Origin of the sequence: Nonomuraea sp. NPDC047897 (assembly GCF_043204415.1) — a bacterium.
In the GTDB taxonomy this organism is placed as follows: Bacteria; Actinomycetota; Actinomycetes; order Streptosporangiales; family Streptosporangiaceae; genus Nonomuraea.
The window spans coordinates 278536-388757 of the sequence record NZ_JBIDCC010000005.1 but is presented as its reverse complement, the minus strand read 5'-3'; the positions used below and the strand labels follow the sequence as shown (position 1 = coordinate 388757).

Sequence of the window (110222 nt, the reverse complement as noted above, 5' to 3'; positions counted from 1 at the left end):
GCGGATGCTCTGCCGCATCAGCGCCACCCGGTCGTCCGCCTCGGCGATGCGGCCGGAGACCAGGTTCAGCACGATCGAGCGGACCACCTCGGTGCAGATCTGGATGAGCTTGTTGCGGCTGGCCCGCGCCACCGCGTCGTGGAAGGCCACGTCGGCCGCGCTGAAGGCGTCGTAGCCCGTCTCGACGGCCTCGCGCATCCGGTCGATCGCGGCGTCCATCTCGGCGAGCTGGTCGTCGGTGCGTAGCCGGGCGGCCAGCAGGTTGGCCGAGGAGTCGAGCACCATGCGGAACTGCACCAGCTCCGCGAGCGACAGCCCCTCCACCCGGGCCAGCGTCGTCATCGACTTGTGCAGCGCGGCCGGGGTGAACGGCAGCACCTCGGCGCCGTTGGGGTCGCCGGGCCGGGACCGGACCAGGCCGCGGGCCTGCAGCACCCGCAGCGCCTCGCGGACGGTGGACCGGCTCACCGAGAACTGTCCCATCAGGTCGCGCTCGCTGGGCAGCCGCTGGCCGGGGGCGAGCGCGCCGCCCTCGATGGCCTCCTCGATCTGCTCCACGATCCGTTCGTAGGCGCGTACGGTCCGCACCGGCTCGAAGCGTGGACCACCCATGTAAGCCCCCTTGACCTGAGCCGTCGTGGACTGGCAATGTGCGTAGCCTACTGGTCAGACCAGTGCACTAGCCAGGAGGCTTGGGACATGAGGCGCATCGGCATCTGGATCGCCCTGGGCGGTCTCCTGATGAGCGCGGCCGCCTGCGGCGGCGGCTCCGGCGGCAGCGGGGGCGGCGGCGCGGCGAAGGGCGGGTCGCTGACGGTCGGGTTCGTGGCCGAGCCGGCCAACCTCGACTTCACCTCGACCGAGGGCGCGGCCATCCCGCAGGCGCTGCTGGTCAACGTCTACGAGGGGTTGGTCAAGCTCGGCCAGGACGGCACGATCCAGCCGCTCCTGGCCGACAAGTGGGAGGTCTCGCCGGACCGGAAGACCTACACCTTCACCCTGCGCCCGAACGTCACCTTCACCAGCGGGGCCCCTTTCACCGCCGACGACGTGGTCTTCTCCCTCGACCGGGTCAGGTCCGACTGGAAGCTGAAGATCAAGTCGCAGTTCGACGTCGTCGACAAGGTCGAGAAGAAGGACGACACGACGGCCGTCGTCACGCTGAAGCGGCCCAGCAACGGCTTCCTCTACGCGCTGACCACCCGCCTCGGCGCGATGTTCAGCCGCACCGGCGTCGCCGACCTGGCCAACAAGCCCGTCGGCACCGGCCCCTACCGGCTCGCCGCGTGGAAGCGCGGCGACTCCATCCGGCTCGACGCCAACCCGAAGTACTGGGGCGCCAAGCCCGCCCTGCCGGCTGTCACGCTGAAGTACTTCAAGGACGCCACGGCCATGAACAACGCGCTGCTGACCGGCGGCATCGACGTCATCTCGGCCGTCCAGGCCCCCGAGTCGCTGCAGCAGTTCGCCGACCCGAACCGCTTCCAGACGGTCGAGGGCACCACCAACGGCGAGGTGGTCCTGTCCATGAACAACGGCCGCCCCCCGTTCGACGACAGGAAGGTGCGCCAGGCCGTCCGGCACGCCATCGACCACAAGGCGCTGCTCGACACCGCGTGGGCCGGTCGCGGCCAGCCGATCGGCTCGATGGTGCCGCCCACCGACCCGTGGTACGAGGACCGCGCCGGCGACTACCCCTACGACGTCGCCAAGGCCAAGGAACTGCTCGGCGGCAAGACGTACACCGTCAAGATGCGCATCCCCAACCTGCCCTACGCGGTGGCCTCGGCCCAGGTGGTCAAGTCGCAGCTCGCCCAGGTGGGCATCACGGCCGAGATCGAGCCGCTGGAGTTCCCCGCCCGGTGGCTCGACGTGGTGTTCAAACAGGCCGACTATGACCTGTCCATCATCAATCACGTCGAGCCTCGCGACATGGGGATCTTCGCCGACAAGTCGTACTACTTCCGCTACGACAACCCCGAGTTCGGCAAGCTGCTCGCCTCCGCCGACGAGGGCACCGAGCAGCAGCAGGCCGAGGACCTCAAGAAGGCCGCCAAGCTGCTGTCCGACGACGCCGCGGCCGACTGGCTGTTCCTCTTCCCCAACCTGATCGTGGCCGAGAAGGGCGTCACCGGCCTGCCGAAGAACGCCATCTCCGAGTCCTTCGACTTCACCGGGCTCGCCAAGCAGTGATCGTCTACCTGCTCAAGCGGCTGGCGGTGCTCCTGGCGAGCACCGCCGTCGCCGGGGTGGTCGTCTTCGCGTTCATGGCGGTGCTGCCCGGCGACCCCGCCGAGATCGCGCTCGGCGTCAACGCCACACCGGAGGCGGTGGCGCGGCTGCGCGCCGAGTTCGGCACCGACCGGCCGCCCCCCGCCCAGTTCCTCGACTGGTTCGGCGGGCTGCTCCAGGGCGACTTCGGCACCTCCTACGTCACCAGCTCGCCCGTCGGCGAGCAGATCACCGACCGGCTCGGCGTGACGGCCGTGCTCGTGCTCGGCGGCATGCTCATCGCCCTGCTCATCGCGGTGCCCGTGGGCACGTTCGCCGCCGTGCACCACCGCGACCCGCTCGGCGCGGCCATCAGCGCCGTCAGCCAGGTCGGCATCGCCGTCCCGGCGTTCCTGGCGGGCATCCTGCTGGTGTTCGTCTTCGCCGTGCAGGCGCAGGCGCTGCCCTCCGGCGGGTACGTCCCGTTCGCCGAGAACCCGGCGGAATGGCTGCGCGGGCTGCTGCTGCCCTGGCTGTCCCTCGGCCTCGTGCAGGGCGCCGTGCTCACCCGGTACGTGCGCAGCGCCGTGCTCGACGTGATGCGCGAGGACTACCTGCGCACCGCCCGCGCCAAGGGCCGCGGCCGGATGGGCGCCCTGTGGCGGCACGGGCTGCGCAACGCCGCCGTGCCCGTGGTGACCGTGCTCGGCCTGCAACTCGCCACGCTGCTCGTCGGCGCCGTCGTGGTCGAGCGGGTCTTCGTCATCCCGGGCCTCGGCGACCTGCTGCTCAACGGCGTCGCCGGGCGCGACCTGCTGCTCGTCCAGGGGGTGGTGATGGTGCTGGTCGTCGCCGTCCTGCTGATCAACTTCGTGGTGGACGTCTGCTACGCGGCGCTCGACCCCCGGCTGCGGGGCGCGCGATGAGGGGCCGGGCCAACGCCGCCCTCGTCACCGGCGGCGCGCTGGTGGGCCTGGTCGTCCTCGCCGCGCTCGTGTCGTTCGTGTGGACCCCGCACGACCCGACGTACGTGGACGCCGCGAACAAGCTGCGCGAACCCGGCGGCGGCCACCTCCTCGGCGCCGACAAGTTCGGCCGCGACACGCTCAGCCAGCTCATGGTCGGCGCCCGCACCACCCTCTACGTCGGCGTCGTCGCCGTCGGCATCGCCGCCCTCGTCGGCACCCCGCTCGGCCTGCTCGCCGGGATGACGCCGCGCGGCTGGCTGTCGGAGCTGGTGATGCGGGTCAACGACCTGGTCTTCGCCTTCCCCGCGCTGCTGCTCGCCGTCATGCTCGGCGCCGTCTACGGGGCCGGCACGCTCACCGCCATGATCGCGATCGGGGTGGCCACCGTGCCGGCGTTCGCCCGCGTCGCCCGGGCCGCGACCCTGCAGGTCATGGTGACCGACTACATCCTCGCCGCGCGGGCCGCCGGCCGCCGCCGGGCCGCCATCGCCGTGCGCCACGTGCTGCCCAACATCGGCTCGGTCCTCATCGTGCAGGCGTCGGTGTCGTTCGCCATCGCGATCCTGGCCGAGGCGGCGCTGTCGTTCCTCGGCTTCGGCACCCGGCCGCCCACCCCGTCGTGGGGCCGCATGCTGCAGGAGTCGCAGGAGCTGCTGTTCTCCACCCCGCGCCTGGCCCTGTGGCCCGGGCTGGCGATCGCCCTGGCCGTGCTCGGCTTCAACCTGCTCGGCGACGGCCTGCGCGACCACCTCGACCCCAAGCTGAGGAGGGTGCGTGCTGAAGGTTGACCGCCTGAGCGTCCACGCCGGTCCGGTCGAGCTGGTGCGCGAGGTGTCGTTCGGCGTCGGCCCCGGCGAGCGGGTCGGCCTCATCGGCGAATCCGGCTCCGGCAAGTCGCTGACCGCGCTGTCGCTCATGGGCCTGCTCCCGGAGGGCGTCACCGCGACCGGCACGGCCCGGCTGGGCGAGCGCGACCTCGTCGGCGTCCCCGAACGGCGGCTCAAGGACCTGCGCGGCAGCCGGGTGTCCATGGTGTTCCAGGAGCCGATGACCGCGCTCAACCCCCTCATGCGGATCGGCGCCCAGGTCACCGAGGTCATGACGCTGCACGGCGTGCCCGCCGCCCGCGCCCGCGAACGCGCCGTCGAGCTGCTCGGCCGGGTCCGCCTGCCGCAGCCCGCCCAGGTCGCCCGCGCCTACCCCCACCAGCTCTCCGGCGGGCAGCGCCAGCGCGTCATGCTCGCCATCGCCCTGGCCAACGAGCCCGAGCTGCTCGTCTGCGACGAGCCCACCACCGCGCTCGACGTCACCGTCCAGAAGCAGATGCTGGAGCTCGTCGCCGAGGTCGCGCCCGCGCTGCTGTTCATCACGCACGACCTGGCCGTGGTGGCCTCGGTCTGCGAACGGGTCCTCGTCATGTACGGCGGGCGGGTCGTCGAGTCCGGCCCCATCCGCGAGGTGTTCACCCGGCCCCGCCACCGCTACACCCAGGGCCTGCTGGCCGCCTCCCGGCTCACGCCGCGCGGCACCCGGCTGGCCACCATCGCCGGCAGCGTCCCGTCCGCCGGCCACTTCCCGGCGGGGTGCGTGTTCCGCAACCGCTGCCCGCACGCCACCCCCGCCTGCGAGAGCGAACCCGCGCTGACAGGAGACGGCCATGCCTTCGCGTGCTGGCACCCCCACGGGTGACCCCCTGATCGAGGCGCACGACGTCACGCGCGTCTACCGCCGCCCCCGCACCTCGCTCACCCGGCCGGGCGAGGCCGTGCACGCGCTCAAGGGAGTCTCGCTCACCGTGCGGCGCGGCGAGCGCTACGGCATCGTCGGCGAGTCCGGCTCCGGCAAGTCCACGCTGCTGCGGCTGCTGTGCGCGCTCGACCGGCCCACCGGCGGCTCCATCCGGTTCGACGGCCGGGAGATCACCGGGCTGCCCGAACGCCGGCTGGCCTTCCTGCGGCGCGACCTGCAGATCGTCTTCCAGGACCCGATGAGCTCCCTCGACCCGCGCATGCGGGTGCGTGACATCGTCGCCGAGCCGCTCGTCGCCCTCGGCCGGCCCGCCGGCGGCCGCGTCGCCGAGCTGCTGGAGGAGGTCGGGCTGCCCGCCTCGGCCGCCGACCGCTACCCCCACCAGTTCTCCGGCGGTCAGCGCCAGCGCATCGCGATCGCCCGCGCCCTCGCGCCCCGGCCCACGGTGCTCGTCGCCGACGAACCGGTCAGCGCCCTCGACGTGTCGGTACGCGGCCAGATACTCAACCTGCTGGCCGACCTGGTCGACGAGCACGGCCTGACCCTCGTCTTCGTCTCCCACGACCTGTCCGTGGTCCGGCACGTGTGCGAGACCGTCGCGGTGATGAACGGCGGCGAGATCGTGGAGACCGGCCCGGTGGACGACGTCTGGGCCGGGCCGCGCCACCCCTACACCCGCGCGCTGCTGCAGGCCGTACCCACCTTGGAGGGATTGCTGTGATCGAGGTCGACGCCCGGGGGGTCGTGGAGTTCACGCAGGCGCTGGTGCGCGTCCCCAGCACCAACGACCCCGCGCGGGGCCGCGACGAGCGGCCCGCCGCCGAGCTGGTGGCGGCGAAGATGCGCGAGTGGGGCTGGGAGCCCCACGTCCAGGAGGCGGCGCCCGGCCGGCCGAACGTGGTGGCCGTCGTCGAGGGCGGTGGGGGCGAAGGGCCGACGCTCATGTTCGAGGGGCACACCGACGTGGTCACCGAGGGCGACCTGTCGGAGTGGACGGTGGACCCGTTCGGCGGCGAGATCCGCGACGGGCGGCTGTGGGGACGCGGCAGCGCCGACATGAAGTCCGGCCTGGCCGCCACCCTCTACGCCACCCGGGCGCTGCAGCTCGCCGGGCCGTTCCCCGGCCGGATCAAGGTGTGCGCGCTGGCCGACGAGGAGGGCCTGATGATCGGCGCTCACCACTTCGTCGCCGAGGGCCTCGCGGCGGACGTGGACGGGGCCATCGTCGCCGAGCCGGAGGCGGGCGAGATCTGCGCGGTCGCCAAGGGCGCGCTGCGGCTGCGCGTCGACCTCACCGGCAAGATGGCGCACGGCGCGATGCCCCGCCACGGCCGCAATCCCGTCCCCGCCGCCGCGTCGCTGGTGGCCGCCCTTGAGACGCTGGAGAAGGAGCTGCAGGACCGCCACCCGGCGCACGAGCACCTGGGCGAGGTGTACGTGACGCCGACCGTCGTCCGGGCCGGCAGCGAGGAACAGGTGAACGTCATCCCCGCCGTCGCCTCCGTCTTCGTGGACGTGCGGACGATCCCCGGCGTGGACCACCAGGAGATCGCCGGCCGGGTCGGCGCGCTCGCCGCCCGCGACGGGATCATCGCCGAGGTGTCGATCCTGGTGGACCGGCCGCCGGTGGACGTGCCCGTGGACGACCCGGTCGTCGCCGCGCTCGCCGCCGCCCACCGGGCGGTCACGGGGCAGGAGCCCGTCTACGGCGGGGTGCCCGGCTCGACCGACGGGACCGTGCTCACCCACTGGGGCGGCGTCCCGTCCGTCGTGTACGGGCCGGGCGGCAAGTGGATCGCCCACCAGGCCGACGAGTACGTCGAGGTGGCCGAGATCGTGCGGTGCACCCGCGTCTTCGCCGAGGCGGCCCGACGCTTCCTCACCGGGGACCTGTCGTGACCCCTGGAGCGGGGGAGGCTGCGGGCCTGGTGGCGGGTCCGGCGAACGCGCTGGTGGACGTGGCGGGGCTGCGGGTCGGCCACGCCGAACGGGTCGGCGACGGGCACCGCACCGGCACGACCGTCGTGCTCGCGCCGCCGGAGGGCATGGTGGCCGGGGTGGACGTGCGCGGGGCCGCGCCGGGCACCCGCGAGACCGAGCTGCTCGACCCGCGCAACCTCGTCGAACGGGTGCACGCCGTCGTCCTCACCGGCGGCAGCGCCTTCGGCCTGAGCGCGGCGTGCGGCGTGATGGACCGGCTGGCCGACGCGGGCGCGGGTTTCCCCGTCGAGGGCGGCGTGGTGCCCATCGTGCCGGCCGCCGTCATCTACGACCTGGGGCGCGGCGGCCGGTTCCGCGCGGTGCCGGACGGCGCCCTGGGCGCCGCCGCCTACGACGCGGCCTCGGCCGCCGAGACCCGCAGCGGGTCGGTGGGCGCGGGCACCGGAGCCGTGGCGGGTGGACTGGCCGGCGGCGTCGGCACGGCCAGCGTCGTCCTGCCGTCCGGCGCCACCGTGGCCGCCCTGGCCGTGGTCAACGCCGCCGGGTCCGTGCTCGACCCCGACGGCGCGTTCCTGTCCGGCACCCGGTACGGCCTGCCGGGCGAGTTCGGCGGGCTGCGCGAGCCGCGCGCCGAGGAGGCGGCCGCCTGGCGGCCCGGGACCGTGACCTCGTTCAACACCACGATCGGCGTCGTCGCCACGGACCTCACCCTCACCAAGGCGCAGTGCGGCAAGCTGGCGGGCGTCGCCCACGACGGACTGGCCCGTGCCATCAGGCCGGCCCACACCATGGTCGACGGCGACACGATCTTCGGCCTGGCCACCTGTGGCGGACCGGCCCCCGGCGCCGACGGCCTGCAGGACGTGCTCGCGGCCGGGGCCGACGTGTTCAGCCGGGCCGTGGCTCACGCGGTCCTGGCGGCCACCGGGCGGGACGGCGCGCCGGCGTACCTGGACGTGTTTCCCAGCGCTGTAGGGGGAGTGGCGTGATTTTTCACGATATAGGGGCCAGATGGCCGGCAGGGCTGCCCGTCGGACCGGACTGGGTCGAGACCGGCGCCACCAGCGAGGTCGTCTTCCCGTACGACGGCTCCGTCGTGGGCACGGCCCCGGTGGGCACCGCCGAACTGGCCCGCCGGGCCGTGGACGAGGCCCTCGCCGTCGCGCCCGCCATGGCGGCGCTGCCCTCGCACGCCCGGCGCGCCGCCCTCATGGGCGCCCACGACGCGCTGGCGGCCCGGCGCGCGGAGTTCGAGCGGCTGCTCGTCCTGGAGACCGGCAAACCGCTGGTGGACTGCCGCGTCGAAGTGGCGCGCACGCTCGTCACGCTGGCCACCGCCGCCGAGGAGGTGGCCCGGTTGCACGGCGAGACCGTGCCGCTCGACCTGCTACCGGCGGGGGAGGGGCTGGTCGGGTTCTGGACGCGGCGGCCCATCGGCGTGGTCGTGGGGATCACCGGCTTCAACTACCCGCTGCTGCTCGCCGCCCACAAGATCGCGCCCGCGCTGGCCGCGGGCTGCCCGGTCATCGTCAAGCCCGCCCCCGCGACCCCCCTGGCGACCCTCTGGCTCGTCCACCTGCTACGCGCCGCCGCTGACCCGCCGGACGGCGGCCTCCCCGCGGCGGGCGTCCAGCTCGTCACCGGAGACGTCGAGGTGGGCCGGACGCTTGTCGAGGACCGCCGGATCGGCGCCGTGTCGTTCACCGGCTCGGCCGCCGCCGGGCACGCCATCGCCCGCGCCGCCGCCCCCACCAAGGCGCTGCTGGAGCTGGGCTCCAACGCCGCTCTCGTGGTGGCCGCCGACGCCGACCTGGAGGCCGCCGCCGAGGCCGTCGTGCGGGGCGGCTACTACGCCTCCGGCCAGGCGTGCATCTCGGTGCAGCGGGTGCTGGTCGAGGAGCCCGTCCACGACGCGTTCGTCGCGCTGCTGGCCGAGCGGATGAAGGACGTCGTCGTCGGCGACCCGCGCTCGCCCGCGACGCGCGTCGCGCCGCTCATCGACCCGGCCGCCACCGAACGCGTGCTCGCCCGGGTCCGCGAGTCGGGCGGCACGCTCGTCACCGGCGGGGTCCTCGACGGCCGGGCCATCGCCCCGACCGTGCTCACCGGCGTCCCCGACGGCGCCGACGCCTGGGACGAGGAGATCTTCGGCCCGGTGGTGTGCGTCCGCGCCGTGCCCGGCCTCGACGCCGCCTTCGCCGCGGTCAACGCCTCCCGGTACGGCCTGCACGCCAGCGTCTTCACCCGCTCCCTGGCCACGGCCTTCGCCGCGATCGACCGGATCGAGGCGGGCGGCGTGGTGGTCAACGACGTGCCGGGGTTCCGGGCCGACAACATGCCGTACGGCGGCGTCAAGGACAGCGGCGCCGGCCGCGAGGGCCCCCGCTTCGCCATCGAGGAGCTGACGGTCACCCGCATGGCCATCATCCGCCCGTGATCACTGTTCGAGCGGGCGCACCGCGTCAGAGCTGGGAGCCGCCGGTCGCGTCGACCACCCGGCCCGTCACCCAGCGGGCGTCGTCGGAGGCGAGGAACGCCACGACGCCCGCGATGTCGTCCGGCTGCCCGATCCGGCCGAACGCCGAGATGGCCGCGGCCTCGGCCGCCGCCTCCGGGTCGCTCAGCCACCCGGCGTTGACGTCGGTGTCGACGTAGCCGGGCGCGACCGAGTTGACCGTGATGCCGCGCGGGCCGAGCTGCTTGGCCAGCGTCAGCGTGAAGACGTCCAGCGCACCCTTGGTGGCGGAGTAGGCGATGACGCCGGGCAGCGCGATGCGGGTGACCCCGCTGGAGATGTTGACGATCCGCCCGCCGTCGCGCAGTCCGCGCCGCAGCGCCTCCTTGACGATGAAGAACGGCGCCCGGACGTTCACCGCGAACACCTGGTCGAACTCGGCCTCGGTGAGCCCGTCCAGATCCGAGCTGGTGGCGATGGCGGCGTTGTTGACGATGATGTCCACCCCGCCGATGTCCGCCCCGCCGAGGTCCGCCCCGCCGGTCGGCGCGTACGCGGCGGCCGCGGCGTCGAAGGCGTCCCACAGCGCGACCGCGTCACCGTGGCCGCCCAGCTCCGCGCGGATCGCGAACGCCCGGCCGCCGCTCCCTTCGATCCGCGCCACGACGTCCTTCGCGGCGACCTCGTCGCGGGCGTAGGCGACGGCCACGACCGCTCCGTCGCGGCCCAGCCGCTCGGCGATGGCCCGGCCGATGCCCCGGCTGCCGCCCGTGACCAGCGCGACCTTGCCGTCCAACGGCTTGTTCATGTCATGCCTCCCTAGTTGTTGAGCGAGCACTCAATAATTAAGGTAGCACGGATTCTTGAGTGACTGCTCTAGAATGTGGGCATGGCGACGACAGGCGCGACGAGGGGCCGCCCGCGCGGCTTCGACCGCGACGAGGCACTGGCCGAGGCGACCCGGCTGTTCTGGGAGCGCGGCTACGAGGCCACCTCGGTCGGCGAGCTGACCGAGGCGATGGGCATCCGGCCGGGCAGCCTCTACGCCGCCTTCGGCGACAAGAAGGCCCTGTTCCGGGAGGTGGTGGAGACCTACGGGCGCTCGCCACTCGGCCGGTTCATGGCCGACGCCCTGCGCGAGGAGCCCACGGCGTACGGCGCCTTCGCCCGGATCCTGCGCGCGGCGGCGGCGACCTACCCGGACCCGTCGCATCCGGCGGGCTGCCTGACCATCTGCGCGGCCACGAACGTCACCGCCCAGGACGCCGAGGTGGGCGACTACCTCCGCGACCTGCGCAACGCCAACCTCGTCGTCTTCGAGGCGCGGCTGAGCGAGGCGCGCGAGCGGGGCGAGCTGCCGGCCGGCGCCGATGTCCGCGGGCTGGCCGGCTACTTCGCGGCCGTCATCCAGGGCATGTCGCAGCGTGCCCGCGACGGGGCGGGGCCGGACGAGCTCGCCACGATCGCCGAGTTCGCGCTGGCCGCCTGGCCGGGCCGCCGCGACTGACCCGCTCCCGGCCCGCCGCGCGCGCCGGGGCGGCGGGAGGTCACCAGCGGCCGGCGACCTGGGGCGCGACGAGTTCCTCGTAGACCTCGCGCACGGCCCGCCGGTCCGCCTCCGGCAGCGGCGCCAGGCCCGCGGCGGCCGCGTTGGCCCGGGCCTGCTCCGCGTTGCGGGCGCCCGGGATCACCACGCTCACGCCGGGCTGGTCGATGATCCAGCGCAGCGCGAACTGCGCCATCGTCGCGCCGTCCGGCACGAGCGGCGCCAGCCTCCGCACCGCCGCCAGTCCCGTCGAGAACTCCACCCCCGAGAACGTCTCGCCGACGTCGAACGCCTCGCCGTGGCGGTTGAAGGTGCGGTGGTCGTCCGCGGCGAACGTCGTGTTCTCGTCGTATCTGCCCGACAGCAGGCCGCTGGCCAGCGGCACCCGCGCGATGACGCCCACGCCCGCCTCGCGCGCCGCGGGCAGCACCTCCGCCAGCGGGCCGAGCCGCAGCATGTTGAGGATGATCTGCACGCTGGCCACGACCGGCCGGGCGATCGCGGCCAGCGCCTCGGCGCGCGTCTCCACACTGACGCCGTAGGCCGCGATCCGCTGCTCGGCCACCAGGGTGTCGAGCGCGTCGAACACCTCGTCGGAGGAGTAGACGGCCGTCGGCGGGCAGTGCAACTGGACCAGGTCGAGCACGTCCACGCCCAGGTTCGCGCGCGAGCGGTCGGTCCAGGCGCGGAAGTTGTCCAGCGTGTAGTTGCCCGGCTCCTGCGGCAGCCGGCGGCCCATCTTGGTCGCCACCGTGACGCCGTGCTCCGGCCGGGACTTCAGGAACCGGCCGACCAGCCGCTCACTGGTCCCGTCACCGTAGACGTCGGCCGTGTCGACGAACGTCATCCCGGCGTCGGCCGCGGCGGCCAGCGTCGCCAGCGCCTGCCGCTCGGACACCTCGCCCCAGTCGGCGCCGAGCTGCCACGCGCCCAGCCCCACCACGCCCACCCGGCGGCCGGTCCGGCCGAGAACTCGCTGCTCCACGTGATCCCCCTTGTCTCACCGTTGTCCCGCTGCGAACGCTAACAGCACGGGCGGCGGGTCACCGGAGCCGGTCGGGGACGGCCGGCCGGTCGAGGACGGCCGTGCGCGGGGCGGTCAGGTGGGCGGGTCGAAGCGGCCGTCCACCGCGGTCCAGCCGCCGTCCACGTACAGCACCGAGCCGGTCACGAAGCTCGCCGCGTCGCCGGCCAGGTAGACCACCGCCCCGGCCAGTTCCTCGGCCCGCGCCCACCGGCCGAGCGCGCTCTTGGCCGCGTACGCGCCGTACCAGGCCGGGTCGTCCTTGATCTGCCGGGTCAGCGGCGTCTCCACCACGCCCGGCGCGATGGCGTTGACCCGCACCCCGTGCGGCCCGAACTCCGCGGCGGCCGTCCGCAGCAACTGCACCAGCCCCGCCTTCGTCGCCGAGTACACCCCCTGGCCCGGTTCGGTCACCGCTGCCCGGATCGACGCGAACCCGATGATCGATCCTCGCTCCCGTGCCACCATCGCCGCCCCGAAGGCCCGCACCACGTCGAACGAGGCCCGCAGGTTGAGGTCCACGACCCGGCCGAACTCCTCGGCGGTGTAGTCGAGCAGCCGCTTGCGCACGTTCGTCGCGGCGGTGAACACCAGCACGTCGGCGGGCTCGCTCGCGGCCGCCTCCCGCACGGCGTCGCCGTCGAGCACGTCCAGCAGTCGCGCGGTGCCGCCGCACCGGCGGGCCGTCTCGCCGGCGGCGGCCAAGTCGCGGTCGGCGCACACCACCTCCGCGCCGTGGGCCGCCAGCGCCAGGGCCGCCTCCCGCCCGATGCCGCTCCCGGCCCCGATCACCACAGCCCGCCGCCCGTCGAGCCGGAACAACCCGTCGTATCCCGTCATGGGGCCCACCTTAGTGACTGGTCGGACCAGTAGACCAGCCTGACAGGCTCAGCCGGCGGCCTCGGGGGCGGCGACCCCCGGCCGCGCCCTCGATCGACCGCCGCGGGCCCGGATCAGCCCGGGCGGCGGGCCTCCCAGCCGGCGCGGAGCAGCTCGTACTCCACCTCGCCCTCCTCCGACCCGTCGATGACGTCCGGCCAGTCGGCGAAGAACGTGCGGACGTGGCGCAGCCCGCACTTCTCCATCACCCGGCGGGAGCCGTGGTTGACGGCCATCGTCTGGGCGAAGACCCTGCGGGCGCCCAGCTCGCCGAAGGCCTTGTCGATCAGGGCGAGCGAGCCCTCGGTCGCGTAGCCTCTGCCCCAGTACGCGCGGTGCAGGCGGTAGCCCAGCTCGGGCTCGTCGGGCGCGCCACCCCGGGGCGTCCGCAGGTGGAACCACCCGGTGAACGCGCCGCCGGACCGCTCGACGGCGGCGAAGAAGCCGGAGGCCATGAACGCGGGCAGCGTCTCGCGCACGATCACCTCGCGCGGGGTAGGCCGACCGCCGTTGAGGAAGCGCATGACGGCGGGGTCGTTGTGCAGCGCGACCAGGTCGTCGGCGTCGGCGTCGGTGAAGCGGCGCAGGACGAGCCGGTCGGTCGTGAGGTACGTGTCCACGGCAGCCCACGGTAACCACCGGGCCGCGACCGCTCGACGGGTTTCCGCCGCCCGGCCGGGCGGAGACGGCCGGGCGGCAGATGTGCCGCACCCATGGCACAGGCTGACTCCCCGGCCTTCGTCAGGCCGGGGAGCGCGTCAATCCAGCACGAATGTGATCAGCATGTTGACCTTGTAGCCGGTGATGCCGCCGTTCTCGCCGAGCTGCACCTCCTGCTCCTTGATCCAGGCCGACTGGAGCCCTCGCAGGGTCTGACCGGCCCTTTCGATGCCGACCCGGACGGCGTCCTCGAAGCTCTTCTCCGACACCGCGCTGATCTCGGTGACGCGGGCGACCGATGACATGATCCTCGCTCCCTTCATCTCCGTGGTCGGCTCCCGCTACCCGGACGGAGGCCGATCAAGCGCGGAACGACAGGAAGCGCGGACGCGCCGGGGTGACGGAAAGTGGTCGCCGTGGGGAATGGGGCGACGCGATGTCACGGGTTGGAGCCCCATGTCGGCGCCAAATTGACGAGGAGTGAGCGGTTGTGGTCGGGTCGTGACAGTTGTTTCTGTTGTGATGATTGATACCGCTTCGGGGGTAAGCGTTTCATGCCGCGGTCTCCACGGCACGCCTTCGCGCGCGTGCTCGCCTCCGCGTCCCTGGCGGCTGCCATGCTGACGGCCGCTCCGACCAACGCCCACGCCGGCGCCGACGGCCCGGCCACCACCGGCGCCCGTGCCGCCACGAGCGCCGCCGCCCCGGTGACCGTCCGCACCGGCGGTGCCGTGGGCACGGGCGTCGGCGTGGGCACGGGCGTCGGTGGGAACGCGGGCGTGCAGGTCCGGCCGGTCCCCGGCGTGCGCGCACCGGCGGGCACCGCCGTGGACGTCCCCCGCGAGCCCTCCCTGGCCCTGCGGGATGCCGGTGACCGCGCCCCCGGGCCCGCGGCCCCCGACGTGACGACGCCCGCCGGGCCGGGACTGGTCCGCGAGATCGAGCGCGAGGCCGCCGAGCGGGTGGGCGGCGGCGACGGCCCGGACGTGCGCGACCTGCTGCCCGACACCGCCCGGGCCAGGCCGTTGCGGCTGAGGACACCCGCCGGGGACGTCCTCGACGCCCTCGGGCTCCCCGGGGTCCGTCGCGGCGACGCCCCCGCCCGGCCCGCCGCCGCCTCAGCCGGAGCCAAGCTGACGTACCGGCTGTGCGTGCGCGGTGTCGGCGTGCCCCTCTCCTGCTCGGTCACCCGGCCCGTGGGCGCGCCCGCCGCGGCCGACGTCACCGGCGACGGCACCCCCGACCTGGCGGCCGTCCTCACCCCGGCGGCGGCCCCGCGCGAGGCGGCGGCCGGCCTGGCGTTCGCGATGCGGCGGCTGCCCGGCGCTGCGGACCGCCTCAGGGCGCTCGTCTGGGCCGAGTACGACGGCCGCGTCGCGGTCGGCTTCGACGGGCTGCGCGGCGGCGCCGAACTGTCTCAGGCGGAACGGGGCACGTTCACCGTGGACCTGTCCGGCAGCCGAGTGACGGCGGACGTGCGGCGCACCCGGCCAGGAGCCTCCGCCGCCGTCGTGGCCGGGCTGATCGGCCGCACCGCCGTGAGCCTGCGCCAGACGCCCGCCACCGGGAAGCTCACCGTGGACGCCTCCCTCGGCTCGACCGCCCGGGAGCCTTCCGGGGACGCCGCCGCTCGCGGCTCGATCGGCGGGGAGCCCACCGGCCGTGACACCACCTCCCTCGCCCTCGCCGCGTCCGCGCCCGCCGTGGTCGAGGCGGTCGCCGTCCAGCGCGGGCGGTACACGCGGGCGCTGCTCGACCGGATGCCCGTCCGTGCTCGGGTGGAGCTCACCCGGGGCGCCGGCGGCGCCGCGCGGGTCCGCTTCACCGGTCCCGGCGCCGTCGGCCGTGCCGAGGTGCGCTCGTACCAGTACCGGGACGGCCACCTGTCCCGCGCGGCCGGCGTCGAGGTGCGCGACGCGCCGCCGTCCATGACGGCCGCGTACGAACCGCAGGCCACGGAGCACGGCACCCGGACGCTGACCGTCGACTCCAGCGGGTCAGGGGCGGGTTCGGCCCGGCTGATGTACTACGACCGGGCCTCGGCCGGGACCGTCCTGCGGGCGGAACTGGGCGACCTGCCTGCCAGGGTGCGCCTGCTGCACGATCCGGCCCGGCACCGGCTGGCCCAGACGACCAGCTCACCTCTCGGCCGCCTCGCCGTGGTGCTGCAGCGCGGTGGGGGCGCGCTGGCCGGTCCGCCCGGCGACCACCTCACCATGATCAAGAACGGGGCCGCTCTCGGCGTGTCGGCGCGGCTGACAGGGTTGGAGGGGTTCGACGTCACCTACGGCGCCCGCCCGCGCGCCCGCCTGGACATGCGGCCCGGGGACCGGCCGTTCACCGGCGCCGCCCTGCTCGACGGCGACCACCTGGCCGAGGTGGAGGTCTCCAACCTCCCCCGCACGCTGGAGGTGCGGCTCGACCCGGCCGCCGGCAAGGTCGCGTACCGGGCGGACGGCCCGATCAGGCGGGCGCGGGCCGCGTACGCCGGTCTGAAAGCGGGTCCCACGTTCGACGGCACCGTGCTCGGGCTGCGCGGCGAGGCGGAGGCGTCCTGGACGCTCGGCGCGCGGTCGGCGGCCGAGCTGACGACCTCCTCCCGGCTGCGCGCGGTCCGGATCCACGCCGGCCGGGCACCCGCCGAAGCACCGCGAGACGCGGCACCGCCGGGGGACGACACAGGCGGGCACGACACAGGCGGGCACGACACGGGCGGGCACGACACGGGCGGGGAGAGCACGCGCGGGGAGAGCACGCGCGGGGACGGCGTGCGCGGGGACGGTGTGTGGGCGGAGGTGCGCGGGGTGCGCGGGCGGGCTCGGCTGGTCGCCGACACCACGGCCAGGACGCTGACCTGGGACGCCACCGGCCCGGTCGCCTCCGTGTCCGCCCTCGCCCGCGCCCGCGTGGGCGGCCGGACCGTCAGGGCCGCCGCCCGTGTCACCGGCGTGCCCGCCCGCTTCGACGCCGCCTGGGACCCCGCCGGCTACCGCTTCCGCGGCCTGTCCGGTCCGCTCGGCTCGGCGGCCGTCGCCGTCACCAACCACGACGGCGCCCAGGCGCCCACCGGCCCGCACCTGGCGGCCCACTACGACGAGGCGTCGGGCGATCTCGACGCGAGCGTGCAGGTGAGAGGGCTGTCGCGGGCGGAGTTCGGTCCGGCGGGCACGGGGTTCGCCGCCGCCTTCCGAGCCGCCCGGCAGACGCTCGCCCTCGACGCCGACGTCACCAGGGCCGACGTGCGTTTCGGCGCGCTCGGCCGGCTCGGCCCGGTGCCCGGCCGGTTCGCCGTGTCCGTGGACGGCGGTGCGCTGACGTACACCGGCTCCCGGCTGGACGTGCGGGCCCGAGCCTGGCTCGGCAAGGCGGCCGCGCTGCGCGGCCTGCCGCCCGCGCCTCCCGTGGCGGGCGGCGTGTCGCTGGTGGACGGCGGTTGCGCGGCGGGGAGCGGGGGCTGCGCGCCGGGCCCGTTCTGCGCGGGGGAGCGGGGCTGCTTCGCCGTCCGCGGCCACCTCGACGTGACCGGGCTGCCGGAACGGATCACGGTGGACGCCGCGAGGAAGACGTTCACGTTCGCCGGCTACCGGCCCGCGAGCAGGAGACTGGACCTCTACCTGCGCAGCACCGTCCTCGCGCCCGTGCCCGTCGAGGCGAGGGCCACGGTCGGCGGGCTGCCCGGATCCGTCACCGCCCTGTCCCTCGGCCCGTTCGAGGTCGCCGGCGGCGCCGTGCGGGCGGCCTACCGGATCGAGCCGGCCGCCACGCTCGGCTCGCTCACCGTGCACGCCGAGGCGGGCGGCCTGCGCGGCCGGCTCGCCGTCGATCCCGTCCCGGCCGGCCTGTCCGTGGAGGCCGCGTACGGGCCGCGCACCCGCGTCCGGGTGCGCAACTCCGCGGCCGTGAAGCGGCTCAGCGCGGCGGTCACCGTGCCCGGAGCGGGCACCGGCGAGGCGAGTTTCGGCGATGTGCCGGCCGTGTTCGGCGTGGACGCCGACGCCGCGGCGGGGGAACTGCGCGCCCCGGCCGTCACCTACCGGGCGGAGGGCGGGGCCAGCACCCTCGACGGCCGCCTCGTCGTCCAGGGCGGCCTCGTGGACCGCACCGGCAGGCTCGGCGCGCTGTCGCTGGCCGTCGCCGACCTCGCCGCCGACACCACCGTGCGGCTCACCCCCGGCCAGGGACTCGACCTGGTGTCCCGGCCGGTGCCGACGAGACGGGTCGAGCTGCACGCCGGCGTCACCATCGCGCCCGTCGCCCGGCAGCGCTTCACGGCCGGCAAGGAGATCCCGCACACCGGCGGCCTGCTCACCTACCACGTCGCCGGCGACCTCGCCCTCGGGCGCAGCGCCATCGACGACCTGTCGCTCACCGTGCACCGCCTGTCGTGGCTGCGCGTCCGGCCGGGCAAGGTGCCGTTCGGACTGAAGGCGCCCGCCGCCCTCGGGTACGTCGCGCCCGCCTTCGACGGCGACTACGGGCGGCTGGACCTGGCCGCCAGGGGCGTGGACCTGCGGCCCGACGTCACGCTCGACGCCCGGCTGAGCCGGCGGGTCGGCGCCGACGTCTTCCGCGAGTCCGTACGGCTCGGCCCCGTCACCTCCCTCGCCCCGCGCCGCTACGACCAGCGGATGCGGCGCATCGGCGGCCGGCAGGAGATCAGCGCCGCTGGTGTGCGGCTGGCCTGCCTGACCGTGGCCGCCAGACCGGGGTTCGCCGGCGCCCGGTCCGGCGAGACGATCACGCTGCGTGGTTCCGACGGGCCGCAGATGGTGTCGCTGCTGGACCCGGGCGGCCGGGTGCCGGACTACGCGGTGGACCTGCTGACCCACTTCATGTCACCGTTCCCCGGGGCCGGGTGGGAGGTGAGCGGAGCGAGGACCGGCGGCTGCGCTAGCGGACGCCCGGCCCGGTGAGCCGGGGCACCTCGAAGGTGGAGAGCATCTCCCCGTCCCGGGCCGGGATGACGCCGTAGGTGCTCTCCGGCAGCTCGTTCCAGGCGCCGTGCAGGTCGCCCAGCGGCTCCGACACCACGATGCGCGTGTCGGCCGACAGCCGGCGCAGCCACGCCACGTCCGGGTGCAGCACCCGCAGGGACTCGACGCAGGTGCTGTAGAACAGCGTCCGCGACTCGTGCCGGCTGGAGTAGCGGAACACCCACACCCGCTCGCCGTCGGAGGTCGCGATGGTCATCTGCAGCGGGTGCTCCACGCCTGTCCGGTGCCCCAGCGACTCCACCAGGCCGGCCATGCGGGCCACGGCTCCCGGCGGGTCCTCGTCGAGGCCGAACGTCAGCGCCAGGTAGAACATCACCTCCGAGTCCGTGGTGCCCTCGATGAACGGGAACAGCGCGGGGTCCACGGTCAGCAGCAGCTCCCGTCTGAGCCGGTCGAATCCGGCGATCAGGCCGTTGTGCATCCACATCCAGCGGCCGTGCCGGAAGGGATGGCAGTTGGTCTCCTGCACCGCCGTGCCGGTCGAGGCCCGGATGTGACCGAAGAACAGCGGCGAGCGGACGTGGTGGGCGATCTCGCGCAGGTTGCGGTTGTTCCACGCGGGACCGGTGCCGCGGACGATGGCCGGGGTGTCGATGCCCTTGGTGTACCAGCCGATGCCGAACCCGTCGCCGTTGGTCGTCTCCACCCCCAGCCGTGAACGCAGGCTCTGGTCGATCAGCGACGGCACCGGACGGTAGAGCACGTCGCTCAGCAGCACGGGCGTGCCCGAGTAGACGAGCCAACGGCACATGAGCCACACCTTTCGTCAGCGGTCGTACGAACTCAGCCGTACCCTCCAGACGGCGCGGCATGGCTCCCGGCGAGTTCCGGCGCCGGTCGAGGGCGTCATCGAGGAGCGGCGGCGGGGATCGGGTTGCCCAGGCGCACGACGATCAGATCGCGCTCCTCGACCAGTTCCAGGACCTCCCACACCTGCTCGTCCACGACCGTGCCCTTGGGGTTCATGCGGGCGCCCACCCGGAGCACGGGGCGGCCCTCGGTGTCCCTCAGCAGTTGGGTGCGGGACTCGGAGTCGTCGGTGAACAGCAGCAGGAAGTCCGCGGCGTCCGGTGGGGCCTCGAACGTGATGCCGGGATAGAGGTGGGAGTGCGCGAGCCGGACCAGGTGATCGTTCATGGGCCCGCTCCTACCCTCGGGACGGCGGCGGAGACTTGGGGATAGCGCTTTCCGTCGCTATGGGGTGAAATATCCACATCACCGCTAGAGGCTGGAGACGTTCGTGGCCCTGTTCGACCTGCCCCTGGAACAGCTCCGTTCCTACCGTCCCGACCGTGACGAGCCCGCCGACTTCGACGCCTTCTGGTCACGCACCCTCGCCGAGGCGGCGGAGTTCGACCTGGCGCCCGAGTTCACGCCGTACGACGCGCCCTACGCGGGCGTCGAGGTGCACGACGTGTCGTTCGCCGGATGGGGCGGGCACCGGGTGGGCGGCTGGTTCCTCACCCCGCGCGGCGCCGACGGCCCCCTGCCGTGCGTCATGCACTACATCGGCTACAACGGCGGCCGTGGCTTCCCGCACGACCACCTGCTGTGGCCCGCCGCCGGGTACGCCGTGTTCGTCATGGAGACCCGGGGCACCGGCGGCGCCAGCCCCAACGCCCCCGGCACGACCGGCGACCCGCACGGCAGCGCGCACGCCCAGGCGGCCGGCATGATGACCCGGGGCATCCTCGACCCGGCCGACTACTACTACCGCCGCGTCTTCACCGACGCCGTCCGCGCCGTGGACGCGGCGGCCGGGCACCCGGCGGTGGACGCCTCCCGCATCGTCGTCTCAGGCGGCAGCCAGGGCGGCGGCATCGCCCAGGCGACCGCCGCGCTGCGACCCGGACTCACCGCCGCGCTCATCGACGTGCCCTTCCTGACCCACTTCCGCCGCGCCGTGGAGATCACCGACAAAGACCCGTACCAGGAGCTCGTCCGCTTCCTCGCCACCCGCCGGGAACTGGCCGACAAGGTCTTCGGCACCCTGGCCTACTTCGACGGCCTGCAGTTCGCCGCCCGCGCCACGGTGCCCGCCCTGTACTCGGTCGCGCTGATGGACGAGGTCTGCCCGCCGTCCACGGTCTTCGCCGCCTACAACCACTGGCGCGGACCCAAGGAGATCACCGTCTGGCCGTGGAACCGCCACGAGGGCGGCCAGGGCTACCAGCGCGAGGAACAGCTCCGCTACCTGCACAAGCTGCTCTCGGCGAGCTGACACCCCGAACGGCCGCCCACGGGGCGGGCGGCCGGGCAGGCCACCGGCCCGGTACGGCAGGGTACCGGGCCGGTGGGCGGACGGGGCGGGCGGCGTCAGACGGTCTGGTCGGTGACCAGGAAGGACACCGCCCCCTGGTCGTCCGCCCCCGCATCGAGCGACTTGTCGTCCAGGACGGTCGCGGCCACGGGGTCGAGGTACACGCGGGCGCCCTCGGCCTCCACCACCTCGTCGGCGGGTTCGGGCCGGCTCGCCAGCGAGAGGGTCAGCGAACCCGTGTCCTCTCCCTGGGACGCGATCCGGATCCCGCTCTGGGACGGCTCCGGAGCGGAGGCCGTCAGGTCGCGGATGGCCTGGGCTGCGTTGGCTGTCAGGGTGAGCACTGCGGCTCCTCCTCGTACTCGACGTACATGAGTTGCCAGCCCTTCCCGGTTACGGGCGGTCAAACCCTTCTCGTCCGAATTTCCCCGTGCGGCCTCGGTCACAGCTCGGCGAAGCGCTCCACGTCCCCCGTGCGGCCCGACACGATGATGACGTCGTGGTACATCAGCTCCGTCTCGGCCGTCGCGTACGTGAACTCCTCATCCGGGCTCTTGACCGCGACGATCGTGATGCCGTACTTGCGGCGCAGGTTGGACCGGCCGAGGGGAACGCCCACGTACTCCTTCGGCGGACGCGTCTTGGCCAGCGCGAAGTTCTCGTCCACCTGCATGAAGTCGAGCATCCGGCCGCTCACCAGGTGGGCGACCCGCTCTCCCATGTCGTGCTCGGGCAGCACCACGTGATGGGCGCCGATCCTGCTGAGGATACGGCCGTGCTGCTTGCTCACCGCCTTGGCCCAGATGTCGTTGATCTCCAGCTCGACCAGCAGCGACGCGGTCAGGATGCTCGCCTCCAGGTCGCCGCCGATCGAGACGACCGCCCGGTAGAAGTCGGGCACGCCGAGCTGGCGCAGCACCTCGATGTCCGTCGCGTCGGCCGCGGCGATCTGCGTGATCTGCCCGGCCAGCGCCTGGACGACCTTGGGCCGCCGGTCGATCGCCAGCACCTCGGTGCCGTGCCGGGCCAGCTCCAGGGCCAGCGACGTGCCGAAACGCCCCAGCCCGATCACCACGACGGGATCGCTCGCCTTGTCACCCATCGCTCACCTGCTTTCGGGTCCAAACGCCTCGAACCGGGCTACCGTAACAGCATCGCCGCCCGGTGGTGGCGGCGGCTCGGCAAGGAGCCCGACCGGATCGCCGGAACGGCGGCGGGACACATTCATGATCCCACGCCCGGTAGGGCCAGCCATACCGGGAACACGGGTGCCAGCCCCGGTACGCGCGGCGGCGCCGGCCCTCATGCTGGGAGGTGATCAGTCACCGACACCCCACGGAGGAACCGTGACGCCTGCCCGGACCACCCATCCACCGGCCGAGGCCGGTGAGCGGCGGGGCAGCGACTTCGCGCGCCTGTCCCGCGCCGTCGCCCAGGCCGGGCTGCTGGACCGGCGGCCCGGCTACTACGCCGCCCGCTCAGCCGTGGTGGCCGCCCTCTTCGCCGGGGGGTGGGCGGCGTTCGTCCTCGTCGGCGACTCCTGGTGGCAGCTCGCCGTCGCCGTGGTGCTGGCGGTCGCGTTCGGCCAGGCGGCGCTGCTGGCCCACGACCTGGCGCACGGCCAGGTCTTCCGCTCCCGCCGTGCGGGTGCGCTCGCCGGGCGGCTCACCGGCAACCTCGGGATCGGCCTCGGGTACGGGTGGTGGCAGGACAAGCACACCCGGCACCACGCCAACCCCAACCACGAGGACCACGACCCTGACGTCTCTCCCGACGTGCTCGTCTGGTCGGTCAAGCAGGCCCGGGCCAGCACCGGGCCGGCCCGCTTCCTGGGGCGGTGGCAGGCGTTCCTGTTCTTCCCGCTGCTCACCCTGGAGGGCGTGAACCTGCACGTCGCCAGCGTGCGCTCGCTGCTGCGCGGCGACTCGCCGGTCCGGCGGCGCGGCCTCGAAGGGCTGCTACTGTTCGCGCACTTCGCCGCCTACCTGGGCGCCGTCCTCGCGGTGCTCCCGGTCGGCAAGGCGCTGGTCTTCCTCGTCGTGCACCAGGCGTGCTTCGGCGTGTACCTGGGATGTTCGTTCGCGCCCAACCACAAGGGCATGCCGGTGCTGACCGCCGAGGACCAGCTCGACTTCCTGCGCCGCCAGGTGCTCACCTCACGCAACGTGAGCGGCGGCCGGCTGCTGACCGCCGCGCTGGGCGGGCTCAACTACCAGATCGAGCACCATCTGTTCCCGAGCATGCCGACGCCCAACCTGCGCCGGGCCAGACCCCTGGTGCGCGAGCACTGCGCGAAGCTCGGCGTGCCGTACACGGAGTGCGGGCTGCTGGCCTCCTGGGGGCAGGCGCTGCGCCACCTCCACGCGGTCGGCGCCCCCCTCCGCCGCCCCGCCCGCTCGCGGTGACCGCCCTTCGCCGCCGGCGTTCGGGCGCCGGCGATGTCAGTGGCACCTGATGGAATCCGCGTGACAAGATCGCGACGTCGTTGGAGCCCATCATGGACCGACACGCATGGAAGCCGTTCCTCCAGCGCTGGAGCGCGGAATGGTATCTCGCCCACCCCGACGAGGAGCGGGACGGTGACCCCTGGCTCGGGTGCCGGCCCGCCGCCGAGGACGAGATCCGGTCCCTGGAAAAGCGGCTGGGCTGCGTACTGCCCCCGTCGTTGCGGGAATTCCTACTGGTCACCAACGGCTGGCGACACGCGGGCAACTTCGTCTGGAGCCTACGCGGCACCGGGGAGATCGGCTGGCTGGCCGAGCTGGAGCCGATGTGGGCCGACGTCTACGCCGGCGGGGACGAGGAGGATCAGGAGCCCGCGACGGCACGATCGTTGCTGATCTCTCTGGAGGCGGACGCCGGTGTCGTCTACCTCGACCCGGGCGACGTTGACGAGCGCGGTGAATGGGCGGCCTACGACGTGTTCTCGTGGACGGGCAGGGGCCCTGACCGGCACGGGTCGTTCTACGAGAAGATGTACGACTTCTACGCCGGATTTCACGCCCTGGACCGCCCCCCGTGCGAGACCCAGCGTGAGTGGGACGCCAAGGTCGATGACGCCCGGCTGGCGAGCCTGCGCGGCGAGGTGGACCGCCCGCTGGCCGTGTTCGCGGAGGCCGCGCGTTTCGGCCGTGATCGCGCCTCGTTCCTGCAGTTCCAGCTGCGCACCTTGTTGAGGGAGGAGGACGGCGACCCGTTCCACCGGCTGCTCACCAGGGGCGACAGCCGGTCGTGGGCCCTCGACGAGGACCTGTTCGCCGCGCAGGTCCTGCCGCTGCTGTTCGCCGCGGATGAGCAGGCCCGCCGCTTCGGTTGCGGTTCCACGCTCCAGGATTTGCGACAGCGCGGCCCACAGGGGGTCAAGCACCTGCTCGGCCGTCATCAGGCGCGGCGGAAAGAGCCGGGGTTTCGGCTCTGCTTCGGCAACCCGGAGTTCGACGTGGCCGCGCACGCCGCTCTCGACGCCGGTGAGGACGCCTGGCCGCGCCTACGCGACGCCCTCGTCCACTGGCGGCCGCTGCACGAGGACCATCTCGCGCCGATCGCCCTGCTGGCTGATCCCCGGGCCGCCCGCCTGATCACGCCGGAGCGTGGACGCGACCTTTTGGCCACGCCCCGGGGCTGAACACGGGACACCTCGCCGCCGCGGAAGCCAGTGGCGATGAGTCACTCGTCTTACACCAAACCCGCGGCATACCGTTGGAGATGTGGACTTACAGGCATGGGCGGCGGTCGCCGCCGCAGTCATAGCGGCCATAGCGCTCTACTTCTCGGCAGCAGCCGCCAAAGCGGCCAGGAGGTCAGCCCTAGAGGCTGCGACCATCGCGAGAGTGGAGAAGGAACGACGAGAAGACGAGCGCGAACGCCGCCACGAGGAACTCGGGCCGCCGTTCCTCAACGAGCTCCAGACCTACGTCGTCCACTCTCCGATCGCCAATGGCCTCGCGGGGCTGGAGGCCCGCCTGACTCTTCCTCACAAGGTTCCCGGCCGCTACAGTGACGCCTGCCCGTGATCACGATCATGACCTCGGGGCAGAACACCTGGAAGGACGAGGAGATGGCGCGACGTGCAGTAAGGACGGGTGCCGGAACGCTGGCGGTCGCGCTGGGTCTCCTGGTAGCAGGCACGTGCTGGCACACGCCCGTGGTGATGGCGACGCCGGTCGCCCTCGCTGGCCATCCTGCCAGGCCTGCAGTCCCTGCAGAGGCTCCGCCCTTCGGAAGTGAGGTGCGCGGACCGTTGAAGGGCCACACACGCGGCATCAGCGCGCTCGCGATCGGCGAGCGCAGCGACGGCACCCGAGTCATCGTCTCTGCCAGCTTCGACAAGACGCTGCGGGTGTGGAGCCTCGACACGGGCAAGCCGCTCGGCAGGCCCATCACCATCACCGGCCTGCGTACGACGTAGCGATCGGTAAGCGCAGCAACGGCACCCCTGTCATCGTCTCCGGCGGTGAGGACGGCACCGTACGGATGTGGAACCTCGACACCGGCAAACCCTTGGGCAAACCGCTCAGAACCGGGCACGCGCTCATCCACGCGGTCGCCGTCGGGAAGCGCAGTGACGGCACGCCGGTCATCATCTCCAGCGGAGACGGCAACAAGATGATGGCGATCCACATGTGGAACCTCAACACCGGCAAGCTCATCGGCAAGCCGTGGTGGGGGCACTATTCCACGGTCATGGACATCGAGGTCACCAAGCGCGCCGATGGGAGGCCCATCTTCGTGTCCGGCAGCACCGACTCAAGGATGCGGATCTGGAACCTCGACACGCGTGAACCCATCGGCAAGCCTCTCAACGCCTGCTTCACCTGCATGGTGTACGGGATGGCGATCGCGGAGCGCAGCGATGGACAGCGCGTCATGATCTCGGCAGAAGTCCCGAACTTCCCTCTGGACGAGGGAAGCCCACCAGCGACGCTGCGCATCTGGAGCCTGGAGTCGGGCCGGTCCCTCGGGGAGCCCCTGACGCATGAAGGAAACGCCCACCACCCCTTCGTCGTGACAACCAAAGACGGTGACGGCACCCCGGTCATCGTCTCAGGTGGCAACGACCGCAACGTGGTGGTGCGCAACCTCGACACCGGCAGACCCCTTAGCGGCCCCTTCACCGGCCACACCGACAACATCAGCGCTCTGGCTGTGGGCACACGCGAGGACGGCACCCCCGTCGTCGTCTCCGGCAGCCTCGACACCACGATCCGGATGTGGAGTCTCGCCTGAGCACCCATCGCTGACGCCTACTTCCCGGAAGAGCCATTTCTGAGTGCGCGCTTGAGGTGGACGAGCAGCCTCAGTCGCAGACGTAGCGGGGCTGACGTCGAGTGGGTCCCCCTCGGGAGATGCGGCGGGTCATGCCAGCGATGGCAGCCCAGCGGATGATCGCCTCGGAGACGGCAGGGTCGATCTCTGCTGTGGTGTGCAGCGTGTCGCGGGCCCAATCCACAAGCCGTCCCGCGAAGCCCTGGTCGGCGAAGACATGCCGGATCGGGGTGGTCAGGTAGGCCGACAGCAGAGCGGTCTTGGCGCCGTCGCAGTCTTGCCAGCTCGCGGCCATGACGGCGACCGTGACGAACAGGCCGGTGGTGTCAGTGATGATGAACCGCTTGCGGCCGTTGACCTTCATGCCCGCGTCGTAGCCGCGGCTGTCGCGGCCGACGGTGTCGGCGCCCTTGACACTTTGGGAGTCGATGATGCCCGCCGACGGCTCGTCGGCGCGGTCGGCCTGGCGGCGGGCTTTGATGCGCAACTCGGTCAGCAGCGCTTCAGTGACGCCGGCCTGTTCCCACTGCTGGAAGTACCAGTACACGGTCTGCCAGGGCGGTAGGTCGGTGGGTAGGTACCGCCAAGCGCCTCGCGGGTGAAGCGGGACCTCAACGCGCTCGCGCGCGCGGTGCCGCAGCCCCAGCCGCATCCGGCCGTGGCCGCGATCCGCAGCATTCATCGCACCGGCCCTCGCCCATGACCCCAGACGGCGAGCCGATCGCCGGGGTAGGCGAGGGTGCGTCCCGGCCTCGTCCCGTCGTGTCCCGGCCGAAACCGCTGTTTCACAGGGGCTGCCACAGACGTTGGTGCCGCGATTGCTGCCCGGACCTCCTGATGGCGGCGGTTGTTTCTCGGGAAGGCCCCGTGCGCTCGTTCGGCGTGGTGTCACCGTTTCGAGCAGTGCGAAGGTCACGATGGGGCGGGTTGCACAGGAATCCCATCCGCCGGCCAGGAGGCGACCGCTCACGCGTGGCCCGCGGAGTGCCTGGACCAAGCCTGGCAAGCTGTCTACCGCCGGAAGCATCCGGGATCATGGTGCGATGTTCACAAGGGGGCGGTTACGCCAGCTCGTCGGCGAGATGCTGATCTACATCGTCGCCACCGTCTTGCTCACGGGCGGCTACCTGGCGCTCGATTTCGTGCCGAGCAATGACATGATCGTCTACGACGGGGGCTACGCACCGCTGCGCGGGGTGATGATGAGCGAGGCGTACGAGTCCACTCTCACCATCAGCTTCGATGTGCGCGGCGGCTTGCTCGCGCGCCAACTCCACCACCGGTTCCCCTACGTGTTCGGCCTGGGAGTCGTCGTGTGGATCCTGCTCGGCCGCCTCAGGTACGGGTTCGCGGTCCTGGGGTTGACCCTGCTCGCCGCATTCGGCGGCTACGGCTCCGTCGACGATGTCCTGGCGGGGACCGTTCTGGGCGGGATCTCCGTCCTCTTCTGGTACGGCCTGCATCTGTTGGCGGCGCTGGCCGTAGTCGTCCTGCTGGTGATCTCCGCGCGGCAGGAGGCCGTCACACAGCCCCGGCCGCGCGGGTTCACCCTGACGGGCCTCACCCTCACCGCGCTGATCTTCCTGCTGTGAGAAGTAGCAGGCCGGACTGGGCGGGCGAACGCGCGGCGCTGAAGACGTTCGGCCTGGCCGGCGGCTGCGACGGGTGGCGCGGGAGGGACGGCCTGCCGTGGCTGCGGGAGCTCGCGGAGGTGCTGACCGCCGGTCACACCCGGTGACGGCTGTCCCGCCGCCGGTCAGGCCCGTCCGGTGACGACCATCTCGCCGCCGTCCTCCCTCACCTGGTAACCGGCCTCCGCCAGGATCGTCCACAGCGCCAGCCGCACCACGTTCCGGATCGTCGGGAACCTGGCCACGTCGTCGCCGCCGAGCCCCGTCGCCGGACCCCACGACACCACCACGCCCCGCGCCGGGTCGTGCCGGACGCTGAGCCCGCCGTCGGTGTGCAGCGGGTGCCGTTCCACCGTGAAGCCCGCGTTCTCCAGTTCATGGCGGACGCGGCTCGCCAGCGCCGACGCGTCCTCTGGTGCGGGGTTCACGGCGATCAGCTTCCCGCCGGAGGTCCGTCCATTCCTGCCTCGTCCCGCACGTCTCCCGTGTTCGGCAGGGCCCGTTTCCTCTCGGAGACGCATAGACCGCGGCGCTGCGGCTAGAGGATCTCCGAGCGCGGGGCGACGCGGAGGGCAGGAGAGAGCCGATGACGGCACAGCACACGGACGGCATCGTGGGATGGGCGACCGGGCTGATGGAGTCCCTCGGCGCGCCGGGCGCCGGCATCATCGTCGCGCTGGAGAACGTGTTCCCCCCGCTGCCCAGCGAGGTGATCCTGCCGCTGGCCGGGTTCACCGCGGGCAAGGGCGAGATGGAGCTGTGGGCGGTGCTGCTGTGGACGACCATCGGCTCGCTGGCGGGGGCGCTCGTCCTCTACGGCGTCGGCTCGCTGCTCGGCAAGGACCGCACCCACGCCCTCGCCGCCAAGATCCCCCTGCTCAAGCCCCGGGACCTGGACAGGGCCGAGGACTGGTTCGACCGCCACGGCCGCAAGTCCGTCTTCTTCGGCCGCATGGTCCCCGTCTTCCGCAGCGTGATCTCCATTCCGGCCGGTCTGGACTGCATGCCGCTGGCAACCTTCGCCGCCCTGACCGCGCTCGGCAGCCTCATCTGGAACACGGCCCTGGTGATGGCGGGTTACCTGCTGGGCGACAGGTGGGAGGCGGTGGACACCTACATGGGGATGGTCACCTATGTCGTGCTCGGGGTGGTCGCCCTGGCGGTCGTCGTGTTCGTCTGGCGGCGCGTCGCCGACTCCCGCCGCGGGGGGGGGGGGGGGGGGGGGGGCCGCGCCCCCCCCCCCCCCCCCCCCCCCCCCCCCCCGCCCCGCCCTCAGCCTGCGCCGCGACTTCTGGCCTGATGCCTCGCGGCTCCGGTCGTCTGCGCGGGCTCCGGTTACCCTGGCACGGTGCTGGACTGCCATCAGAGCCTCCCGAGGGGACCGGCGGCTTGAGCCGTCGGGGCAATCGGGAGCGGGAGGGCCGTCAAGGCCCGAGCGTGCCCTGACCTGTCAGATTCGGGCATCAGGGATCTCCGTTCATCGTGCGTTAGATACATGACGCTGGGATAGTGATCGTGTGACTCGTCAGGTGCGCACGTCCCCCGGCGCGGCGTACGACGTCGGGTATCACGTCGTGTGGTGCCCGAAGTACCGCCGCCCGGTCCTCGGCGGGCGGGTGAAGACCCGCCTGGAGGAGTTGATCCGCGCCAAGGCCGACGAGCAGGGCTGGGAGATCGTGGCCCTTGAGGTGATGCCCGACCACGTGCGCCTGTTCGTCAGGCCGCACCTGAAGAACTCCCCGTCATATGTGGCCAACCAGTTCAAGGGGTTCACCTCCCACCACCTGCGCGCCGAGTTCGCGCACCTGCGCTCCCAGGTGCCCACGCTGTTGCCCACGCTGTGGTCACGGTCCTGCTTCGTAGCCACCGTAGCCACCGTCGGCACCGTCGGCACTGTGTCCGCCGAGACGGTGCGGCGGTACATCGAGACGCGGTATGAGCGGGCGCCCAGGGCGGGTGGCGGTGCGTAGGTCTTACACGTTCCTCATGCGTGCGACCGCGCACCAGCGGGCCGCGCTCACCGCGTGCCTGGACGACCACCGCGCCCTGTACAACGCGGCGCTTGAGGAGCGGCGCGAGGCGTACAAGCGGTCCAAGGTGTCGATCCGGTACGGCGACCAGTCCGCCCAGCTCAAGGAGATCCGCGCCTACGACGCGGACCAGGCCCGTTGGTCGTTCTCGTCCCAGCAGGCCACGCTGCGCCGGCTCGACAGGGCGTTCCGGGCGTTCTTCGACCGGGTCAAGGCCGGGCGTACGCCGGGGTTCCCGCGTTTCAAGGGGCGGGGCTGGTTCGACACAGTCGAGTGGCCCAGGGACGGTGACGGCTGCCGGTGGGACTCCCACCCCGAGCATCCGGCCGCAACGTTCGTGCGCCTTCAGGGCGTCGGCCACGTCCGGGTGCACCAGCACCGGGCCGTGAAGGGCCGGGTGAAGACGATCGCCGTCAAGCGCGAGGGCTCGCGCTGGTACGTGGTGCTGTCGTGTGACGAGGTGCCCGCGCAGCCGCTGCCTGCCACGGGTGTGGTCGCGGGGATCGACCTGGGTGTCGCCTCGCTGGTCACGACCAGCGACGGTCACCATATCGACAACCGGCGGCACCTGGCCGCCTGCGCCGGCCGTCTGGCGTCGACCCAGCGCGATCTCGCCCGGACCAAGCGCGGGTCCAAGCGCCGCCGTAAGGCCGTGGCCCGGGTGGCGGCGCTGCACGCCAAGGTCCGCCGCCAGCGGATCGACCACGCGCACAAGGCCGCCTTGGCGCTGGTCCGTGGGTACGACGTGATCGTGCACGAGGGCCTGCGGATCGCGAACATGACGCGCTCGGCGTCGGGCACGATCGAGGCGCCCGGCCGTAACGTCGCCGCCAAGGCCGGGCTCAACCGTTCGATCTTGGACGCGGGTTGGGGGGTGTTCCTGACGATCCTCGCGCACAAGGCTGAAAGCGCCGGTCGAGAGCTGATCGCAGTCGATCCCCGCAACACCTCCCGCACCTGCGCCCGCTGCGGGCACTGCGCGAAGGACAACCGCCTCACCCAGGCCGCGTTCGCCTGCACGGCGTGCGGGCACACCGCGCACGCCGACGTGAACGCGGCGACCAACATCCTGAGGGCAGGGCTTGCCCTTCGCCAGGCCGCCCAGGCGGCTTAGCGAGAAGCCGCTCCCTTCAAGGAGCGGAGGAGTCACGTCCAGCTCATGTACGACACGCCACGCCGAGGACCTCCGCCACCTGCGCAGGCGCGGCCTGCGCCGTGCCCATCTGGCCCGTGATCTTTCAGCCTGGGCGAGAACCCGGCGTCCGTCGAGCTGAGGATCAGGCTCAGAGCCCGTATGTCTCCAGCAGGCGCAGCCACACCTCGCTGACCGTCGGGAACGACGGGACTGCGTGCCAGAGGCGCTCCAGCGGCACCTCCGCCGTGACCGCCACCGTCGCCGCGTGCAGCAGCTCGCCCACGCCGGGCCCGACGAACGTGACCCCGAGCAGCACCCGCCGCTCCTCGTCGACGACGGCCTTGGCCCGTCCCCGGTAGCCGTCGCCGAGCAGGTAGGCGCCCGACACCGACGCCATGTCGTACTCGACCGTCCGCACCGTGAACCCGGCCTCGCGGGCCGCCGCCTCCGTGCGGCCGACCGAGCAGACCTGCGGGTCGGTGAACACCACCTGCGGCGCTCCGAAGCCGTCGGCCAGGTCGCGCAGCGCGGGCAGGTCGTCGGGCTCGCCCTTGGCCCGCGCGACGATGACGTCGCCGCAGATCCGGGCCTGGTACTTGCCCATGTGGGTGAGCAGCGCCCGGCCGTTCGCGTCGCCGACCGCGTACAGCCAGCCGTCGGCGACCGCGGTGGCCCGCATGCTGTCGTCGACCTCGATGCTCTCGCCGGCCCGCAGGCCGACGCTCTCCAGCCCGATCGCCGTGGTCGCGGGCCGGCGGCCGGTGGCCACCAGGATCTCGTCGGCCTCGACCGGCGGGCCGTCCGGCAGGTGCACCGTCACCGGGCCGCCCGGCACGGGCCGTTCGACCCGGCCGGGGCTGGTGCGCAGCCGCACGTCGATGCCGGCGTCGGCGAACGACTCGGCCAGCAGCTCGCCCGCGAACGGCTCCATGCGGCCCAGCAGGCCGTCGCCGCGCACCAGCACCGTGGTGCGCCGGGCGCCGAGGCCGTGCATGGCCTGCGCCATCTCGCAGGCCACCACGCCGCCGCCGATGACGACGAGCCGCTCCGGCACGGCCGTGGCGGCGGTGACCTCGTGGCTCGTCCAGGGGGACGCCTCGCGCAGCCCCGGCACCGGCGGGACCGCGGCGGTGGTGCCCGTGGCGATCACCACGGCGTGCCGGGCGGTCAGTAGCCGCTCGCCGCCGTCGGGCGTGGCGACCCGAACCCTCCTGGGCCCGTCGAGCCGGCCGCTGCCGCGGACGAACGTGGCGGGCAGCCCGTCGACCCAGCCGACCTGCCCCGCGTCGTCGTAGAAGGAGACCGCCTCGTCGCGCCGGCCCAGCACCTTGCCGACGTCGATCGGGCCGAGCGTCAGCCCGGGCATCCGGCTCACCTCGGCCGCCAGCTCCACTGGGCGCAGCAGCGCCTTGCTGGGGATGCACGCCCAGTAGGAGCACTCGCCGCCGGCCAGCCGCTCCTCGACGACCGCGGCCGTGAGCCCGCCCCGGACGGCCCGGCCCGCGACGTTCTCGCCGGCGGGCCCGCCCCCGATCACGATCACGTCGAACTCGTCGCTCATGTCAGCCTCCCGTGACAGTGACACCCCGCGTGCCGCACCAGCTTCTCAAACCACGGCCCGCCCCACGACGGTGGGTCAGCCGGCGGTGCGCTTGGCGATGGAGGTGATGAGCGGCTGCACGAGCTTGGCCGCCAGCGGCCCGAACGCGGCCAGGATGAGCACGTACGCGGCGGCCAGCGGACCGAGGTCCGGATGCACCCCGGCGGCCACGGCCAGACCGGCGATGACGATGTTGAACTCACCGCGCGGGATGAGCGCGATGCCGGCCCGTGCCCGGCCCGCCGTGGCGATGCCCGCCTGCCGGGCCGCGAACGCGCCCGTGAGCAGCTTGGTGACCATGCTGATCACGGCCAGCAGTGCCGCCAGCCCGGCCACCGGGCCGATCTTCGTCGGGTCGGTCTGCAGGCCGAAGAAGACGAAGAACACCGCCGCGAACAGGTCACGCAGCGGCTCCAGCAGCGCACGGGCGTCGTGGGCGAGCTGCCCCGACAGCGCGATGCCGACCAGGAATGCCCCGACGGCCGCCGACACCTGCAACTGCTGGGCGATGCCGGCCACGAGCAGCGCCAGGCCGACCACCTTCAGCAGCAGCACCTCGTTGTTGGGACTGGAGACGAACGCCTCGATGAACCGCCCGAACTTCAGCGCGACCAGCAGCACCACGCTCACGGTCGCCAGCGCGATCGCCACCGTGACGGCGCCGCTCGCCAGGCTCAGCCCGGCCAGCATGGCCGTCAGCACCGGCAGGTAGATGGCCATCGTCAGGTCCTCGAAGACCAGCAGCGACAGCACCGTGGGGGTTTCGCGGTTGCCGACCCAGCCGAGGTCGGACAGCACCTTGGCGGTGATGCCCGAGGAGGTGGCGTAGGTGACGCCGGCCATCGCCACGGCGGCGACCGGCCCCCAGCCGAGCAGCAGCGCGCAGATCGCGCCCGGCGCCGCGTTCAGCACCAGGTCGACGATGCCGGCGCGGGCGTTGCTCTTGAGGCTGGTGACCAGCTCGTCGGCGTTGTACTCCAGGCCCAGGGTGAGCAGCAGCAGCACGACGCCGATCTCGGCGCCCACGGAGATGAACTCCTCGCTGGTGGCCAGCGGGAGGATGCCGCCCGTGCCGAACGCCAGGCCGGCGAGAAGGTAGAGGGGGATGGGGGAGATGCCGGCCCGCAGGGCGAGGGCGCCGAGCACGCCGAGACCCACCAGGACGGCGCCGAACTCCAGAAAGATTATCGCGGTGTGGTGCAAGCCGAGCCCTACCCGTGAGCCAGGATGTCGGCCACCTCGGCGGTGCTGTCCGCGCTGCCCACGACCACGACGGTGTCGTTCTCGGCGAAGACGAAGTCCGGCCCGGGGCTGGCGTAGACCCGGCCGGCGCGCACCACGGCGACGATGGAGGCGTTGGTGCGGGTGCGCACCCGCGCGTCACCCATCGGCCGGCCCGCGTACGGCGAGCCGGGCGGGATCGGCAACTGCAGGCTCACCAGGCCCTCGACCTGCTCGTGCAACTGGTTGAGCCGCTGGACGATGCGCGGCGCGCCGAGCAGCTCGACCAGCGCCTCGGCCTCCTCGTCGTTGAGCTTGACGGTTTCGCAGACGCGGTCCGGGTCCTGCCTGTCGTAGATCACCAAGTCGCGACGGCCGGTGCGGTGCGAGATCACGCCCACCCGCTTGCCCGACTGCGTGGTGAACTCGTGACGCAGGCCGATGCCGGGCAGTGCCGTCTGTTCTACGTCCACCGATCTTCCTTATCCTCTGGTCATCCGCAGGTCAAAAAGACCCTACCAAGACCAGGCAAAGGAAGCCTTTTCACACCAGGGCGAAGGTCTGGCGGGCGATCTCCCACTCCTCGTCCGTCGGCACGACCAGCACCGCCACCCGCGACCCGGCCGCCGACACGACCCGCTCACCGGCGCAGTCCGCCTCGTTGTGCCCGTCGTCCAGCACGATCCCGAGCCCGTCGAGCCCGGCCATGGCCTCCGCGCGGGTGGCGACGTCGTGCTCGCCCACGCCGCCGGTGAACACCACCGCGTCGACCCGCCCCAGCACCGCGTAGTAGGCGCCGACGTACTTGCGGATCCGGCGCACGTACACGTCCAGGGCCAGCCGCGCCCGCGCGTCGCCGTCGGCGGCGCGCCGCCGCGCCTCCCGCATGTCGCCCGACCCCGCGAGCGCCAGCAGGCCCGCGCGGCGGCTGAGCGCCTCCTCCGCGGACCGCGCGTCCAGCCCGTGCACCCGCGCCAGGTAGCCGGGCAGCGCCGGGTCCACGTCGCCCGACCGGGTGCCCATGACCAGGCCCTCCAGCGGCGTCAGCCCCATCGAGGTGTCCACGCTGCGCCCACCCGCGACCGCGGTCGCGCTCGCCCCGTTGCCGAGGTGCAGCACGATCAGGTTCGTCTCGCCGGCGGGCCGGCCCAGCAGCTCCGCCGCCCGCTCCGACACGTACGCGCACGACGTGCCGTGGAAGCCGAACCGGCGCACCCCCCACTCGGCCGGGACCGCGTAGGTGTACGCCGCCGGCGGCAGCGTCCGGTGGAAGGCGGTGTCGAACACCGCGACCTGCGGCACGCCGGGGAAGGCGTCCCTGGCCACCCGGATGCCGGCCACGTTGACCGGGTTGTGCAGCGGCGCCAGCGGCGCCAGTTCCTCGATCGCGGCGATCACCTCGTCGTCGACGAGCACCGCCTCGGTGAAGCGCGTCCCGCCGTGCACCACCCGGTGCCCGACCGCCACCGGATCGAGGTCCGGGCCGGCTTCGGCGAACGCCTTCAGCAGCGCGGCCAGCCCGTCGGCGTGTCCGGGGAAGGGCCGGCGCTGCTCGTAGGCCGGGCCGCCGCCGTCCACGCGGTGCGTCAGCCGTCCCTCCTCCTCGCCGATCCGCTCCACCAGCCCCCGCGCCGCACGGGCACGGGACGCCACGTCGATCAGCTCGTACTTGATGGAGGAGGAGCCGGTGTTCAGCACGAGGATCCGGTCGGTCATGTCATCCCTTCGCCGTCACGTCCATGATGACGCCCCCAGTCTCCCGCTCCGCGCGAACCAGCTCAATCAAGACGATTAGAAGGCTTCTGCTGTGGCAGAGGTCCGGCAACCGGCTGAGCGAGGCGTCATGGACATCCGGTCTAGAGAGGAACAGGCGTTCACCATGGCTTTCACCGAGGGGGACGTCGCGGGGGCGCGCAGCGCCGTCGAACAGTTCGCCCGCGCTCGGGGCATGCCCGGCGAACGGGTCACCGACCTGGTGCTGGCCACCAACGAGGCGGTGGTCAACGCCGTCGCCTACGGCGGCGGTCAGGGGGTGCTGCGCGTGTGGGCCGACGACGGATCCGTGCACTGCGACATCAGGGACTTCGGACGGGGCATCCCGATGCACCGGCTCTGCGGCGGCGACCCGCCACCCGCGCAACGACCGGGCGGATGGGGCATTTGGCTCATCCGTCGGCTGGCCGATAAGGTCGCCTTCACGACCGGCCCGGGCGGCACCGCCGTACGGATCGCGATGACGCTGCCCGACGACGATCGCGACGTGCGGTGAGGGCCCTGCACCTCAGTAAGGCGAGCAGGTGAACGATCCAGGCGACACGGACCTCCCACCGCTGCTCGACGTCGACTTCGACGAGAGCGGCCTGGCGACGACCCGCGCCGAGGTCCAGCGGCGGGCCCACGCGCAGGGCCTGAGCGGCGAACGGCTCGGCGACTTCGTGATGGCGGTCAACGAGTGCCTCGTCAACGTCGTCGCCCACGCCGGCGGACGCGGCAAGGCGCGGCTCGGCGTCGAGGGCGCCAGCCTCTTCTGCGAGATCACCGACCCCGGCCCGGGCATCCCCCAGCGCTTCCTCGACGACACCGGCCTGCCCGAACCGTCCCAGATGGGCGGCCGCGGCATCTGGCTGATCCGCCGCCTCACCGACGGCGCCGCCTTCGCCACCGGCCCCGCCGGCACCACCGTCCTCATGGTCATGCGGCTCCCACGCGACGCCGCCCCGCCCGCCAGGCCCGGCCCATCCGCCGTCCGCACCCATCGCGCCCCCGGATAGCGCCACATAGGGTTGCCGGTCATGGGTCTGCGCAGCGCACGCTGGTACTCCGGCGACGACAGGAACTCCTACATCCACCGGGCCTGGATGAGACGCGGACTGCCGGCCGACGCCTTCGACGGCGAGCGGCCGCACATCGCGATCGCCAACACCGCCTCCGACCTCACCCCGTGCAACTCCCACCTCGACGAGATCGCCGACAGCGTCAAGCAGGGTGTGTGGGCCGCCGGCGGCGTCCCGCTCAACCTGCCCGTCGTCTCCCTCGGCGAGACGAACGTCCGCCCCACCGCGATGCTGTGGCGCAACCTCGCCGCCATGGCCACCGAGGAGATGCTGCGCGCCAACCCCGTCGACGGCGTGGTGCTGCTCGGCGGCTGCGACAAGACCATCCCCTCGCTGCTCATGGCCGCCGCCTCCGTCGACCTGCCCGCCGTCGTCGTCCCCGGCGGGCCCATGCTGACCGGCACCTTCCGCGGCGTGCCGCTCGGCTGCGGCACCGACGTGTGGCGGCTCAGCGAGGAGGTACGCGCCGGCACGCTGTCACGCGAGGCGTTCCTCGAATCCGAGTCCTCCATGATCCGCAGCCGCGGACACTGCAACACCATGGGCACCGCCTCCACGATGGCCTGCATGGCCGAGGCCCTCGGCATGACCCTGCCCGGCACGGCCGGCACGCCCGCCGCCGACAGCAGGCTCCTGCGACGCTCCCACGAGACCGGCCGCCTCGCCGTCGACCTCGTCCGCCGCGACCTGCGGCCCAGCCGGGTGATGACCCGCGCCTCGTTCGGCAACGCCATCGTCACCCTGGCCGCCGTCGGCGGCTCCACCAACGCCGTCATCCACCTGCTCGCCATCGCCGGCCGCCTCGGCGTCCCCCTCGACCTCGACGACTTCGACCGAACCGGCGCCGGCGTGCCGCTGCTGGCCGACCTCCAGCCCGCCGGACGCCACCTGATGGACGACCTGTTCCGGGCGGGCGGGCTGCCCGCCCTGCTGAAGGAGGTCGAGGACCTGCTCGACCCGGCGGCGCTCACCGTCACCGGCCGGCCGCTCGTCGAGCACCTCGCCGGCGCCGAGATCCACGACGAGACCGTCATCAGGCGGCGCGCGAACCCGGTGCTGCCCGACGCCGGCATCGCAGTCCTGCGCGGCAACCTCGCGCCCGACGGCGCGGTCATCAAGCCCGCCGCCGCGTCGCCCAACCTGCTGCGCCACCGCGGCCGGGCCGTCGTCTTCGACAGCGTCGAGGACCTGCACGCCCGGCTCGACTCGCCCGACCTCGACGTGGACGAGACGTCGGTGCTGGTGCTGCGCGGCTGCGGGCCGAAGGGCTACCCCGGCATGCCCGAGGTCGGCAACCTGCCGCTGCCCGCCAAGCTCCTCGCCAGGGGGTACGCGACATGGTGCGCCTCAGCGACGCCCGGATGAGCGGCACCGCCTACGGCACGGTCGTGCTGCACACCGCCCCCGAGGCGGCTGCCGGCGGTCCGCTGGCCCGGGTGCGCACCGGCGACCCCATCGTGCTCGACGTGGCCGCCCGGCGGATCGACGTCGACCTGCCCGACGGCGAGCTGGCCGCCCGTGAGCCCGTCCGCGACGGGCACGCCCGCCCGCTGCGCGGCTGGGAACGCCTCTACGTCGACCACGTCACCCAGGCCCACCAGGGCGCGGACCTCGACTTCCTGCTCGGGTCCAGCGGCGACGCGGTCGGCCGCGACTCACACTGACCGCTGCCCCGACAGCCGGAGCCGTCGCGACTCCCAGGCCCAGCCTCCCGTGACGAGCATGACGAAGGTGATGACGCCCAGCGACAGCTCCCAGGCATCGCGGGTACTCGTGACGTCCATCGTCGTCGAGAGAACGGCCACGCCGTCGAACGCCGAAGCCGCGGCGCCGGCGCCGGCCAGGAGCCCGACGACACCGGCGACGACGGCGACGGTCCGGCCGGCGATCGCCGGGACGAATCGGGCGACCTGCGCGCAGAGCAGGCCGGCCAGGCCGATGTCGGCGACGAGGGCGAGCAGCAGGACGACGCCCTCCGCGGTGTCGGGGTCCGCCTCGTCCTCCATCTCGTTCCAGGCCAGGCCGGAGTCGAGCAGGCCCAGACCGCCGAGCGCGAAGACGATCGCCAACAGCAGCGCGACGCCTTTGGACTGCCACACCCGCGGCGGCTCCGCGCCAGGGTCGAGGATCTTGGTGTCGCCCCGTCCGAGGTCCCGGGCCGGCCCCGGCTCCCCGAGCATGGCCAGCGCCTGCTCGACCGTCGGCCTGGTGGCCGGGTCCTTGTCGAGCAGCCGGGTGATGAGCGGCGCGAGCCGGCCCGCTCGGCGCGGCGGCGGCGGCTCCTCCAGCAGGACCGCGGTCAGCGCCGCCGGCTGGGTGGTGCGGTGGAACGGCGAGACGCCCTCGACGGCCTGGTAGAGGGTCACGCCGAGGGAGAACAGGTCGCTGGCGGGCAGCCCGTCGATGCCGCGCAGCCGCTCGGGGGCCAGGTACTCGGGCGAGCCGATGAGCATCCCGGCGGTCGTCAGGGTGGTGTCGGTGGTGTGGACCGCGATCCCGAAGTCGGTGAGCAGCACCTTGCCGTCACCGGCGAGCATCACGTTGGCCGGCTTGATGTCGCGGTGCACGATGCCGGCCCGGTGCGCGGCGTCGAGCGCCGCCAGCAGCGACACGGCGACCCGCGCCGCACTGTCCACCGGCAGCGGCCCCCGCGTCTCGACGTGCTCGGCCAGGGACCGGCCGTCGACCAGCTCCATCACGATCCAGGGCAGGCCGTCGGGGACGATGTCGTAGATGGCCACGACGTTCTCGTGGGCGCGCAACCGGACGGCGTTGCGGGCCTCACGCTCGGTGCGCTCCAGCCGCTTGTCCTGCTCGGCCTGCGACATCCCGGACAGCAGCCGCAGCTCCTTGACCGCCACCTCGACGTCCAGGACCTCGTCACGAGCGCGCCAGACCCGCCCGAACCCGCCGGACCCCAACTCCGTCATCAGCCGGTAACGTCCGCCCACCAGGTAACCCGGCTGCGCCGCTGTCATGGCCACTCCGCCCGTCCAGCCCTGCACGACAGTTGATCACTGTAAATGACCGGCGGGAGGCCCGCGACACGAAAGGCGGACCCCGGTTGGTGTTGTCCGACAGGAAGAGGAGCCGAACCACGGGCGCGCGAGGGCAGGTCGCCGTCGAGCGGACGGAGGGGCGGCTGCGGCCGGCCCACCTCACGTGTTCGAGCCTGGAGACCCGGGGAGATCTGTCCCAGGCGGGCGCCTTGACCGACGGCGGCGCATCCGCCCGGAATCCCGGAGGAGACTCGTCCGCCGTGCGCGGAATCCGCGCCGGCGGGTACGGGGTTACGCAACGATGTGAACGGTGTGACGGCACGAGGAGGAGACGTGAGCGGCGACATCACCCAGAGCCAGGAGTGGGCGGCTCTGGACAAGCACCACGAGGAGCTGTCCGGCAGGCATCTGCGCGAGCTGTTCGCCGAGGACCCCGGCCGGGCCGGGCGGATGACCCTGACGGCCGGCGACCTGTTCCTCGACTACGCCAAGCACCGCGTCACCGGTGAGACGCTCGACCTGCTCGTGGCGCTCGCCGACCGGGCCGGACTGCGCGAGCGGATCGACGCGATGTTCCGCGGCGACCACATCAACGTCAGCGAGGACCGCGCCGTGCTGCACACGGCGCTGCGCCTGCCGGCCGACCGCGAGCTGGTCGTCGACGGTCAGGACGTGACCCGCGACGTGCACGCCGTGCTCGACAAGATGACCGCCTTCGCCGAGCGGGTGCGCTCGCGCGAGTGGCGCGGCGCCACCGGGCAGCCGATCGCCACCGTCGTCAACATCGGCATCGGCGGCTCCGACCTCGGCCCCGCCATGGCCTACGAGGCGCTGCGCGACTACGCCGACGCAGGCATCGAGGCGAGGTTCGTCTCCAACATCGACCCGGCCGACATCACCGGAGCCCTCGCCGGGCTCGACCCCGCCACGACGCTGTTCGTGGTCAGCTCCAAGACGTTCACCACCCTGGAGACGCTCACCAACGCCAAGGTCGCCCGCCAGTGGCTGGTCGGCGCGCTCGGCGAGGACGCCGTCGCCAGGCACTTCGTGGCCGTCTCCACCAACGCCGCCAAGGTCGCCGAGTTCGGCATCGACACCGACAACATGTTCGGCTTCTGGGACTGGGTCGGCGGGCGCTACTCCTACGACGGCGCCATCGGCCTCTCCCTGATGATCGCGATCGGGCCCGAGCGGTTCCGGGAGATGCTCGCCGGCTTCCACACCATCGACGAGCACTTCCGCACCGCGCCCTTCGACGCCAACATGCCGGTGCTGATGGCTCTGCTCGGCATCTGGTACGCCGACTTCTTCGGCGCCGAGACCCGGGCCGTGCTGCCCTACAGCCAGCGCCTGCACCGCTTCCCCGCCTACCTCCAGCAGCTCACCATGGAGTCCAACGGCAAGTCCGTGCGCGCCGACGGCTCCCCGGTCACCGTCCAGACCGGTGAGATCTTCTGGGGCGAGCCGGGCACCAACGGGCAGCACGCCTTCTACCAGCTGCTCCACCAGGGCACCCGGCTGGTGCCGGCCGACTTCATCGGGTTCGCCGAGCCCCACGACGACCGCGAGGGCATGCACGACCTGCTCACGGCCAACCTGTTCGCGCAGACCTCGGCGCTGGCGTTCGGCAAGACGGCCGAGGAGATCGCCGCCGAGGGCACCGACCCGGCGATCGTGCCGCACAAGGTGATGCCCGGCAACCGGCCCACCTCCACCATCCTGGCGCCCAAGCTGACCCCGTCGACGCTGGGCCAGCTCGTCGCCCTCTACGAGCACATCGTGTTCGTAGAGGGCACCATCTGGGGCGTCGACTCCTTCGACCAGTGGGGCGTCGAGCTGGGCAAGAAGCTGGCGCTCGACCTGGCGCCCGCCCTCACCTCCGAGGAGCCGCCGCACGACCTGGCCGACCCGTCCACCGAGCAGCTCGTCCGCAGATACCGGGAGTTGCGCGGCCGCCGCGTCTGACCCTCGACCGGGCCGGCTCAAGCCGATCGGGCCGGCTCAAGCCGACGCGGCCGACGCGGCCGGCTCGGGGCGACGCGGCCGGCCCAAGCCGGTCGGGCCGGCTCGGGGCGGTGCGGTCGGCCCAAGCCGGTCGGGCCGGCTCGGGGCGGTGCGGTCGGCCCAAGCCGGTCGGGCCGGCTCGGGGCGGCGCGGCCGGCTCGGGGCGGTGGGTCGGCTCGCGGTCTGGGGCAGCGCGCGAGGGGGTGCGGCCCCCTGCAGGGGCGGCCGCACCCGGACCTCGGGGTCTACCTCGGCATGGTGGTCCCGTGCCCCGGCCAGGGGCGACCATGTGGGCATGGGCACCACGCTGGTCGACCTGCTGGACGCGGCGCTGCCCGGCGACGCGGTCCTGCTCCCCGGCTGCACCGCCACGGCGCGGCTCGTCCGGCTCAGCGACTCGACGTCGCTGCTGCGGCTCCCGCCCGGCTGGGCCCGCCCCCAGCACGGCCACTACCTGGCGGGGGAGGAGTTCGTGGTGCTGGGCGGCGAGCTCCAGATCTCCGGCGTCCGCTACCTGCCCGGCCACCACGGCTGGCTGCCGGCCGGCGCGCTGCGCCACTCCGGCGCCGCGCCCGTCGGGGCGCTGGTGCTGTGCTGCTTCACCGGAAGCGCCGTCTGGGTGCCCAGCGACCGCGACGAGCCCGACGGCCCGTCCCTGCGCACCCCGCTGGCCGGCGTCGTCATCCCTGAGGGCGGCCTGCCGCTCACCCCCTCCTCCGTCCTGCACGACACGCCCGTCGCCCTCTCCGAACCGGCCGAGATGATCACGGTGGGGAGCTGGACCTGGGAACGGTCGCACCTCATGCCGGAGGGACGCGTTCTCGTAAGGTGGGCGTCATGAGTTCCTCGGCCCAGTTCGTGGCGTTGGCGGTGTGGTGATGCTGGGGACGATGTCGCCCAGCTTCGAGGTCCAAGCTCGCGCCGGCGCAGGTGGCGGTGACGCCGGGCCCGGGGGCCGGGAGGCGGCTCAGGCGACGGTGACCCCCAGCACGTGGCCGATGCCGAACGTCACGGCGGCGGCGCCGACGCCCAGCCCGAGCTGGCGCAGCCCGCCCAGCCACCACGGCCGGGCCGTCATCCGCGCCACCACCGCGCCGAAGACGAACAGCGCCACCACGCTCAGCACCAGCGCCACCACCAGCCCCGACGCCCCGAACAGGAACGGCACCAGCGGCACCAGCGCCCCCGCCGAGAAGGCGCCGAACGACGACGCGGCCGCCAGGTAGGGGGAGGGGAGGTCGTCGGGATCGACCCCGAGCTCCTCGCGCACGTGCACGCGCAGCGCCTGCTCCGGGTCCGCCGACAGCCCCGCCGCGACCCGCTGCGCCAGGTCCGGGTCGAGCCCACGGGCCTGGTACAGGGCGGCCAGCTCGGCCTGCTCGCCCTCGGGGTTGCGGGCGAGCTCACGGCGTTCCACCGCGATCTCCGCGCGCATCAGTTCCGTCTGTGACTTCACGGACGTGTACTCGCCCGCCGCCATCGAGCACGCCCCGGCCACCAGCCCGGCGAACCCCGCCAGCACCGCCCCGCGTCCGGCGCCCGCGGCGCCGACCACGCCGGCGATCAGCGCGAAGTTGGAGACCAGTCCGTCCATCGCGCCGAAGACCGCCGGGCGCAACCAGCCGCCGGTCACGTCCCGGTGCGTGTGGTGCTGCTCCGCAGGGTGGGGCTGGACAAGCTCGATGGTCATGAAAGCGCCTCCCGTAGATCATGCCTTCTATCGAAATCTAGGCATATGTCGGGATAGTCGCAACGAAGGAGAGGCTTGCCTGACCTGCGGTTTCGCTCTTTGACGACACGGTGTTCCGAACATGGGTGCGGTCTTTTCGAGCACCGCTGCGAACCGTGGAAGGAACCCGTACGGGGAGTGGAAGGCCAGGTCGCCAGGTTGGCGGCCGGGCTGGTGAGCGCCGGGCTCGTGGGCACGGCGACCGGAGCCCCAAGTGATCGCGAGCGCACAAGGCAGTGCGGGCCCTCACGCAGGTAAGGGCGACCATAGTGACCGGACTCACGCTGCGAGGCCACCTGCCCCGCCTCGTGAGGGGCCCGAGCCCGGGTTCGCCGGGCCCGAGGCGGCTGGGCGGTCGGTCAGGTGCGGGCCGGGAAGGAGCCGGGTGCCGGGTGCCAAGGACGCGGGCCCGATCCGGCCGTGTCCGGGGCCGTGTCCGGGGCGGCGTCCGGGGCAGCGTCCGGCGTTGCGGCCGCCCGGTCGTCGGGCGTGACGCCGTGGACGAGCTCGGCGCAGTCGGCGATCGCCGCCGTGAGCAGCTCGCGCAGCAGCGCGTCCGGGTCCGGGACGCAGGCCTGGACGATGCCCACCACCGACAGCTGCACGGCGTTCGGCGCGGCGTAGCGGCGGAAGCCCTTCTCCGTGATCCGGCCCGCCTTGCTGAACCGCCGGGCCTGCTCGGCCGCGTGCGGCACCTGCTCCATCGCCCAGCGGCTCCGCTCGCTCAGCCGGCCCGCCGGCGCGCCGTCGAGCCGGCACAACATCTCCTCGGCGGCCAGTACGGACACCGCCAGGGCGAGCTGCCGCTCGGCCGCGGCCACCGGAAGGGCGGTCGTCGCGCAGCGCAGCGCGATGCGGGCGTCGATGCGCAGGTCGTCGCCCGCCAGCCCGATGATCGACGGGACGAGCCCGATCAGCTTGCCCCGGTTGTCGTCGTCGGTGTTGTCGTTGACCAGGCGGGCGAGCGCGGCGAGCAGCGGGTGCGTGCAGGCCGGGTGGTCGCTCCACCGCTCGCCGGCGAGGTAGGAAGCCAGCTCCATGAAGCAGGCACCACGCTTCGGGTTACGGTGCCTTCCTCGGGACAGAACCGGCATGTGATCAAGGTAGTTGTCCACGGGTGCTCCCACTCGACGGATCGCCGTCTCTTCAGTCTGCGCCGCCGAACGCGCCAACGCCAGTGATGCGATGCCCCTCGATGGGGCTGGACGGCTTTGACCTGGTTCGTTCTCCCTAGTGCTCCCCGCCGTGGAGATCGCAAATCGTCCTGCCGCGTGCCGGACCCGCCGGACGGGGGACGGCCTGCAGGTACGCCAGGACCGCCTCCCCACCGGGCGAACCCCGGCAACCCCCGGGTCCGGCCGGGCAGAACCCGGCCCACCGCCTCCCCACCGGATGAACCCCGGCAACCCCCAGGTCCGGCTGGGCAGAACCGGATCCACCGCCTCGACGGCGCGGGCCCCCGCCGGGCCGGGGGGTGAGGTGCCCAGGGGGGTGATCACGGTGTGATCGAGAAGGGAGCGTACGGCGACGGGCGCGTGCTAGGTTGCCGAGCGATTCTCGTATTCGAGCGCTGCGCGGTGTCGGGGTGTGACGATCGCGTAGGGCTCCTCACCCGGATGGGGGCCTTCGGTGAGGTGGGCACTACTGCTCCTGGTCGCGTCGGCGCTGTGGTGGACACCGCTCGTGACGGCACAGCCCGCCACGGCACAGCCCGCCACGGCACAGCCCGCGGCGGCACAGCCCGCGGCGGCGCGGTCCGTCGGGGCGCAGCCCGCCGGGGGCGCGGCCGCCGGGCGGGTGGCGCTCATCGGCGTGCCCGGCCTGCACTGGGACGATCTCGCCCCCGACACCACGCCCCACCTGTGGCGGCTGGCCGGCCAGAGCGGCCTCGGCTCCGTGTCGGTGAAGACCGTCGGCACGGTCGCCTGCCCGTTCGACGGCTGGCTGACCGTCTCCGCCGGCGTCCGCTCCGCCTACGGCCACGGGTGCGCGCTGCCCCCGGTTCCCGAGGCGCGGGGCGCGGGCGCCGTGGTGCCGGGCTTCCAGGACCTGCTCGGCCTGCGTGACGGCACCTACGCCGGCACGCTCGGCCAGGCCCTGCGCGACGCCGGCCGGTGCACCGCCGCCGTCGGCAGGGGAGCGGCGCTCGCGCTCGCCGACCGGACGGGCAAGGTGGACGTGTACGCGCCCGAGCCCGCCGCGCTGGCCGACTGGTCGCGCTGCCCGGTGCTGGCCGTCGACGTGGACGAGCTGATCAGCCCGTACGTCGCCGGCGGAAGCCTGCCCAAGGAGCCCGAGGCGCTCACCGCCGAGCGGCGGCGCGCGGCCGTGCGGGCGGCCGACGCCGAGGTGGGCGAGGCGCTCGCTCGGATCCCCGCCGACGCCGAGGTGATGGTGACGGGGATCGGCGACCACGGCAGCGTGCCGCACCTGCGGGTCGTCATGTGGAAGCGGGCGCAGGTCGCCGGCGCGCTGCTGGGCACCACCTCGACCCGGCGCGCCGACATCACGGTCCTGCCGGATCTCACCGCCACCCTGCTGACCTCGGCCGGCGTGCCGGTCCCGGACACCGTCATCGGCGTGCGGTGGACGCCCGGCGACGTGCTGCCGCTGGAGGAGGCGGCCGCGCACCTGCGCCGCTCGGACCTTTCGGGCACCAGCGTGCGCTCCACGACCGGCGTGTTCTTCACCGGGTTCGCCATCGTGCAGGTCGCCTTCTACGCGACCGCGTACGTCCTGCTGTCCCGACGCAGACGGCCGCTCGCCGTGGGCGTGGCCGCCCTCGGCATCGCCTCGGTCCCGGTCTCCACCTACCTGGTCAACCTGCTGCCGTGGGTGCACGCCGGGCAGCCGGTGGCGACGCTCGTCGCCGGGGTGCTCGCGCTGGCGGTGGTGGTCACGGGGCTCGCCATGGCCGGGCCGTGGCGGCGCCACCCCCTGGGACCGCCCGCCGTGGTCGCCGGGGTGACCGCCGCCACCCTCGTCGCCGACCTGCTCACCGGCACGACGCTGCAGTTCGACAGCCTGATGGGCTACACCGCGGTGGTCGGCGGGCGCTACTACGGGCTGGCCAACATCCCGTTCGCGCTGCTCGCCACCGCCGTGCTCATGGGCACCGCGATCGCCGCCGACCACCTGGTCCGCCGGGGGCGTGGCCGCGTCGCGGTGGCCCTGGTCGCGGGGCTCGGCGTGGCCGCGATGCTGCTGGCCGGCTGGCCCGGTGTGGGCAGCGACTTCGGCGGGGTGATCGCGTTCGTGCCCGGCATCGCCGTCACCGCGCTGCTCGTGGCGGGACGGAAGGTGTCGGTGCTGAAGCTCGGCGCGTTCTGCGTGCTGGGCGGCGTGGCGGTGTCGGTCATCGCGGTGCTCGACTTCCAGCGCCCGCCGGCGGCGCGGACGCACCTGGGCAGGTTCGTCGGCCAGGTGATCGACGGCACGTTCCTGCCGATGATCGGCCGCAAGCTGGGCGCGATGCTCAACACCATGCTGTCGCCCAACCTCATGCCGATCGTCATCGTCGGCCTGGCCTTCCTGGTCTTCGCGCTGCTGCGGCCCGGCCAGGCCAGTGCGGGCCTGCTGCCGCAGGCGTTCGCGCGGGCGCCGATGCTGCGGGCCGGTCTCATCGGCGCGCTGGTGAGCGGCGTGGTCGGCATGCTGGTGAACGACTCGGGCACCGCGGTGCTGTCCATGGCCGTGGCGCTGGCCGTCCCCCTGGTCCTGTACGCGGGGCTGCGGTCGGCCGCCGAACCGGCCACGCCCGGCCCGGCGGCCGCGCCCGAGCGGCACGGCGACGCCGTGGCCCGGCACGGATAGCGGGGTGGAGCCGGAACGGCGGGCGGCGCCCCGCCGTTCCGCTGGGTCTGGCGGCCCGCCGTTCCCGCCTGGTCAGGCGGCCTCGTGCCGGCGCTGGCAGTCGATGCAGTAGCGCGCCAGCGGCCGGATCTTGAGCCGTTCGAACGGGATCATCGATGCGCAGTGGCCGCAGCGGCCGTAGTCGCCCTCCTCCAGCCGGTCGAGGGCCTGCCGCAGCTCGGCGACGGCGCGGTCGGCGGCGGTGATGGAGACGAGCAGTTCCTGCCAGGTGTCGTCCGCCCCGCGCGCGTCCCGCGCGGCGGTCTGCAGGTTCTCCAACTGGCTGGTGCGCCAGGCGAGCTGCTCCTCCAGCTCCTGGCGCAGGGTCTGGGCCTGCACGCTGCTGAGGTGGGCTCCGCCCGTGATGCCGGTCATGCTGAACGTCCTTCCTGGACGGTGAAGTCGCTGATCGAGCGGCTCGCGCGCACATGCGCTGACGGCCATGCGCCGACGGGCACGTGCCGAGGCTGAGCGCGCGAGAAGGCCCGCCGGCGGGTGTCCCGCGGGCGGGTGGCGAGAGGTGCTAGATCAGCGGCGGGCTGCGCGAGCCCGGTGCGCGATGACCGATCTGCTGCGGGTCGCGCGGGCCGTCCGGGGCGAGGCCGCGTGCCCGCGCTGCCGGGACGGGCCCGGCCGGCTCGGCGCGCAGCGCCGGCCACAGGGCCGGCACATGGTGCTCGCGGCCGGTCGGCGTGGCCTGCGGCAGGGTGCTGGACAGCCCGGTGTCCCACGCGCCGAGCACCCAGGCGTCGCCGGCCGGGACGCCCCGCTGAGCGGGGCCGCCGTAGGAGGTGGGGGCGGAGCCGGCGAGCAGGAGGCACAGCAGGACGAGGGCGAGCACGCCGGCATGGGCGAAGCGCCCTCCCTGCGCTCGCCGTGCCTGCCGTGACCTCGTCATGAGCCCGACCATAGCCCAGCCCGAGGGAAAAGGCATGTGCGCCGTAACCTGCCGCGAGGCGCCCCCCACCCTTGAAGTTTTCTTTTAGTTCATGGTGAAGACTTGAAAGTTATAGCCACGAGCGATTGAGTTCGGTCGTGCAGACCCTCCGTTCCCTGGCCGGCTCCATCGCCGGGGCCGCGCTCCTGTTAGGCGCCGTAGCCCCCGCGCAGGCAGACCCTAAGCCCCCCGCAGAGGACGCGCCCACCGCGTCGTCGTACCCGCCCGCCTCCACCCTGATCGCCGGGACCGCCGGCGAGCACCTGGAGACGGCCAAGAAGACCCGGCCCGTCGCGCCGGGCGTCTCCCTCACCTCCTTCGACCGCTACGACGCGCGCGGCTGGCTGCGCGCCGACGCGGTCACCGCCGACCTCGGCAGCGCCAAGGCCGACTACGTGTTCTCGGGCGAGGTGTCGAAGACCGAGCCGCTGTCCGGCCCCGCCCGGCGCGCCCGCGCCGTCGCCGCCGTCAACGGCGACTTCTTCGACATCAACAACTCCGGCGCCGCCCAGGGCGTCGGCGTCCAGAACGGCACCCTCATCCAGTCCCCGATCGCCGGCCACGACAAGGCCGTCGCGATCACCGGCGACGGCGTCGGCCGCGTGCTCACCATGCACTTCACGGGCACCGCCACCCCCGCCGGCGGCTCGCCGATCACGCTCACCCAGTTCAACCAGCTCGTCCAGCGGGACGGGGTGGGCCTGTTCACGCCGCTGTGGGGCTCGCACCCGCGGACCCGCGCCGTCGAGGGCGCCACCGCCGTCACCGAGGTCGAGCTGGCGGGCGGCGTCGTCACCCAGGTACGGCAGGCGGCAGGCAGCGGGCCCGTCCCCGCCGGCACCACCGTCCTGCTCGGCCGCGACGCCGGAGCGGCCGCCCTGGCCGGGCTCAAGCCCGGCGACCGGGTGGACGTCGCCTACCAGCCGAAGGCCTCCGACGGGCGCGAGGTCAAGGCGGCCGTGGGCGGCAACCACGTCCTCGTCAAGGACGGCGTCGTGCAGCACTCCGCCGACCCGGCCGCCCACCCGCGCACCGCGGTCGGCTTCTCCGCCGACGGCCGCACGATGCACCTGCTGACCGTGGACGGCCGCCAGGCCGACAGCCGGGGCGTCACCCTGAACGAACTGGCCGCGATGATGGCCGAGCTGGGCGCCGCCAACGCGCTCAACCTCGACGGCGGCGGCTCGTCCACCATGCTCGCCCGCGAGCCGGGCCAGGCCGACGTCCAGGTGGAGAACAGCCCCTCCGACGGCGGCGAGCGGCACGTGCCCAACGGCCTGGCCCTGTTCGCCCCCGAGGGCAGCGGCCGGCTGAAGGGCTTCTGGCTGGAGACGGCCACCGACCCGGCCCGCGCCCCCGGCGCCGCCCCCGTCGCGGGCGGGCGGCCCGACCGGGTCTTCCCCGGCCTCACGCGGCGGCTGACCGCCGCCGGGTACGACGAGACGTACGGCCCCGCCAAGGGCGCCCCGCTCTGGCGCTCCAGCCCGGCGGTGCACGGCGTGGTCCGCGACGGGAGGTTCCACGCGCTCGTGCCCGGCCGCACCACCGTCACCGCCTCCCGCGGCGCCGCCAAGGGCACCCTGGAGCTGACCGTGCTCCAGCCTCTGCGGAGGCTCGGCACGACCGCCGACCGGGTCACCCTGCAGGGCGCGGACGGCACGGCCGCGTTCGGCGTGGTCGGTTACGACCGCAACGGCAACTCCGCCCCCATCGAGCCGGCGGACCTCACGCTCTCCTACGACCGCGACCTGTTCGAGGTGACGCCGTCCGAGCACGGCTCCTTCACCGTCAAGGCCAGGCGGGACACCGGCTCCGGCCTCATCACCGTCAAGGTCGGCGCCGTCACCACCGCCGTGCCCGTCACCGTCGGGCTGGAGGACAAGCCGGTCGCCGGCTTCGACGACGCGGCCTCCTGGACGTTCGCCGCCGCCCGCGCCACCGGCTCCCTGTCGGCCGCGCCCGGCCAGAGCGGCGGCGGCCTGAAGCTGTCCTACGACTTCACCCAGTCCACCGCCACCCGCGCCGCCTACGCCAGCCCGCCGCAGCAGATCACGATCCCGGGCCAGGCGCAGGCGTTCGGGCTGTGGATCCACTCCAGCGGCAAGGGGGAGTGGCCCAGCCTGGAGTTCTACGACGCGCTCGGCCAGTCGCAGATCCTGCGCGGGCCGTACCTGACGTGGACCGGCTGGAAGTACGTCGAGTTCACCGTGCCGGCGGGCGTCAACCACCCGCTGCGGCTGCGGCGCTTCTACGTCGCCGAGACGCGCGCCGACCAGAAGTACACGGGCGAGATCGTCATCGACGGGCTGGTGGCCAAGGTGCCGCCGTCGGTGTCGGCGCCGCCCGCTGCCAGGGTCGCCGACCCGCTGGTCAGGGCCGAGGTGTCGGGCATGCCGTGGCGGTTCGCCGTCATGTCGGACGCCCAGTTCGTCGCCCGCGACCCCGACAGCGACATCGTGCGCAACGCCCGCCGCACCCTCAAGGAGATCAAGGCGGCGAAGCCCGACTTCCTGATCATCAACGGCGACCTGGTGGACGAGGCGTCACCCGAGGACTTCGCGCTCGCCAGACGCATCCTGGACGAAGAACTCGGCGGGACGTTGCCCTACCACTACGTGCCGGGCAACCACGAGGTCATGGGCGGCAAGATCGACAATTTCCGGGCCGTGTTCGGCGACACCCACACCGTCTTCGACCACAAGGGCACCCGCTTCGTCACCCTGGACACCTCGCGCCTGACCCTGCGCGGCGGCGGGTTCGACCAGGTCGCGTCGCTGCGCTCCCGGCTCGACGCGGCGGCCCGTGACCGCGAGATCGGCTCCGTCGTGGTGGTCTTCCACGTGCCGCCGCGCGATCCCACCCCCGGCAAGGGCAGCCAGCTCGGCGACCGCAAGGAGGCGGCGCTGGTCGAGGGCTGGCTGGCCGACTTCCAGCGGGTCACCGGCAAGGGCGCCGCGCTCATCGGGGCGCACGTCGGCACCTTCCACGCCTCGCGGGTGGACGCCGTGCCGGCCTTCGTCAACGGCAACTCCGGCAAGAACCCCGCGACGGCCCCGGACGACGGCGGCTTCACCGGCTGGTCGCTGTGGGGTGTCGACCCGGTCACCCCGCAGGAGGCCGAGCACGTCCGGCGCAACTGGTTCGCGGACGCGCCCGACTGGATCGGCGCCCAGGTCCGGCCGCACGTGGACGAGCTCACGCTGACCGCGCCGGCCACGCTCCCCGCCGGGACGAGCACGCGGGTCACGGCCGAGGTCCGGCAGGGCTCGCGGACGGTGCCCGCCGCGTACCCGGTGTCGGTGGCCTGGTCGGGCTCGCCGGGCCTGCACATCGGCTCGCCCCGTACGGCGGGGCCCCGGCACGTGGCGGTGCTGGACCCGGTCACGGGAACCCTCACGGGCCGGCGTGTGGGGCAGGTGACGGTGGCCGTCACGGTCAACGGGGTGACCCGGCAGGCCGTCGTGCCGGTCACGGCGAGCGGCGCCCAGCCCGCCGCCCAGCCCGCCGCCGAATCCGCCGCCGAATCCGCCGCCGAATCCGCGGGCAGGCCGGCCGCCTGACGTCCCGTCGCCCGGCCCGTCCTGTGCGGGCCGGGCGGCGGACTGCCCACCCTGACGCCTTTCTTGCGGCCTCCCGGGCAAAAGTTGAGGTATACGCCTTTTGTGCCTTTTTGGGCTATTTGAAACTGATGTGTTCTCTATGGCCTCCGACACTGGAGAGGACCCGGGCCGTCCAGCCCGGGCCGCTCAGGACCCAGGGGGACATCGTGAAACGAATGCTTCTCGCGGCGGCGCTGGCGCTGACCGCCACCGTGACCGGTAGTACCAGCGCCTCCGCCCTCTCCTCTCCGCCGCCCACGCCGGAGGAGACCGCCACCGGAGAGATGACGCCCGCGCCCGGCGAGACCACCTCACCGGGAGAGATGACCTCGCCGGCACCGCAGGGCAGCCCGGAAGGCCCGGGATGCTCCGCGCTCGAAGGCGCCCTGCCCGGCATCGCCGACAAACCCGTCGCCAGCGCGCTCGGCGACGTGCCCGACCTGTCCTCGCTGGCCGAGGCGGTCAACCAGGCCGGCCTGGCCGACAAGCTGAACCAGGCCGAGGACATCACCGTGTTCGCCCCCAGCAACGACGCGTTCGACGCGATCCCGCAGGAGGCCAAGGACCGGGTCATGGCCGACAAGGAAGAGCTGACCAGGATCCTCACCTACCACGTCGTCGAGGGCCGCAAGGCGCCCGCCGACATGGAGGACGTCACGCTCAAGACGCTGGAGGGCGGCGAGCTGACCACCAAGGGCTCCGGCGAGGACCTCACGATCAACGACGCCAAGGTGACGTGCGGGAACATCTCCACCGGCAACGCCACCGTCTACGTCATCGACAAGGTCCTCATGCCCCAGTGACGGCCGGCTCCCCGCGACGGACGGGCGCCCGGGTGGTCCACCACGGACCACCCGGGCCAGCGGCGGGGAGCCCGCCGTCACCCGTCGCGCGGCGGAGGCCGTACCCCGTAGGCTTCTGCGGCGATGGAACTCGCAGACCTCACCCCCGGCTCGGGCCGTCTCGCCCCCCGGGCGGCCCTCCATTCCGACGCCCCCGCCCTCGACCTCAACGGCGCCTGGCGCTTCCGCCTCTCGCCCACCGCGCACGCCCCCGCCGACTTCGCCGACCCCGGCTACGACGACTCCGGCTGGGACGACCTGCCCGTGCCGTCGCACTGGCCGCTGCACGGCCACGGCGCACCCGCCTACACCAACGTCGTCTACCCGTTCCCCGTCGACCCGCCCCACGTCCCGTCCGACAACCCCACCGGCGACTACCGGCGCGCCTTCGACCTGCCGGCCGGCTGGAACGGCGGGCGGCTGCGGTTCGAGGGCGTCGACTCCTTCGCCCGGGTCTGGCTGAACGGTCACGAGCTCGGCTGCACCACCGGCAGCAGGCTGCCCGTGGAGTTCGACGCCGGGCCGCACCTGCGCCCCGGCCGCAACGTGCTCGCCGTCCGGGTCCACCAGTGGTCGGCCGCCAGCTACCTGGAGGACCAGGACATGTGGTGGCTGCCCGGCATCTTCCGGGACGTCACGCTGACCCGCTCGACCGCCGACGTGTTCGTGCGCGCCTCCTACGCCGACGGGCGCGGCACGTTGAGCTTCGACGCCGACGGCGGCCGGCTCAGCCTGCCCGAGCTGGGCATCGACGGCCTGGAGCCGGGAACCCCGGTCACCGTCGACGTCGAACCGTGGTCGGCCGACACCCCGCGCCTCTACGACGCCGTCGTCGCCTTCCCCGGCGAGTCCGTACGGCTGCGCGTCGGCTTCCGCACGATCTCCATCGAGAACGGCGTCCTGCTGGCCAACGGCCGCCCCCTGCTGCTCAAGGGCGTGAACCGGCACGAGTTCCACCCCCTGCACGGCCGCGCCGTACCCCTGGCGACCATGCGCGAGGACGTGCTGCTCATGAAGCGGCACAACGTCAACGCCGTCCGCACCAGCCACTACCCGCCCCACCCCGCCTTCCTCGACCTGTGCGACGAGCTGGGGCTGTGGGTGATCGACGAGTGTGACCTGGAGACGCACGGCTTCGAGAAGACCGGCTGGCGCCGCAACCCCACCGACGACCCCCGCTGGGCCGAGGCGCTGCTCGACCGGATGCGCCGCATGGTCGAACGCGACAAGAACCACCCCAGTGTGATCATGTGGTCGCTCGGCAACGAGTCCGGCACGGGCCGCAACCTCGCGGTGATGGCCGACTGGACCCGCGAGCGCGATCCGTCCCGGCCCCTCCACTACGAGGGCGACCGGTCGTGCGCCCACACCGACGTCTACTCGCGGATGTACGCGAGCCACGCCGAGGTGGAGGCGATCGGGCGCGGCACGGAGGAACCGCTGCCCGACCCGGAGCTGGACGCGCGACGGCGCGCGATGCCGTTCCTGCAGTGCGAGTACGCCCACGCCATGGGCCTCGGCCCCGGCGGCCTGGCGGAGTACCAGGAGCTGTTCGAACGCTACCCGAGGCTGGCCGGCGGGTTCGTCTGGGAGTGGATCGACCACGGGCTCGCGCACCCCGCGCTGGGCCACGCCTACGGCGGCGACTACGGCGAGCCGCTGCACGACGGCAACTTCGTCATCGACGGCCTGGTCTTCCCCGACCGCACGCCGTCACCGGGGCTGCTGGACCTGAAGAAGGTGTTCGAGCCGGTCCGGTTCACCTTCGGCGACGGCACGGTGCGCGTGTCCAACCCGCACGAGCACCGCGACCTGGCGCACCTGGCGTTCACGGCCACCGTGGAGGCCGAGGGCGAGCCGGTCACCGCGCACGCCCTCGACGTCCCGGCCGACGGCGGCGAGGTGAAGCTGCCCGAACCCCCGGCGGGGGAGGGGGAACGCTGGCTCACCGTCCGCGCCGTGCTGGCCGCCGACGAGCCGTGGGCCGAGGCCGGGCACGAGGTCGCGTGGGGCCAGGTCCGCCTGCCCGCCCCGGCCGCCACCCCTGCCGCCGCCTCTGCCACCCAGAGCCCCGCCACCGGGGCCCTCGGCGCCACTCCGGCCCCGGCGTCGGCCCCCGCTCCGGCCCCCGCTCCGGCTCTCGCCCGCGACGCCGCGGGCATCGTGCTCGGCGGCGGCCGGTTCGACACGGCCACCGGCCGGCTCGCCGGCTTGTTCGGCCTCGACGTGGAGGGCCCCCGACTCGAACTGTGGCGGGCGCCCACCGACAACGACCGGTACGGCCGGCTGGCCGCCGCCTGGCGCGACCTCGGCCTGCACCGGCTCACCCACCGCGTGGACGCCGTGGAGGAGGACGGCGGCGGGCTCACCGTGCTGACCCGCGTCGCGCCCGCCGCGACCGACCTCGGCCTGCGCGCCGCCTACCGCTGGACCGCCGCCGGCGACGCGCTGGAGCTGACCGTGGAGGTCGTCCCCGAAGGAGACTGGACCGTCCCGCTGCCGCGCCTCGGCGTCGTCATGGCGCTGCCCGCCGCCGTCGGGAACGTCACCTGGTTCGGCCGCGGCCCCGGCGAGGCGTACCCCGACACCGGCATGGCGGCCCGCGTCGGCCGGTGGAGCGCCACCGTCGAGGAGCTGCAGACCCCGTACGTGTACCCCCAGGAGAACGGTCACCGCGCCGGCGTCCGCTGGGCCGAGCTGACCGGCGACGACGGGAGAGGCGTGCGGGTGACGGGCGATCCGGAGTTCGGCCTCACCGTGCGGCGGTGGACGACGGCCGAGCTGGAACGGGCGAGCCACCGGCCCGACCTCGTGCCGGGCGACCGGGTGCACGTCAACCTGGACCACGCCCAGCACGGGATCGGCACGGCGAGCTGCGGGCCGGGCACGCTGCCCGCGTACGAGCTGCGCGCCGCACCGGCGACCTTCCGCCTGCGCTTCGCCCCGGCCTGAGCCCGGCCTCCGGGCCGCCGGCACGACCCCGGCGGCCCGGAGGCGGCCCCGGATCGGCGCCGGCCGAGGTCGGGCACCGCGCCGGGGTCACCCGGCGCGGCCGGAGACCCCGCACGGGCTCAGAGCGGGATCCACTCCGTGGCCGTGGTCACCTCGGCGAGGACCTCCGGCAGCGGCTCGACGCCCAGCCCCGGCCCGGTCGGCACGTCCAGGTGGCCGTCACGCAGCTCGAACGGCTCGGTGACGTCGGTGGCGAAGTAGCGGCGCGAGGCGGAGGTGTCGCCCGGCAGCGTGAAACCCGGCAGCGCCGCCAGCGCGACGTTCGCCGCCCGGCCGAGACCGGTCTCCAGCATGCCGCCGCACCACACCGCGATCCCGTGCGCCCGGCACAGGTCGTGGATCCGCCGCGCCTCCAGGTAGCCGCCGACCCGCCCCGGTTTGACGTTGACGACGGAGCACGCGCCCAGTTCGATCGCCGCCGCCGCGTGCGCGGCCGACTCGATCGACTCGTCCAGGCAGACCGGGGTGCGCAGCCGCCGGGCCAGCCGGGCGTGCTGGACGAGGTCGTCGTTGGCGAGCGGCTGCTCGATCAGCAGCAGGTCGAAGTCGTCCAGCCGGGCCAGCCGGGGCGCGTCCGCGAGCGTGTAGGCGGCATTGGCGTCGACCTGGAGCAGCACCCCGTCGCCGAACCGCTCCCGCACCGCCCTGACCGGCTCGACGTCCCAGCCCGGCTCGATCTTCAGCTTGATCCGCACGTACCCCTCGGACAGGTAGCCCTCGACCGCGTCGAGCAGCCGCGGGACCGAGTCCATGATGCCCACCGACACGCCGCACGGCACCCGGTCGCGGGCCGCGCCGAGATAGCGGCCGAACGACTCGCCCGCGGCCCGCAACTGCGCGTCGAGCACCGCCGTCTCCAGCGCCGTCTTGGCCATCCGGTGCCCCTTGACCGGCTCCAGCGCCCGGCCCACGGCGTGCGCGTCGACCTCCGCGGGCAGCGCGGGCAGCAGGAACCGGCGGATCACCTCGGCCGCCCCGTCCACGTACTCGGAGGAGTAGAGCGGCTCCGACATGGCCACGCACTCGCCCCAGCCCTCCGCCTCCGGCGTGACCACCCTGACCAGCAGCACATCCCTGGCCGTCTCGGTGCCGAACGAGGTGCGGAACGGCGTCACCAGCGGCATCGCGATGCGCCGCAGCTCCACTCCTGTGATCTTCACGCTTGCTCCCGTGCGTAGGGGTCTCGATGCGTACCTACACAGACTGCACCCGCCCGGACTGCGCGAGGTACACCGGCTCGCCCGCGCACGGCGCGACGCGCACCCGCGAGCACGTCTCCTGCGTCAGCCGGACGGACGCCAACGGGACCGTCACCACCGGCGTGCGGTAGCGGCCGGACCGGAACCGGGCGGCCAGCCCGGCGAGCACGTCGGCGACCGTCACCTCGTGACCGGGCGTGGACCCGCAGTCCAGCGTGGCCCCGCCGTCGGCGCGGACCTCCAGCGCGCACGGCGCCCGCAGCCCCGCCAGCACCAGCCCCGCCACCGTCGCCCCGGCCAGCGGCCCCACGTCGCCGGCCGTCCAGCCGTAGTGCCACATGCCGGCCGCCACGACGGGCGCCGCCGGATCGCCGGCCTCGGCCACCACCACGTCGAACCCCTCGCACAACGCCCGCGCCAGCTCCTCGGCGCCGCGCGCCGGCCGCCTGCCGACCCGCAGCCCGGGCAGGTCGGGGAGCGTGCCGCCCGCCTGGAAGACCAGCTTGACCCCCGTCCTGAGCCGGGGACGCCGGCCGTCGCGCCACCCGCAGATGACCACGTCCGCCGAGCCGGCGCTGCCGGAGGTGCCGATCCGCAACATACGTGATCATTACCCTGCGCAGTCTTTCATCACACTCGGTAGTTGCTCTGGTCCTCATGGCGGTGGGCGCATGTCCGGTCGCAGTACGTGTGTGAAGCCTCGTTGTGCGGGTAGCGCGTCTGCGTTGGAGCCTCGAAGGAGGAAACCGTGGACAACAACCTAGGCCAAAGCCTGACGGACATGTTGCGGCAGGTCGTGGCGTTCGTCCCGAGGCTGGTCGCCTTCATCGCCATCCTCATCATCGGTTGGCTGATCGCCAAGCTGCTGGCCAAGGCGGTCGACAAGATCCTGGATCGGGTCGGGTTCGACCGTGCCGTCCAGCGCAGTGGCATGGGGCGGGTGCTAGAGCGCAGCCGCTACGACGCCAGCGGCTTGATCGGCAAGCTGGTCTACTACGCGATCCTGCTGGTCACCCTCCAGCTGGCCTTCAGCGTCTTCGGGCCCAACCCGATCTCCACGCTGTTGACCGCGGTGGTGGCCTGGCTGCCCAGGGCCGTCGTCGCCATCATCATCGTGGTGGTGGCCGGCGCGATCGCCGCAGCCGTCCGCGACCTCGTCGGCAGCGCGCTCGGCGGGCTGTCCTACGGGCGGTGGCTGGCCACCGCCGCCTCGGTGTTCATCTGGGCGCTGGGCATCATCGCCGCGCTCAACCAGATCGGCGTGGCCACCACCGTCACCACGCCGGTGCTGATCACCGTGCTCGCCACCGTGGGCGCCATCATCGCGATCGGCGTCGGCGGCGGTCTGGTGCGTCCCATGCAGCAGCGCTGGGACCGCTGGCTGGGCCGTATGGAGGAGCAGGCGCCCCAGGCCCGCGCGCAGGCCGAGGCGTACCAGCGGGGCCGCCAGGACGCCACGCACATGGCGCCGGCCCAGCAGACGCCGCAGACCACGCCCGCGACCGGTGAGCCGACCACGCCCATCCGCACCGGCGGCGAGCCCGGCGCCCGGGCCGACCGTCCCGACATGCCGGGCACCCGTCCCGACATGCCGGGCACCCGTCCGGACATGCCGGACACCGGTCGGCGGCCCGAGTACTGACGGCCGGTGACCGGCGTCGAGTGATCATCGCGGCGGAGCAAGACGGCGACCGGCGGCCTCGGGGCCCCGGTCGCCCGCCGCTGCCGTGGGGCCGCGGGCTCGCGGGAGAGGCTCGCCGGGGGGAGGTCCTCGGCGTGCAGTTCGCCCCGGAGGTCTCAGGCGTGAGGTCTGCCCGGACGTCTCGGGCGTGAGGTCTGCCCGGACGTCTCGGGCGTGAGGTCTGCCCGGACGTCTCAGGCGGGGGACTCGTCCAGGAGGTTGAGCTCACGGGCCAGCCAGCAGATCGCCGTCAGCCGCACGGCGGCCGGGTCGTGGCCGCTGTGGAGGCTCTGGAAGCTCCAGTTGCGCTCCCGCAGCTCGTCGGCGAACCCCAGGAGGTAGTCGCCCAGCGTCTCGCGGTCGAGTGAGATGGTCTCCCGCAGCTCGGCGGCGTGCTGGTCGACCGCGGCCACCAGCCCGGGCTCGGCGGCCATCCGCTCGAGCTGGGCGTGACCGAGCGTCTCCATGAGCCAACGCAGCGGCGAAGCCGCCCAATCGTTCTCAAACAACACCCAAACAACCTTAATGCGAATTTTCCATGCACTCGTGCATGAAATATGCCATACCGCCATGTAGGGGTAACTGACGCCCGCAGGTCACCCGCCCGAGCGTCACGGAGTCGCGGTGGCCGGGGTGTGCGGGGTGGGCCGGGCCGCTGCCGCGGACCGTCGGTGCAGGCTAACACGCCGCTGCGGCGCACTCCGGCGGATTCCGGTCGGCTGGATCGTGGCCGGAGTCCGTCCAGTGGCTGGACGGACTCACTTTGCTGGCCTGCCGGTTTCACGATTGACTGCGGAGTGTGATAGTCAAGTGACGTTCAGTATTCGCCAGGGGGTGGGAGATCGTCATGGTGGCGTACACGCTTGCGGTCGCGGCGGCAGTGGGCGTGGTGGCGCTCACCGCGCTCATGTTCAAGAAGGCGGACAAGGGCAGTCCCGACGGGCGGGCCGACGGACCGTCGGCGGGTCACGCGGGGTCGATGCTGTCGGCCCTGTTCCTGTTGGTCTTCGCGATAGCGATCATCGTCCCGTGGACCACGGCCGACGCCGCCAGACAAAACACCTTCACCGAGAGCCGTTCGGCCGTCGACGCCTACTGGGCGGCGGCCGGCCTGTCCGGCACCGGGCCCGAGACGGTGCGGGCCGGGCTGCGCGACTACCTCACGTTCGTCGTCGGCGACGAGTGGGACGCCATGCGCGACGGGCGGCTGCATCCGGTGGGCACCGAACGCCTCGACGCGTTGCGCACCCGGGTGACCTCGATGGAGGCGACGGAGACCGGCGCGGCGGAGGCGCGGGCCGACGTCCTCGAGCACCTGGCGGCCCTGTCCGGGGCGCGGGCACTGCGCGCCGCCGACGCCGCCGCCACCCCGCCGCCCGGAGTCCTGGTCCTGACCGTCGTCACGGGTCTCCTCGTGATCGTCTTCCCGTTTCTCGCAGGCGCCCGGCCGCGCGGCACCGCCCTCGTCCCGCTGCTGGCCATGGCCGCGCTGCTGGGCTTCGGCGCCCTGCTCACGTGGGACATCTCCCGCGTCTTCGACGGCCCGCTGGCCGTCGGCCCCGACGCCTTCCGCGGCGCACTGGAGGAGTTCACCCGGATTTCCGGAGGCATGTGACCATGGGCGGGGCAACGGGTTCACGCGAGCCGGCACACGCACCCACCGAAGGCACCACCCGCCCCGAATGCGAGGCGTCCCCCTTCCCCCGCCCCGGCGGGCCGACGCACCGGAGGTGGGCAGCGGGCGGGCACGGGCGTCCCTCCGCCCGCCGCACGTCAGGCCGGGGCAGGCGGGTCCGGCTGATGCTCGCCGGCACGTTACTGGCACTCGGGGCGAGCGGCCCCGCGGCGGCCGAGTCCCAAGGCGCCGGGTCCGGGCCGGTGGAGCGGCCACGGGCAGGCCTCTCGGTGTGCGTCAACCTTCCCGTGCTGCGGCTCGGCCTCGGGCCGTGCAGCGCCCCGCCCGTCTCGATCTGCGTCGACGCGCCCGTTCTCACCGTGCACGTCGGAGCGTGCGGCCGGGTCCCCGCGGCCGTGCCTCCCCGCCCGCGGCCGACGCCCACGCACCAGCCCACGCACAAGCCCACGCGCAAGCCGGAGCCGACCCCCGAGCCGACGGCGTCCAAGCCCGTCAAGCCCGCGCCGACGCTGACCCGCAGGCCCCGGCGCAGCGCCGCGCCGCGCCCCATGCCCACCCCGAGCGCCGTGCGGGCCGAGGTGCCGGCCGTCCGCCCGAGCCGCCGCCCGGCGCCCGCCCCCGAACCGACCCCGTCACCGCCTCAGCCGTCCCAGCCGGCCCGCCCGCGCGCCGAACGAGCCGAGCCGCCGCGCGAGCGGCCCAGCCCGCTCGGCACGGTGCTGCTCATGGTCGTCCTCACCACGCTCATCGCCTCGGCCTGCGCCGTGGCCTTCGTCCGCTGACGGCGGGAAGACGAGCTGACGGCGGGAAGACGATGGGCGGCGGAGTGGTTGGCAGAGGCGTGGAGGACATCGACGTCGTGGTGATCGGAGCCGGGCAGGCGGGCCTGTCCAGCGCGTACTTCCTGCGCCGGTTCGACCTGGAGACGGTCGTGCTCGACGCCGCAGCGGGGCCGGGCGGGGCCTGGCGGCACCGGTCTCCCACGCTGACCATGGACAAGGTGCACGGCATCTTCGACCTGCCGGGCCTCAGCCGTGACCCCGACGTGGACGGCCGGCGGCCCGCCGCCGAGGCGGTGCCCGCCTACTACGCCGCCTACGAGCGCGAGGTCGGCCTCGACGTGCTGCGCCCTGTCACGGTGGCGGCCGTCACGCCCGGCCCGCGCGACCGACTGCTCGTCACCGCCGCCCCGGCCGGCCCGCACGCCGGGCGCGGGTGGGCGGCGCGAGCCGTCGTCAACGCCACCGGCACCTGGACCCGCCCGTACTGGCCGTACTACCCCGGAGCGCGCGACTTCCGGGGACGGCAGCTCCACTACGCCCTCTACCGGGGGCCGGCGGAGTTCGCCGGGCGCAGGGTCGTCGTGGTGGGCGGCGGACACTCGGCCGCCCACGTGCTGGCGGAACTCGCCGGCGTCGCCGCCGGGACCCTGTGGGTGACCCGCCACCCGCCCGTCATCCGCGAGGACGACTTCGGCGAGGACGCCCGGCGGGAGGCCGTCGCCCGTGTCGAGGCCCGCGTCCGGGCGGGGCTGCCGCCGCAGAGCGTCGTCAGCGTCACGGGCCTCGGCCACACGCCCGTGGTCCGCGAAGCCCTGGCGAAGGGAGCGCTGGAACGGCTGCCGATGTTCGCCCGCATCACCCCGTACGGGGTGGCGTGGGCCGACGGGCACGAGGAACCGGCCGACACGATCATCTGGGCGACCGGGTTCCGCTCCGCGCTCGACCATCTCGCGCCACTCCACCTGCGACGGCCGGGCGGCGGCATCGCGGTGGACGGCACCCGCGTACTCGCCGACCCGCGCGTCCAGCTCGTCGGTTACGGTCCTTCGGCCAGCACCGTCGGAGCCAACCGGGCCGGCCGCGCCGCCGCCCGCAACGTCCGCCGCCTCCTCACGAGCACAGCCCCGCTGACCGCCCCGGCGGCCTGATCGGCGCCGCGGCAGGCACCGCGCCGACGTTCCGGCGATCGCCGAGGGAACCCGTCGGCCGGGGCCTCTGATGTCCGCGGGGTCCGCCCGGCGGCCCGTGTTCATGCGCCCAGCGCTCCGGCGCGGGCCATGCCGCGTACCACCAGCCAGTGGAAGGGACGGATGGCGGCGAAGTAGAGCCTCCCGGTCCAGTGGAGGTAGCGGACCACGGTCACCAGGCGGAACCGGCCGCCCCCGTCCGAGATGATCGCGAGGTGGGCGGCCAGATGCGAGTCGCTGGCCGACAGCAGCAGGTGCCGGTCCTCGGCCCCCTCGACGACCGTGAAGAACCCGATCCGACGCCCCGGTGTGAAGGGGACGTCGTCCGGCCCCATGCCGCCCGACCCGGGACGGACGTCCGGGTGGGCGGTGCGCAGGAGCCTGGCGAAGACCGAGCGGACGCGGTAGAGGAATTTCAGCCAGCCGGGACTCCAGCCGGTCGAGCCCGCGACGAAGGTCCGCAGGGTCCCCCCGGCGTGCGCGATGTGGGTGTCCGTGAAGTCGCCGGCCTCGATGAGGGACCGCAGAGCGGGCGGGTTCCTGGTCATGCAGACTCCTTTTTAGAGAGATATCGCTAAAAAGCGTATCGTGGCCCGCATGGGACGACCACCTCGGCATGACGCCGACCGTCTGCTCGACGCCGCCGTCGCACTGGCCGCCGACGGCGGACCCGGCGCCGTCACGGCGGCTGCCGTCGCCCGGGAGGCGGGCGCGCCGAGCGGGTCGGTCTACCACCGCTTCCCCGGCCGCTCCGCGTTGCTCGCCGCCCTCTGGCTGCGTACGGTCGAACGCTTCCAGGACGGCTTCCTCGCCGCGCTGGAGACCGTTCCCGCCATCGAAGCCGCCCCGGCGGCCGCCCGCCACGTCGTCGCCTGGAGCCGGGCCCATCCGGCTGAGTGCGGCATCCTGCTGTACGGCGCCGCGGATTTCGACGAGCGGCACTGGCCGGCGGCGGCACGGGAACGGCTGAAGCTGGCCAACGGCCGGGTCGCCGCCGCCCTGCGCACCCTCGCCGGGCGGCTGGGCCGGGACGACGCGGAGCGGATCGTCATCGCGACCGTCGACCTGCCCTACGCCGTGGTCCGCAGGCACCTCGCGTCCGGCCATGGGATCCCGGCGTCGGCCGAGAGCACCGTCGCCGACTGCGCGGCGGCCCTTCTGGACGCGTCATGACCCTGCCACGCACGTGGAACCCGAGCCTTCGTCACCGGCGCCCGCTGAGCGGACCCCACGTACGGAGGCAAGGACACCTCACGCGAGCGAAGCCACCACGGTGATCAACACTGCCATCGCGAGCATCGCACGTGACCACCCGCGCCATAGCCGCTCGCGCTTCTTGACCTGCACCGAGCCCGCGAAGGACGCCAGGCTCAACGCGAACGCCGCGAAGAGGAGGGCGACGGTCAGCCGCGTGGCGCGCGTGCCGGCGCCGTCCGCGAGGTCCGCGTGGCGAGCCTGGGCGCGCGACAGGCGGTCCAGGTCCTGCTTGTCTCCGGCGAGCAGGGCGCGGGTGGCGGGGTCGACTCCGTCGGCGGATCCGGGGATTCTCCCCATGGCCCGCAGCAGCCGTTCCGAGCGGGCCGCGGTGCGTTCATCGGCCTCGGCGACCGGTGAGTGCTGCGCCGACTCCGTCGCGGTCGCGTCGATCAGCACGTACCGCCTGGCTGCCGACCGGACGCCCAGTTCCCGGGCCACCCTCCGGGCGTCCGCCCCGAACGAGGCCACGATGCCGCTCGCCTCGATCGTGGCCGACAGGCGGTTGGCATGGCGGGCGGACAGGGCGTGTTCGCGCTGCTCAGTGTTGTTGGCCAGCAGTTGGAACGGCGCGACCAGGACGACCGTCAGCCAGGCCAGCAGCGCCACGCTGACGGACACGCGACGCGCGTCCTGCCGGATCGGCTCCGGGATCAGCGCGGCGTCGCGGGCCCGGCGGCGTTGCGTCCGCCGGCGCACGATCCGCACCTGCAGCAGCAGGTAACCGGCCACCAGCGGGAAGACCAGACAGGAGAGCAGGAACGCTCTTCCGCCCGTCTCGTCGCCCGCCCGCTGGGCCGCGTCGGGATCGAGACGTACGAGGCCGGGGTGCCGGGCGCGAATGTCGGCGAGGCGGCGCGGAAGGTCGAAGGAGTGGTCAGGCGCCTGGTAGCGGTTACCGTCCACGAGTGTGCCCTTGCCGCGTTCCGCGAAGCGGAGCTGGGCGGCCGTCTGGGCCTCGGCGCCTGCCTCGAACCGGGCTGCCGCGCCGGCCCCCTCAAGCCTCAGCTCCTCGGCCCGCACCTCGCCCATCGCGATCCGGAAGGCCGGCCTGGCCTCGTCGGTGTAGACGAACCGGATGTCTTCGAGGGCGGCCGCGGAACGCTTGATGTCGTCGCGCAGGGCCTGCTGCCAGTCGTCGGAGGCCTGTGAGGACAGCAGCGCGCCGGCGAGCACCGGCAGCGCTGTCAGCAGGGCGATCACGAGCTGGAGGAGGTTCGCGGGGTCGCCGAGGCTTCTGCGGACGCGTCGCAGGCTTTTGCCGAAGGGCGATGTGTCGCCGGTGCGCGGGCGCGGTGTCCGCGGGTCGCCGCGCTTCGCCTTGCGCGCCACCAGGTCAGTCCTGCCGCTCGAAGTGCGACGAGGAGCCGTTCGCGCCGGTCAGGACGAGACCGGTGCCGGACCACCGGATCCGGTAGCGCTCCGGGGCGAGTGACGACAGCGGCCGCTCGTAGTCGCGCGAGGGGTCCTCGGGGTCCTTAAGCGTCCTGGTTCCCCACGTGGGGCGCAGGGTCAGTGTGTCGCCTCGGAGCGTGGCCCTGCCCTTGGCGGCGACGGTGAAGGTGAACACCCCGGCGGGTCTGGATTGCAGCAGAACCGACGCGTGCTTGTAGGCGCCGTCAGCGGTGAACCGGTAGACGAGCTCGGCGGTACCGAAATCGCTCGCGCCGGTGGCCACCCAGGTGCCCACGAGCCGGCCGATCCCGATCGGCCGCGTGGCCCGCGAGGTCGGGGGCGAGGGGGACGGCGGGGGCGAGGTCAGGGGCGAGGCGGGGGGTGAGGTCGGGGGCGATGGCGATGCGGCCGCGACGGTCGGCGGCGGCGTGAGCGCGGCCGGGGGCGGGGACCCGCACCCGGCGAGCATGACGAGGGCGGCCAGCACTGCCGGTCGAGACGGACGCATGGGTCCTCCGGAAGACGTGGGCGGCGTGTCCAGCAGTCAGGAGTCACCGGCACACATGTGGATATCGCGGTGGATCACCGGACCGCTACGGTCCGGCGTCGAACCTCCTGAGACGGGCACGTCCGACCCGGCCCCTGAGCCGTCTCGCGCTCAGTGACCGTATCCTCGCAACCGCAGCATGTGACGGTCTTTCCGGACGTTCCGTGCGAACCGCAACCGCAGAGTCACTCGGGAGACACCAGCGCATGACCGCGCCACCATCGCCACCGTCGCCACCTGGAGCGGAGCGAACCGACGGATCGACCGTCCGGATCGGCGCTCTCGTCCCGCTGACTCGGCCTGGCTGGGTCCAGGCGGGCCGGCACCTGCTCGCCGGGCTCGAACTGGCCGTTCGCGACGTCAACGACGCCGGCGGGGTCGGCGGAAGACCACTCGAACTGGTGGTCCGGGACACCGCGGCCGATCCGCAGCGGGCCGCGGCCGCCGTGGACGAACTGGCCCGCCTGGGCGTGGCCGCCCTGGCAGGGGAGTATCACAGCGTCGTCGCCCGCGCCGCCGCCGCCAGGGCCGACGCCCTCGGCCTGCCGTTCCTCTGCTCGTCGGCGGTCCTCGACGCGCTCACCGAACAGCCGACCGAATGGGTCGCGCGCCTGGCCCCGGCGCAGTCCCACGGCTGGCGGATCTACGCGGACTTCCTCCTCGGCGCGGGCCACAGCCGCATCGCCGTGGCGACCCAGCCGAGCGTCTACTGGGCCTGCGGGGCCCGCATCCTGCGGGACCACCTCGCTCCACGCGGCGGCACCGTCGTCGAACTCGACATGAGCACGCTCGCCCCCACGGCCCTGTGCGACGAGCTCGCCGGCCATCGCGCGACAGCCCTCCTCCTCCTGGTCGGCCATCCGGAGCCGGCGGTGTCGATCGTCAGATCCGTCCGCCGCGACCGGCGCCTCGCCGAGATCATGATCGGTGCTCCGGCCGGGCAGCCGGAGTTCGCCGCATGGGCCACGTCGCTGGGCGACGACGGCGCCGGGATCCCGTTCCTGCGCTACCTGCCCGAGCGCCTCGGGCCACTCGGCGCACGAGTCGGGACGGCCCTGCGTGAGCGGCTGGCCGAAGCACCGTCCTTCGTCGCCTTCGAGGGCTACGACACGGTCGCCGTCCTCGCCGAGGTGCTGCGTTCGCACGGCGCGGACCGGGCGGGCACCGCCGCATCCTGGCCGCGCGTCGCGGTCGAAGGCACCCGCGGGCGGATCCGGTTCTCCCGCATGCCGGGCATCAGCGTGTGGCAGTGGGCCTGGCCGCCCGTCCAGGTCGTCGACCGTGATCCCGCGGCGCCCGATCGGCTCCGGGTCCTGCACACCGGTCACCCTGGGCCCGAGCCGCATCGGTGACGTACCGTCCGGCCTTCAGGAGTCGATCCGGTGGGAAGGCGTCATCGGCTGACCGCGAAATTCCTGTCGATTCTCGCATGCAACGCGATGCCCACCGAGACCGAAACGTTGAGGGACTCGGTGGAGCTGATCATCGGAATGGAGACCGTGCCCGAAGACGCTTCCCTGAACAGCTCGGAAGGCCCTCCCTTTTCGCCGCCGAACAACAGGGCAAGCTGTCCCGGGTCGGCGGCGAGGTCTTTCACCTCGCGGTCGCCGTCGGCGTCGAGCACCATCAGCCGCATGCCGCGGTCTCGGATGAAGGCGATCGCGTCCTCGCGACCGGCCAGAACGATGGGCAGGGAGAAGACGTAGCCCCGGCTGGCCCGCAGGAGGCGCCGGTCGGCGACCGTGGCGAGATCGCTGTCGACGAGGACGATGCCCGAGGCGCCGAGCGCGAGCGACGTCCGCACGATCGCGCCGATGTTCCCGACGATCTTCACCCCGTCGAGAACGACGACGTCCCCGCCGCCGGCTGCGATGTCGCTGAACCTGGACGGACGAGGGACCCGCGCGATGCCGAACGTTTTGGCCTTGCGCTCGCCCTTGAACAACTGGTTGACGATCGACGAGTCGACGAGACGGGTCGCTATGTCGTGCTTCCTGCACAGCGCGAGCAGTTCTTCCGGCATCGGACTGCCGTCGCTGCTGTATATCTCAACGAACTGCACCCCGGTCCTGATGCACTGGATGAGGGGCTCGGTGTCCTCGATCAATGTGGTTTTGATGCTGGACCTCGAATGCCGGGTGACGTCGACGATTCTCTGAATCGCGGGGTCGGACATGTCGACGATCGTGTCCAGCTCTGTCATGGGGTCGATCCTAGCCCAGGCGGCACGCCCGGCCGGGCGTGCCGCGGCAGGGTGGCAGGCAGGGTGGCAGGCAGAGTGGCGGAGGGTGGAGATGTACGGCCAAGTGGGGTGATCCCCTACTATCTTCCCTCGGAAGAAGAGGCACGGGTGAAGGAGCACTGTGGCGGTTGCGTCCCCCGCCGACCGCCGGCGTGGCGCGCTGCGCCTCCTCGGCACGGTGCTGGCCGTCGCCCTCGCGGTGAACACGGCCCCCGCGCAGGCGGCGCCGAAGCCCACGGTCAAGCAGCTGAAGAAGGAGCTCGCCGCCCTGCAGAAGGAGTCGGACGCGCTCATCACCGACTACTACAACGGCCGCATCGCCCACGAGAAGGCGGACAAGGCCGAGAAGGCGGCCCGCGAGAAGCTCACCGCCGCGCAGAAGGTGCTCGACCGTGAGTCCGCCGAGCTGCGCAGGATCGCCGTCACCGGCTACATGAACGCCTCACCGCTCCCTGCCATGTTCGTCCGGGCCTCACCCGGCACGGACGACTACCTGCGCCGGCTCGCCTTCGCCCAGCAGCTGGTGGACGAGCAGGGCGCCCGGCTGAGCGGGTTCGCCCAGGTGCGTGACACCCACCGCCGGGCCCAGCAGGAGGCGGCCGCCCGCTCCCGCCGGCTCGGCGACCAGGTCGAGGACCTCGCCGACCGCAAGGCCCGCGCCGAGAAGCTGATCGAGAAGATCCGGGACAAGATCGACCAGCTTCACCAGGCCCCCGGCGTGCGGCGCTCGGACGGCACCTGGGTCCCCCAGCTTCCGGACGGCGCCGACCACATCACGCCCCGCATGCGCCTGGTGCGGACCCTCATCCAGGAACGGTTCGACGTGCCGTTCGGCATCGGGTGCTACCGGCAGATCCAGGACGGCGGCGAGCACCCCCTCGGCCGGGCCTGCGACTTCATGCTGAGCCGCGGCGGAGCCATGCCGTCGGCCGCCGAGGTCGAGCGCGGCGACGAGATCGCCGAATGGGCGGTGAAGAACGCCAGGCGGCTGGCCATCATGTACGTCATCTACCGCCAGCGCATCTGGCACGTGCGCACCGGGACCTGGCGCACCATGTCGGACCGCGGCGGCGCCACGGCCAACCACTACGACCACCCGCACATCTCCGTCTACTGAGATTTGTGGCCGTTCTACCAGGCGAATCCCCTTCTAGGGGGCGGCTTGTTCCGGCTCTGTTCCGGTTTCCCGGTCCTCTGAGCCCAAAGCAGCGTCGATCACCTTCCGCGTCCGACCGTCACTACCTGACATGAGGTGTGTGTACGTTCGGAGCGTGTAGCCGGGATCCGAATGTCCGAGGTACTCGGCCAGCGCCTTGATGGACTCGCCCGCGTCGAGCAGCACGCTGGCGTAGTAGTGCCGTAACGCGTGCATGCCATGTTCCCGTGCCGTCTGGTTGGAACGGCCCGTCAACTTCCGGGTGGGTCGGTCCTTGGCAATCACCCCCAGCCGCTCAAGGGCGGGCTTCCAGATGAACCTGTTGATGTAGTTGCGGTTGAACGCCTTGGGCACTCGGCTGGTGAGAACCAGACGGAGGGTTCGTGGCTCTCCGGTCAGTTCTTCCCAAGGCAGAGTTATCTCGCAGGCCGGGAACCGAGCAAGGTAGTCCTGCAAGGCTGCGGCGACTGAGTCGGGGAGCGGAACGGTGCGCTCACGATCGTGCTTGGGCAGCCCGAACAACTGCTTTCCCTCGATGAGCTTCACCTGCTGCCGCACATGGACGACGCCTCCTCCGAAGTCCACGTCGTCCACCGCGAGGCCGAAGATCTCTCCCTGTCGAAGGCCGCAGCCCGCGCCGAGGATGACCATGATGGCGTACCGGTCGGGTAGCTCACCGATCATCGAGAGAACCCGTTCCGTAGGCCATGGCTGAATCCTCTTCTTCAGCGCCTTGGGCTTCGTGACCGACTTGGCCGCACACGGGTTCTTGGCGATCAAGCCGTCATCAACGGCGCTGTTCAAGAGGTGTTCCAGGAACCGCAGCACAAGCCGGGCGGTGCTCTTGGCCAGGCTCTTGGTGAGGTGCTGCACCCAGCTCCGGATCTCACTGGGGCGGATTGAGCCGATCTCCCGATTCCCGAACTTCGGCTTGACGTGCACACGCCAGTAGCGCTCATAGATCTGTCGGGTGGATGGGTCGGCCTCAAGCGACGCCAGCCAGCCATCCTCACCCTCGACGAGGGCGGATAGCAGCGTCTTGCCGCCGTTCGGGTCGACGTAGTTACCCCGTGCCTTGTCGGCCTCCATCATCGAGCCATGCTTCTCGGCCTCGGTCTTCTTAGCGAATGCCTTTGTCTGCTCCCGGCCTTCGAGATTCGTCCAGACCGCTAACCAGCGCTTCCCCTTCCCATGCCGGGCGGTCCTTTCTCGATGCAACGCGCCGTCCGAGTCCGTCACTGTCTTGAACCACAGGTCCTTAACGCGGGCCATCGCACTTCTCCTTGAGGGGTTGTGGCCGGCGCGTTGGCTGCTCCGGTCTGGCTCCGTGCCTGGTGTGCGCCTGCAGAAGCACGCGAACCACCGTCTGGGAGCGCCCTTTCGCGCTTAGTGATCTTTACGCACACGCGTCTCGTGGGAACGCATTCAACGCGTTAAGGTGGATCTGACGCGTCAGATGCGTCTACTATTGTTTGTACCACATGAGAGCACCGGAACATGGCGGGAGCCCCCGACCGTCCACCCTCAGGAGCGGATCCGGCCAGACAACGAGAAAGGCGCCCCCCGCCAAAGCGGAGAGCGCCTCACCACATCACCAGCGACACCGCACCCCTGACCGGCCCACAGGTTGGTCGCCCAAGCCGATCGGGAGGTGCCCCTAGATGCTTGGAGACGAAGATATCACCTCGCCAAGCGTTCGCTCCGGCACGCCCGAACCGCCGGCGCCCGCGGCCGAACGCCACACAACCCTCGCTGATCCCAACCCGGACGGCGATCCTGTCCGCCGTTCCAGAGGGCATGCGCCGTGTCCACTCTCAGCAGGCGTTCCTCCGCTCTGTCAAGGAGCACCCCGACGCGCTCGGCCTGAAGTGTCACGCCTACCGGAACCTGACGGAGGTCGCGGCCAAGCTGGCGGACTGGGCCGACTGGGCGACGAGGACTACCCGTCCGACCGAGCAGCGTATCGCTGACGATCTCGGCCTGGCGCTGTCCACCGTGAAGCGCTGGATCCGCTGGCTGCGTGAGCGCAGCTTCCTAGGTGTCGTGGAGGCGGGCACAACCGTGCGGTTCCGCAGGGGGAACCGGTGCGGGCTCGACGACGACGGCCTGGGGAACCGGGCGGCGGTGTGGGTCCTGTGCGTCCCGGCTCCCGAGCTAGGCGGAAACGATGCGCACACCGACAAAACGACAACTGAACCCCCTTCCTGTACTTCCCGTAGGGGAGTACAGGAAGGTCCTACGCACGCGGGCGAGGAAAGATCACCTTCGCGCCGTACGCACCGCATCGCGACGACGGCCGAGGCCGCCGCCACGCCAGGGACCCGCAAGCATGCACTCCAGATCGCGCAGAAGATCCACGACACCAGCACCACGCTGCGGCCGCTGTCGCCCTGGTACATCCGGCACCTGACTAGGAGCTTTGTCGCCGCTGGGTGGAGCGCCAATGACGTGCTGCACGCCCTGGATCACCAGCCGGACGGCACAGCCTGGACCTACACCTGGACGAGCCGCCACCAGATCCGCAACGTCCCCGGCTGGGTGCGGTTCCGGCTGTCAGCGTGGCTCGACGAGCACGGCCGGCCCCTGCCCAGCAAGTCGCAGCAGCTCGCGGCCGCGGCCGCCCAGCTCCGCGCCGAGCAGGACGCTCGACGTGCGCAGTTGGAGGCGCAGAACGCCCGCCGCGCCGGCGGCCCGCTCGTGCGGGCAGCGCGGCCGAGCAGGAGCGAAGTGCTCGCGCCCGCGCCCGTTGTCGCTGTCCCGGCGTCCGGCCCGTCCGAGGCGTTCCGTGCGGCGCGTGCGGCGTTGGAGGCCAAGCGGCGGCAGGCGGGGGAGCGGCGGTGGGACTGGATCGATCGGCAGGCGCGGGAGGTGGTCGAGTCGTGGCCGCACCTCGTGGAAGCCTCACCGCTGGTGGTAGAGCCCGGCGTGATGGATGAGGAGTCGGAGCGGCGGCGGGTGTCGTTGGCGCGGGCGCGGATGCGGGCTCGGACCGCTCGGCTGTACCGACAAAACGACAAATCCGAATCTACGTCGTAAAGCCGGGGGCTCACCGTGATGGCTACGCAGAATCACCGCTACGCGCGCGTGAGATCCACGGAGACGCGCGATCTGGTGCATCTGGTGCATCTGGTGCGTCTAGCGCGTTCATGCGCTCAGAATGCGTCTGAGACGGTAATCGAACTGTGATAAGCAGAGACCCGCACCGGTACACCCTTTGTATGTTCACACCTCTTAGATGTGTTAGTTTGGAGATCCAAGCACCACACAAAAGCACCGCTGACCAGCCTAAACGCGCTGATAGCGGCGGCGCTACCAACCTCCCGGCACCCGGCCCCGCGACCGCCACGGTCGCGGGGCCGCCGCATTCACGAGGAGCCGCAACATGCAGACCATGACCGCCCCCACCCGAACCCAGCTGCTGCACGCCGTCGAAGATGTCCGCGACGCGGGCGGCACCACCACCCACATGCTCCACACCATCGCCCGCATGACGGCCGGGCCGGCCGCCACCCCCGACCAGTTCCAGCGAGAGACGGCCAGCGTGTTCGCCATGGCGGGCTTCTACTACGACGACCTGTCCGGCGAGTACAAGCGCACCATCGGCGCCACGCCGTACCCGCACGAGACCGCGACGTTCGACCATCTCACTGGCGCCGACCAGATGAAGGTCATCCAGCACGTCATCAACGAATTCGGCGACCTGGACGAGAACATCGACCTGCCCGCCCCGCCGATTGCGCTCGCTGACAACCTGTTGCACTGCCTGCGCAAGGCGGCCGCGCTCAAGGTCGAGTCCGGCCCGCACTTCGGGCCCGTCTACACCTCGGTCCGGGAGTCGCTGGTCGCGCTGCTCGCCACGCAGTCCGTGGACCGCGCGCTGGCCATCGAGTCCGTCAACCGCGCGCTGGAGACCGGCAAGGGCATCGCCGAGGCCGTCGCCTACGTAGACGGACGGCTGTGACCGCGCCGACGCTGGACACCAGCACCCGAGGGATCGCCGAGCACCTGCTGGAGACGCTGCACCTGCTCGACCGGGCCGACAACCAGCGGTTGGCCGTCCAGGTCGGCGGTGCCTACGGCGACGTGCGCGAGGCCCTGATCAAGGTCCTGGCCGAGGCTGGCTGGGGCCGGGGGATGGCCGACGAGGCGATCCACCTCGCCATGGTCAGCCACATCTCGATGCTCGAGGCGATGACGGCCGCTCGCGCAGGCTGATAGCGGTACCGCAACCGACATCCCAAGCCGCCGCAAGGCGGCCCTCAGCACACCCGAAAGGAATCACCATGCACCTGACCCTCGACCAGGCCCCGGCCGTCACCGAAGTCACCGACGAGATTGCCCAGCAGGTCGCCGACGCGATCGGCGAGCACTTCCGCGCCCAGCCTGACTACGCGCCGCAGGTCATGCACGCCGATTGGGACGGCGGGGGCGGCCGCGTCATCGTCTGGCTGCACGGCCTGACCGACTGGGCGTACCTCGCTGGCGACGGCGGGATCTCCGAGGACCTGCCGGACGTGTACGAGCCGGTGCCGCTGCCCGCTGGCGTGTGGGTCGAGCCCGTGAACCCGCAGGCCCTGCGCGTCCTGCCCACGGTCTGAAACGCCGATGGCCGGGCCCGCCACAGGCCCGGCCATCACCAACACCACAAAAAGCCCCGGTCCCTTCGTCGCCACAACGAGGACCTAGCGCATCTCAGCGTAACGCACACACCCGGCCCAGACAGGCCGCCCAGAGTGGGAGCTATCTCGTGAAGCACGTCGCCGTTGCCGTCCGCCGCTACCGACTGGAACTACCGGGCTACGACTGGTTCGAGCCGCAGACCACCACCGACCTCGCCCGAGTGGTCCGCTCTCTTCGCGCGGCGCGGCTCGCTGGGCTGACGGTCCGCGCGACCCTGCTGCCGCTGCAGGTCGAGCAGGTGCCCGCTTGCAGCTGGTGCCGCGCCCGGCCGCGCGCGGTGGAGAACGACTGCGACGGGTCGTACCTGACCGCGACCTGCGTTTCCCCGCAGTGCAGGGAGGCGCGTCGGCTGGCCTACGACGGCGTGATCGCCTACCCGTCCCACCGGCGCGGTGGCCAGGCGGCGCGGCTAGTCAAGCCCGTCCGGATCCGGAGGGCGGACGGGCCGCCGCCGGGTGTCGTCACGGTGGACGAGTACGACGACATCACTTGCGAGTGCGGCAACATTTCTTCGTTCGCGGGGTTCCACCCGTGCTTGCCCGGTGGCGCCCTCGTCGAGCCTGACCATCCCGAGTGGAACGGGCTGTACTGGTGCGCCGCAGTTGGGTGTTCCGGCGTCATCGTCGATTGCCGCTACCTCGACGACGACCAGGCCGACAGCGGCCAGATGGAGAGCGTCACCGACGCGTTCCCGGTGGAGATCGACGATCAGTGCGGCGACTGCTCTGCGCACCAGGACGCGCCGCCCGATGACCACCACGTGGCCTGCTCCACCCGCTGGAACTGACCGCAGCCGCCCGCCAGCGGCCGCCGCCCGGGCGGGCTCTTACCTCTCTCCCGAGAAAGGACACGACATGACCACGACCAAGAGCCGCACGTTCCTGGAGCTGAGCGCCCCGTGGTATCTGGCGTTCCTCCACCTGGCCAACAGCCCTGAATGGGAGGAAGGCAACCACGCCGCCGCGCCGAACGGGTACCAGGCGTACCGGCACATCGGCTGCGGCGAGACCGTGCACGTGCCGGGCAACGACCAGGCCGGCGGCTACGAGATGGTCCGCGCCGTGATGGACATCTGCATGACGGAACTGCTGGGCGACCCGAACGCCACGCTCGCTGACCGGCGTGCCCTGATCCACCACCTGGCCGGGATCGTCCGAGTGCCGCGCGTCAGCCAGTGGACGATGCCCCAGGCCCTGGGCTACATCCGGTCCCTGTCGGAGGAGCCCGAGCTTGAAGACGCCGGATACGACGACCACGACGGCTCCCTCCCGACGCTGCGAAACCGGTAGAGACAGCCGTGCGCAACGACCTCCTCGACCAGGAGCGCGGCTACGCCTACGCGGCGGTCAGCCCCAACGGCGGCCGCAACATCTACGTCACCGGCGCCCCGTGCAAGACGTGCGCGCCTCCACAGCCCGACCCCAACAACCGGCACCCCGTGCCCTGCGAGTGGGCGCGGGCGCACGCCTGGAACGCCGTCCACAACTGGGGCGACGGCGCCTATGTCCAGCGCATCCCCATCGCCCAGCTCCCGCCCGAACTCCGGCCCTGAGAGGACTCGAACCCTCATGAACAGCCTCTACATCCCGGGCGTCGCCCGCGTCCACTACGACAGCATCCAGAACGGCCGCCACCACCAGGCCGACTACGTCGCCGTGCTCAACGGCGCGTCGGCGCTGGCCGTCGCGGTGTGCGACGGCGCCGGCGACGAGCCGGACGCGGCTGAGGCCGCGCAGATCAGCGCCCAGGTAAGCGCGGCCGTCACCGGCTCAACCGCCAGCGCGGTCGAGGGCCTGTACGCGGCCCGCGGCTACCTGCAGCGGCGCAACGAGGAGGCCCCTCCCGGCCAGGAGGGCATCACCACGGCTGTCGTGGCCGCGATCACCAGCGGCGGGCTGGATCTGGGCTGGGTCGGCGACTCGCCTGCATGGGCGGTGAAGCAAGACGGCGAGGTCGTTCCCCTGACAACGCCGTCCTGTCACCCCTGCTCAACCCCGTGCAACGTCGAGGAGAAGCACAAGGGCGCCGCCGGCGGGTGGCCGCACCGGCTGTACACCTCCACCGACGACTACGCCCGAATCATCCTCGCGTCGGACGGCGTCTCCGCACACCTATCCCTCCTCGGGCGGTTCGACCACATGAACGCCATGCTGGACGACCTGGCGCGCGTCGCCATCCCTGACCTGCACGGCGAGTACGTCGCGACGCAGCTGCTCGACCTGGCCAAGCGTGGCCGCGGCCGCGACAACACCACCGTCGCCGTCATCGACTTGCTGCACGGCCGGGACGACCTCAGCGACGAGGGCGAGGAGGACGCGCAGTGACGAGCACCGTGACCGGGCTGCTGCTCACCACCGACCTGAACAGCGGCGCCAGGGTGGCGCTGCTGCTCACCGACGACGGCGAACGGCTGGACCTGGCCTACCTGTCCGGCGTGCTGAGCCTCGGCGATGGCGACACCGACACCGAGATTTGCCAGGTCGAGGCGTACCCGCACCTCAACCTCCTGGTGGGCCGGCTGGCCCACCCCGGCATGCGGCAGCGCAACCACATCGCTGGGCTGCTGCTCGACCACCACTTCCCGCCCACCGCCGACCGGTGGTGGATCGACCTACGCGGCGGCGTCGTCCTCACCGGCCTGTGCCACTGCGGCGCCCCCGCTGACCTACCTGACCCCTTCTACGACACGGCCCGCGCCGTGTCCGACTCAATCCCGAGAGGAACACGGTGACCAGAAGAGTCCGGCCCGCCGTCAACCCGAACACCAGCTACAGCGTGATCACCGCGAAGGCCAACATGGGTGGCTGGGCCGTCACCACGGGCCCGTCCTTCGCGGACGGCGTCACCGAGCTGGAGTTCACCCGCGACGACTGGAAGATCTACGTCGGCTTCCAGGCGGGCACAGCGTTCGCGGCCGCCATCCAGTACCCCGGCCAGACCAACCCGGCCAGCATCCTGTCGCTCGGGCTGCTGGCCCGCTACCTGCGCGGCAACCGCGAGCAGATGTCGGCGTTCCGCCGCGGCCAGCGCGTCATCGTCGGCGAGCAGGCCGGGACGGTGCAGAACATCATCCCCGACGACGAGACGAAGGTCCGGCTCGTCGTCCACTACGACGCCGGCGGCGTGGGCGAGCCTTACACGACGCACGTCCGCGCCGAGGAGACGACGGCGGTGCAGCAGTGAGCACGCTGAGCACTTTCGCCACCGAAATTGACGACGAAGACGACGACCTGCCAGGCGTTGAGCGACGCGTCTGCCCCTCGTGCGGCAGGAACTCCCGCATCATCACGCGTGGCGACTCGCGAGGCACGATCGTGTCCAAGTGCTGCGAGGTCCCCCTGCCGGGGATGAACGACGAACTGCCCAACGACCAGGACGAGGACGACGAGCCGACCGTGCTCATCGAGGACGGCAAGCTCGTCTGCCCATACCCCGACTGCAGCGCCACCGACCAGATCATCGAGCTGGACGTCGCGACCCGGGACAACGAGCTGTGCGTCTCCGAGGACGGCGCGATCATCGCGCACCTCGGCGACTACAGCTTCGAGAGTGACGGCTTCGAGTGTCAGCAGTGCGCCCGCCGGGTGTCACTCCCAGACGGTTACGAGATCGTCCACTCCTAGCCGCTGATAGCGCAACCGCAATCAACGCCACTCGCCGCAGAAGGAGAACGCCACCATGGCGACCACCACGAAGAAGCCCCGCAAGGGCCGCCGCGTCACGCAGGCCATGAAGGACCGCGCCACCGCCAGCCGCACCGCGGCGCGGGAGGCGCTGCACGCCTACGCGGTGTTGTGCCTGTCCGACCCGGCCGAGCTGGAGCAGTTCCGCTCGATCGCCGCGAGCGTCGGCTGGAAGGAGGACCCCGCCAGCGACGACCCCGGCTACTCGCTGCAGAACGTCGCGCTGCTGGCTGCGCAGCGCCGCCCGCTGACCCACTGCGGCGGCTTCGACTACTGGCTGGCCCAGGGCCGCTGTGTGGCCGAGGGGGAGAAGTCTCTCGGCACGTGGCGCCACATCGGCCGGAAGAAGTCCGACGAGGAGAAGGCCGAGGAGAAGAAGGAGGCCGAGGAGGGGTGGCAGTCCAGCCGGCGCGGTCCTCGCTTCTACGTGAAGAAGGGCACGTTCGACGTCGTCCAGACCCGGCCGGTGGTGACGTGCCCGCACTGCGGCACCACCCCGGCCGGTGAGGACGACCGGACCACGCAGTGCCCGCCGGACTGCGCGGTGTTCGCGCCCCGGCCCGGCGGCAGACCGCCCCGAGAGCTCGTCGTCGAGCTGATGCAGGCCCAGCTCCTGGACGCCGAGGACGAGGGCGAGGCCGACCTGTGATCACCATCAGCCACACCCACGAAGAGGGCACCCTGGTCACCGGCACGGTCAAGGGCGACGGCGCGTGGGAGATCCTCCGCAAGCACGGCTTCCACTTCTTCCGCTCGATCCGGATGATCGGCATCCGCCAGTCCCGCGACCAGGTCGCCCAGCGCTGGAAGATCAACGGCGCGGCCGAGGCGCTGCGTGCGGCCGGGTTCGAGGTCACCGTCGAGATTGACGACACCCCGCGCGACCGCGCCCAGGTCCTCGCCGACAAGGCCGACCGGCTGGAGGACCGGCGGGACGCGCTCGCGGCGAAGGCGGCACGCCGCGCCGGCGAATCGGCCGCGCACGCCGAGCGCGCTCACCAGCTTTCGGAGCGGTTCGCGGGCGGGCAGCCCATCCTCGTCGGCCACCACTCTGAGCGGGGCGCGCGGCGCGACCAGAAGCGCATGGAGTCCGCCATGCGCAAGAGCATCGAGGAGGACAAGGCGGCGCAGGAGACGGCCCGCCGTGCCAACGCGGTCGGACGCCAGGCCGCCTACTCCGCGCGGCCGCGCGTCACCGCCCGCCGTATCAAGACCGCCGAGTCGGAGCTGCGGAAGATCCAAAAGGCGCTGGACGGCTACACCCGGCGGCACCTCGACCACCAGGGCAGGCCGTACTACATCGAGGAGCACAAGCCCGCGACCGGCCACTATCGCGAGCAGCTGCTGGCCCGCAAGACCCAGCTTGAGAACCAGCTCGCCTACGACGGGGAGCAGGTGGCCGCAGCCGAAGCCGAGGGAACTCACGTCACCTACGGCCCGCATAACGTGCACGTCGGCGACACGGTCGCCTACTGGGGGCTGAGGCGGAGGACCGTGGTCAAGGTCAACCGGGTCACCGTGTCGGTGGAGTCCGGCTACTCCTGGCCCGACAAGGTGAAGTTCACCGACATCAGGGGCGTCGAGTGCCCGCACGGCGACGAGCCCGCGGTCATCGCGCCCAGAGAGCCCGTCCGCGCCCGGCCGGCGGCGCCGAAGGTCGATGTGCCCAAGCTCGACACCGCGCAGCTGCGCGCGGCCGCGCAGACCGCCAGCAACATGCAGGTGGGCGCTGGGCGGGAGGCGTTCGTGTCCCCGCCCGTCGTGGTGGACCGGCTGATGGAGCTGGCCGACATCCGGCCCGGCATGGCCGTGCTCGAGCCGTCTGCTGGGACGGGGAATATCGCGCTGGCGGCCGTCGAGCGGGGCGGGGTCGTGGACTGCGTCGAGATTGACCGCAACCTGGCCAACGTCCTCATCGAGCGTGTGCCCGGCGTGAACTGCTTGCGCCGCCGGGACTTCCTCGACATCACCGGCCGGGTGGAGCAGGAGGCGTACGACCGGATCGTGATGAACCCGCCGTTCTCCGGCGGCAAGGACATCCTGCACGTCACCCACGCCCTGCAGTTCTTCAAGCCCGGCGGCCGGCTCGTCGCGGTGATGGGCGCGGGGGTGATCTTCCAGCAGTCCAAGGCGGCTGAGCGGTTCCGCGCGCTGGTGGAGGAACGCGGCGGCGAGTTCGAGCCGCTGCCCGCCGGCTCGTTCGCCCCGGCGACCGACGCCAACACGGTCGTCGTGGTCATTCCCGCCGAGGCGTAGCCGCCGATCGTGCGCGCCCCCGCCCCGTCCGGGCGGGGGCCTTCCCCGGAGGCCCCATGAAGATCGTTTTCTCGTACGGGATGGGCCTCGACTCCACGGCGATCCTGCTGCGCTGGCTCACCGAGCCCTGCTCACGCTGGTTCGACCTACGCGACCTCGTAGTCGTCACCGCGCAGACCGGAGACGAATGGGTCGAGACCGCCTATCTCGTCGAGCAGCATATATACCCGCTGCTCGCCCGCCACGGCGTCCGCACCGTGCAGGTGGCCCGAGCCGGCCGCCGCCAGAAAGACGGCATCGTCACCCTCGACGACACCACGCACCCCATCCTGTGCCTGTCGTCGGCGCCGGGCGCGTACCGGCTGTCGGACGAGCTGCTGCAGGTGGCGACCGTCCCTCAGTCCGGAGGAGTGCGCAAATGCTCGCTGAAATTTAAGGGCTGGGTCCTCGACCAGGCCATCGCGGAGATCGTCGGCGACGAGGAGTTCGTGCACGTCGTCGGGTTCGAGGCTGGTGAGGTCAAGCGCATGTTGAAGGACATGCCGCTCGGCCTGCCGAACCGGATCCCGTCGTACCCGCTGATCGAGTGGGGCTGGGACCGCGCCACCTGCGAGCAGTACGTCCTCGACCGGCTCGGCGTGGTCTGGCCCAAGAGCGCCTGCGTGCAGTGTCCATACGCGTTTTCCCTGGCAGAAGGCCGTGACCGGACCATTCCGCGCTACCTGGCCAACCCCTATGAAGCGCTGCTCGGCCTGACGATGGAGCACCTGGCGGTCGCGGTGAACCCCCGGCAAGGGCTCCTCGCAGGCGAGCAGCTGTACGACTTGATCGCTTCGACGCCCGGCAGCGGGCCGCTGCTGGACATGTTCGAGCGGCGTCTCAGCAACCTGCCGTGGGCTGTCTACGACGTGCGCCGCGCGATGGCGGCCAAGCCCGGCGACCAGATGGCGCGCGGCCAGACGTACCGGTCGCTGGAGCTGCTGGTCGAGGGCACACGCGCTGAAGCGTTCACCCACCTGTACCGGGCCGCCCACCTGCTCGGCCGCCAGGTCGAGACGGACGGCCGCCACCACCGGGTGTGGCTGCGCACCCGGAACCTCTACTACCCGTGCGTCGAGCACGCCCTGGTCGTCGCGCCCGCGCTGGCGCACGACAAGACCTTCAAGACCTTCGAGAAGGCGTGGCTGGCCGGCCTGAACGGTCCCGCCCAGCTCACATTCGACTTCTAAGGAACCCTCACATGCTGAACAGGCTTTTCCCCGACGACATCGACGTTGTCGAGATGTTCGCCGGCGGCGGCGGCTCCGGAACCGGCATCGCCGCCGTGCCCGGCACGAAGCTGAAGTTCGCCGCCAACCATGCGAAGCCCGCGAAGTGGACGTACGTCCAGAACCATCCTCACGTGGACTTCTGGCTCGGCGACGTCCAGGCAGCCGACGCCATCGAGAAGTTCCCGTACGCCTCGTTCTTCTGGGCGAGCCCGGCCTGTCCGGCGTTCAGCACGGCATCGGGCGAGGTCAGGTACTTCGACAAGGAAAACCAGATGGCCCTGTGGGCCGACGACCTGGACGACCTGACCGAGCACCAGAAGACCCGCATCAGAAGCCGCGCCTTGATGGAGGAGGTCGTCACCTACCTGCGGCACTGCCAGGAGAAGCACGGCAAGCCAGTGCTCGGGTTCGGCGTCGAGAACGTCGTCCAGGCGCGGCTGTGGGCGCACTGGGACCGGTGGATCCGGGAGCTGCGGAAGCTCGGCTACATCATCCAGATCCACGCCGTCAACGCCGCGCACGTGCAGGGCCGGACCACGCTGCCGACCCCGCAGTCCCGTGACCGGATGCTCGTCTCGGCCATCCACGAGAGCGTCGGGCGGCTGCCGAACTACCGCAAGTGGTTCGACCCGTACGCCTTCTGCCCCCGCCACGAAGCATGGGTGCAGGCGGTCAGGGCGTGGAAGCGCCGCGGCGTGGCCATGGGCGTCTACGGCATCAAGAACGGCCAGTACGTGTGGGTGTGCCCCGAGGTGGCCTGCCAGAACCAGATCATCGAACCGCCGGTGCTTCCCGCCGCGTACACGATCGACTGGACCGACCTCGGCACGCCGATCGGGTCCCGGAAGAAGACGAAGAAGAAGCCCGAGGGCCTGGCGCCCAAGACGATCGCCCGTATCCGCGCCGGCGTTGAGGAGCACTGGATCAAGCCGTTCATCACGCCCGCGGGCGGCACGTGGAACGACGGGCCCAGGGGAGTGGACGAGCCGATCCCCGCGCTCACGACGCGCGAGGCGAACGCGCTCGTCGTGCCGTGCGAAGGCCGCGACGGCAAGGTAGCGCGGCCGGTCTCCCTTCTGAAGCGGACCAGCACCACCCGGAACGAGGACGGCGTCGCCTTCCCCCCGGACGCTCAGCCGGGGGCGTTCCCGGCGTTCATGACGCTGCTGCGGTCGGACCGGGCCAGGAACACGAACCCGACCAAGGACCCGCTGGCCACCCTCGTCTCGGACGGCGCGAACGGCGCGTTGGCCACCGACCCGGACATGAAGGACGGGATGCTGCCGCTGGTGTTCCCGTTCCGTGGCGGCGGTGATGAGTTTAAGTCGAGGCCTGCGTTCACGGACCCCGCGCACGCGGTCACGGCCGGCGGCTTCCATCACGGGCTCGGCGTCCCGCCCGGGTGGACACCGCCGCCCTCGCTCCTCATGCGCAACAACGGCTCCAAGGGCGACGGGCGGGAGCACGTCACGCCGACCAGCGAGCACATGCGCACGGTCACCACGACCGGGCACCAGTCGCTCATCACCGCTCCGCCCGGCCTGCCCATGCCGGAGGCGCTGCTGATGGCGTACTACGGCAACGGGCGCACGCAGGGCGTGAACGAGCCGGTGGGGACGCTGCCGACCCGTGACCGGTGGGCGCTGCTCACCTCGGACGGCCAGATCGACGTGTCGTCCATCCTGTTCCGGATGCTCCGGATTCACGAGCTCCGGCGGGCGCAGTCGTTCCCCGACCATTACGAGTTCGTCGCCGACTCCTCGCGCGACAAGGTGAAGCTGATCGGCAACGCGGTCCCGCCGCCCATGGCGGAGATCCTGACCTGCGCGGTTGTGGAGGCGATTCTCGGGATCGAGCTGGACCGCTTCGCCTACGACCTTGCTGCCTGATAGCGGTTACGCAATCAGCCTCGCCCTGTGCGGGCGGGGCCCCACCCCATCCCCACCACCGAAGGAGACCGTCATCGCCATCCGCCATGTGATCCAGATGAGCGGCGGCATCGGCTCGTTCTGGGCCGCCAAGCGAGTCAAGGACGAGCACGGTACGGACGACCTCGTGCTGCTGTTCGCCGACACCCAGGTAGAAGACCCGGACCTGTACCGGTTCATGGACGACGCCAGCGCCCACCTCGGCGTTACGCCCGTCGTCGTCGCGGACGGGCGGACCCCGTTCGAGGTGTTCTTCGATGAGCACTTCCTGGGCAACTCCCGCCTCGCGCCATGCACCAAGCGGCTCAAGCAGATCCCGTGCCGCAAGTGGCTGGAAGCCAACTGCGATCCGGCGGACACGATCGTGTACGTCGGCATCGACCACGCCGAGCGGCGCCGCATTCCCGGCGTGGTCAAGGGCTGGTCGCCGTGGCGGGTCGAGTTCCCGATGGACGACGAGCCGCACTGGGACAAGGACCGCATGCTCGACGAATGCCGCGCGCTCGACATCCGCGTGCCTGAGCTGTACGAACTCGGCTACGAGCACAACAACTGCGGCGGGGTGTGCGTCCGGGCCGGCCGGGAGCAGTGACTGCTCACGCTGGTGATGTTCCCCGAGCGGTACGCCGAGGCCGAGCGCCAGGAGCATAGGTTCCGGGAGCAGCACGGCAAGGACGTGGCGATCCTGACCGAGACCGTGCGCGGCGTGAAACGGCCGCTCACGCTCGCCGAGCTGCGCCGCCGGTACGAAGCCGGACTCATCACCCGCCGCCGGAAGGCGAAACAGCGCGCGCTGTTCGCCGCGGCGGCTTGCTGATGCTGTACCTCGCGCCGCCCAGCACCGCACGGATTCGCGAGCACATCCACGGCGGCCGGCTCGGCGCCATCGTCACCCCCTCCTCCGGGAACCGCGTCCCGGAGGAGGGGTGGTGGGCCGCCGACTCCGGGATCTTCGGCAGCTCGTACGTCGGTGATGAGGCGTACATGCGCTGGCTGGAGGAACGCGCGGAGTTCGCCGGCCGGTGCCTGTTCGCGACCGCGCCCGACGTCGTCGGCAACGCCTTCGCGACCATCAACCGGTCGTACCCGTTTCTGCAGCGCATCCGGGAGATGGGCTATCCGGTCGCGCTGGTTGCCCAGGACTACATGGAGTTCTGCAACTGGTGGGACTGGGACGACTTCGACTGCCTGTTCGTCGGCGGCTCGACCGCCTGGAAGCTGTCGCCGGCGGCCGCCGTGCTCGCGCGGACCGCGGCCGCGGCCGGGCTGTGGGTGCACGTCGGGCGGGTCAACTCGCTGAAACGGCTGCGCTACGCCGCCCGCGTCATGGACGCCGACTCGGCGGACGGGACGCTCCTCACCAACGGCCCCGATGCGCACCTCCCGGCCGTCCTCGGCTGGAGATGGCACCTGCTGGAGGATGCGCCGTCCCTCGTGGACGTGCAGGCCCTCACCAGCGACCCGTACGACGGCCGCTACCAGCTCGGGGGGACCCGGCCCCTGGAGGTCCCCCCGCCCGCCCCTGCCCCCGAGCTGGAACAACTCGCCCTGATCTGAAAGGACCCCTGATGGTTACGTGCTTCCACTGCCGCGAACCGCTCGACCAGTGCAGGCGCGCCCTGCTGCAGGACGCCACCGACATGGCCGTCAACGAGATCGGCTTCGCTGAGCTCGTCGCCTCCACCGACTGGGACCAGGCCGTGCGGGTCGTCTCCGCGTGGAACGCCGCCCGCGCCGTCAACGACCTGGTAGACCTCATCGTCGCGCAGAACTACGGCATCCCATCGAGGAGGCGTACGAGCGGGCCAACGCCCTGATCGCAGGAAAGTATTCGCCATGACCCGAAGGGTATATGTAGAAAATCTACGTGGCGGGCGTTTAGCGCTCTTCGTGGTGGCCGATAACTGCCTCTACCTGCGCGGATGTCGACCGGCACCCTCGCCGCGCGGTCTGGGAGCCCTCAAAAGCAGAGGAGAATCAGTGCCCCTTGACCCCTTCCCCATCTCAGGCGCGGCGCTCGTTGCCACGATCGCGCACGCGCTCCGCATAAGCGCGGAGTGGGAAAAAGAGCTCAGGGCCACGCTCGAATTGAGCCTCAAGGTCAGGGGCAACAACGAGCGCTACTACACCGAGCCGGACAAACGGGTCGTCCAGGCAGTTCAACTAGTGTACGACTACGCGTACGACCTGCGGCGCGACATGGCGGTTCTCTATCTGATCGCCGTCAAGGAAGGGTGCATCTCGCCAAACGAGACTCTCCGGGCCGCGGTGTTGGTTGCGGAGTGCGACATCCCGCTCGGCCTCCAAGGGGTGCGTGACCAGATGGACTGGCTCAACTCGCGCAGTTCGCCGCTGGGCGCGAGGGGAGAGCTTGATCGCCGCCTCCACGCGCATAACGCCACAGTACTCCAGCTCGCGGAGGCAGTGTCGGCCGTCAATCGCTACGTCGAAGCTGTAGATGGTCTGCATCGACATTTCGTACATGCTGCCATGCGCTTGGCCGCCGTGCAGCACCCGGCTATGTAGAAGGATGCCCTCTCCCCGTCCACCAATGACGCATTTGACGTATCATACGCGTCTGCTGCGTGCACTACTGTTCTGTGTCAACAATCGGCACATCGGGGAGTACCGCATGAACAAGGCACATGTGATCGAGGAATGGGGCGCGCGCACCGGCGCTCCCACCAGGGCGGCCGCTGAGCGGGCCGTCGAGGCGTTCATCGACATCATCGTCAAGACCGTCGCCAGCGGAGAAGAGGTCCGCATCGGCGGTCTCGGCGTCTTCGACCGCGTCTACCACAAGGCCCGCGTGGCCCGGGACCCGAACACCGGGGCGTCGGTCAACGTGCCCGGCAAGTGGGGCATGCGGTTCCGGCCCGGCAAGCGCGCCAAGGACGCCGTCAACAACTAGCCCCAGCTCGTCGGCGGTCCCGCTGCGGGGGCGCGGGGCCGCCGACACCCCCTTCCGGAGGAAACGCCACATTGAAACGATCCGATATGGACGCCGCCCTCGACGGGCTGTACGCCGAGGTCCCCGACGTGGGCTGCAAGGGCCTGTGCCACCAAGCGTGCGGCCCCATCGGGATGAACCCGCGTGAGCACCAGCGCATACGGGAACGCGGGGTGAAGATCCCGCATCGTCGGGACGCCTTGGCCGAGCTGGGCGAGACTGGTGACTACACCTGCCCGGCGCTCGACAAGGACAACCGGTGCAGCGTGTACGATGTCCGACCCATGCTGTGCAGGCTGTGGGGGGCCACTGAGACGATGCCGTGCGCGTACGGCTGCCGCCCCGCTGAGGGTGACCTGCTGACGGACGCCGAAGGGCACGCGCTGCTCGCGCACTCCCTCGACGTGGGGAAGGCGGATGCGCTCACTGCCGAGCAGATGGGCCGTCTCAAGCAGCGGTTCAACGACCCGACGTTCCGGCGCACCGTCCGCGAGTACGTGCAGAACAACCGCGCCGTCCGGCCGGTGAGGAAGCCGGGTCCGCGCGGGTGAGACGCGGGGCGCGAGCTGATCGGGGGACGGCTCGCGCCCCGTCACCGCCAACACCACAGCCGTCGCCATGACCTGTGGCGGCGGCCTTGTCGCTTCGGCTGGCCGGGCTACCGCTCCAGATCCAGCTCGTCCAGGTACGCCTCCAGGGCGTCGTTGATGAGGGCCTTGCCGCCCATCTGCTCCTGGTGGCACGCGGCAACGAGCCGAGCGCGGGTGTTGCTCTTGAGCCGTACGACGGTTGCCGGCGCGGTAGGCCGATCGGCCGGCGTGCCGGGCGGCGGCTGGTTGGGGTCGCGCGGAATCTTGAGGTCCGCGTCTTGCGGCATCTCGGGCGGGATGGGTGGCTGCAGCGCGTCGCAGTAGGTGTTGATGGCCAGCTCGAACGTCTCCTGCGGACCCATGCCGGTGGCTTCCAGCGCGGTGGTGAGCCGTTCGTCGATGTCGGTGTACAGGCGGGCGACGGTGGGGCGGAGCTGGGTCCACTTCGGCTTGCGGATGCGGCGCGGCGCGGTGCGCGCTGATTGCGGTTGCGCTGTCGGTTGCTGTGCTGTCGCGGCGTCGGGCTCAAGGAAGGCGGGCTGTGGCGGCCTGGGGCTGTCTGGCATGGCGGCGTGGCTTCCTGGTGGTGGTGTGGCGTGGCTTCCAACGCTACGAGGTTTCCGACGTCTTGTCGCGTCGCAGGACAGCATAGATGATCGATACGGCGATAGTTATTACCCACCTCTACATGCTATATATCGGTCTAGTAAATGCTATTATCGGAGGTGATTCGAACGTAGAACAAGATCAATACGACATCTGATAGCGAAACCGCTATCAGCAAGCCAGCGGACAACACCACGCCACCCGGAAGGGAGCCCATGCCCACACCCCAGCCAGCCGAGCAGGCCCCACGCACACACGAGGTGTTCCACTTCGGCCCCTACGCCTGGAACATCACTGCCGCCGAGCGCATCGTCGAAGGACGCGAACCCGACTACATCCGGGTCGGGAAAGTCGCCGCGCTGCTCTGGCTGGTTCACGTCAACGAGGACTACGCCGCCACCGTAGACCTGGCCAAGCCCCTGATCCTCGCCCCATTCGCGGACGTCGGCAACATCCCCATCGACGGCTGGCACCGCATCTGGAAGGCCCGACGCGAGGGCGTCGAAACACTGCCCGCCCACGCGCTCACCGCCGACGAAGAGCACATCGTCCGCACCCACGGCGGCGACAAAGGCCCCGGCTACTACCGCTGACCAGCCCCCCTCACCCTGAAAGGCCCGCATATGAGCAACCTGCTCTCCGTATTCGACGCCCCGCTCCTCAACCCCTACGGCGAGGGAATGATGTCCCTGCGCGACCTTGTCACGCAGTGCCAGGCCATCCACCTCGTCTGGACGCCTGACGAAGTGCTCGACTGGATCGACGAGCACGGCCACATCGACCACCTGGCCTCGTTCGGGCACCTGCCCGAGGACTGCCGGCCCGCGCTGCTCGTCCTCGTCAAGGTGGCGATGGCCGACAACATTGGCAGCGCCGCGCGCTGATAGCGGTACCGCAATCCAACCCCTGCCCGCCCGGAGGGCGACCCAACCTAACCTGGGAGAAACCGTGAAAAAGCTCGCCATCCTCGACACCGAAACGACCGACCTCGACGAATGCACCGGCGACATGTGGGAGATCGCCCTCATTCTGCGCGACCTGCGCCAGCCGCTCCTGGGCGATGTCGAGTACTGGTGGCAGGTCCGGCCTGACCTGACCAACGCCAGCCCGGCCTCCGTGCAGATCGGCCGGTACTACGAGCGGTCCCGCGTCACGTCCGCGAACATGGGCTGGGGCAAGAGGCTCTACCCCGGCACCGGCGAGCCCGGCTCCGGCTGGATGAGGGCCTACACCGGCAACCCCCTGACGCTGGGCGACTTCTACAGGGACGAGCGCAGCACCTACATCGCGGAGCAGCTGGCCCGCCACCTGGACGGCGCGACGGTCGTGGCGAACAACCCCACCCACGACCGGAAGTTCCTTGCCAAGTTCCTGAGGGCGCACGGGCAGATCCTCACCGCCCACCACTGGATGCTGAACGTCCGGGACCTGCTGATCGGCTTCATCGACGGCCGCCTGTCCATGGCCCAGAGCATCGACGAGGCGTTCCGAGAGGACATCATCCCCTACGTCGCCGACTGGCTCGAAGGGGCGGCCACCAGCCCGTCATGGGAGATCGTGGACGTCACCCAGGACCCGGCCACCAAGCACACCGCGCTCGGCGACGCCCGGCTCGTCCGCGACGTCTACGACGCCATCCGGGGCAGCCGGTGATGGCCCGCAAGCTGCGCCCAGAGCAGCGGCAGCCGGGCGAGGTTGAGAACCCCGAGTGCTCGGCCTGCACCCGCGAAGGTGAAGCCGCCTGGTATCTGAACATCCTCGCCCCGCACATCCAGCGCGCGGCCATGCGCGGCGACGCGGTGGAGTCGTGGATCAAGGCGAAGCGTGACGAGCACGACGAAGCCAGCGAGAGCTGGTCCACCCTCGACGGCCTCCTCGACGAGTACCGGTTGCGCGCCGACTGCGGCGCGCCGCTGGACGGGCCGGTGCCGGTCGAAGGTGGCGAGGACCTGTGATCTGCGCGGCGTAGGCTGGGCGTGCGGATCTGCACATTCCGCGTGGAAGCCCCGGTGCTGCTGGCGCCGGGGCTTCCTGCGCTTTTGGGGCTACCCCGTCCGGGTGATCTATTGGTTCATTGAACGTTTGTGAAGGTATCTGAGATGTATGCTTCGGTCATGGCAAGACGAGGGCCCCGCGGGCCGGTGCCGATCTACCAGATGATCATCAACGCCATCAAGGAAGACATCGCCGACGGCCGGCTCAAGCCCGGCCAGGCGCTCCCCACGGAAGCGCAGCTCGGCGAGGCCCACGGGGCGTCGCGGCTCACCGTGCGCAAGGCACTCGCCGCCTTGCGCGAGGAGGGCGTCATCTACACCCTCCGTCCCGAAGGTTCCTACGTCGGCCCACCGGACGCCCCAAGGATCCGGCCGCCGTGGCCGTTCGAGCAGGTCGCCGCAGCGGTGGCCGAGGACATCAAGCAGGGCCGCTACAAGACCGACGAAGTGCTGCCATCCGAGTCGGAGATGATGCAGCAGTACGACGTGGCCAAGATGACCGTCCGCTCGGCACTCGCTCTGCTACGCGAGCAGGGCTGGGTGTACACGGTGCCCGCGATCGGCACGTTCGTCGCGGCCCCCGATAAATGGCCGGATATCCCTTGACCTGTAATTCTGTATTCGCTCGAGCAATTACGGACATGGAGCCGGGCAGGTTATGGCCTGTCCGGCTCCATGTTTTCTCAGCGCTCGACGCGCTCGTATCCGCAACCCATCGCGTAAACCTCGGCGGGTGACGCCAACTCCAGAGCCGGGCTTCGCCGTACAGCCGCGAGCGCGCTGGCAGCGACAGCCAACCCCGCCGCCACCATGACGGCGACGCCCACAGCATTGAGTTCGGCGGACGTGATGATGTGGACCAGGGACGCTGCAAACGCCGCCGTTCCCGCGACGAAAACCAGCGTGATAGCCACCATCGCCCGTGTCATGCTCCAAGCCCCCATATCTTGATCGGTCCAGTTCGGCGCCGGTACCTCCCGCACAGGCAACTTTGGTGTTGCGGATGAACTGTGGCGAGCGCATATCTGTCAGCGCGGGATGTCATGCCGAAAGCCCTGACCATAAAAGTCGCTTTCGGCCGTCCTGTCTACAGTTTCAGCCACCATCTTGATGACATGTCGCTTTCCTGACAGCAATTGCGGGCAGTCAACTCAGCGGAAACATGAGCAGTGCCCAGCTTTACCGCCTGCCTTGACCGCTGACGCCACTCGGACCGCTACACCAAGACAGCGAGCGTCGCCCAGGTGGCGACCGCGCCTGCCATCGCCCCAGCCGCCGTCTGCGCTGCGGTGTGGTCGCGGATTACGACCCTCGCCCAGCCGATCAACGCCACCAGCGCGCCGCCGGCCCCGAGCACCACGCCCGGCCAGGGGAGCACCCATGCGAGCATCACGACCGACCCGGCAGCCACGGCGGTGTGAAACGAGATCTTCCAGCGCATGGTGATCGGGCCTACCACGGCGAGCGTGGCCAGCATGATGACCACGCACGCCACCATCACCCGCGGGGCGTCGAACGCCACGAGCAAGCCGACCGCGATGACGACCAGGGCAACAATGACGGCGACCAGCTTCGGCCGCTGACTGCGCTCGCCAATGTGCCAATCCCCGAACCAGCCCTTCCGCACCCCGCCAAAGATGATGACCGCCGGGATGCCGCCGCACAACGCCGCGGCGAGCACACCCCACCCGAAGCCGGCCCACCCCGACGTGACCGTGCCCACCGCCAGGGGCAGACTCATCACGATCCACATCGGCGCGAACAGGTCCGTCACGAGCCGAGCGATACGGCTCTCCTGCCGCTTAGCTGCCGGAACTGTGCCGCGACCTGACGCAACCACTGTGTCTCCTTCTCGATGTCGCCTGCGAAATCAGGGCCCGGGATGGTCCCGGACGGAATGCCGGGCGCCCGCCCGGCGCGGGCAGCTTGTAGGGCGTCGGCGACCCACTGGGCCACCTCACCGGGATCCTCGCTCCTTGGCGGCTCGCTGATCGTGGTCAAAGTGAGCATGCCGTCGCGGATCTCCAGCACCCGCCGCACCAGGCGCTCCCTCAGCGTGCCCTCCATGGGGAGTGCCACATCCGGGTACTGGCCAGTCAGCCCGGCCCACAGAGGCCGGAGCTCGCGTAGAGCAGCCATGTCCCGAAGTCGCGCCGCCCCAGCCCGCCAGGCCGGGATGGACGTGCCGGCGGTGATGCCGACGATGCAGATCAAGAACGTCGTCTTGTGCAGGACCGGGATTTCTCGCCAGCTCGTTGCCGGGTCGATCAAGTGAGCCAGATTGTTGATCATGACATGCGCCCGGTTGACCACGCCGGCGACCATACCGAGCGTGGACAGCGCCAGCCCGAGGCGTAGCAGCGGCGGCGCCAGCCTGATGTAGCCGGCGAACAGCCACCCGGCCGCGGCCAGGCAGGTCATCAACCAGGCGTCGAACACCGCGAGGTAGATCCGGCCTTCCGTGGCGGTCGGATGGGGCGACGTCGCGCCGTCCAACCAGTAGATGCGGCCGCCCCGCAGCATGAACATGGCGGTCAGGACCGTGACCACCACGGCGGCTGTCGGCCAGATCCAGCGGGCCCGCGATGGCCGGCCGTGCCGCCGGGTGATCGCCTCCACGTAGGCCAGCAGGCACGTGGCGGACGCCAGCCCGGTCAGGTGTCGTAGCAGCGTGGCCAACTCGGTGCCGGTGGTGGTGTCCATCCACGCCACGATCGGGGCCGCTGAGAACACTCGGGACAAGGCCAGGCCTGTGAACGCGCCCCACAGCATGCGCTGTTCGTGGCTGTGCCGCGCGGGTCGGATGCGGGAGATCGACGCTCCCCACAGGAGGATCAGGGCTAACCAGTCCACAACGCTCACGCGCGCTGTCTCCTCTACTCGTATCCGAAGGTCTTGCTGAGCTTGCGCAGGCCCTCGTCGCCGTCCTCGCGCGGGGCATGCGCACGCGTCAGGATGAGCGTCGCCAGTTGCTCGGCGTCGCGTTCCTCGCGGGTGTCGTACCGGCTGCGCGCCGCCCCGAGGCTGGGCCGCCCGTGCGCCGCCTCGAACGCGGCCACGGCCGGACCCATCAGGCGACGCATCACCTCCTCGACATCGCCGCCGACGTCCCCGTGATTCAGCAGCATGTGGCCCACCTCGTGCAGGACGATGTTGACGCGCAGCAGCCCGCTCGCGCCGGGCGCGACGAAGATGTGGTCGGCCTTCTCGGTGCGGAACCACAGGCCGGACACGGCGGTCGCCGCCTCGGCCGGCAGGTCGTGCATGTGAAGGGGGCGTTGCCGTACGGCGCGGATCCGGGCGATGAACTCGTCCAGGGTGAACGGGTGGGGGATCGGCGCCGCCGATAAGGCGGCCAGCAGCGTAGGAGACGGCAATTGCACCCCTTCGGTCGGGCCCGGGAAAGACTACCTGGGGGCCATGACCGCTTTCGCTACTACTCGTGTTGATCGTTGTCCAGCTGTTCGGCTGCACGCATCGCCTCGACCATCTTCTCGATGGCCTCCAGCGACAACGGGCTCAAGCCCACCATGCGCTCGGCGATGTTCTGCACGCCGAGCTCGGCCAGGCCCTCCCGCACTGCTTGCTGCCGCCGCTGATCCTCCTCGCTGAGCTGCGGTGGGGGAGGATCTTCCCCCATCAGCCAACCGGCCGACACGTCGAGCAGCTGCGCCAGCGCCGAGACGACCTCGACCGAAGGGTTAGGTCTCGTGCCGTTCGCAAGGGCGCTGATGTAGGCGTGAGTGATGGCCACGTCGGGCCGGGTGCGCCCCAGCTCGCGCGCGGCTTTGCGGGCGGACATGCCCTTGTGCTTCAGCGCGGTGGTCAGCCGCTCGGCCGAGAATGCCACTTCTATCCGCTCCTCACGCCCCGGCAGCTCCGGTTTGGACGCCAGTTTCACGTAACCGTTGTTGGCCCACAGTACACATCCAGCGACGGCTGTCGCTCTAGAGTTGACAAACCTCTCGGCCTCCGGGAAAGATCATCGCTCCGGCGCATCCGTGGTAAACGCTCTCCGTTCGGTGACGTCAGAGCGGGCACGGAGCGAGCGCCAACCTGTACGACGAATCGGTGCAGCGGGCAACGGCTGATCCGGAGCGCGCAACAGCCCCTGCGTCGTAGGTCCGCACCCTTCAAAGGAGATGGATGACGTGAGTTTCTTCTCGGGCTCGTCGAAGATGGCCGCCGCATTCCTGGCCGCTGCCGTGCTGGCTGTAGGCGTGGGAGCAACCGCAGCCTCCGCGGACGAGGCAGGTATTCCCGTCTGCAGCGTCCCCGCCGCCACGGCTGCCGCTGTCGAGTCGAGCTCTGACACGGGCTGCCGGGAGGTGCCCGCCCAGGCTCCGAACTCGCACGTGGGCGGCATGTAGGAGAGGGGACGAGAACTAAGCCCATGATCAGCCAAGAGACGCATCCCTGGCTCGCCGGCATGGCCACCATGTCGATCGCCAGTTGGGGAGCCGAAGCGTCTTCCCTTCTCATCCTGATCGAGGCGGACAGGCTGACCAGCTATGCGGCGGTGCTGCTGCTGGTGTGGGCCGTGGCCGTATCTGCCCCTGTAACGTTCCACGCCGTCTGGTGCTGGCGGCGTGTCCGCGCTGCCCGCCAGGCACGCATGCTCGGCCAGAAACACGCACGTTTGTTCGAGATCATGGCGGGGGAGATCACTAGCCTGCGGTGAAGATGATCGCCGCGCCATCAAGGAGGACGCCGCGTGCACCGGATCCCCGGTCTTAGCCCAGAGCAGGAACGCCTCTACCGGCATCTGCTCGCGGCGGGACCAACCAGCATCCCGGAGCTGGAGGACCAGTTCGGCGACCAGGTCCACGACGACCTGTACGAGCTGACGGTCCGCGGCCTCGTGCACGGAAACCCCCTGGTGGCGCGGCACCCCTCCGTCGCCATGAACGGTCTCCTCGCCGCGCAGGAGGCAGAGCTGCGGCGGGTCCGGGCGTACGTGGAGGAGCTGGAACGCATCTACGAGAACGCTCACCAGCCCGCTGGCGGCGACCCCGTCACCGTGCTCACCAGCCGCGAGCAGGTCATGCACTGGTACGAGGCGCTAAACGCCGCGGCCGAGAACGAGATCATGCAGCTCGTCACCCACCCCTTCCTCGCGCTGAAGCGGCCATGGCAGACCGGTGAGAGCGCTGGCCAGGGTCGTGTAAACCATCCGGCAAAATGCCGCGTCATATTCGAGTGGAAGGTCTTCCAGAGCCAGTCAGCCATCGACGGCCTGCACCACTCCGTCGAACGGGGGTGTGAGATCCGGCTCGCTGACAGGCTGCCGCACAAGCTGCTCATCGGGGACCAGCGCATGGCATTGACGCCCCGCTACCCGCGAGGCCACGAGGTCAACCAGATGCTGCTCGTGTATCCGGGCACGCTGATGGACTTCCTCGTCCAGGTCTTCGAGACCGAATGGGAACGAGCCCTGCCGATCCAGCCCGACCCTGCCCGATCCGCCGCCTCCGGCTTGGACGCCGATGAGATGCAGATCATTGAGCTGCTGGCAGATGGCGCGCACGTCGATCGCATTGCCAGCGTGCTCAAGGTGCACACCCGTACGGTCAACCGCCATCTGGACAAGCTGAAGCGCAAGGCCGGTGTGACGACGCTGTACCAGCTCGGCGCGTACGCCTCGCGCCACTGGATGAACTGACGCTACCTCGGCCTGAGGATGCGCAACTGGGCGCCGTACGCGTTCAGCGTTGACTCAAGGTGGGAGAGTAGGACCTTCTCCATCTGCGCCCTTTCCGAGGCGGACACGCCTTTTAGCGCGCGTATCTCGCCCAGCATCACCTGAAGCTTCTGCTGCACGGAGTCGGACGTGAGGTCCGCGTCGAGAGCGGCAAGGGCCGGATCCGCCTTGGTTCGCTCGCGGATCCACTCACGGAATAGCTCGGCCGCCGTTGGCCGGCCTCGCTGATCGAGGTCGTCTGGACTGATGACGACTTCGTTGGCCAAGTCGTTGATCGCGGCCGCCATGAGCACGATCTCGCGGTCGTCTGGAACCTTGCCGCCCGCTTCGATGCGTCGCCACGTGGGCTCGGAGAACAGCTCGCCGGCCAAGTCTGAGGCGCGTTTGGCGGCGGCTCGGGCGGGGATGCGCCGCCGTAGACCTCCTGGGTGTTCCCTGCGTTCGGCGATGAACTGAACCACTTCTGATGGCTGGCTGATGTCGGCCACGGCGCGTCCGTGTCCTTTCGTGGCGTTTGATGCGTCATTCGGGTCTGGCGCAACCGTACCAACAAGTGCGTCACAGCGTTCTATGACATCGCATATCCAGTGATTACTGAGTGTGACGCACGCGAGGTAGCTGCAATGACGCATTTGACGCGTCAGACGTTGCATCGTGCGTCAAGGGATTGATAGTGTCGGTTATGTCGGTACGTGCGTGAGTAACCGAAACGGTGAAAACACCGACGTACCGCCACCCGAAACACAGCCCCCTGACGAACGGAGCGCCATGCCGACCGGCATCCTCCGCTGGGAAGATCCAGCCCCCACCAAGCCCGCAAGGGACGACTACGCACCCATCGCCGCCGAACTCCGCAACAAGCCGGGCGAATGGGCCGTGGTCGCCGAACACCCCGCCGACCCCGACGGTCGGCGCGCATCCGCCCGCCTGTTCAGCGCCGTCAAGAACGGCTATCTCGGGTTCCGCCGCGTCGAGGACGGCACTTACAAGGCCGCCACCCGGACCGTCGCCGCCGACGACGGCACCAAGGTCATCACGGTGCACGCCATGTTCGTCCGTGCCAGCCGATAGCGGCACTGCAATCAGCATGACCAACACCACAGTGCCGACCCTCAACGACCTGGTGCAGCTCATCGCCACAAGAGCTGCCAAGGAGTGCGCCTGGCAGGCCAAGTGCGCGCTCACCCGTCTGCTCGCTGACGTCCTCGGCGACTACGACGCCGCCTACCAGCTCATCGAGGAGACCGGCAGCAAGCTCCTGGCCGCCGAATACGGAGAGGACAACCCCCAGTGACCCCACACACCACCGCGCCCCCCACCGAACAGGAACTGACCGACTACATCGGCGCGCTCAAGGCCGACGAGCGGCAGCACCCGTACGAGACGTTCCCCGCCCGGCACCGGCCGAGCGTACGGGGCGGCGCCCCGCTCGACCCGATGACCGAGGACGAATACCGGTACGGCTGGTTCGGACAGGCCGACTTCGACGAGTACGTCGGCGGTGGCGCGTGAGCGTCGCCATCCGCGAGCACGAGCGGGACGAGTACGACCCGCAGCACGCCGTCCCCACCGACCACGGCCGGTACTACATCGACCCGGCGTGCGGCCCGGACGACCCGAACCGGATGAAGATTTCGGTCACCAACGCCATCGACCAGCACATGATCGAGGCGCTGGCCCCCGCCGCCGCGAGGGACACCGCGATCTGGCTGATGGACAACCTGCCCGCCGCGAACCGCGCGGCCGCCGACCCCGACGACATGGAGGAGTTCATCAAGCTGGCCAAGAGCCAATACCGGGTCCAGTGGGACAAGAAGGCCGACCTCGGCTCCCGCGTCCACGCCATCGCCGAAGCGATCAACCTCGGCGCCCCATACATCCCGGACGAGGAAGCCGCCCCCTTCGTGGACTCCTACCTGCGGTTCCTCGCCGAGTTCAGGGTGGACATCCGCCGCGACATCAAAGCGGCCGAGTGCACGGTCCTCAACCGCACCATCCCCTACGGGGGCACGAGCGACATCTGGGCCAACCTCCACTTCGACAGCCCGACATCGCCGATCGTCCCCAAGTTCAAGCCCCGCGCGGTCCCGGCCGACCCGATCCCCACCCCGTCCGGGCTGTGGCTCATCGACATCAAGACGAGCCTCACCAAGCCGGCCAGCGCCGTCTACAGCGACAACGTGATGCAGCTCGCCGCGCTGCGGCACGCGGAGGTCGCGCTGATCTGCCCGCCCGAGTGCAGGTACGGCGAGACCGAGCACCACGACTCCAGCCACGAGTTTTCCGTCCCGGAGTTCGAGGGGACGGCGATCCTCAACCTCCGCACCAACGACTACGGGTTCGTGCCGCTGCCGGCCGACGCGGCCGCGTTCAAGGCGTTCTGCGGGCTGCTGCCGCTCGCGCACTACGTCCACGGGCTCGAGATGCGCGGCTTCAAGCCCATCCAGCCGCCGAAGAAGACCACCACAAGGAAGGACGCCGCCTGATGCCGATCGACCCCTCTGTGCTGCAGCGCCGCCACTGGCAGGACGGCCGGATCCGCCTCGGCGTGAAGAAGACCAGCCAGAACGGCAACCAGTACCCCAGCAAGATCGAGACGTTCCGCTTCACCTCGCCGAGCCAGGAGATGATCGAAGGCGTCTCCAAGCTGTACGGCGGCCAGACCCGGCCGTGGCAGTCGCCCGAAGGCCCCCAGTTCGAGGTCATCACCAACGCGACCCGCATCCCCGTCATCGTCCCGCCGAACGGGCTCTCGCAGAACATGGAGGCCTGGGAGAGCAAGGTCTGCATCCGCCGCTGCACCGGCGTCACGATGCAGGCCCCGTTCGTCGGCCCGTGCCTGTGCGGCCCTGACCGCGACATCAAGAGCCGCCTGTGCAAGCCCACCACGCGGCTGGGCGTCTTCCTGAAGGAAGTGCCCAGCCTCGGCCTGTGGCGGCTCGACAGCAAGGGCGAGAACGCCGCGGCGGAGCTCCCGAACGCCGCCGAGTTCCTGGCCCACGCGGGTACGTACGTGGATGCCTGGCTGTACCTGGCCAAGCGCAACGGCACGATCATCGACCCGAAGACCAAGCAGCCTAAGCCGACGACGTACATGGTGCCCGGCCTGACGATCGAGGGCATCGGGTTCGACGAGCTGATGTCGGGCGAGGCCAAGCGCCGCGCCGAGCTGGCCCGCGCCGGCGAGGGTCAGCGGGCGATCGAGGCGGGGCCCGCGACCGACTACCTCGCGATGATCGCGGCCGCTCAGAACTACGACGACGTCGTGGCGGTCTGGAAGACGGCCAAGCTCGACCCCGCCTGGAAGAGTCGGGGGCAGGAGGTGGAGGCCGCGGCCAAGGCCCGCGTCGCCACGTTCGGCCAGCAGCAGACCAGCGCGCAGCCGCAGTCTCAGCCCGCGCCGGCGGCGGCGGGGCAGGACGAGCCCGAGGTTACGCACGAGGAGACGGTCGGATACCCCGCACCGCCAGCGCCGAGCGACCCCGAAGCGGACCGGCTGCGGCAGCACATCATGACCGCCTGGGCGGGTACGACGAGCGAGCTGCACGCCGAGTTCCGCAAGGCGACCGGCGCCACCATGAAGGTTGCGACCCTGCAGCAGCTCCAGTCGTTCGCCGACAACCTCGGCAAGCCCGCGGCCGGGCCGATCGCAGACGAGCCGCGCAAGGCGTCCGAGCGGGCCGACGCGCTGCTTGAGGCCGCCCGCCAGCAGAGCACCACGGCGGCCGACGACGACATCGTGGACGGCGAGGTCGTCGAGGACGAGCAGCCGCCCGCCAGCGCCACGAAGCTGCGCGACCTGGGCGTGTGGTTCGGCGAGGCCGGAGTCACCATCCACACCGGGAAGGGCTCGACCGCGAAGAACGACGAGGCGCGGTTCGCGTGGATCGCCGAGCACCTGGGCGTCGCCGTCACCTCGACGAAGGACCTGAACGCGGCGCAGGCGGCCGACGCCACCAAGATCCTGATGCAGCAGGCCGCCGCCCGCCGCAACGACCTGCGGCAGCGCATCGTCAACGTGTGGTCCGACCTGGGCGGCACCACCGAGCAGCTGTCCGCCATGTTCGAGGAGGAGATGAAGAAGCCGGTCGCGGAGGCGGCCAACGCCGACTACACCGCGTTCCTCGCCAAGCTGAACAACAGCGAGATCGCCCCGGCTGGTGGCCAGTGAAGCAGCTGACCCACGACCAGCGGGCAGCTGTCCGCGCGGACCGGCTCAACAGGTCCAGGCGCCAGCGCGAGCAGCGCGCCGCCGTCCTCGCTGAAATCGCGCAGCACGCCGGGACGTGCGGGCGCCGCGACTGCCTCACCTGCAAGGCGTTCCGCGTGCTGGCCGAGTACGTGCCGTTCGAGCCCACCATCCGCGAGGAGCAGGAGCACGCCTCGGAGCGGCTCGACGACCTCCGGGAGCGCCTGGAGCGGATCAGCGACGTGCACAAGACCATCGCCGACGCCGCCCGCACCAGCACCCCGCTGGCCCGGACCGTCTACGACGCCGCATGGGTCGTCTCCGTCCGCCTCGCCAACGCCTGGTACGGCGAGGACGTCGAAGATCCCTACGCGCCGCTCAACCCCGACTACCTCGCCTGACCACCCCCAAGGAGACACGCCATGAAGACGATCACCGTGGATTACGACGACGTGCTGCCATCCACGATCGAACACCGGCTGACCAGCGGCGAGGCGACGCTGGCGATCGGCAACCGCCGATACCCCGTCACGCTGACCGACCGGGCCGCCCTCCTGGAGGCCCTGCACATCGCCGACAGGCTGTCCGCCTCCGTCGTCGCCTGGCGCGGCGACATCGTCGGCGCGCTGCAGAAGCTCGACGCCGACGAGCGCGCCCGCGAGAACGCCACCGCTTAACCCCAGCAGCACGGCGCGGGCCCGGCCGGGCCCGCGCCAGCTCCACCGCCACACCACGGGAGCCCAGATGAGCACCAACCCGCACATCACCCCCGACATCGCCGCCCACGTCCTGTTCCACCTCGGCCACGGCGGCCGGCCCGGCAACCGCTTCATTCAGGAACTGCTGGCCACGTTCGACGACGCCGACGCGCACGACCTTCTCCAGCTCGCCGCTGGCTTCCCCGGCTACGCGGCCGCGTTCGAGCTGGCCAAGAACCACCGCGACGGCGTGGACATCCTCGCCGCCCGCGCCGCAGACGACCACTGACCACCCTGAACAACGGAAGGTAGACATGAGTCGCCACATCATCCCCAACGCCGCCGGATTGCCGGAAGGTCGTGGCGCATCCACATTCGACCAGCTCGCCGCCAAGGTGGAGCCGTACCAGAAAGGCCTCGCGGTCGGCGCCGGCGTCGCGTTCTTCGGCGGCCTGGTCATCGTCGGCGGTGTCTGGGCGCTCGTCATCGCCGCCGTGTGCATCGCCATCGGCATCATGCTCGGCCTCGTCGTCGGCATCGAGGTGATGCGCCGCGACACCGCCGACGAGATGGCCGCGCTGCGCGCCCGATACGAGGCCGCGTCCGAGCTGGCGTACAAGCTGAACGAGGAGCGCGCAATCGAGGCGGAGCGCGCCGAGTCGGCCGAGCGTGACCTGATGACGACCGTCACCGAGAAGACGTCGCTGCGGGCCCAGCTCGACGCCATCCACGCGGACGGCACGGCGTGATCAAGAACATCCTGGCGGTGATCGGCGCGCTCTACATGCTGGTCACCGCCGCGGTGATCCTCCTAGCAATCCTCAGCCGGCTCGCCGGACGGCGACGCCTACGCAGAACGCGCGACCAGCGGGCGATCCGCCCGGCCGAGCAGGTCGCCAAAAGCCCGGCCATGTGGTCGGACTTCTTCCTCGACCACGGCCTGCACAAGGTCATCAGAACCCCGAAGGAGTGGAAAGCATGACGCGCCCCCACATCGTTGGCATCGACTTCTCCCTCACCAGCACGGGCATGGCCACCGGACTCGGCTGGTGCGAGAAGATCGGACGCAGCGGCGTCACCACCCTGCCTCTGCGCGAGCGGCACCGCGCTCTCAACGAGCTGGCCAGCAGCATCATCGCTCTCACGAATGCCGAGAAGGCCGATCTGGTCCTGGTCGAAAAGCTCGTGTTCAACCGGCAGGACGGCGGCCGCGGCGGCGCCGGTGAGCGGTCCTACCTGTACTACCGGACGACCGGCATCATCGTCGAAGCCGGCGTGCCCCTTGTCGAGGTGCCGCAGGCCACGCTGAAGACGTACGCGCTCGGCAAGGGCAGCGGCAGCAAGGGCGAGATCGTCGATTCCATCGCCCGCCGCCTGCCGATGTTCGTCACGCGTGGCAACGACGACATGGCCGACGCCGCAACGCTGGCCGCGATGGGCACCGACTACCTCGGTCACCCGCTGGCCGACATGCCGAAGGCGCACCGCGCCGCGCTCGACAAGCTGACGTGGCCGGTGGTGGCCCGATGAACCGCAACGCGATCGCCGAAGCCCAGCGTCGCTACCGGGTCAACCGGCAACGCCAGATCCGCGCGGGTACATGGCGCGGGCTGGTGGACGCCGAACCGGCCCGGAACCACGTGCGGAACATGAACCGGATCTGGCTGATCAGCTACGAGGCCATCGCCGTGGCAACGAGCATCAGGAAGTCCACCATCTTCCACCTCATGGAGGGGGCGCCCCGTCGTGGTCTCAAGCCGCCTGCGAAGATCAGCGCCCGCGTGTCCGACGCGGTCCTCTCATTCACCGTGGACGGCCTGCCCGACCATGTGCGGATCAGCTCGGTCGGCTCCGCCCGCCGTCTGCAGGCTCTCGCCGTGGCGGGCTGGCCTGTGAAAAAGGTCGCTGCCCGCGCCAACGCCGACGCGACGCGCCTGAGCATCATCCGCAGCGGTGAGCCGCCCACCGTCCACGTCAGCGTCGCGCGACGCATCCGGGCCGCGTTCGACGAGCTGATCACCGTAGACCCGCTGGCGTTCCTCCCGTCGCGCTCGGTCGGCTACACCCGCTCGCACGCTGCAACCCAGGGGTGGCTCCCGGCAGCGGCGTGGGCCGACGCGATCGACGAGCCCGACGTCAAGCCGTGGACGATGGTCCGCTGCTCACACCCGACCTGCGTCCACGGGTCGAGCGACGAGCGGCTGCTGTGCGAGAACCATCTGGACAAGCTGGCCAAGCGGGGCACCCTGGAGGGGCTGCGGGTCATGCGCAACAGCCAGGCCCTCATCGAGGACGCCCAGTTCATCCTCGCCACGGACCCGCCCATCAACCCGGAGACCGACGAGATCGACCGAGACCTCCTCGCCGAACGGCTCGGCGTGACACGGGAAGCGCTGGACCGGGCCCTACTCCGAGCCAACACCAACCTCGGCAAGCTGCGGGAGTCCGCATGACGATCAGTGCCGAAAGCGGAACCGCTATCAGAAGCGACACGGCGACCGACGTCATCGCCGAAGCGCTCGCAGCTGCCGCACCCACCGCCGACGACATCCTCGACGCGCTCGGCAACGCCGGATACCGCATCATCCGGCCCGAGGCCGGGTCGGCGTGGATGCCGGTCACAGACCGGAGCCTCGCCAAGGTCCAGCGGTGCGCGGATCTGCTCAACGACGGCAAGACGCTGCAGCAGGTCGCCGACGCCATGCGGGTTTCGCGCCGCCAGGCCGAACGGTACAGCGCCGCCGCCCGCGAGCTGGGCCTGACCGGGCGGAGGCGCTGATGTCCCGCTGGCAAGACCACGCCGCCTGCAAAGGCAGCGACCTCGTCCTGTTCTACGGCCCCGGAGAGGGCGAACCCCGCGAGACGCAAATGGCGAAAGACCGCCGCGTCCAGCACGCCAAGTTGATCTGCCGCAGTTGCCCAGTCCAGCCGGAATGCCTGGAGTTCCACCTGCAGATGGGCCCAGCCCAGTACGGCGTCGCCGGCGGCCTCGACGAAGACGAACGCGCCGCCTACCGGCGCCGCCTGCAACGCAAAGCATCACGAGAAAGGAGAGCATCGTGACCCGCGACGCTACCGAGGCCGCGATGCGGGAGCTCGCCACCCGCGTCTACGAGCGCGACCACTCCGACCCAGAGGACCGGGCCAGCACGACCGACTTCGCGTTCGCGTTTGTCGCCTGGCTCCGCGCCCACGGGTGGAAGCACACCCCGCCGCCCAGCCCCGCCCGACGCCCCTCGCCCGCGCCGCGCCCCGCGGCGCCGGCAGGCCTGCGCGGAGCGGATCTCGCCCGCCACGCCCTCGCCCAGCTCGGCAAGGGAGAGTGCGATGGCCGATGACCTGGACGAGAGCGGCCTGGTGCCGTTCGACGAGTTCGGCAACCTCCTACGCAAGCCGTGGGTCCCGGAAGGGGAGGTGGTGTGGCGCGCTCCCGAGCCGTTCACTGCGCGGCTGCAGCTGTCGCAGTTCGCCCGCGGCCGCGCCGCCGGGTACGTGATGTGGCTCGACGACGAGGCACGCATGTTCCCCATGTCGATGACGGAACTGGTGGACACGGTCCGCACGGTGGGCGTCGAGCCGGGCGGCTACGCCGAAGCGGAGTGGATCGCGCACCGCCGCGCCGGCTCGTACGGCATCCAGTTGTACATGTCGCGACGGGAACGGCGCAGGGTGCGCCGCGACCATGACTGAACGTGTGGCCGCCCAGCCGAACGGGTGCCGCTGGTGCGGCCTCGCGCAGCGCGACCACTTCCAGCGATGGGCCCGCTCGGCCGGCTGGCACAGCTGGACCCAGCCGACGCAGCAGCAGATCAAGCAGCGCATGAAAGCCCGCCGCACCCTGCGGGGCCAGAGCGCACCCCTAGTGATCACCGACGAGGCCACGAACTGGCCCCCCACCGAAAGGACCGACATGGCCGTCCCAGAAGCCCCGTACGACGAGCAGGGCAACCTCGGCCCCTCCGACGACGCCAGCCAGGCGGTGCAGGGCTGATGCCGATCCGTCCAGAGAACCGCGACCGCTACCCAGCCGACTGGCCGCAGATCAGCCACCGCATCCGCTTCGACCGCGCAGCCGGCCGGTGCGAGTGCGCCGGGGAGTGCGGCCATGACCACGACGGCCGGTGCACCGCGCTGCACGGCGAAGCCCACCCGGTGACCGACTCCCGCGTGGTGCTCACCACGGCGCACCGCGACCACGTCCCGGAGAACTGCGCCGACGAGAACCTGTTCGCCGCGTTCCAGCGCTGCCACCTTGCCTATGACCGCGAACACCACGCGCAGACCAGGAGAGCGGCGAAGCGTAAGCGTTCCGGGTCGGTCGCCATCGGTGCCCTGGCCGCCCTGTCCGCCCTCGTTATGGCTGGCTGCGCCTCCACGGAGGAGACGGTCACCGCCGACTGCGTGGACACCACGACGATCGCCGCTGACGGCTCCTACCAGACGGTGGACGACCGGTTCTGCGACGGCGGCTCCCACGCCAGCTACGTCTACGTGTACGGCGGCTCCTACTCGGGCGGCCGCGTCCACGGAGCGACCACCATCCGGCCCAAAGACGTCGGGATCAACACCCGGTCCGGCAAAACCATCGTGCGCAGCGGCTTCGGCTCCAGCGGCAAGGGCGGGGGCGGTGGCTGATGCTCGACCCGCTGACCCCACGCCAAAGCGTGTACCTGCGCCAGCAGCTCGCCCGCATCCTCAACGACCCGCAGGTCCCCCCGGAAGCCGCCGACCACATCTACCAAGCCTTCCGGACGGAACTCGAAGCCCTCACCCGGACGCGCCCCGCCACCCTGGTATACACCGGGTGGCGGGGCGCCGCCCGTCACCGCGTCCGCGACGACCTCGAGGCCGCGCTGGCCCGCGCTGGCGGCCGCCTCCACGTGATCGTCGGCTACAACCCCGACACCGGCGACCCGCCCGGCGGCGACCTGTGGACGTACGAATGGGCCACCAACACGCCGGGCGTGACCGTCGAGACGCACCCCGCGCCATGGCACATCCGCGAGCTGAGCAAGGCGGCCGGGCCGTACCGCAACGGCTACATGCTCGGCCTCGCCTCAGGCCGGACAACCGGCGACTTCGAGGTCCTGGCGCACCTGCACCCCCGCAGCAGAGGCGCGGCCGGGACCGCTGCGTACGCCGACTACATGGGCCTGCGCATCCGGAAGGAACCCGCCACATGACCAGCAAGTCCGACGTGAAGAAGCTCGTCAAAGCCGAGTCGGAACGCCTCGGCTTCACGATGAGGCAGGCCAATGGCCGCTGGGAGATCACCAACCCGAAGAACGGCCGCACCAGCTACATCCCGCTGCAAGCGATGGGCCGCGGCCTCGACAACTACCGGACCGAGATCCGCTCGCTGCTGCACGACCACCCCACCAAGCCCTCACCCATGGTCGCCGCCACCGACCCCGCCACCGAGAAAGCCGACACCGTGCCCCGAGACACCTGGTGGAGCGTCGAAGCGCTCCTCGCCGCCGCCTACGCCAACGGCCTCAAGCCGTACGTGTCGGGCGGCATCCTCCACACCCCCGGCCCGGTCGAGGCCAAACCGTACGCGGACATGCTGCACGCCCGCGAAGCCGAAGTGATCGCCCAGCTCACCAACACCAACACCGCCACCGCCACCGCCACCACCGAAGGAGACACCGACGTGCCCAGCATCGGCGAGTCCGCCCACGTCACCAGGACCAAGCCCCGCGACATCGCGGCCGACGCCGAAGCCTTGTGGGGGCTGCTGCGCGAAGCGGCCCGCGAACAGGGCGACGTGCCGTTGACGAACGGCAACGTCCCCGGCGTGCAGTGGAAGGGCGCCCTCGCCGACATCATCAAGGCCGTAGGCCAAGGCTGGGACAGCCTGCACGAGAAGGAAGTCCGGCAGTACCTCAACCGGACCGAGCACACCCGCTGCCACCGGCCACGCGCCACCCCGCCCGTGTGGTGGGTGGCGCTGGAGTGGAACAACGGCGGCCTCACCATCACGAAGACCACGCCCAAGCCCGATCCCCGGACCGTCGCCCCCGCGGCCACGAAGCCGAAGACCCCCGCCCCGGCAGTCGCGACCGCCTCGCCGGCCACCGCGGGCCCCGCGCTGCGAGCCCTCATCGGGTTCGAGCAGGCCATCCAGCGGACAGAGGCCGAGCGGGACCAGGCGATCCGCGAGCGGGACGACGCCCGCGCCGAGCTGGAGACGGTTCGGGCCGAACGTGACGACCTGCACGTCAAACTCGGCGTGGCCGAGACGGAGCGGGACCAGGCCCGCGCCGAGCTCGCCGCCATCAACGCCGTGTTCGCGCGGTACAGCGGAGGCGCCGCATGATCATTCTGTCCAGATCAGACACTGGGGAGCGGCGTGCTTTCTCGCGCTGATGTGAAGCCGTGCCAGGGCGGCAAGGACAAGCTCCCCTGTGGGCGGTTTGTCCGCTGGACCCGCACTGTGGCTGGCGTCCCGTTCGCGGTGGATCTCGCCCCGCATGAGGACGGCAACACCGCGGTGTGGCGCGACGTCCATGGGGTGCTGCGGTCCCGGCGCATCACAGCGGACCGGCCGCTCGTCCCCCCAGAGAAGCGGATGATGCCGCACGCCGCCACCTGCCCCGGCCGTCCGCGCGTCCAGGCCCCGCCCCCTCCACCGCCCTTGAGAGAGCGGCCGCTGTACGACCTGCTCGGCGTCACCCGCACCGCCACCCAGGACGACATCAGGAGGGCGTACCGGCGGCTGGCCCGCCAGATGCACCCCGACGTCAACCCCGACCCGAAGGTAGCGGCCCGGTTCCAGGAGATCGGGGAGGCGTACCACGTCCTGTCCGACCCGGGCCGGCGCGCCTCCTACGACGCGACGGGGCGGACGCCGAGAGCAAGATGACGGCCGATAGCGGTACCGCTTACGGTGGCACAACGCCTCTTCCCTCGGTGGCTCCAACTGAAGAAACCAGCACGTGAAGGGGCCTGATGGGTTACAAGTTGGCCGACGAGGTGGCGATCAACGCGCCGAAGAAGACGCCGCCGCGCGACCTTCTCGCGTTGATCGCCATCGCGCGCAGGATCAACGACCACACCCGCACCGGCTGGCTGACCCGCGAGGAGATCGCCCACTGGGCGCGGATCGACGTCCGGTCGGTGAAGGCGCTGCGGGAACGCCTGGTCGAGGCGGGGCTGCTGGTCGTGCTTGAGACCGGGGGCGGCCGCCGGAAGGCGACCGTGTTCTACATCCCTCCGATGCCCGGCTACCTGCCGGGGGAGACACCGCGGCCGATCGACCTGGAGCTCGAAGCGGGACCGTCCGACTTCCCCGTTTCAGGGGTGGAGGGGCCTGCGCACCCCGCGAAAGGGGGAAGTCCAGACTTCCCCGTTTCGCCTGTGGATAACTCCGAAGATCACCAGAAAGGGGGAAGTCCAGACTTCCCCGTTTCTGAGACGGAAAGGGGGAAGTCTGGACCGGAAAGGGGGAAGTTTGGAGGCAAAAGGGGGAAGTCTGGACTTCCCCCCAATCCTCTCTCCACTCCTCAACTTCAATCCTCTTCATCTCCGTACGGGGTTGAGGAGGAAGCGCACCGCGCGACCGCCGACCACCACCCGGAAGAAGAAGACAAGATCAACAAGGAGGAGGAGAACCCAGCAGCCACCCGCGCCGCCCGAGTCATCACCAAGCGGATCGGATGCCCCCTCGACGAGGCCGAGCGGATCGCCCAGGTGATCGCCCGCGAGAACCGCGTCCGCAAGCCACTGCACCTGTACGTCGCAGCGATCAGCGCCAGCGACCTGCACGCCTGGCAGCAGACCACACGCGAGCAGCAGACCCGACCCGCCCACAGCGCACACGCTGCCGGCCGGTGCCCCATCCACTGGCACCCCCTGCCGTGCATCGGATGCGCCGCCGACGCCAAGGCCAGACCCGACGCGTGAAGTTGGCACACCACACAACACCACACAAGCCAGCTACCAGCGCAAACGCAGAACCCGCCCACGAGACGCAGGCCTGAAACGACGCGGGAAGCGGCTGGAGAACAGCCAAAACGAGCCGGAAACCCATCAGCACGAGCCCAGCACACCCCCTCGCCGCTGATGGGTTTCCGCATGCCCGCTGACGCATCGGAATGCGTCAGACGCATCACCGATCACACGACGCACCATCTAGCGAGCGCTGAGCTTAACGGAGACGGACAAACAGCTAAGGTTTGGTATCCGTAGTACCCCCAGACACTCCAAGCGCTCTACGTCGCTCTCAGAGCGTTCCAGCAAGAGCAGTCATGATCCAAAGCGTCCGGGGACTGGGCGGCTCGTCGCTTGGCGGCGAAATGTCCGGTTCTGCGCCAACGTAGATGATCAGCCGTCCGCGCGAATGCCCGAACGTGTGTTCGATTCACCTCCCGGCCGGCCCTTTTCGTGATCAATCTGTGATCAAGCCGCCGGGAAACCGTTACCCGAAATTGGTCCCCTGAATGTCCATATCGGTCTACGGTTTGTCATGTGCAGATCCGAACGAGCGAACGGGTCGCGTGGCTAGCAGCCACCGCCGCCCTAGTAGCACACATGATCGCGGGAGGGGCGACCCCAGGTCCCCCCGGCCCGCCCGGCCCACCAGGGCCGCCCGGCCCCTCCGGATCACCGGGACCGGTCGGCCCGATGGGGCCGAAGGGTGACCCCGGCCCACCCGGACCGGCCGTGACCGTCACCGCCACGGTGGTGCAGTCCGGGCCGTCCGGCCCGCCCGGACCGCAGGGTGACCCCGGACCTTCCGGCCCGCCAGGACCGCCCGGCGCGGACGGACCGCCCGGCCCGCCCGGACCGGCAGTCACCGGGCCGCCCGGCCCGCCCGGACCCACCGGCCCGCCCGGTCCGAAGGGTGAGCCCGGCCCGACCGTGACGGCTACCGGCATCCCGGTACCCGGCCCGAAGGGCGACAAGGGCGACCCCGGACCCGCCGGACCGCATGGCGAACCCGGCAAGGACGGGGCGACTGGACCGAAGGGCGACACCGGACCCGCCGGACCGCAGGGCGAACCCGGCAAGGACGGCGCGCCCGGCCCGTCCGGCAAGCCCGGCACGGACGGGACCACCGGCCCGAGCGGACCACCCGGCGACCCCGGACACACCGGACCGGCCGGACCTCCCGGCGGCCCCGGCCCGAAGGGTGACCCCGGAGCGTCCGGCAAGCCCGGCCCGACCGGTTCCCCCGGCGCGAAGGGTGAGCCCGGCGAGTCTGGCGAACCCGGAGCGACCGACACCCCGGAACGCGGCGGGATCGACGCGGCCAACGCCGCCAGCGACACCCCCGGCGTGGTCTGGTGGTTCGTCTGGACAGCGGCGGCCGTAGCGGCGGCCGTAGCGGTCGCGGTGTGGATCCGGCGACGTCGCCGGACCGGGCAAGCTGATAGCGGAACCGCTGTCAGCGAAGCCGGTAGCGCCCCCGCTACCGACGACACGCATCAGCTCTAACCCAACCGCCCGCCCGGACCGTCCGGGCGGGCACCCCACCCCACGAAAGGCAAGCTCATGAAGCTCAGCACTGACCCGGCCGCCCTGTTCATCTCCATTGAGGCCGTCACCGCCGCCCACTCCAAGACCTTCGTCCGGATGGGCGTCTCCCGCCCGGTCGGCTTCGTTGTCCTCGGGCTGGCCGCTACCGGACGCCTTGACGAGCTGGCCGCCGCCGAGAACGAGGGCAGCGTCGCTGACCGCATCCTGACCGGTGACGACCTGACGGACCTGCCCGCCGAGTGCATCGCCACACGCGGCACCGGCAAGAGCGCGGCCAAGTTCAGCACGTACGCCCTGATCGGTATGCACGTAGCCGCGCAAGTCGGCTTCGGTCAGGCGACCCTGACCGAGCTTGGCAAGGTGCCCGGCACGTCGGCATCCCAGGTTCAGAAGCTGCTGGCCGAGCTTCCGACCATGGGCGGCTTCAAGGAAGAGATCGAGCGCCGCCGCAAGGCCGCCGCCAAGCGCGCCGCCGACGTGACCGCCGTCCGCCTGGTCTTCAAGTTCGCCGAGAAGTTCAAGGCCGACCACACGCCGGACACCTACGACGAGGTCATGGCGGACCGCGACCTGACGTGGGAGCAGGTCTCCGAGATCATCGCGGCTCTCACCAAGGAGTCCGACGCCAAGACGGACGCCGAGGCGGCCGAAGCGGTCAAGGCCGACGCCTAGCAGCAACGGGCGCGCCCGTGTCGCCACCACGGGCGCGCCCGCCCGCCCTCACTCCCAACCGACACCACAAACGCCACGGAGGAACCCTCATGCTCGTCACCCGCGAACAAGCCGAACTCGCCCGCGACTTCGCCGCCAACGCCACCCGCAGCGCACGCAACCACATGGAGCAGTGCCGCCGATGCACACAGGAAGTCCCGTGCGAGCTGGGCGGCATGCTCCGGCGCGGAGCGCTCAAGATCCAGCGGGAGGCGCGCGACGCGTTGACCGCGTACCTGCCCGCCGGTAGCCAGGTCACCTATCACGGCAACCGCGAGCAGTACCAGGGGCGCGTGTGGACCGTCGTCGGCCCGTCCCGCAAGGAACCGTGGAGCGGCTACACGCTCACCGCGCGCGGTGTCCCCCCGATCGCTGCGTCTCTGGCGTCGCTGCGGCTGACGTCGCGCGAAGCTCAGGAACGGGATCTACTCGCGCAGGCGCGCCACGCGTGCAAAACCGTCCTAGCCGTCATGCCGCAACACGGCGTGCACGTAGATGTGACCGTGGACCGCGCCGACTCCGGGCGCGTGCTGGTTGCGTGGTCCCCCGTCGAGTACCTTGCGGCCGAACGGCGCGTGACCGGCCACGAGAACCAGGAGGTAAAGGCGTACCTGTCGGCAGCGCTCTACCTCTTGCAGGTGCTGCGCGCGACGTGCGCCGCCTCCAGATGGCACGACATCCGCACGCTTGCCGACCGCGCGCGCAAGCTCGCGGCGCACGCGGGAGTGCGCGTGTAGCGCGCGACGCGCCGACCAGCGCCGGACCGTTCGACCGGTCCGGCGCTTTCGCGTGCCCCGTGGGGGTCCCCGGTTGGGAACGGGCCGGGGCTGCTCTTGGCTGTGTACCTGGCGAAACGAGTTGATCTTGTACTGTTGTGGCGTTCGCCGGGTTGATCGGGGGTTGTGGTGTCTGGTCTTGCTTCTGGGGTGTCGGTGGTGCGGGGCGCATGCGTGGGTCCGTGTAATGCGAGGTCGCGGCGGGCGTGGGCTGCTTTTGAGCGGGCGCGGGCGGTGCATGCCGACGCGGTGG

At 71.6% G+C, this 110222-nt stretch carries 126 protein-coding genes and 1 pseudogene (2 of these 127 only partly in view); 91 read left to right on the top strand and 36 right to left on the bottom strand.

The genetic code is table 11. The features are described from left to right. Nucleotides 1–612, bottom strand: partial view of a FadR/GntR family transcriptional regulator gene (locus ACGF0J_RS14660; protein ID WP_393145756.1) — the 5' portion only. Its footprint begins 141 nt before the window's first position; the window shows 612 of its 753 coding nt (coding positions 1–612); the start codon lies at nucleotides 610–612; its stop codon lies off the left edge, out of view. Between the two features lie 87 nt (nucleotides 613–699). On the opposite strand from ACGF0J_RS14660, the gene ACGF0J_RS14655 reads away from it, so the two are divergent. The 8 genes from ACGF0J_RS14655 to ACGF0J_RS14620 are packed head-to-tail and all read left to right on the top strand — an operon-like array spanning nucleotide 700 to nucleotide 9306. Beyond that, on the top strand, nucleotides 700–2193 hold the full coding sequence (locus tag ACGF0J_RS14655) for an ABC transporter substrate-binding protein (RefSeq protein WP_393145754.1): 1494 nt from the start codon (nucleotides 700–702) through the stop codon (nucleotides 2191–2193). Then, a complete protein-coding gene (locus ACGF0J_RS14650; RefSeq protein WP_393145752.1) occupies nucleotides 2190–3137 on the top strand; it encodes an ABC transporter permease in 948 nt (315 codons plus the stop codon). Before ACGF0J_RS14655 ends, ACGF0J_RS14650 begins: the two co-directional genes overlap by 4 nt. Continuing rightward, on the top strand, nucleotides 3134–3967 hold the full coding sequence (locus ACGF0J_RS14645) for an ABC transporter permease (protein WP_393145750.1): 834 nt from the start codon (nucleotides 3134–3136) through the stop codon (nucleotides 3965–3967). Before ACGF0J_RS14650 ends, ACGF0J_RS14645 begins: the two co-directional genes overlap by 4 nt. Further along, complete coding sequence (locus ACGF0J_RS14640; protein WP_393145748.1) at nucleotides 3954–4868, top strand: ABC transporter ATP-binding protein; 915 nt, start codon at nucleotides 3954–3956, stop codon at nucleotides 4866–4868. The genes ACGF0J_RS14645 and ACGF0J_RS14640 overlap by 14 nt, the downstream gene beginning before the upstream one ends. Beyond that, nucleotides 4837–5649 carry an ATP-binding cassette domain-containing protein gene (locus ACGF0J_RS14635; RefSeq protein WP_393145746.1) on the top strand — a complete coding sequence of 271 codons (813 nt, stop codon included), beginning with the start codon at nucleotides 4837–4839 and terminating at the stop codon, nucleotides 5647–5649. The genes ACGF0J_RS14640 and ACGF0J_RS14635 overlap by 32 nt, the downstream gene beginning before the upstream one ends. Beyond that, entirely contained in the window at nucleotides 5646–6827 is a 1182-nt protein-coding gene (locus tag ACGF0J_RS14630; protein ID WP_393145744.1) for a M20 family metallopeptidase, read from the top strand. Before ACGF0J_RS14635 ends, ACGF0J_RS14630 begins: the two co-directional genes overlap by 4 nt. Beyond that, nucleotides 6824–7858: a P1 family peptidase gene (locus ACGF0J_RS14625; RefSeq protein ID WP_393145742.1), complete on the top strand. Its 1035-nt coding sequence runs from the start codon at nucleotides 6824–6826 to the stop codon at nucleotides 7856–7858. Before ACGF0J_RS14630 ends, ACGF0J_RS14625 begins: the two co-directional genes overlap by 4 nt. Beyond that, nucleotides 7855–9306 carry an aldehyde dehydrogenase family protein gene (locus ACGF0J_RS14620; protein ID WP_393145740.1) on the top strand — a complete coding sequence of 484 codons (1452 nt, stop codon included), beginning with the start codon at nucleotides 7855–7857 and terminating at the stop codon, nucleotides 9304–9306. The genes ACGF0J_RS14625 and ACGF0J_RS14620 overlap by 4 nt, the downstream gene beginning before the upstream one ends. Nucleotides 9307–9331: 25 nt before the next feature. Here ACGF0J_RS14620 and ACGF0J_RS14615 read toward each other — a convergent pair whose 3' ends face one another. After that, nucleotides 9332–10132: an SDR family oxidoreductase gene (locus ACGF0J_RS14615; protein ID WP_393145738.1), complete on the bottom strand. Its 801-nt coding sequence runs from the start codon at nucleotides 10130–10132 to the stop codon at nucleotides 9332–9334. An 81-nt stretch (nucleotides 10133–10213) separates the two neighbouring features. Here ACGF0J_RS14615 and ACGF0J_RS14610 point away from each other — a divergent pair, with 81 nt between their 5' ends. After that, nucleotides 10214–10831: a TetR/AcrR family transcriptional regulator gene (locus ACGF0J_RS14610; RefSeq protein WP_393145736.1), complete on the top strand. Its 618-nt coding sequence runs from the start codon at nucleotides 10214–10216 to the stop codon at nucleotides 10829–10831. Nucleotides 10832–10871: 40 nt separating this feature from the next. On the opposite strand, the gene ACGF0J_RS14605 is transcribed toward ACGF0J_RS14610, so the two are convergent. From ACGF0J_RS14605 to ACGF0J_RS14590, 4 genes are all read right to left on the bottom strand, one after another. Next, the gene (locus ACGF0J_RS14605; RefSeq protein ID WP_393145734.1) at nucleotides 10872–11855 is read right to left on the bottom strand and encodes an aldo/keto reductase; all 984 of its coding nucleotides are present in this window, start codon (nucleotides 11853–11855) and stop codon (nucleotides 10872–10874) included. Between the two features lie 114 nt (nucleotides 11856–11969). Beyond that, complete coding sequence (locus tag ACGF0J_RS14600) at nucleotides 11970–12734, bottom strand: SDR family NAD(P)-dependent oxidoreductase (RefSeq protein WP_393145732.1); 765 nt, start codon at nucleotides 12732–12734, stop codon at nucleotides 11970–11972. A gap of 113 nt (nucleotides 12735–12847) precedes the next feature. Continuing rightward, nucleotides 12848–13393, bottom strand: a complete 546-nt coding sequence (locus ACGF0J_RS14595) for a GNAT family N-acetyltransferase (RefSeq protein ID WP_393145730.1) — start codon at nucleotides 13391–13393, stop codon at nucleotides 12848–12850. A 138-nt stretch (nucleotides 13394–13531) separates the two neighbouring features. Further along, the gene (locus ACGF0J_RS14590) at nucleotides 13532–13738 is read right to left on the bottom strand and encodes a dodecin family protein (protein ID WP_393145728.1); all 207 of its coding nucleotides are present in this window, start codon (nucleotides 13736–13738) and stop codon (nucleotides 13532–13534) included. A 249-nt stretch (nucleotides 13739–13987) separates the two neighbouring features. On the opposite strand from ACGF0J_RS14590, the gene ACGF0J_RS14585 reads away from it, so the two are divergent. Next, complete coding sequence (locus ACGF0J_RS14585) at nucleotides 13988–18346, top strand: hypothetical protein (RefSeq protein ID WP_393145726.1); 4359 nt, start codon at nucleotides 13988–13990, stop codon at nucleotides 18344–18346. On the opposite strand, the gene ACGF0J_RS14580 is transcribed toward ACGF0J_RS14585, so the two are convergent. Both ACGF0J_RS14580 and ACGF0J_RS14575 read right to left on the bottom strand, forming a co-directional pair. Beyond that, nucleotides 18324–19178 carry a class II glutamine amidotransferase gene (locus ACGF0J_RS14580; protein WP_393145724.1) on the bottom strand — a complete coding sequence of 285 codons (855 nt, stop codon included), beginning with the start codon at nucleotides 19176–19178 and terminating at the stop codon, nucleotides 18324–18326. The two genes, ACGF0J_RS14585 and ACGF0J_RS14580, sit on opposite strands and share 23 nt — an antisense overlap. A gap of 95 nt (nucleotides 19179–19273) precedes the next feature. Continuing rightward, the gene (locus ACGF0J_RS14575) at nucleotides 19274–19564 is read right to left on the bottom strand and encodes a hypothetical protein (RefSeq protein WP_393145722.1); all 291 of its coding nucleotides are present in this window, start codon (nucleotides 19562–19564) and stop codon (nucleotides 19274–19276) included. Nucleotides 19565–19667: 103 nt separating this feature from the next. Between ACGF0J_RS14575 and ACGF0J_RS14570 the strand changes: the two genes are divergently transcribed. Beyond that, complete coding sequence (locus tag ACGF0J_RS14570; protein WP_393145720.1) at nucleotides 19668–20648, top strand: acetylxylan esterase; 981 nt, start codon at nucleotides 19668–19670, stop codon at nucleotides 20646–20648. A gap of 95 nt (nucleotides 20649–20743) precedes the next feature. Here the strand turns inward: ACGF0J_RS14570 and ACGF0J_RS14565 are convergent, their stop codons facing one another. Both ACGF0J_RS14565 and ACGF0J_RS14560 read right to left on the bottom strand, forming a co-directional pair. Continuing rightward, nucleotides 20744–21031, bottom strand: a complete 288-nt coding sequence (locus ACGF0J_RS14565; protein WP_393145718.1) for a Fe-S cluster assembly protein HesB — start codon at nucleotides 21029–21031, stop codon at nucleotides 20744–20746. A 98-nt stretch (nucleotides 21032–21129) separates the two neighbouring features. Continuing rightward, nucleotides 21130–21789 carry a potassium channel family protein gene (locus ACGF0J_RS14560; RefSeq protein WP_393145716.1) on the bottom strand — a complete coding sequence of 220 codons (660 nt, stop codon included), beginning with the start codon at nucleotides 21787–21789 and terminating at the stop codon, nucleotides 21130–21132. A gap of 343 nt (nucleotides 21790–22132) precedes the next feature. Between ACGF0J_RS14560 and ACGF0J_RS14555 the strand changes: the two genes are divergently transcribed. The 5 genes from ACGF0J_RS14555 (at nucleotide 22133) to ACGF0J_RS14535 (ending at nucleotide 25913) form a co-directional block, all read left to right on the top strand. Next, nucleotides 22133–23092, top strand: a complete 960-nt coding sequence (locus ACGF0J_RS14555) for a fatty acid desaturase family protein (protein WP_393145855.1) — start codon at nucleotides 22133–22135, stop codon at nucleotides 23090–23092. Nucleotides 23093–23184: 92 nt separating this feature from the next. Further along, nucleotides 23185–24312, top strand: coding sequence for an SMI1/KNR4 family protein (locus tag ACGF0J_RS14550; RefSeq protein WP_393145714.1), 1128 nt, complete (start codon nucleotides 23185–23187; stop codon nucleotides 24310–24312). A gap of 82 nt (nucleotides 24313–24394) precedes the next feature. Beyond that, nucleotides 24395–24700, top strand: coding sequence for a hypothetical protein (locus ACGF0J_RS14545; protein ID WP_393145712.1), 306 nt, complete (start codon nucleotides 24395–24397; stop codon nucleotides 24698–24700). Next, nucleotides 24697–25095 (top strand): hypothetical protein, encoded by a 399-nt coding sequence (locus tag ACGF0J_RS14540; RefSeq protein WP_393145710.1) that lies wholly within the window; start codon nucleotides 24697–24699, stop codon nucleotides 25093–25095. Before ACGF0J_RS14545 ends, ACGF0J_RS14540 begins: the two co-directional genes overlap by 4 nt. Nucleotides 25096–25160: 65 nt before the next feature. Continuing rightward, complete coding sequence (locus tag ACGF0J_RS14535) at nucleotides 25161–25913, top strand: WD40 repeat domain-containing protein (protein WP_393145853.1); 753 nt, start codon at nucleotides 25161–25163, stop codon at nucleotides 25911–25913. 70 nt (nucleotides 25914–25983) lie between these two features. Here ACGF0J_RS14535 and ACGF0J_RS14530 read toward each other — a convergent pair whose 3' ends face one another. Then, nucleotides 25984–26634, bottom strand: a complete 651-nt coding sequence (locus ACGF0J_RS14530) for a transposase (protein WP_393145708.1) — start codon at nucleotides 26632–26634, stop codon at nucleotides 25984–25986. Nucleotides 26635–26995: 361 nt separating this feature from the next. Between ACGF0J_RS14530 and ACGF0J_RS14525 the strand changes: the two genes are divergently transcribed. Then, nucleotides 26996–27544, top strand: coding sequence for a hypothetical protein (locus ACGF0J_RS14525; RefSeq protein ID WP_393145706.1), 549 nt, complete (start codon nucleotides 26996–26998; stop codon nucleotides 27542–27544). After that, a complete protein-coding gene (locus ACGF0J_RS14520; protein ID WP_393145704.1) occupies nucleotides 27541–27690 on the top strand; it encodes a hypothetical protein in 150 nt (49 codons plus the stop codon). Before ACGF0J_RS14525 ends, ACGF0J_RS14520 begins: the two co-directional genes overlap by 4 nt. Before the next feature lie 18 nt (nucleotides 27691–27708). Here ACGF0J_RS14520 and ACGF0J_RS14515 read toward each other — a convergent pair whose 3' ends face one another. After that, nucleotides 27709–28011, bottom strand: a complete 303-nt coding sequence (locus tag ACGF0J_RS14515) for a hypothetical protein (protein WP_393145702.1) — start codon at nucleotides 28009–28011, stop codon at nucleotides 27709–27711. Between the two features lie 158 nt (nucleotides 28012–28169). Here ACGF0J_RS14515 and ACGF0J_RS14510 point away from each other — a divergent pair, with 158 nt between their 5' ends. From ACGF0J_RS14510 to ACGF0J_RS14500, 3 genes are all read left to right on the top strand, one after another. After that, nucleotides 28170–28883, top strand: coding sequence for a DedA family protein (locus ACGF0J_RS14510; RefSeq protein ID WP_393145700.1), 714 nt, complete (start codon nucleotides 28170–28172; stop codon nucleotides 28881–28883). Nucleotides 28884–29100: 217 nt separating this feature from the next. After that, on the top strand, nucleotides 29101–29553 hold the full coding sequence (tnpA, locus tag ACGF0J_RS14505) for an IS200/IS605 family transposase (protein ID WP_393145698.1): 453 nt from the start codon (nucleotides 29101–29103) through the stop codon (nucleotides 29551–29553). Between the two features lie 16 nt (nucleotides 29554–29569). After that, a complete protein-coding gene (locus tag ACGF0J_RS14500; RefSeq protein WP_393145696.1) occupies nucleotides 29570–30727 on the top strand; it encodes an RNA-guided endonuclease InsQ/TnpB family protein in 1158 nt (385 codons plus the stop codon). 169 nt (nucleotides 30728–30896) lie between these two features. On the opposite strand, the gene ACGF0J_RS14495 is transcribed toward ACGF0J_RS14500, so the two are convergent. From ACGF0J_RS14495 to ACGF0J_RS14480, 4 genes are all read right to left on the bottom strand, one after another. Further along, the gene (locus tag ACGF0J_RS14495; protein ID WP_393145694.1) at nucleotides 30897–32309 is read right to left on the bottom strand and encodes a dihydrolipoyl dehydrogenase family protein; all 1413 of its coding nucleotides are present in this window, start codon (nucleotides 32307–32309) and stop codon (nucleotides 30897–30899) included. A gap of 75 nt (nucleotides 32310–32384) precedes the next feature. Next, complete coding sequence (locus ACGF0J_RS14490; RefSeq protein ID WP_393145692.1) at nucleotides 32385–33551, bottom strand: cation:proton antiporter; 1167 nt, start codon at nucleotides 33549–33551, stop codon at nucleotides 32385–32387. Nucleotides 33552–33559: 8 nt separating this feature from the next. Beyond that, nucleotides 33560–34042: a cation:proton antiporter regulatory subunit gene (locus ACGF0J_RS14485; protein ID WP_393145690.1), complete on the bottom strand. Its 483-nt coding sequence runs from the start codon at nucleotides 34040–34042 to the stop codon at nucleotides 33560–33562. A gap of 70 nt (nucleotides 34043–34112) precedes the next feature. Continuing rightward, on the bottom strand, nucleotides 34113–35285 hold the full coding sequence (locus ACGF0J_RS14480; RefSeq protein ID WP_393145688.1) for an acetate/propionate family kinase: 1173 nt from the start codon (nucleotides 35283–35285) through the stop codon (nucleotides 34113–34115). A 163-nt stretch (nucleotides 35286–35448) separates the two neighbouring features. On the opposite strand from ACGF0J_RS14480, the gene ACGF0J_RS14475 reads away from it, so the two are divergent. From ACGF0J_RS14475 to ACGF0J_RS14465, 3 genes and pseudogenes are all read left to right on the top strand, one after another. After that, on the top strand, nucleotides 35449–35838 hold the full coding sequence (locus ACGF0J_RS14475) for an ATP-binding protein (protein WP_393145686.1): 390 nt from the start codon (nucleotides 35449–35451) through the stop codon (nucleotides 35836–35838). 28 nt (nucleotides 35839–35866) lie between these two features. Further along, complete coding sequence (locus ACGF0J_RS14470; RefSeq protein ID WP_393145684.1) at nucleotides 35867–36340, top strand: ATP-binding protein; 474 nt, start codon at nucleotides 35867–35869, stop codon at nucleotides 36338–36340. A gap of 21 nt (nucleotides 36341–36361) precedes the next feature. Beyond that, nucleotides 36362–38067, top strand: a pseudogene (locus ACGF0J_RS14465) (IlvD/Edd family dehydratase). Here ACGF0J_RS14465 and ACGF0J_RS14460 read toward each other — a convergent pair. Next, nucleotides 38059–39381 (bottom strand): serine/threonine-protein kinase, encoded by a 1323-nt coding sequence (locus tag ACGF0J_RS14460; RefSeq protein WP_393145682.1) that lies wholly within the window; start codon nucleotides 39379–39381, stop codon nucleotides 38059–38061. The pseudogene ACGF0J_RS14465 and the gene ACGF0J_RS14460 sit on opposite strands and share 9 nt — an antisense overlap. Nucleotides 39382–39735: 354 nt before the next feature. Between ACGF0J_RS14460 and pgi the strand changes: the two genes are divergently transcribed. Together pgi and ACGF0J_RS14450 are read left to right on the top strand one after the other, a co-directional pair. Further along, entirely contained in the window at nucleotides 39736–41367 is a 1632-nt protein-coding gene (gene pgi, locus ACGF0J_RS14455) for a glucose-6-phosphate isomerase (protein WP_393145680.1), read from the top strand. A 334-nt stretch (nucleotides 41368–41701) separates the two neighbouring features. Continuing rightward, the gene (locus tag ACGF0J_RS14450) at nucleotides 41702–42247 is read left to right on the top strand and encodes a hypothetical protein (RefSeq protein WP_393145678.1); all 546 of its coding nucleotides are present in this window, start codon (nucleotides 41702–41704) and stop codon (nucleotides 42245–42247) included. A gap of 126 nt (nucleotides 42248–42373) precedes the next feature. Here ACGF0J_RS14450 and ACGF0J_RS14445 read toward each other — a convergent pair whose 3' ends face one another. Beyond that, nucleotides 42374–43096, bottom strand: a complete 723-nt coding sequence (locus ACGF0J_RS14445; RefSeq protein ID WP_393145676.1) for a VIT1/CCC1 transporter family protein — start codon at nucleotides 43094–43096, stop codon at nucleotides 42374–42376. Nucleotides 43097–43494: 398 nt separating this feature from the next. Then, nucleotides 43495–44175 carry a hypothetical protein gene (locus ACGF0J_RS14440; RefSeq protein ID WP_393145674.1) on the bottom strand — a complete coding sequence of 227 codons (681 nt, stop codon included), beginning with the start codon at nucleotides 44173–44175 and terminating at the stop codon, nucleotides 43495–43497. A gap of 589 nt (nucleotides 44176–44764) precedes the next feature. Here ACGF0J_RS14440 and ACGF0J_RS14435 point away from each other — a divergent pair. Next, nucleotides 44765–46948 carry a hypothetical protein gene (locus ACGF0J_RS14435; protein ID WP_393145672.1) on the top strand — a complete coding sequence of 728 codons (2184 nt, stop codon included), beginning with the start codon at nucleotides 44765–44767 and terminating at the stop codon, nucleotides 46946–46948. A gap of 72 nt (nucleotides 46949–47020) precedes the next feature. On the opposite strand, the gene ACGF0J_RS14430 is transcribed toward ACGF0J_RS14435, so the two are convergent. After that, a complete protein-coding gene (locus tag ACGF0J_RS14430) occupies nucleotides 47021–47362 on the bottom strand; it encodes a TraR/DksA family transcriptional regulator (RefSeq protein WP_393145670.1) in 342 nt (113 codons plus the stop codon). 148 nt (nucleotides 47363–47510) lie between these two features. After that, complete coding sequence (locus tag ACGF0J_RS14425; protein ID WP_393145668.1) at nucleotides 47511–47885, bottom strand: hypothetical protein; 375 nt, start codon at nucleotides 47883–47885, stop codon at nucleotides 47511–47513. Nucleotides 47886–48022: 137 nt separating this feature from the next. On the opposite strand from ACGF0J_RS14425, the gene ACGF0J_RS14420 reads away from it, so the two are divergent. The 3 genes from ACGF0J_RS14420 (at nucleotide 48023) to ACGF0J_RS14410 (ending at nucleotide 55317) form a co-directional block, all read left to right on the top strand. After that, a complete protein-coding gene (locus tag ACGF0J_RS14420; RefSeq protein ID WP_393145666.1) occupies nucleotides 48023–51484 on the top strand; it encodes a phosphodiester glycosidase family protein in 3462 nt (1153 codons plus the stop codon). A gap of 215 nt (nucleotides 51485–51699) precedes the next feature. Further along, on the top strand, nucleotides 51700–52326 hold the full coding sequence (locus ACGF0J_RS14415; protein ID WP_393145852.1) for a fasciclin domain-containing protein: 627 nt from the start codon (nucleotides 51700–51702) through the stop codon (nucleotides 52324–52326). Nucleotides 52327–52449: 123 nt separating this feature from the next. After that, entirely contained in the window at nucleotides 52450–55317 is a 2868-nt protein-coding gene (locus ACGF0J_RS14410) for a glycoside hydrolase family 2 TIM barrel-domain containing protein (RefSeq protein ID WP_393145664.1), read from the top strand. Between the two features lie 119 nt (nucleotides 55318–55436). On the opposite strand, the gene menC is transcribed toward ACGF0J_RS14410, so the two are convergent. Both menC and ACGF0J_RS14400 read right to left on the bottom strand, forming a co-directional pair. Next, nucleotides 55437–56537, bottom strand: coding sequence for an o-succinylbenzoate synthase (gene menC, locus ACGF0J_RS14405; protein WP_393145663.1), 1101 nt, complete (start codon nucleotides 56535–56537; stop codon nucleotides 55437–55439). A gap of 34 nt (nucleotides 56538–56571) precedes the next feature. Beyond that, on the bottom strand, nucleotides 56572–57177 hold the full coding sequence (locus ACGF0J_RS14400; protein ID WP_393145662.1) for an acyclic terpene utilization AtuA family protein: 606 nt from the start codon (nucleotides 57175–57177) through the stop codon (nucleotides 56572–56574). A gap of 147 nt (nucleotides 57178–57324) precedes the next feature. Here ACGF0J_RS14400 and ACGF0J_RS14395 point away from each other — a divergent pair, with 147 nt between their 5' ends. Then, nucleotides 57325–58218 (top strand): hypothetical protein, encoded by an 894-nt coding sequence (locus ACGF0J_RS14395; RefSeq protein ID WP_393145661.1) that lies wholly within the window; start codon nucleotides 57325–57327, stop codon nucleotides 58216–58218. A gap of 233 nt (nucleotides 58219–58451) precedes the next feature. Here the strand turns inward: ACGF0J_RS14395 and ACGF0J_RS14390 are convergent, their stop codons facing one another. Next, on the bottom strand, nucleotides 58452–58769 hold the full coding sequence (locus ACGF0J_RS14390) for a DUF6401 family natural product biosynthesis protein (RefSeq protein ID WP_393145659.1): 318 nt from the start codon (nucleotides 58767–58769) through the stop codon (nucleotides 58452–58454). Between the two features lie 335 nt (nucleotides 58770–59104). Here ACGF0J_RS14390 and ACGF0J_RS14385 point away from each other — a divergent pair, with 335 nt between their 5' ends. The 3 genes from ACGF0J_RS14385 (at nucleotide 59105) to ACGF0J_RS14375 (ending at nucleotide 61823) form a co-directional block, all read left to right on the top strand. Further along, nucleotides 59105–59872: a hypothetical protein gene (locus tag ACGF0J_RS14385; RefSeq protein WP_393145657.1), complete on the top strand. Its 768-nt coding sequence runs from the start codon at nucleotides 59105–59107 to the stop codon at nucleotides 59870–59872. A gap of 290 nt (nucleotides 59873–60162) precedes the next feature. After that, nucleotides 60163–60675 (top strand): hypothetical protein, encoded by a 513-nt coding sequence (locus tag ACGF0J_RS14380; RefSeq protein WP_393145655.1) that lies wholly within the window; start codon nucleotides 60163–60165, stop codon nucleotides 60673–60675. 59 nt (nucleotides 60676–60734) lie between these two features. Beyond that, complete coding sequence (locus tag ACGF0J_RS14375) at nucleotides 60735–61823, top strand: FAD-dependent oxidoreductase (RefSeq protein ID WP_393145653.1); 1089 nt, start codon at nucleotides 60735–60737, stop codon at nucleotides 61821–61823. Between the two features lie 101 nt (nucleotides 61824–61924). On the opposite strand, the gene ACGF0J_RS14370 is transcribed toward ACGF0J_RS14375, so the two are convergent. Continuing rightward, on the bottom strand, nucleotides 61925–62410 hold the full coding sequence (locus tag ACGF0J_RS14370; protein ID WP_393145651.1) for a DUF2867 domain-containing protein: 486 nt from the start codon (nucleotides 62408–62410) through the stop codon (nucleotides 61925–61927). Between the two features lie 49 nt (nucleotides 62411–62459). Between ACGF0J_RS14370 and ACGF0J_RS14365 the strand changes: the two genes are divergently transcribed. Continuing rightward, a complete protein-coding gene (locus tag ACGF0J_RS14365; protein WP_393145649.1) occupies nucleotides 62460–63035 on the top strand; it encodes a TetR/AcrR family transcriptional regulator in 576 nt (191 codons plus the stop codon). A gap of 78 nt (nucleotides 63036–63113) precedes the next feature. Here ACGF0J_RS14365 and ACGF0J_RS14360 read toward each other — a convergent pair whose 3' ends face one another. Together ACGF0J_RS14360 and ACGF0J_RS14355 are read right to left on the bottom strand one after the other, a co-directional pair. Next, on the bottom strand, nucleotides 63114–64448 hold the full coding sequence (locus ACGF0J_RS14360) for a hypothetical protein (protein ID WP_393145647.1): 1335 nt from the start codon (nucleotides 64446–64448) through the stop codon (nucleotides 63114–63116). A 4-nt stretch (nucleotides 64449–64452) separates the two neighbouring features. Beyond that, complete coding sequence (locus ACGF0J_RS14355) at nucleotides 64453–65019, bottom strand: hypothetical protein (protein ID WP_393145645.1); 567 nt, start codon at nucleotides 65017–65019, stop codon at nucleotides 64453–64455. Between the two features lie 245 nt (nucleotides 65020–65264). Here ACGF0J_RS14355 and ACGF0J_RS14350 point away from each other — a divergent pair, with 245 nt between their 5' ends. Then, nucleotides 65265–66410 (top strand): ABC transporter substrate-binding protein, encoded by a 1146-nt coding sequence (locus ACGF0J_RS14350; RefSeq protein WP_393145643.1) that lies wholly within the window; start codon nucleotides 65265–65267, stop codon nucleotides 66408–66410. A 41-nt stretch (nucleotides 66411–66451) separates the two neighbouring features. On the opposite strand, the gene nshR is transcribed toward ACGF0J_RS14350, so the two are convergent. Continuing rightward, the gene (gene nshR / locus ACGF0J_RS14345; protein WP_393145641.1) at nucleotides 66452–67261 is read right to left on the bottom strand and encodes an NshR/TsnR family 23S rRNA methyltransferase; all 810 of its coding nucleotides are present in this window, start codon (nucleotides 67259–67261) and stop codon (nucleotides 66452–66454) included. A gap of 160 nt (nucleotides 67262–67421) precedes the next feature. On the opposite strand from nshR, the gene ACGF0J_RS14340 reads away from it, so the two are divergent. Further along, on the top strand, nucleotides 67422–68417 hold the full coding sequence (locus ACGF0J_RS14340; RefSeq protein WP_393145639.1) for a coiled-coil domain-containing protein: 996 nt from the start codon (nucleotides 67422–67424) through the stop codon (nucleotides 68415–68417). 33 nt (nucleotides 68418–68450) lie between these two features. Here the strand turns inward: ACGF0J_RS14340 and ACGF0J_RS14335 are convergent, their stop codons facing one another. Next, entirely contained in the window at nucleotides 68451–69728 is a 1278-nt protein-coding gene (locus tag ACGF0J_RS14335; RefSeq protein WP_393145637.1) for a tyrosine-type recombinase/integrase, read from the bottom strand. Nucleotides 69729–70253: 525 nt separating this feature from the next. Between ACGF0J_RS14335 and ACGF0J_RS14330 the strand changes: the two genes are divergently transcribed. The 22 genes from ACGF0J_RS14330 to ACGF0J_RS14225 all read left to right on the top strand — a co-directional run bounded on the left by ACGF0J_RS14330 (nucleotide 70254) and on the right by ACGF0J_RS14225 (nucleotide 85775). After that, entirely contained in the window at nucleotides 70254–71492 is a 1239-nt protein-coding gene (locus ACGF0J_RS14330; RefSeq protein ID WP_393145635.1) for a hypothetical protein, read from the top strand. A gap of 346 nt (nucleotides 71493–71838) precedes the next feature. Next, the gene (locus tag ACGF0J_RS14325; protein WP_393145633.1) at nucleotides 71839–72417 is read left to right on the top strand and encodes a hypothetical protein; all 579 of its coding nucleotides are present in this window, start codon (nucleotides 71839–71841) and stop codon (nucleotides 72415–72417) included. Beyond that, the gene (locus ACGF0J_RS14320) at nucleotides 72414–72671 is read left to right on the top strand and encodes a hypothetical protein (RefSeq protein ID WP_393145631.1); all 258 of its coding nucleotides are present in this window, start codon (nucleotides 72414–72416) and stop codon (nucleotides 72669–72671) included. Before ACGF0J_RS14325 ends, ACGF0J_RS14320 begins: the two co-directional genes overlap by 4 nt. A 68-nt stretch (nucleotides 72672–72739) precedes the next feature. After that, nucleotides 72740–73054: a hypothetical protein gene (locus ACGF0J_RS14315; protein ID WP_393145629.1), complete on the top strand. Its 315-nt coding sequence runs from the start codon at nucleotides 72740–72742 to the stop codon at nucleotides 73052–73054. A gap of 149 nt (nucleotides 73055–73203) precedes the next feature. Continuing rightward, nucleotides 73204–73923: a hypothetical protein gene (locus ACGF0J_RS14310; protein ID WP_393145627.1), complete on the top strand. Its 720-nt coding sequence runs from the start codon at nucleotides 73204–73206 to the stop codon at nucleotides 73921–73923. A 67-nt stretch (nucleotides 73924–73990) separates the two neighbouring features. Then, on the top strand, nucleotides 73991–74425 hold the full coding sequence (locus tag ACGF0J_RS14305; protein ID WP_393145625.1) for a hypothetical protein: 435 nt from the start codon (nucleotides 73991–73993) through the stop codon (nucleotides 74423–74425). Nucleotides 74426–74433: 8 nt separating this feature from the next. Next, nucleotides 74434–74688: a hypothetical protein gene (locus ACGF0J_RS14300; protein ID WP_393145623.1), complete on the top strand. Its 255-nt coding sequence runs from the start codon at nucleotides 74434–74436 to the stop codon at nucleotides 74686–74688. 16 nt (nucleotides 74689–74704) lie between these two features. Beyond that, a complete protein-coding gene (locus ACGF0J_RS14295; RefSeq protein ID WP_393145621.1) occupies nucleotides 74705–75460 on the top strand; it encodes a protein phosphatase 2C domain-containing protein in 756 nt (251 codons plus the stop codon). Continuing rightward, entirely contained in the window at nucleotides 75457–75867 is a 411-nt protein-coding gene (locus ACGF0J_RS14290; protein ID WP_393145619.1) for a hypothetical protein, read from the top strand. Before ACGF0J_RS14295 ends, ACGF0J_RS14290 begins: the two co-directional genes overlap by 4 nt. Continuing rightward, a complete protein-coding gene (locus ACGF0J_RS14285; protein ID WP_393145617.1) occupies nucleotides 75864–76319 on the top strand; it encodes a hypothetical protein in 456 nt (151 codons plus the stop codon). Before ACGF0J_RS14290 ends, ACGF0J_RS14285 begins: the two co-directional genes overlap by 4 nt. 164 nt (nucleotides 76320–76483) lie before the next feature. After that, a complete protein-coding gene (locus tag ACGF0J_RS14280) occupies nucleotides 76484–76759 on the top strand; it encodes a hypothetical protein (protein WP_393145615.1) in 276 nt (91 codons plus the stop codon). Between the two features lie 55 nt (nucleotides 76760–76814). Next, on the top strand, nucleotides 76815–77468 hold the full coding sequence (locus ACGF0J_RS14275) for a hypothetical protein (RefSeq protein ID WP_393145613.1): 654 nt from the start codon (nucleotides 76815–76817) through the stop codon (nucleotides 77466–77468). Then, nucleotides 77465–79075: a DUF3560 domain-containing protein gene (locus ACGF0J_RS14270; protein WP_393145611.1), complete on the top strand. Its 1611-nt coding sequence runs from the start codon at nucleotides 77465–77467 to the stop codon at nucleotides 79073–79075. Before ACGF0J_RS14275 ends, ACGF0J_RS14270 begins: the two co-directional genes overlap by 4 nt. 56 nt (nucleotides 79076–79131) lie before the next feature. Next, nucleotides 79132–80304, top strand: a complete 1173-nt coding sequence (locus ACGF0J_RS14265; RefSeq protein ID WP_393145609.1) for a hypothetical protein — start codon at nucleotides 79132–79134, stop codon at nucleotides 80302–80304. A gap of 11 nt (nucleotides 80305–80315) precedes the next feature. Continuing rightward, nucleotides 80316–82235 carry a DNA cytosine methyltransferase gene (locus ACGF0J_RS14260; RefSeq protein WP_393145607.1) on the top strand — a complete coding sequence of 640 codons (1920 nt, stop codon included), beginning with the start codon at nucleotides 80316–80318 and terminating at the stop codon, nucleotides 82233–82235. Nucleotides 82236–82323: 88 nt separating this feature from the next. Further along, on the top strand, nucleotides 82324–82866 hold the full coding sequence (locus ACGF0J_RS14255) for a hypothetical protein (RefSeq protein WP_393145605.1): 543 nt from the start codon (nucleotides 82324–82326) through the stop codon (nucleotides 82864–82866). 15 nt (nucleotides 82867–82881) lie between these two features. Further along, nucleotides 82882–83091 carry a hypothetical protein gene (locus ACGF0J_RS14250; RefSeq protein WP_393145603.1) on the top strand — a complete coding sequence of 70 codons (210 nt, stop codon included), beginning with the start codon at nucleotides 82882–82884 and terminating at the stop codon, nucleotides 83089–83091. Continuing rightward, nucleotides 83091–83831, top strand: a complete 741-nt coding sequence (locus tag ACGF0J_RS14245) for a hypothetical protein (protein ID WP_393145601.1) — start codon at nucleotides 83091–83093, stop codon at nucleotides 83829–83831. The genes ACGF0J_RS14250 and ACGF0J_RS14245 overlap by 1 nt, the downstream gene beginning before the upstream one ends. 11 nt (nucleotides 83832–83842) lie before the next feature. After that, on the top strand, nucleotides 83843–84091 hold the full coding sequence (locus tag ACGF0J_RS14240) for a hypothetical protein (RefSeq protein ID WP_393145599.1): 249 nt from the start codon (nucleotides 83843–83845) through the stop codon (nucleotides 84089–84091). Nucleotides 84092–84254: 163 nt separating this feature from the next. Next, nucleotides 84255–84800, top strand: a complete 546-nt coding sequence (locus ACGF0J_RS14235; protein WP_393145597.1) for a hypothetical protein — start codon at nucleotides 84255–84257, stop codon at nucleotides 84798–84800. Nucleotides 84801–84906: 106 nt separating this feature from the next. Further along, nucleotides 84907–85185, top strand: coding sequence for an HU family DNA-binding protein (locus ACGF0J_RS14230; protein WP_393145595.1), 279 nt, complete (start codon nucleotides 84907–84909; stop codon nucleotides 85183–85185). A 71-nt stretch (nucleotides 85186–85256) separates the two neighbouring features. Then, entirely contained in the window at nucleotides 85257–85775 is a 519-nt protein-coding gene (locus tag ACGF0J_RS14225) for a YkgJ family cysteine cluster protein (protein ID WP_393145592.1), read from the top strand. Between the two features lie 107 nt (nucleotides 85776–85882). Here the strand turns inward: ACGF0J_RS14225 and ACGF0J_RS14220 are convergent, their stop codons facing one another. After that, nucleotides 85883–86380, bottom strand: coding sequence for a hypothetical protein (locus ACGF0J_RS14220; protein ID WP_393145590.1), 498 nt, complete (start codon nucleotides 86378–86380; stop codon nucleotides 85883–85885). A gap of 255 nt (nucleotides 86381–86635) precedes the next feature. Between ACGF0J_RS14220 and ACGF0J_RS14215 the strand changes: the two genes are divergently transcribed. From ACGF0J_RS14215 to ACGF0J_RS14195, 5 genes are all read left to right on the top strand, one after another. Continuing rightward, nucleotides 86636–87013, top strand: coding sequence for a hypothetical protein (locus tag ACGF0J_RS14215; RefSeq protein WP_393145588.1), 378 nt, complete (start codon nucleotides 86636–86638; stop codon nucleotides 87011–87013). Between the two features lie 30 nt (nucleotides 87014–87043). Then, nucleotides 87044–87304 carry a hypothetical protein gene (locus tag ACGF0J_RS14210; protein ID WP_393145585.1) on the top strand — a complete coding sequence of 87 codons (261 nt, stop codon included), beginning with the start codon at nucleotides 87044–87046 and terminating at the stop codon, nucleotides 87302–87304. Nucleotides 87305–87368: 64 nt separating this feature from the next. Further along, nucleotides 87369–88073 (top strand): hypothetical protein, encoded by a 705-nt coding sequence (locus tag ACGF0J_RS14205; RefSeq protein ID WP_393145582.1) that lies wholly within the window; start codon nucleotides 87369–87371, stop codon nucleotides 88071–88073. Further along, on the top strand, nucleotides 88073–88375 hold the full coding sequence (locus ACGF0J_RS14200) for a hypothetical protein (protein WP_393145580.1): 303 nt from the start codon (nucleotides 88073–88075) through the stop codon (nucleotides 88373–88375). The genes ACGF0J_RS14205 and ACGF0J_RS14200 overlap by 1 nt, the downstream gene beginning before the upstream one ends. 159 nt (nucleotides 88376–88534) lie before the next feature. Then, entirely contained in the window at nucleotides 88535–89020 is a 486-nt protein-coding gene (locus ACGF0J_RS14195; protein WP_393145577.1) for a GntR family transcriptional regulator, read from the top strand. 77 nt (nucleotides 89021–89097) lie between these two features. Here the strand turns inward: ACGF0J_RS14195 and ACGF0J_RS14190 are convergent, their stop codons facing one another. The 5 genes from ACGF0J_RS14190 to ACGF0J_RS14170 form a co-directional block, all read right to left on the bottom strand. Further along, nucleotides 89098–89331, bottom strand: coding sequence for a hypothetical protein (locus ACGF0J_RS14190; RefSeq protein WP_393145574.1), 234 nt, complete (start codon nucleotides 89329–89331; stop codon nucleotides 89098–89100). Between the two features lie 299 nt (nucleotides 89332–89630). Then, nucleotides 89631–90188 carry a hypothetical protein gene (locus tag ACGF0J_RS14185; RefSeq protein ID WP_393145572.1) on the bottom strand — a complete coding sequence of 186 codons (558 nt, stop codon included), beginning with the start codon at nucleotides 90186–90188 and terminating at the stop codon, nucleotides 89631–89633. Beyond that, nucleotides 90185–91267 carry an MAB_1171c family putative transporter gene (locus ACGF0J_RS14180; protein WP_393145851.1) on the bottom strand — a complete coding sequence of 361 codons (1083 nt, stop codon included), beginning with the start codon at nucleotides 91265–91267 and terminating at the stop codon, nucleotides 90185–90187. Before ACGF0J_RS14180 ends, ACGF0J_RS14185 begins: the two co-directional genes overlap by 4 nt. 23 nt (nucleotides 91268–91290) lie before the next feature. Further along, the gene (locus tag ACGF0J_RS14175; RefSeq protein ID WP_393145570.1) at nucleotides 91291–91791 is read right to left on the bottom strand and encodes a hypothetical protein; all 501 of its coding nucleotides are present in this window, start codon (nucleotides 91789–91791) and stop codon (nucleotides 91291–91293) included. A gap of 59 nt (nucleotides 91792–91850) precedes the next feature. Then, complete coding sequence (locus ACGF0J_RS14170) at nucleotides 91851–92315, bottom strand: helix-turn-helix domain-containing protein (RefSeq protein WP_393145567.1); 465 nt, start codon at nucleotides 92313–92315, stop codon at nucleotides 91851–91853. Between the two features lie 492 nt (nucleotides 92316–92807). Between ACGF0J_RS14170 and ACGF0J_RS14165 the strand changes: the two genes are divergently transcribed. After that, entirely contained in the window at nucleotides 92808–93095 is a 288-nt protein-coding gene (locus ACGF0J_RS14165; RefSeq protein ID WP_393145565.1) for a hypothetical protein, read from the top strand. A 33-nt stretch (nucleotides 93096–93128) separates the two neighbouring features. Then, nucleotides 93129–94076, top strand: coding sequence for a LuxR C-terminal-related transcriptional regulator (locus tag ACGF0J_RS14160; protein WP_393145563.1), 948 nt, complete (start codon nucleotides 93129–93131; stop codon nucleotides 94074–94076). Between the two features lie 2 nt (nucleotides 94077–94078). On the opposite strand, the gene ACGF0J_RS14155 is transcribed toward ACGF0J_RS14160, so the two are convergent. Next, complete coding sequence (locus ACGF0J_RS14155; RefSeq protein WP_393145561.1) at nucleotides 94079–94603, bottom strand: hypothetical protein; 525 nt, start codon at nucleotides 94601–94603, stop codon at nucleotides 94079–94081. Nucleotides 94604–94883: 280 nt separating this feature from the next. On the opposite strand from ACGF0J_RS14155, the gene ACGF0J_RS14150 reads away from it, so the two are divergent. From ACGF0J_RS14150 to ACGF0J_RS14030, 25 genes are all read left to right on the top strand, one after another. Next, nucleotides 94884–95186: a hypothetical protein gene (locus ACGF0J_RS14150; RefSeq protein ID WP_393145559.1), complete on the top strand. Its 303-nt coding sequence runs from the start codon at nucleotides 94884–94886 to the stop codon at nucleotides 95184–95186. Nucleotides 95187–95202: 16 nt separating this feature from the next. Further along, a complete protein-coding gene (locus ACGF0J_RS14145) occupies nucleotides 95203–95409 on the top strand; it encodes a hypothetical protein (protein WP_393145557.1) in 207 nt (68 codons plus the stop codon). Further along, the gene (locus ACGF0J_RS14140; RefSeq protein ID WP_393145555.1) at nucleotides 95406–95627 is read left to right on the top strand and encodes a hypothetical protein; all 222 of its coding nucleotides are present in this window, start codon (nucleotides 95406–95408) and stop codon (nucleotides 95625–95627) included. Before ACGF0J_RS14145 ends, ACGF0J_RS14140 begins: the two co-directional genes overlap by 4 nt. Next, the gene (locus tag ACGF0J_RS14135; protein WP_393145553.1) at nucleotides 95624–96601 is read left to right on the top strand and encodes a hypothetical protein; all 978 of its coding nucleotides are present in this window, start codon (nucleotides 95624–95626) and stop codon (nucleotides 96599–96601) included. Before ACGF0J_RS14140 ends, ACGF0J_RS14135 begins: the two co-directional genes overlap by 4 nt. Continuing rightward, a complete protein-coding gene (locus ACGF0J_RS14130) occupies nucleotides 96601–98286 on the top strand; it encodes a hypothetical protein (RefSeq protein WP_393145551.1) in 1686 nt (561 codons plus the stop codon). The genes ACGF0J_RS14135 and ACGF0J_RS14130 overlap by 1 nt, the downstream gene beginning before the upstream one ends. Further along, nucleotides 98283–98705, top strand: a complete 423-nt coding sequence (locus ACGF0J_RS14125; protein WP_393145548.1) for a hypothetical protein — start codon at nucleotides 98283–98285, stop codon at nucleotides 98703–98705. Before ACGF0J_RS14130 ends, ACGF0J_RS14125 begins: the two co-directional genes overlap by 4 nt. A 21-nt stretch (nucleotides 98706–98726) precedes the next feature. After that, on the top strand, nucleotides 98727–98981 hold the full coding sequence (locus ACGF0J_RS14120; protein ID WP_393145546.1) for a hypothetical protein: 255 nt from the start codon (nucleotides 98727–98729) through the stop codon (nucleotides 98979–98981). Between the two features lie 67 nt (nucleotides 98982–99048). Continuing rightward, nucleotides 99049–99291, top strand: a complete 243-nt coding sequence (locus ACGF0J_RS14115) for a hypothetical protein (protein WP_393145544.1) — start codon at nucleotides 99049–99051, stop codon at nucleotides 99289–99291. A gap of 25 nt (nucleotides 99292–99316) precedes the next feature. Further along, complete coding sequence (locus tag ACGF0J_RS14110) at nucleotides 99317–99751, top strand: hypothetical protein (RefSeq protein WP_393145542.1); 435 nt, start codon at nucleotides 99317–99319, stop codon at nucleotides 99749–99751. Continuing rightward, nucleotides 99748–99984, top strand: coding sequence for a hypothetical protein (locus ACGF0J_RS14105; protein WP_393145540.1), 237 nt, complete (start codon nucleotides 99748–99750; stop codon nucleotides 99982–99984). The genes ACGF0J_RS14110 and ACGF0J_RS14105 overlap by 4 nt, the downstream gene beginning before the upstream one ends. Beyond that, nucleotides 99981–100532, top strand: coding sequence for a hypothetical protein (locus tag ACGF0J_RS14100; RefSeq protein WP_393145538.1), 552 nt, complete (start codon nucleotides 99981–99983; stop codon nucleotides 100530–100532). The genes ACGF0J_RS14105 and ACGF0J_RS14100 overlap by 4 nt, the downstream gene beginning before the upstream one ends. Continuing rightward, on the top strand, nucleotides 100529–101455 hold the full coding sequence (locus ACGF0J_RS14095; protein WP_393145536.1) for a hypothetical protein: 927 nt from the start codon (nucleotides 100529–100531) through the stop codon (nucleotides 101453–101455). The genes ACGF0J_RS14100 and ACGF0J_RS14095 overlap by 4 nt, the downstream gene beginning before the upstream one ends. Beyond that, complete coding sequence (locus tag ACGF0J_RS14090; protein WP_393145534.1) at nucleotides 101452–101781, top strand: hypothetical protein; 330 nt, start codon at nucleotides 101452–101454, stop codon at nucleotides 101779–101781. Before ACGF0J_RS14095 ends, ACGF0J_RS14090 begins: the two co-directional genes overlap by 4 nt. Further along, nucleotides 101781–102065 (top strand): WhiB family transcriptional regulator, encoded by a 285-nt coding sequence (locus ACGF0J_RS14085; protein WP_393145532.1) that lies wholly within the window; start codon nucleotides 101781–101783, stop codon nucleotides 102063–102065. The genes ACGF0J_RS14090 and ACGF0J_RS14085 overlap by 1 nt, the downstream gene beginning before the upstream one ends. Then, nucleotides 102062–102340 (top strand): hypothetical protein, encoded by a 279-nt coding sequence (locus ACGF0J_RS14080; protein ID WP_393145529.1) that lies wholly within the window; start codon nucleotides 102062–102064, stop codon nucleotides 102338–102340. Before ACGF0J_RS14085 ends, ACGF0J_RS14080 begins: the two co-directional genes overlap by 4 nt. Then, the gene (locus tag ACGF0J_RS14075; protein WP_393145527.1) at nucleotides 102330–102692 is read left to right on the top strand and encodes a hypothetical protein; all 363 of its coding nucleotides are present in this window, start codon (nucleotides 102330–102332) and stop codon (nucleotides 102690–102692) included. Before ACGF0J_RS14080 ends, ACGF0J_RS14075 begins: the two co-directional genes overlap by 11 nt. Then, nucleotides 102685–102993, top strand: coding sequence for a hypothetical protein (locus ACGF0J_RS14070; protein WP_393145525.1), 309 nt, complete (start codon nucleotides 102685–102687; stop codon nucleotides 102991–102993). The genes ACGF0J_RS14075 and ACGF0J_RS14070 overlap by 8 nt, the downstream gene beginning before the upstream one ends. After that, entirely contained in the window at nucleotides 102993–103637 is a 645-nt protein-coding gene (locus ACGF0J_RS14065; RefSeq protein WP_393145523.1) for a hypothetical protein, read from the top strand. The genes ACGF0J_RS14070 and ACGF0J_RS14065 overlap by 1 nt, the downstream gene beginning before the upstream one ends. Further along, entirely contained in the window at nucleotides 103637–104185 is a 549-nt protein-coding gene (locus ACGF0J_RS14060) for a hypothetical protein (protein ID WP_393145521.1), read from the top strand. Before ACGF0J_RS14065 ends, ACGF0J_RS14060 begins: the two co-directional genes overlap by 1 nt. Further along, nucleotides 104182–105321: a hypothetical protein gene (locus tag ACGF0J_RS14055; RefSeq protein ID WP_393145519.1), complete on the top strand. Its 1140-nt coding sequence runs from the start codon at nucleotides 104182–104184 to the stop codon at nucleotides 105319–105321. The genes ACGF0J_RS14060 and ACGF0J_RS14055 overlap by 4 nt, the downstream gene beginning before the upstream one ends. 117 nt (nucleotides 105322–105438) lie before the next feature. After that, complete coding sequence (locus ACGF0J_RS14050) at nucleotides 105439–105867, top strand: DnaJ domain-containing protein (protein ID WP_393145517.1); 429 nt, start codon at nucleotides 105439–105441, stop codon at nucleotides 105865–105867. An 86-nt stretch (nucleotides 105868–105953) separates the two neighbouring features. After that, nucleotides 105954–106907: a hypothetical protein gene (locus ACGF0J_RS14045; RefSeq protein WP_393145515.1), complete on the top strand. Its 954-nt coding sequence runs from the start codon at nucleotides 105954–105956 to the stop codon at nucleotides 106905–106907. Nucleotides 106908–108497: 1590 nt separating this feature from the next. Further along, entirely contained in the window at nucleotides 108498–109154 is a 657-nt protein-coding gene (locus tag ACGF0J_RS14040; RefSeq protein ID WP_393145513.1) for a hypothetical protein, read from the top strand. Between the two features lie 89 nt (nucleotides 109155–109243). Next, complete coding sequence (locus tag ACGF0J_RS14035) at nucleotides 109244–109930, top strand: hypothetical protein (RefSeq protein WP_393145512.1); 687 nt, start codon at nucleotides 109244–109246, stop codon at nucleotides 109928–109930. 273 nt (nucleotides 109931–110203) lie between these two features. Then, nucleotides 110204–110222 carry the start of a hypothetical protein gene (locus ACGF0J_RS14030; protein ID WP_393145510.1) on the top strand. The gene runs 629 nt beyond the window's last position, so the window shows 19 of its 648 coding nt (coding positions 1–19); it begins with the start codon at nucleotides 110204–110206; its stop codon lies beyond the right edge, outside the window.

Coding starts and splice junctions, on each gene's coding strand:
- ACGF0J_RS14120 (WP_393145546.1), top strand. CDS start 98,727: ATGAAGACGATCACCGTGGATTACGACGACGTGCTGCCATCCACGATC.
- ACGF0J_RS14635 (WP_393145746.1), top strand. CDS start 4,837: ATGCCTTCGCGTGCTGGCACCCCCACGGGTGACCCCCTGATCGAGGCG.
- ACGF0J_RS14110 (WP_393145542.1), top strand. CDS start 99,317: ATGAGTCGCCACATCATCCCCAACGCCGCCGGATTGCCGGAAGGTCGT.
- ACGF0J_RS14210 (WP_393145585.1), top strand. CDS start 87,044: ATGAGCAACCTGCTCTCCGTATTCGACGCCCCGCTCCTCAACCCCTAC.
- ACGF0J_RS14445 (WP_393145676.1), bottom strand. CDS start 43,096: ATGACCATCGAGCTTGTCCAGCCCCACCCTGCGGAGCAGCACCACACG.
- ACGF0J_RS14450 (WP_393145678.1), top strand. CDS start 41,702: ATGGGCACCACGCTGGTCGACCTGCTGGACGCGGCGCTGCCCGGCGAC.
- ACGF0J_RS14165 (WP_393145565.1), top strand. CDS start 92,808: ATGATCAGCCAAGAGACGCATCCCTGGCTCGCCGGCATGGCCACCATG.
- ACGF0J_RS14645 (WP_393145750.1), top strand. CDS start 3,134: ATGAGGGGCCGGGCCAACGCCGCCCTCGTCACCGGCGGCGCGCTGGTG.
- ACGF0J_RS14040 (WP_393145513.1), top strand. CDS start 108,498: ATGAAGCTCAGCACTGACCCGGCCGCCCTGTTCATCTCCATTGAGGCC.
- ACGF0J_RS14425 (WP_393145668.1), bottom strand. CDS start 47,885: ATGACGAGGTCACGGCAGGCACGGCGAGCGCAGGGAGGGCGCTTCGCC.
- ACGF0J_RS14440 (WP_393145674.1), bottom strand. CDS start 44,175: ATGGAGCTGGCTTCCTACCTCGCCGGCGAGCGGTGGAGCGACCACCCG.
- ACGF0J_RS14260 (WP_393145607.1), top strand. CDS start 80,316: ATGCTGAACAGGCTTTTCCCCGACGACATCGACGTTGTCGAGATGTTC.
- ACGF0J_RS14655 (WP_393145754.1), top strand. CDS start 700: ATGAGGCGCATCGGCATCTGGATCGCCCTGGGCGGTCTCCTGATGAGC.
- ACGF0J_RS14585 (WP_393145726.1), top strand. CDS start 13,988: ATGCCGCGGTCTCCACGGCACGCCTTCGCGCGCGTGCTCGCCTCCGCG.
- ACGF0J_RS14145 (WP_393145557.1), top strand. CDS start 95,203: ATGACCAACACCACAGTGCCGACCCTCAACGACCTGGTGCAGCTCATC.
- ACGF0J_RS14075 (WP_393145527.1), top strand. CDS start 102,330: ATGGCCGATGACCTGGACGAGAGCGGCCTGGTGCCGTTCGACGAGTTC.
- ACGF0J_RS14325 (WP_393145633.1), top strand. CDS start 71,839: ATGCAGACCATGACCGCCCCCACCCGAACCCAGCTGCTGCACGCCGTC.
- ACGF0J_RS14295 (WP_393145621.1), top strand. CDS start 74,705: ATGAACAGCCTCTACATCCCGGGCGTCGCCCGCGTCCACTACGACAGC.
- ACGF0J_RS14550 (WP_393145714.1), top strand. CDS start 23,185: ATGGACCGACACGCATGGAAGCCGTTCCTCCAGCGCTGGAGCGCGGAA.
- ACGF0J_RS14355 (WP_393145645.1), bottom strand. CDS start 65,019: ATGCGTCCGTCTCGACCGGCAGTGCTGGCCGCCCTCGTCATGCTCGCC.
- ACGF0J_RS14475 (WP_393145686.1), top strand. CDS start 35,449: ATGGCTTTCACCGAGGGGGACGTCGCGGGGGCGCGCAGCGCCGTCGAA.
- ACGF0J_RS14335 (WP_393145637.1), bottom strand. CDS start 69,728: ATGGCCCGCGTTAAGGACCTGTGGTTCAAGACAGTGACGGACTCGGAC.
- ACGF0J_RS14115 (WP_393145544.1), top strand. CDS start 99,049: ATGAGCACCAACCCGCACATCACCCCCGACATCGCCGCCCACGTCCTG.
- ACGF0J_RS14350 (WP_393145643.1), top strand. CDS start 65,265: ATGACCGCGCCACCATCGCCACCGTCGCCACCTGGAGCGGAGCGAACC.
- ACGF0J_RS14070 (WP_393145525.1), top strand. CDS start 102,685: ATGACTGAACGTGTGGCCGCCCAGCCGAACGGGTGCCGCTGGTGCGGC.
- ACGF0J_RS14220 (WP_393145590.1), bottom strand. CDS start 86,380: ATGCCAGACAGCCCCAGGCCGCCACAGCCCGCCTTCCTTGAGCCCGAC.
- ACGF0J_RS14400 (WP_393145662.1), bottom strand. CDS start 57,177: ATGTTGCGGATCGGCACCTCCGGCAGCGCCGGCTCGGCGGACGTGGTC.
- ACGF0J_RS14150 (WP_393145559.1), top strand. CDS start 94,884: ATGCCGACCGGCATCCTCCGCTGGGAAGATCCAGCCCCCACCAAGCCC.
- ACGF0J_RS14610 (WP_393145736.1), top strand. CDS start 10,214: ATGGCGACGACAGGCGCGACGAGGGGCCGCCCGCGCGGCTTCGACCGC.
- ACGF0J_RS14480 (WP_393145688.1), bottom strand. CDS start 35,285: ATGACCGACCGGATCCTCGTGCTGAACACCGGCTCCTCCTCCATCAAG.
- ACGF0J_RS14060 (WP_393145521.1), top strand. CDS start 103,637: ATGCTCGACCCGCTGACCCCACGCCAAAGCGTGTACCTGCGCCAGCAG.
- ACGF0J_RS14430 (WP_393145670.1), bottom strand. CDS start 47,362: ATGACCGGCATCACGGGCGGAGCCCACCTCAGCAGCGTGCAGGCCCAG.
- ACGF0J_RS14250 (WP_393145603.1), top strand. CDS start 82,882: ATGTTCCCCGAGCGGTACGCCGAGGCCGAGCGCCAGGAGCATAGGTTC.
- ACGF0J_RS14385 (WP_393145657.1), top strand. CDS start 59,105: ATGGTGGCGTACACGCTTGCGGTCGCGGCGGCAGTGGGCGTGGTGGCG.
- ACGF0J_RS14055 (WP_393145519.1), top strand. CDS start 104,182: ATGACCAGCAAGTCCGACGTGAAGAAGCTCGTCAAAGCCGAGTCGGAA.
- ACGF0J_RS14415 (WP_393145852.1), top strand. CDS start 51,700: ATGCTTCTCGCGGCGGCGCTGGCGCTGACCGCCACCGTGACCGGTAGT.
- ACGF0J_RS14600 (WP_393145732.1), bottom strand. CDS start 12,734: ATGACGGGATACGACGGGTTGTTCCGGCTCGACGGGCGGCGGGCTGTG.
- ACGF0J_RS14525 (WP_393145706.1), top strand. CDS start 26,996: ATGTTCACAAGGGGGCGGTTACGCCAGCTCGTCGGCGAGATGCTGATC.
- ACGF0J_RS14615 (WP_393145738.1), bottom strand. CDS start 10,132: ATGAACAAGCCGTTGGACGGCAAGGTCGCGCTGGTCACGGGCGGCAGC.
- ACGF0J_RS14275 (WP_393145613.1), top strand. CDS start 76,815: ATGGCGACCACCACGAAGAAGCCCCGCAAGGGCCGCCGCGTCACGCAG.
- ACGF0J_RS14530 (WP_393145708.1), bottom strand. CDS start 26,634: ATGAATGCTGCGGATCGCGGCCACGGCCGGATGCGGCTGGGGCTGCGG.
- ACGF0J_RS14190 (WP_393145574.1), bottom strand. CDS start 89,331: ATGGTGGCTATCACGCTGGTTTTCGTCGCGGGAACGGCGGCGTTTGCA.
- ACGF0J_RS14535 (WP_393145853.1), top strand. CDS start 25,161: ATGTGGAACCTCGACACCGGCAAACCCTTGGGCAAACCGCTCAGAACC.
- ACGF0J_RS14200 (WP_393145580.1), top strand. CDS start 88,073: ATGGCCCGCAAGCTGCGCCCAGAGCAGCGGCAGCCGGGCGAGGTTGAG.
- ACGF0J_RS14045 (WP_393145515.1), top strand. CDS start 105,954: ATGGGTTACAAGTTGGCCGACGAGGTGGCGATCAACGCGCCGAAGAAG.
- ACGF0J_RS14195 (WP_393145577.1), top strand. CDS start 88,535: ATGGCAAGACGAGGGCCCCGCGGGCCGGTGCCGATCTACCAGATGATC.
- ACGF0J_RS14035 (WP_393145512.1), top strand. CDS start 109,244: ATGCTCGTCACCCGCGAACAAGCCGAACTCGCCCGCGACTTCGCCGCC.
- ACGF0J_RS14575 (WP_393145722.1), bottom strand. CDS start 19,564: ATGAACGATCACCTGGTCCGGCTCGCGCACTCCCACCTCTATCCCGGC.
- ACGF0J_RS14245 (WP_393145601.1), top strand. CDS start 83,091: ATGCTGTACCTCGCGCCGCCCAGCACCGCACGGATTCGCGAGCACATC.
- ACGF0J_RS14495 (WP_393145694.1), bottom strand. CDS start 32,309: ATGAGCGACGAGTTCGACGTGATCGTGATCGGGGGCGGGCCCGCCGGC.
- ACGF0J_RS14215 (WP_393145588.1), top strand. CDS start 86,636: ATGCCCACACCCCAGCCAGCCGAGCAGGCCCCACGCACACACGAGGTG.
- ACGF0J_RS14370 (WP_393145651.1), bottom strand. CDS start 62,410: ATGACCAGGAACCCGCCCGCTCTGCGGTCCCTCATCGAGGCCGGCGAC.
- ACGF0J_RS14365 (WP_393145649.1), top strand. CDS start 62,460: ATGGGACGACCACCTCGGCATGACGCCGACCGTCTGCTCGACGCCGCC.
- ACGF0J_RS14460 (WP_393145682.1), bottom strand. CDS start 39,381: ATGACAGCGGCGCAGCCGGGTTACCTGGTGGGCGGACGTTACCGGCTG.
- ACGF0J_RS14580 (WP_393145724.1), bottom strand. CDS start 19,178: ATGTGCCGTTGGCTCGTCTACTCGGGCACGCCCGTGCTGCTGAGCGAC.
- ACGF0J_RS14330 (WP_393145635.1), top strand. CDS start 70,254: ATGCGCCGTGTCCACTCTCAGCAGGCGTTCCTCCGCTCTGTCAAGGAG.
- ACGF0J_RS14230 (WP_393145595.1), top strand. CDS start 84,907: ATGAACAAGGCACATGTGATCGAGGAATGGGGCGCGCGCACCGGCGCT.
- ACGF0J_RS14265 (WP_393145609.1), top strand. CDS start 79,132: ATGAAGATCGTTTTCTCGTACGGGATGGGCCTCGACTCCACGGCGATC.
- ACGF0J_RS14590 (WP_393145728.1), bottom strand. CDS start 13,738: ATGTCATCGGTCGCCCGCGTCACCGAGATCAGCGCGGTGTCGGAGAAG.
- ACGF0J_RS14240 (WP_393145599.1), top strand. CDS start 83,843: ATGGTTACGTGCTTCCACTGCCGCGAACCGCTCGACCAGTGCAGGCGC.
- ACGF0J_RS14410 (WP_393145664.1), top strand. CDS start 52,450: ATGGAACTCGCAGACCTCACCCCCGGCTCGGGCCGTCTCGCCCCCCGG.
- ACGF0J_RS14090 (WP_393145534.1), top strand. CDS start 101,452: ATGACGATCAGTGCCGAAAGCGGAACCGCTATCAGAAGCGACACGGCG.
- ACGF0J_RS14560 (WP_393145716.1), bottom strand. CDS start 21,789: ATGGGTGACAAGGCGAGCGATCCCGTCGTGGTGATCGGGCTGGGGCGT.
- ACGF0J_RS14500 (WP_393145696.1), top strand. CDS start 29,570: ATGCGTGCGACCGCGCACCAGCGGGCCGCGCTCACCGCGTGCCTGGAC.
- ACGF0J_RS14095 (WP_393145536.1), top strand. CDS start 100,529: ATGAACCGCAACGCGATCGCCGAAGCCCAGCGTCGCTACCGGGTCAAC.
- ACGF0J_RS14130 (WP_393145551.1), top strand. CDS start 96,601: ATGCCGATCGACCCCTCTGTGCTGCAGCGCCGCCACTGGCAGGACGGC.
- ACGF0J_RS14510 (WP_393145700.1), top strand. CDS start 28,170: ATGACGGCACAGCACACGGACGGCATCGTGGGATGGGCGACCGGGCTG.
- ACGF0J_RS14085 (WP_393145532.1), top strand. CDS start 101,781: ATGTCCCGCTGGCAAGACCACGCCGCCTGCAAAGGCAGCGACCTCGTC.
- ACGF0J_RS14100 (WP_393145538.1), top strand. CDS start 99,981: ATGACGCGCCCCCACATCGTTGGCATCGACTTCTCCCTCACCAGCACG.
- ACGF0J_RS14065 (WP_393145523.1), top strand. CDS start 102,993: ATGCCGATCCGTCCAGAGAACCGCGACCGCTACCCAGCCGACTGGCCG.
- ACGF0J_RS14315 (WP_393145629.1), top strand. CDS start 72,740: ATGCACCTGACCCTCGACCAGGCCCCGGCCGTCACCGAAGTCACCGAC.
- ACGF0J_RS14305 (WP_393145625.1), top strand. CDS start 73,991: ATGACCACGACCAAGAGCCGCACGTTCCTGGAGCTGAGCGCCCCGTGG.
- nshR (WP_393145641.1), bottom strand. CDS start 67,261: ATGACAGAGCTGGACACGATCGTCGACATGTCCGACCCCGCGATTCAG.
- ACGF0J_RS14280 (WP_393145615.1), top strand. CDS start 76,484: ATGAACGACGAACTGCCCAACGACCAGGACGAGGACGACGAGCCGACC.